The sequence below is a fragment of the Trinickia sp. EG282A genome (genome assembly GCF_040965455.1).
Lineage (GTDB): Bacteria > Pseudomonadota > Gammaproteobacteria > Burkholderiales > Burkholderiaceae > Trinickia > Trinickia symbiotica.
The window spans coordinates 687,407-802,749 of record NZ_JBFRCC010000004.1 but is presented as its reverse complement, the minus strand read 5'-3'; the positions used below and the strand labels follow the sequence as shown (position 1 = coordinate 802,749).

The 115,343-nt window shown below is 60.7% G+C and carries 100 protein-coding genes and 2 pseudogenes (2 of these 102 running past the window's edge); 35 read left to right on the top strand and 67 right to left on the bottom strand.

The features are described from left to right. From AB4Y31_RS22830 to AB4Y31_RS22810, 5 genes are all read right to left on the bottom strand, one after another. Positions 1-689, bottom strand: partial view of a bacteriophage N4 adsorption protein A gene (locus tag AB4Y31_RS22830; RefSeq protein ID WP_368675906.1) — the 5' end (the start) only. Its footprint begins 2,059 nt before the window's first position; 689 of the gene's 2,748 nt are visible here — the first part of the coding sequence; its start codon is at positions 687-689; its stop codon lies off the left edge, out of view. Further along, positions 686-2,860, bottom strand: coding sequence for a glycosyl transferase family protein (locus tag AB4Y31_RS22825; RefSeq protein WP_368675905.1), 2,175 nt, complete (start codon positions 2,858-2,860; stop codon positions 686-688). The genes AB4Y31_RS22830 and AB4Y31_RS22825 overlap by 4 nt, the downstream gene beginning before the upstream one ends. Before the next feature lie 11 nt (positions 2,861-2,871). After that, on the bottom strand, positions 2,872-5,169 hold the full coding sequence (locus tag AB4Y31_RS22820) for a cellulose synthase (RefSeq protein ID WP_368675904.1): 2,298 nt from the start codon (positions 5,167-5,169) through the stop codon (positions 2,872-2,874). 61 nt (positions 5,170-5,230) lie between these two features. Further along, on the bottom strand, positions 5,231-6,451 hold the full coding sequence (gene wecB / locus AB4Y31_RS22815) for a non-hydrolyzing UDP-N-acetylglucosamine 2-epimerase (protein ID WP_368675903.1): 1,221 nt from the start codon (positions 6,449-6,451) through the stop codon (positions 5,231-5,233). Between the two features lie 510 nt (positions 6,452-6,961). Further along, complete coding sequence (locus AB4Y31_RS22810) at positions 6,962-8,134, bottom strand: GNAT family N-acetyltransferase (protein ID WP_368675902.1); 1,173 nt, start codon at positions 8,132-8,134, stop codon at positions 6,962-6,964. A 120-nt stretch (positions 8,135-8,254) separates the two neighbouring features. Here AB4Y31_RS22810 and AB4Y31_RS22805 point away from each other — a divergent pair, with 120 nt between their 5' ends. Beyond that, complete coding sequence (locus AB4Y31_RS22805) at positions 8,255-9,280, top strand: GNAT family N-acetyltransferase (protein WP_368675901.1); 1,026 nt, start codon at positions 8,255-8,257, stop codon at positions 9,278-9,280. A 34-nt stretch (positions 9,281-9,314) separates the two neighbouring features. Here AB4Y31_RS22805 and AB4Y31_RS22800 read toward each other — a convergent pair whose 3' ends face one another. The 9 genes from AB4Y31_RS22800 to AB4Y31_RS22760 form a co-directional block, all read right to left on the bottom strand. Further along, entirely contained in the window at positions 9,315-10,508 is a 1,194-nt protein-coding gene (locus tag AB4Y31_RS22800; RefSeq protein ID WP_368675900.1) for a glycosyltransferase family 4 protein, read from the bottom strand. A gap of 213 nt (positions 10,509-10,721) precedes the next feature. After that, the gene (locus tag AB4Y31_RS22795) at positions 10,722-11,516 is read right to left on the bottom strand and encodes a glucose 1-dehydrogenase (protein ID WP_368675899.1); all 795 of its coding nucleotides are present in this window, start codon (positions 11,514-11,516) and stop codon (positions 10,722-10,724) included. 30 nt (positions 11,517-11,546) lie between these two features. Beyond that, entirely contained in the window at positions 11,547-13,016 is a 1,470-nt protein-coding gene (locus AB4Y31_RS22790) for an FGGY family carbohydrate kinase (RefSeq protein WP_368675898.1), read from the bottom strand. Between the two features lie 87 nt (positions 13,017-13,103). Further along, on the bottom strand, positions 13,104-14,639 hold the full coding sequence (locus tag AB4Y31_RS22785) for a sugar ABC transporter ATP-binding protein (protein ID WP_368675897.1): 1,536 nt from the start codon (positions 14,637-14,639) through the stop codon (positions 13,104-13,106). An 86-nt stretch (positions 14,640-14,725) separates the two neighbouring features. Then, on the bottom strand, positions 14,726-15,667 hold the full coding sequence (locus tag AB4Y31_RS22780; RefSeq protein WP_368675896.1) for a sugar ABC transporter substrate-binding protein: 942 nt from the start codon (positions 15,665-15,667) through the stop codon (positions 14,726-14,728). Between the two features lie 117 nt (positions 15,668-15,784). Continuing rightward, complete coding sequence (locus AB4Y31_RS22775) at positions 15,785-16,816, bottom strand: ABC transporter permease (protein WP_219909846.1); 1,032 nt, start codon at positions 16,814-16,816, stop codon at positions 15,785-15,787. A 70-nt stretch (positions 16,817-16,886) separates the two neighbouring features. After that, positions 16,887-17,684, bottom strand: a complete 798-nt coding sequence (locus AB4Y31_RS22770) for a GolD/DthD family dehydrogenase (protein ID WP_368675895.1) — start codon at positions 17,682-17,684, stop codon at positions 16,887-16,889. Positions 17,685-17,728: 44 nt separating this feature from the next. Next, positions 17,729-18,709, bottom strand: coding sequence for a transketolase family protein (locus AB4Y31_RS22765; RefSeq protein WP_368675894.1), 981 nt, complete (start codon positions 18,707-18,709; stop codon positions 17,729-17,731). Beyond that, on the bottom strand, positions 18,702-19,541 hold the full coding sequence (locus tag AB4Y31_RS22760; RefSeq protein WP_368675893.1) for a transketolase: 840 nt from the start codon (positions 19,539-19,541) through the stop codon (positions 18,702-18,704). Before AB4Y31_RS22760 ends, AB4Y31_RS22765 begins: the two co-directional genes overlap by 8 nt. Before the next feature lie 278 nt (positions 19,542-19,819). On the opposite strand from AB4Y31_RS22760, the gene AB4Y31_RS22755 reads away from it, so the two are divergent. Further along, a complete protein-coding gene (locus AB4Y31_RS22755; RefSeq protein WP_018444033.1) occupies positions 19,820-20,596 on the top strand; it encodes a DeoR/GlpR family DNA-binding transcription regulator in 777 nt (258 codons plus the stop codon). Here the strand turns inward: AB4Y31_RS22755 and AB4Y31_RS22750 are convergent. From AB4Y31_RS22750 to hmgA, 4 genes are all read right to left on the bottom strand, one after another. Next, on the bottom strand, positions 20,568-22,682 hold the full coding sequence (locus tag AB4Y31_RS22750) for a xanthine dehydrogenase family protein molybdopterin-binding subunit (RefSeq protein ID WP_368675892.1): 2,115 nt from the start codon (positions 22,680-22,682) through the stop codon (positions 20,568-20,570). The genes AB4Y31_RS22755 and AB4Y31_RS22750 overlap by 29 nt on opposite strands. Next, entirely contained in the window at positions 22,679-23,686 is a 1,008-nt protein-coding gene (locus tag AB4Y31_RS22745; RefSeq protein WP_368675891.1) for a xanthine dehydrogenase family protein subunit M, read from the bottom strand. The genes AB4Y31_RS22750 and AB4Y31_RS22745 overlap by 4 nt, the downstream gene beginning before the upstream one ends. Further along, the gene (locus tag AB4Y31_RS22740; protein WP_368675890.1) at positions 23,683-24,195 is read right to left on the bottom strand and encodes a (2Fe-2S)-binding protein; all 513 of its coding nucleotides are present in this window, start codon (positions 24,193-24,195) and stop codon (positions 23,683-23,685) included. The genes AB4Y31_RS22745 and AB4Y31_RS22740 overlap by 4 nt, the downstream gene beginning before the upstream one ends. Positions 24,196-24,393: 198 nt before the next feature. Further along, positions 24,394-25,728 carry a homogentisate 1,2-dioxygenase gene (hmgA, locus tag AB4Y31_RS22735; RefSeq protein WP_368675889.1) on the bottom strand — a complete coding sequence of 445 codons (1,335 nt, stop codon included), beginning with the start codon at positions 25,726-25,728 and terminating at the stop codon, positions 24,394-24,396. Positions 25,729-25,756: 28 nt separating this feature from the next. On the opposite strand from hmgA, the gene AB4Y31_RS22730 reads away from it, so the two are divergent. Beyond that, positions 25,757-27,640 (top strand): ATP-binding cassette domain-containing protein, encoded by a 1,884-nt coding sequence (locus AB4Y31_RS22730; RefSeq protein WP_368675888.1) that lies wholly within the window; start codon positions 25,757-25,759, stop codon positions 27,638-27,640. An 80-nt stretch (positions 27,641-27,720) separates the two neighbouring features. Here the strand turns inward: AB4Y31_RS22730 and AB4Y31_RS22725 are convergent, their stop codons facing one another. From AB4Y31_RS22725 to AB4Y31_RS22695, 7 genes are all read right to left on the bottom strand, one after another. Further along, a complete protein-coding gene (locus AB4Y31_RS22725) occupies positions 27,721-29,154 on the bottom strand; it encodes a virulence factor family protein (protein ID WP_368675961.1) in 1,434 nt (477 codons plus the stop codon). Positions 29,155-29,165: 11 nt separating this feature from the next. Beyond that, on the bottom strand, positions 29,166-31,754 hold the full coding sequence (gene mprF, locus AB4Y31_RS22720) for a bifunctional lysylphosphatidylglycerol flippase/synthetase MprF (protein ID WP_368675887.1): 2,589 nt from the start codon (positions 31,752-31,754) through the stop codon (positions 29,166-29,168). Between the two features lie 254 nt (positions 31,755-32,008). Beyond that, complete coding sequence (locus AB4Y31_RS22715) at positions 32,009-32,335, bottom strand: hypothetical protein (protein ID WP_181321680.1); 327 nt, start codon at positions 32,333-32,335, stop codon at positions 32,009-32,011. Between the two features lie 15 nt (positions 32,336-32,350). Beyond that, complete coding sequence (locus AB4Y31_RS22710; protein ID WP_368675886.1) at positions 32,351-33,709, bottom strand: MFS transporter; 1,359 nt, start codon at positions 33,707-33,709, stop codon at positions 32,351-32,353. A gap of 230 nt (positions 33,710-33,939) precedes the next feature. Further along, positions 33,940-34,887, bottom strand: a complete 948-nt coding sequence (locus AB4Y31_RS22705; protein WP_368675885.1) for an ABC transporter substrate-binding protein — start codon at positions 34,885-34,887, stop codon at positions 33,940-33,942. 37 nt (positions 34,888-34,924) lie between these two features. Beyond that, entirely contained in the window at positions 34,925-35,956 is a 1,032-nt protein-coding gene (locus AB4Y31_RS22700) for an ABC transporter permease (protein WP_368675884.1), read from the bottom strand. Further along, positions 35,949-37,496 (bottom strand): sugar ABC transporter ATP-binding protein, encoded by a 1,548-nt coding sequence (locus AB4Y31_RS22695; RefSeq protein WP_368675960.1) that lies wholly within the window; start codon positions 37,494-37,496, stop codon positions 35,949-35,951. Before AB4Y31_RS22695 ends, AB4Y31_RS22700 begins: the two co-directional genes overlap by 8 nt. A gap of 305 nt (positions 37,497-37,801) precedes the next feature. Between AB4Y31_RS22695 and AB4Y31_RS22690 the strand changes: the two genes are divergently transcribed. After that, positions 37,802-38,503, top strand: a complete 702-nt coding sequence (locus AB4Y31_RS22690) for a FadR/GntR family transcriptional regulator (RefSeq protein ID WP_368675883.1) — start codon at positions 37,802-37,804, stop codon at positions 38,501-38,503. A 102-nt stretch (positions 38,504-38,605) separates the two neighbouring features. On the opposite strand, the gene AB4Y31_RS22685 is transcribed toward AB4Y31_RS22690, so the two are convergent. Beyond that, a complete protein-coding gene (locus tag AB4Y31_RS22685; protein WP_368675882.1) occupies positions 38,606-39,124 on the bottom strand; it encodes a class IV adenylate cyclase in 519 nt (172 codons plus the stop codon). 251 nt (positions 39,125-39,375) lie between these two features. Here AB4Y31_RS22685 and AB4Y31_RS22680 point away from each other — a divergent pair, with 251 nt between their 5' ends. Then, positions 39,376-39,933 carry a carboxymuconolactone decarboxylase family protein gene (locus AB4Y31_RS22680; protein WP_368675881.1) on the top strand — a complete coding sequence of 186 codons (558 nt, stop codon included), beginning with the start codon at positions 39,376-39,378 and terminating at the stop codon, positions 39,931-39,933. A gap of 42 nt (positions 39,934-39,975) precedes the next feature. After that, on the top strand, positions 39,976-40,833 hold the full coding sequence (locus AB4Y31_RS22675; RefSeq protein ID WP_368675880.1) for a helix-turn-helix domain-containing protein: 858 nt from the start codon (positions 39,976-39,978) through the stop codon (positions 40,831-40,833). Positions 40,834-40,907: 74 nt separating this feature from the next. Here AB4Y31_RS22675 and AB4Y31_RS22670 read toward each other — a convergent pair whose 3' ends face one another. Both AB4Y31_RS22670 and AB4Y31_RS22665 read right to left on the bottom strand, forming a co-directional pair. After that, positions 40,908-42,137 (bottom strand): Fic family protein, encoded by a 1,230-nt coding sequence (locus tag AB4Y31_RS22670; RefSeq protein ID WP_368675879.1) that lies wholly within the window; start codon positions 42,135-42,137, stop codon positions 40,908-40,910. Between the two features lie 226 nt (positions 42,138-42,363). Then, positions 42,364-42,606, bottom strand: a complete 243-nt coding sequence (locus AB4Y31_RS22665) for a helix-turn-helix domain-containing protein (protein WP_368675878.1) — start codon at positions 42,604-42,606, stop codon at positions 42,364-42,366. Between the two features lie 196 nt (positions 42,607-42,802). On the opposite strand from AB4Y31_RS22665, the pseudogene AB4Y31_RS22660 reads away from it, so the two are divergent. After that, positions 42,803-42,901 (top strand): annotated as a pseudogene (locus AB4Y31_RS22660) (oxidoreductase); the annotation flags it as partial. Between the two features lie 121 nt (positions 42,902-43,022). On the opposite strand, the gene AB4Y31_RS22655 reads toward AB4Y31_RS22660, so the two are convergent. The 4 genes from AB4Y31_RS22655 to AB4Y31_RS22640 all read right to left on the bottom strand — a co-directional run bounded on the left by AB4Y31_RS22655 (position 43,023) and on the right by AB4Y31_RS22640 (position 46,236). Continuing rightward, positions 43,023-43,472, bottom strand: coding sequence for a hypothetical protein (locus tag AB4Y31_RS22655; RefSeq protein WP_368675877.1), 450 nt, complete (start codon positions 43,470-43,472; stop codon positions 43,023-43,025). Further along, positions 43,465-43,929 (bottom strand): hypothetical protein, encoded by a 465-nt coding sequence (locus AB4Y31_RS22650; protein ID WP_368675876.1) that lies wholly within the window; start codon positions 43,927-43,929, stop codon positions 43,465-43,467. Before AB4Y31_RS22650 ends, AB4Y31_RS22655 begins: the two co-directional genes overlap by 8 nt. A 403-nt stretch (positions 43,930-44,332) precedes the next feature. Further along, the gene (locus AB4Y31_RS22645; protein ID WP_368675875.1) at positions 44,333-44,824 is read right to left on the bottom strand and encodes a hypothetical protein; all 492 of its coding nucleotides are present in this window, start codon (positions 44,822-44,824) and stop codon (positions 44,333-44,335) included. A 1,214-nt stretch (positions 44,825-46,038) separates the two neighbouring features. After that, positions 46,039-46,236 (bottom strand): hypothetical protein, encoded by a 198-nt coding sequence (locus AB4Y31_RS22640; RefSeq protein ID WP_368675874.1) that lies wholly within the window; start codon positions 46,234-46,236, stop codon positions 46,039-46,041. A gap of 120 nt (positions 46,237-46,356) precedes the next feature. On the opposite strand from AB4Y31_RS22640, the gene AB4Y31_RS22635 reads away from it, so the two are divergent. Further along, complete coding sequence (locus tag AB4Y31_RS22635; protein WP_368675873.1) at positions 46,357-50,403, top strand: helix-turn-helix domain-containing protein; 4,047 nt, start codon at positions 46,357-46,359, stop codon at positions 50,401-50,403. 22 nt (positions 50,404-50,425) lie between these two features. On the opposite strand, the gene AB4Y31_RS22630 is transcribed toward AB4Y31_RS22635, so the two are convergent. The 8 genes from AB4Y31_RS22630 to AB4Y31_RS22595 form a co-directional block, all read right to left on the bottom strand. After that, positions 50,426-51,988, bottom strand: a complete 1,563-nt coding sequence (locus tag AB4Y31_RS22630; protein WP_368675872.1) for an E2 ligase fold family C protein — start codon at positions 51,986-51,988, stop codon at positions 50,426-50,428. Positions 51,989-51,990: 2 nt separating this feature from the next. Then, positions 51,991-52,476 carry a Mov34/MPN/PAD-1 family protein gene (locus AB4Y31_RS22625; RefSeq protein ID WP_368675871.1) on the bottom strand — a complete coding sequence of 162 codons (486 nt, stop codon included), beginning with the start codon at positions 52,474-52,476 and terminating at the stop codon, positions 51,991-51,993. Next, positions 52,473-53,105 (bottom strand): putative metal-binding protein, encoded by a 633-nt coding sequence (locus AB4Y31_RS22620; RefSeq protein ID WP_368675870.1) that lies wholly within the window; start codon positions 53,103-53,105, stop codon positions 52,473-52,475. Before AB4Y31_RS22620 ends, AB4Y31_RS22625 begins: the two co-directional genes overlap by 4 nt. A 5-nt stretch (positions 53,106-53,110) precedes the next feature. Beyond that, on the bottom strand, positions 53,111-53,383 hold the full coding sequence (locus AB4Y31_RS22615; protein WP_368675869.1) for a DUF2604 domain-containing protein: 273 nt from the start codon (positions 53,381-53,383) through the stop codon (positions 53,111-53,113). Between the two features lie 1,191 nt (positions 53,384-54,574). After that, on the bottom strand, positions 54,575-55,798 hold the full coding sequence (locus AB4Y31_RS22610) for a Wadjet anti-phage system protein JetD domain-containing protein (RefSeq protein WP_368675868.1): 1,224 nt from the start codon (positions 55,796-55,798) through the stop codon (positions 54,575-54,577). After that, entirely contained in the window at positions 55,798-59,247 is a 3,450-nt protein-coding gene (locus AB4Y31_RS22605; protein ID WP_368675867.1) for an ATP-binding protein, read from the bottom strand. Before AB4Y31_RS22605 ends, AB4Y31_RS22610 begins: the two co-directional genes overlap by 1 nt. A gap of 6 nt (positions 59,248-59,253) precedes the next feature. After that, positions 59,254-60,114, bottom strand: coding sequence for a DUF4194 domain-containing protein (locus AB4Y31_RS22600; RefSeq protein ID WP_368675866.1), 861 nt, complete (start codon positions 60,112-60,114; stop codon positions 59,254-59,256). Continuing rightward, positions 60,101-61,546 carry a DUF3375 domain-containing protein gene (locus AB4Y31_RS22595; RefSeq protein WP_368675959.1) on the bottom strand — a complete coding sequence of 482 codons (1,446 nt, stop codon included), beginning with the start codon at positions 61,544-61,546 and terminating at the stop codon, positions 60,101-60,103. The genes AB4Y31_RS22600 and AB4Y31_RS22595 overlap by 14 nt, the downstream gene beginning before the upstream one ends. Before the next feature lie 1,706 nt (positions 61,547-63,252). Between AB4Y31_RS22595 and AB4Y31_RS22590 the strand changes: the two genes are divergently transcribed. The 7 genes and pseudogenes from AB4Y31_RS22590 (at position 63,253) to AB4Y31_RS22560 (ending at position 70,793) form a co-directional block, all read left to right on the top strand. Beyond that, a complete protein-coding gene (locus AB4Y31_RS22590) occupies positions 63,253-64,275 on the top strand; it encodes a sugar ABC transporter substrate-binding protein (protein WP_368675865.1) in 1,023 nt (340 codons plus the stop codon). Then, positions 64,272-65,837 carry a sugar ABC transporter ATP-binding protein gene (locus AB4Y31_RS22585; RefSeq protein WP_368675864.1) on the top strand — a complete coding sequence of 522 codons (1,566 nt, stop codon included), beginning with the start codon at positions 64,272-64,274 and terminating at the stop codon, positions 65,835-65,837. The genes AB4Y31_RS22590 and AB4Y31_RS22585 overlap by 4 nt, the downstream gene beginning before the upstream one ends. After that, complete coding sequence (locus AB4Y31_RS22580; protein WP_368675863.1) at positions 65,834-66,874, top strand: ABC transporter permease; 1,041 nt, start codon at positions 65,834-65,836, stop codon at positions 66,872-66,874. Before AB4Y31_RS22585 ends, AB4Y31_RS22580 begins: the two co-directional genes overlap by 4 nt. Positions 66,875-66,906: 32 nt before the next feature. Then, positions 66,907-67,077, top strand: a pseudogene (locus AB4Y31_RS22575) (helix-turn-helix domain-containing protein); the annotation flags it as partial. A gap of 557 nt (positions 67,078-67,634) precedes the next feature. Continuing rightward, on the top strand, positions 67,635-68,558 hold the full coding sequence (locus AB4Y31_RS22570; RefSeq protein WP_368675862.1) for a LysR family transcriptional regulator: 924 nt from the start codon (positions 67,635-67,637) through the stop codon (positions 68,556-68,558). 349 nt (positions 68,559-68,907) lie between these two features. Continuing rightward, positions 68,908-69,978 (top strand): zinc-binding dehydrogenase, encoded by a 1,071-nt coding sequence (locus AB4Y31_RS22565; protein ID WP_368675861.1) that lies wholly within the window; start codon positions 68,908-68,910, stop codon positions 69,976-69,978. Between the two features lie 95 nt (positions 69,979-70,073). Then, positions 70,074-70,793: an SDR family NAD(P)-dependent oxidoreductase gene (locus tag AB4Y31_RS22560; protein WP_368675860.1), complete on the top strand. Its 720-nt coding sequence runs from the start codon at positions 70,074-70,076 to the stop codon at positions 70,791-70,793. A gap of 319 nt (positions 70,794-71,112) precedes the next feature. On the opposite strand, the gene AB4Y31_RS22555 is transcribed toward AB4Y31_RS22560, so the two are convergent. From AB4Y31_RS22555 to AB4Y31_RS22480, 16 genes are all read right to left on the bottom strand, one after another. After that, on the bottom strand, positions 71,113-71,343 hold the full coding sequence (locus AB4Y31_RS22555) for a hypothetical protein (RefSeq protein ID WP_368675859.1): 231 nt from the start codon (positions 71,341-71,343) through the stop codon (positions 71,113-71,115). A 208-nt stretch (positions 71,344-71,551) separates the two neighbouring features. Then, the gene (locus AB4Y31_RS22550; RefSeq protein WP_368675858.1) at positions 71,552-72,631 is read right to left on the bottom strand and encodes a methyl-accepting chemotaxis protein; all 1,080 of its coding nucleotides are present in this window, start codon (positions 72,629-72,631) and stop codon (positions 71,552-71,554) included. Then, a complete protein-coding gene (locus AB4Y31_RS22545; protein WP_368675857.1) occupies positions 72,609-73,259 on the bottom strand; it encodes an MCP four helix bundle domain-containing protein in 651 nt (216 codons plus the stop codon). Before AB4Y31_RS22545 ends, AB4Y31_RS22550 begins: the two co-directional genes overlap by 23 nt. A 699-nt stretch (positions 73,260-73,958) precedes the next feature. Then, entirely contained in the window at positions 73,959-74,867 is a 909-nt protein-coding gene (locus tag AB4Y31_RS22540; RefSeq protein ID WP_368675856.1) for a LysR family transcriptional regulator, read from the bottom strand. A gap of 117 nt (positions 74,868-74,984) precedes the next feature. Continuing rightward, positions 74,985-75,977, bottom strand: a complete 993-nt coding sequence (iolG, locus tag AB4Y31_RS22535) for an inositol 2-dehydrogenase (protein WP_368675855.1) — start codon at positions 75,975-75,977, stop codon at positions 74,985-74,987. A gap of 54 nt (positions 75,978-76,031) precedes the next feature. Beyond that, a complete protein-coding gene (locus AB4Y31_RS22530) occupies positions 76,032-76,310 on the bottom strand; it encodes a hypothetical protein (protein ID WP_368675854.1) in 279 nt (92 codons plus the stop codon). Between the two features lie 105 nt (positions 76,311-76,415). Then, positions 76,416-77,267 carry an SDR family NAD(P)-dependent oxidoreductase gene (locus AB4Y31_RS22525; RefSeq protein WP_368675853.1) on the bottom strand — a complete coding sequence of 284 codons (852 nt, stop codon included), beginning with the start codon at positions 77,265-77,267 and terminating at the stop codon, positions 76,416-76,418. A gap of 69 nt (positions 77,268-77,336) precedes the next feature. Further along, entirely contained in the window at positions 77,337-77,621 is a 285-nt protein-coding gene (locus tag AB4Y31_RS22520) for a YciI family protein (protein WP_133188019.1), read from the bottom strand. An 83-nt stretch (positions 77,622-77,704) separates the two neighbouring features. Beyond that, entirely contained in the window at positions 77,705-78,769 is a 1,065-nt protein-coding gene (locus AB4Y31_RS22515; RefSeq protein ID WP_368675852.1) for a maleylacetate reductase, read from the bottom strand. Next, positions 78,756-79,106, bottom strand: coding sequence for a Dabb family protein (locus AB4Y31_RS22510; RefSeq protein ID WP_368675851.1), 351 nt, complete (start codon positions 79,104-79,106; stop codon positions 78,756-78,758). Before AB4Y31_RS22510 ends, AB4Y31_RS22515 begins: the two co-directional genes overlap by 14 nt. Further along, positions 79,103-79,984, bottom strand: coding sequence for an intradiol ring-cleavage dioxygenase (locus AB4Y31_RS22505; RefSeq protein ID WP_368675958.1), 882 nt, complete (start codon positions 79,982-79,984; stop codon positions 79,103-79,105). The genes AB4Y31_RS22510 and AB4Y31_RS22505 overlap by 4 nt, the downstream gene beginning before the upstream one ends. Positions 79,985-80,343: 359 nt before the next feature. Beyond that, positions 80,344-81,330, bottom strand: a complete 987-nt coding sequence (locus AB4Y31_RS22500) for an ABC transporter permease (protein ID WP_368675850.1) — start codon at positions 81,328-81,330, stop codon at positions 80,344-80,346. A 12-nt stretch (positions 81,331-81,342) separates the two neighbouring features. After that, complete coding sequence (locus AB4Y31_RS22495; protein ID WP_368675849.1) at positions 81,343-82,353, bottom strand: ABC transporter permease; 1,011 nt, start codon at positions 82,351-82,353, stop codon at positions 81,343-81,345. Further along, the gene (locus tag AB4Y31_RS22490; RefSeq protein ID WP_368675848.1) at positions 82,346-83,842 is read right to left on the bottom strand and encodes a sugar ABC transporter ATP-binding protein; all 1,497 of its coding nucleotides are present in this window, start codon (positions 83,840-83,842) and stop codon (positions 82,346-82,348) included. The genes AB4Y31_RS22495 and AB4Y31_RS22490 overlap by 8 nt, the downstream gene beginning before the upstream one ends. 571 nt (positions 83,843-84,413) lie before the next feature. Continuing rightward, on the bottom strand, positions 84,414-85,535 hold the full coding sequence (locus AB4Y31_RS22485) for a Gfo/Idh/MocA family protein (protein ID WP_368675957.1): 1,122 nt from the start codon (positions 85,533-85,535) through the stop codon (positions 84,414-84,416). A gap of 95 nt (positions 85,536-85,630) precedes the next feature. Then, positions 85,631-86,596 carry a sugar ABC transporter substrate-binding protein gene (locus AB4Y31_RS22480; protein ID WP_368675847.1) on the bottom strand — a complete coding sequence of 322 codons (966 nt, stop codon included), beginning with the start codon at positions 86,594-86,596 and terminating at the stop codon, positions 85,631-85,633. Between the two features lie 339 nt (positions 86,597-86,935). Here AB4Y31_RS22480 and AB4Y31_RS22475 point away from each other — a divergent pair, with 339 nt between their 5' ends. Next, complete coding sequence (locus tag AB4Y31_RS22475) at positions 86,936-87,793, top strand: sugar phosphate isomerase/epimerase family protein (protein ID WP_368675846.1); 858 nt, start codon at positions 86,936-86,938, stop codon at positions 87,791-87,793. 155 nt (positions 87,794-87,948) lie between these two features. Then, positions 87,949-88,251, top strand: a complete 303-nt coding sequence (locus AB4Y31_RS22470; RefSeq protein WP_368675845.1) for a putative quinol monooxygenase — start codon at positions 87,949-87,951, stop codon at positions 88,249-88,251. A gap of 316 nt (positions 88,252-88,567) precedes the next feature. Here AB4Y31_RS22470 and AB4Y31_RS22465 read toward each other — a convergent pair whose 3' ends face one another. Beyond that, positions 88,568-89,197 (bottom strand): FMN-dependent NADH-azoreductase, encoded by a 630-nt coding sequence (locus tag AB4Y31_RS22465; RefSeq protein ID WP_368675844.1) that lies wholly within the window; start codon positions 89,195-89,197, stop codon positions 88,568-88,570. Between the two features lie 25 nt (positions 89,198-89,222). Here AB4Y31_RS22465 and AB4Y31_RS22460 point away from each other — a divergent pair, with 25 nt between their 5' ends. Continuing rightward, complete coding sequence (locus AB4Y31_RS22460; protein ID WP_368675843.1) at positions 89,223-89,477, top strand: hypothetical protein; 255 nt, start codon at positions 89,223-89,225, stop codon at positions 89,475-89,477. Continuing rightward, positions 89,440-89,859: a winged helix-turn-helix transcriptional regulator gene (locus tag AB4Y31_RS22455; RefSeq protein ID WP_368675842.1), complete on the top strand. Its 420-nt coding sequence runs from the start codon at positions 89,440-89,442 to the stop codon at positions 89,857-89,859. The genes AB4Y31_RS22460 and AB4Y31_RS22455 overlap by 38 nt, the downstream gene beginning before the upstream one ends. A 582-nt stretch (positions 89,860-90,441) precedes the next feature. On the opposite strand, the gene AB4Y31_RS22450 is transcribed toward AB4Y31_RS22455, so the two are convergent. The 4 genes from AB4Y31_RS22450 to AB4Y31_RS22435 all read right to left on the bottom strand — a co-directional run bounded on the left by AB4Y31_RS22450 (position 90,442) and on the right by AB4Y31_RS22435 (position 94,683). Then, on the bottom strand, positions 90,442-91,365 hold the full coding sequence (locus AB4Y31_RS22450; protein ID WP_368675841.1) for a 3-keto-5-aminohexanoate cleavage protein: 924 nt from the start codon (positions 91,363-91,365) through the stop codon (positions 90,442-90,444). A gap of 69 nt (positions 91,366-91,434) precedes the next feature. Further along, entirely contained in the window at positions 91,435-91,869 is a 435-nt protein-coding gene (locus AB4Y31_RS22445; RefSeq protein ID WP_368675840.1) for an acyl-CoA thioesterase, read from the bottom strand. Positions 91,870-91,917: 48 nt separating this feature from the next. After that, the gene (locus AB4Y31_RS22440) at positions 91,918-93,258 is read right to left on the bottom strand and encodes an aspartate aminotransferase family protein (protein ID WP_368675839.1); all 1,341 of its coding nucleotides are present in this window, start codon (positions 93,256-93,258) and stop codon (positions 91,918-91,920) included. Between the two features lie 108 nt (positions 93,259-93,366). Continuing rightward, complete coding sequence (locus AB4Y31_RS22435) at positions 93,367-94,683, bottom strand: aspartate aminotransferase family protein (RefSeq protein WP_368675838.1); 1,317 nt, start codon at positions 94,681-94,683, stop codon at positions 93,367-93,369. Positions 94,684-94,949: 266 nt separating this feature from the next. Here AB4Y31_RS22435 and AB4Y31_RS22430 point away from each other — a divergent pair, with 266 nt between their 5' ends. From AB4Y31_RS22430 to AB4Y31_RS22420, 3 genes are all read left to right on the top strand, one after another. Further along, positions 94,950-95,741 (top strand): TetR/AcrR family transcriptional regulator, encoded by a 792-nt coding sequence (locus AB4Y31_RS22430; RefSeq protein WP_368675837.1) that lies wholly within the window; start codon positions 94,950-94,952, stop codon positions 95,739-95,741. A 118-nt stretch (positions 95,742-95,859) separates the two neighbouring features. Next, positions 95,860-96,591: a type IV toxin-antitoxin system AbiEi family antitoxin domain-containing protein gene (locus AB4Y31_RS22425; protein WP_368675956.1), complete on the top strand. Its 732-nt coding sequence runs from the start codon at positions 95,860-95,862 to the stop codon at positions 96,589-96,591. 274 nt (positions 96,592-96,865) lie between these two features. Then, entirely contained in the window at positions 96,866-97,057 is a 192-nt protein-coding gene (locus tag AB4Y31_RS22420) for a hypothetical protein (RefSeq protein WP_368675836.1), read from the top strand. A gap of 60 nt (positions 97,058-97,117) precedes the next feature. Here the strand turns inward: AB4Y31_RS22420 and AB4Y31_RS22415 are convergent, their stop codons facing one another. From AB4Y31_RS22415 to AB4Y31_RS22405, 3 genes are all read right to left on the bottom strand, one after another. Beyond that, the gene (locus tag AB4Y31_RS22415) at positions 97,118-98,323 is read right to left on the bottom strand and encodes a hypothetical protein (RefSeq protein ID WP_368675835.1); all 1,206 of its coding nucleotides are present in this window, start codon (positions 98,321-98,323) and stop codon (positions 97,118-97,120) included. Positions 98,324-98,728: 405 nt separating this feature from the next. Further along, positions 98,729-99,148: a hypothetical protein gene (locus tag AB4Y31_RS22410; RefSeq protein ID WP_368675834.1), complete on the bottom strand. Its 420-nt coding sequence runs from the start codon at positions 99,146-99,148 to the stop codon at positions 98,729-98,731. A gap of 187 nt (positions 99,149-99,335) precedes the next feature. Beyond that, positions 99,336-100,262 (bottom strand): hypothetical protein, encoded by a 927-nt coding sequence (locus AB4Y31_RS22405; protein WP_368675833.1) that lies wholly within the window; start codon positions 100,260-100,262, stop codon positions 99,336-99,338. A gap of 441 nt (positions 100,263-100,703) precedes the next feature. Between AB4Y31_RS22405 and AB4Y31_RS22400 the strand changes: the two genes are divergently transcribed. The 5 genes from AB4Y31_RS22400 to AB4Y31_RS22380 all read left to right on the top strand — a co-directional run bounded on the left by AB4Y31_RS22400 (position 100,704) and on the right by AB4Y31_RS22380 (position 105,397). Continuing rightward, the gene (locus AB4Y31_RS22400; RefSeq protein WP_018444013.1) at positions 100,704-101,006 is read left to right on the top strand and encodes a helix-turn-helix transcriptional regulator; all 303 of its coding nucleotides are present in this window, start codon (positions 100,704-100,706) and stop codon (positions 101,004-101,006) included. A gap of 114 nt (positions 101,007-101,120) precedes the next feature. Further along, positions 101,121-102,182, top strand: a complete 1,062-nt coding sequence (locus AB4Y31_RS22395; RefSeq protein WP_368675832.1) for an alkene reductase — start codon at positions 101,121-101,123, stop codon at positions 102,180-102,182. A gap of 178 nt (positions 102,183-102,360) precedes the next feature. Continuing rightward, positions 102,361-103,122: an SDR family oxidoreductase gene (locus AB4Y31_RS22390; RefSeq protein ID WP_368675831.1), complete on the top strand. Its 762-nt coding sequence runs from the start codon at positions 102,361-102,363 to the stop codon at positions 103,120-103,122. Between the two features lie 93 nt (positions 103,123-103,215). Next, the gene (locus AB4Y31_RS22385; RefSeq protein WP_368675830.1) at positions 103,216-103,527 is read left to right on the top strand and encodes a high-potential iron-sulfur protein; all 312 of its coding nucleotides are present in this window, start codon (positions 103,216-103,218) and stop codon (positions 103,525-103,527) included. A 121-nt stretch (positions 103,528-103,648) separates the two neighbouring features. Continuing rightward, the gene (locus AB4Y31_RS22380) at positions 103,649-105,397 is read left to right on the top strand and encodes a tetratricopeptide repeat protein (protein WP_368675829.1); all 1,749 of its coding nucleotides are present in this window, start codon (positions 103,649-103,651) and stop codon (positions 105,395-105,397) included. On the opposite strand, the gene dapA is transcribed toward AB4Y31_RS22380, so the two are convergent. Beyond that, positions 105,319-106,227 carry a 4-hydroxy-tetrahydrodipicolinate synthase gene (gene dapA, locus AB4Y31_RS22375; protein WP_368675828.1) on the bottom strand — a complete coding sequence of 303 codons (909 nt, stop codon included), beginning with the start codon at positions 106,225-106,227 and terminating at the stop codon, positions 105,319-105,321. The two genes, AB4Y31_RS22380 and dapA, sit on opposite strands and share 79 nt — an antisense overlap. Positions 106,228-106,341: 114 nt before the next feature. Continuing rightward, on the bottom strand, positions 106,342-106,641 hold the full coding sequence (locus AB4Y31_RS22370) for a hypothetical protein (protein WP_368675827.1): 300 nt from the start codon (positions 106,639-106,641) through the stop codon (positions 106,342-106,344). Between the two features lie 137 nt (positions 106,642-106,778). Here AB4Y31_RS22370 and AB4Y31_RS22365 point away from each other — a divergent pair, with 137 nt between their 5' ends. From AB4Y31_RS22365 to AB4Y31_RS22340, 6 genes are all read left to right on the top strand, one after another. Next, a complete protein-coding gene (locus AB4Y31_RS22365; RefSeq protein WP_368675826.1) occupies positions 106,779-106,997 on the top strand; it encodes a 4-oxalocrotonate tautomerase family protein in 219 nt (72 codons plus the stop codon). A 123-nt stretch (positions 106,998-107,120) separates the two neighbouring features. Beyond that, positions 107,121-108,413 (top strand): aspartate carbamoyltransferase, encoded by a 1,293-nt coding sequence (locus AB4Y31_RS22360; RefSeq protein ID WP_368675825.1) that lies wholly within the window; start codon positions 107,121-107,123, stop codon positions 108,411-108,413. Positions 108,414-108,557: 144 nt separating this feature from the next. After that, positions 108,558-109,346 carry a 2Fe-2S iron-sulfur cluster-binding protein gene (locus AB4Y31_RS22355; protein WP_368675824.1) on the top strand — a complete coding sequence of 263 codons (789 nt, stop codon included), beginning with the start codon at positions 108,558-108,560 and terminating at the stop codon, positions 109,344-109,346. Between the two features lie 51 nt (positions 109,347-109,397). After that, on the top strand, positions 109,398-110,417 hold the full coding sequence (locus AB4Y31_RS22350; protein WP_368675823.1) for a xanthine dehydrogenase family protein subunit M: 1,020 nt from the start codon (positions 109,398-109,400) through the stop codon (positions 110,415-110,417). Further along, positions 110,414-112,636 carry a xanthine dehydrogenase family protein molybdopterin-binding subunit gene (locus AB4Y31_RS22345; protein ID WP_368675822.1) on the top strand — a complete coding sequence of 741 codons (2,223 nt, stop codon included), beginning with the start codon at positions 110,414-110,416 and terminating at the stop codon, positions 112,634-112,636. Before AB4Y31_RS22350 ends, AB4Y31_RS22345 begins: the two co-directional genes overlap by 4 nt. A 136-nt stretch (positions 112,637-112,772) precedes the next feature. Beyond that, positions 112,773-113,357, top strand: a complete 585-nt coding sequence (locus AB4Y31_RS22340) for an NTP transferase domain-containing protein (RefSeq protein WP_368675821.1) — start codon at positions 112,773-112,775, stop codon at positions 113,355-113,357. Between the two features lie 334 nt (positions 113,358-113,691). Here AB4Y31_RS22340 and AB4Y31_RS22335 read toward each other — a convergent pair whose 3' ends face one another. Continuing rightward, positions 113,692-113,829: a hypothetical protein gene (locus tag AB4Y31_RS22335; protein ID WP_368675820.1), complete on the bottom strand. Its 138-nt coding sequence runs from the start codon at positions 113,827-113,829 to the stop codon at positions 113,692-113,694. On the opposite strand from AB4Y31_RS22335, the gene AB4Y31_RS22330 reads away from it, so the two are divergent. Together AB4Y31_RS22330 and AB4Y31_RS22325 are read left to right on the top strand one after the other, a co-directional pair. Next, positions 113,828-115,252 (top strand): coproporphyrinogen-III oxidase family protein, encoded by a 1,425-nt coding sequence (locus AB4Y31_RS22330; RefSeq protein WP_368675819.1) that lies wholly within the window; start codon positions 113,828-113,830, stop codon positions 115,250-115,252. The two genes, AB4Y31_RS22335 and AB4Y31_RS22330, sit on opposite strands and share 2 nt — an antisense overlap. After that, positions 115,249-115,343 carry the start of an MFS transporter gene (locus AB4Y31_RS22325; RefSeq protein WP_368675818.1) on the top strand. Its footprint extends 1,135 nt past the window's final position, so only the first 95 of its 1,230 coding nucleotides appear in the window; it begins with the start codon at positions 115,249-115,251; the stop codon falls past the right edge of the window. The genes AB4Y31_RS22330 and AB4Y31_RS22325 overlap by 4 nt, the downstream gene beginning before the upstream one ends.

Below are 115,343 nucleotides of genomic sequence, written 5' to 3'. Positions count from 1 at the left end.
ACATCGGGACGCAGCGCGATCGCCTCTTGCGCATACTTGACCGCGCTCGCGAAGTCCTTCGCGTTGTACGCCTTGTAGGCCTGCTGCGCGGCGCTATAGGCGGCGCCGGTCAATCGGTCGGGATCGGCCGCCGGCTTCGAATGGCCCGCACGTGCGACGGCGCGCGTCGATGCGCCGAGCGCGTCGATCTGCCGGCGTCGCGAAACGAGCGCGTGGTCCGCGCCGAGTTGCGCGATGGCCTCGCGCAGCGACCGGCTCGCTTCGCCATAGCGGCGCTGCGCGGCAAGCACGTTGGCAAGCAAGAGGCGCAGCGATACCACATCGGGCCGCTGGCGGATTGCTTCGCGCGCGCGTGCGATCGCGAGCTTATAGTCGCCTCGCCCATAGGCGGCATACGCTTCCTGCGCAACACGGTAGGCGGCGCCTTCGAGCGGCAGCGGGATACGCTCGACGCCCGCCGCTTGCGCATGGGCGGCAGGTTGCGCAAGCGCCGCACCGCCCGCGCAGGAGAGACCCGCTGCCAGGGCGAAGGCCAGCGCCGCTCGCGTGACGGTCCGGCTGGGCATCGACGACGGATGGGTGTTTCGCCGGAACGGGGACGCCGGGTCGCTTGCGCGCAACACTCGGCAAGCGTTTGCCGCGATCGAGCGCGTGAGCGCCGCGCGCCGTTTGAGAATCGATTCGATCATTGCGTTGCCGCCAATGCGCTTTGCAGACGGCGCTGTTCCTGGATGACGTTTTCGAGCGCGTCACGCGAGATCACGTCGCACGCCACCATGTAGTCGCCGATGCGACCGTGCTCTTCTGGGCGATAGTGCTGCATGGCGGTTTCGAAAGCCTCACGACTCACGTGACCGTGCTCGATGAGCAGATCGCCAAGGAGCGGCACGCCGCGCGTCGGCACAGGCGCGACGCCATCGTCTGCGGCCGCCCCGTCGGACACGGCAGCCATCGTGGCGACGCCGCGCAGCGCACGCAATCCTGCTGCAATCTCCCCTTCGCGGACGATGTGTTGCGTGACGGAGCCCCGGACGCTTGCGCCGATTTCAACGAGTACTGCCTCGGCGACGGGGCTTGCAGTCAAGAGCACCGTATGCTCCCCCGACGGGTCCGACTCATCGGCCTGCGGCAACACCCGATGGCGCACGATCGTATCGAGCGGCAAACGATCGGCATCGAGCGGCAACCGCTCGATGTTCAGCCTGCCGCGAGGTAAGTCGGCCTGAAACGCAATGGCTTCGGCGAGCGTTTCTTCGTCGAGCCAGCCTTTGGCCATCAGCACGCGCCCAAGGGGTGCTTCGCGCGCGTGGCTTTCGCCGAGTGCCTGCTCGAGCCGCTCCGAGTCGATCGCCTGCCACGACAGCAGCAATTCCCCGAGCCGCTGACGGCGGCCGCCCGTCAGGCCGTCCGCCGACGGAAAGTCGTGCATCGTCTTGTCCCAGGCCAGCCGCTTGCCGGTAACGAGATGCGCGAGAAAGAGCCGCCAGGCACGGGATACGGCGAGGAAGTTGATGAAATTGGCGACCACCATGCGAGGGATCGACATCAAGCCGTGCTCCCAGCCGTAGAGCCGGGTGACGAAGTAGACGCGCTGGACGACACGCAGGATCACCGCGACACCGTTGAGCCAGAGCACGGTCTGCATCCATCGGGAATCGACGAACGGCGATCGCGGCAGATCGGGCGCGAGCCCCATCGCGCCCGCGGCCATGAAGATCAGAAACTGAATCAACAGCACGTACGCGGCGATGCTGACGAACGCGGCCACGATTCCCTTGCGATCGCGGAACAGCAGATAGCGGTTCGCGAGCGAACCGGACCAGCCCGTGAGCTTCCAGCCTTGGAGGCCAATACCCAGGGCCCAGCGTGCGCGCTGCCGATACGACGTGCGCAATGTGTCCGGAAAGAATTCGCGGACGCAAAGCGGCATCGTGATCGTCACCTCGCGCGATTTGCCGAACCCGAACCACGCCGTGCGGCGCGAGCGGAACTGCACCGGGAAGCGCGCGAAGATCGACTGCATGCCGAGTTTGCGCAGGCGCGCGCCGATGTCGTAATCCTCCGTGAGGCTTTCCGTATTAAATGGCTGGTTTTGCGTCGCGGCCACGAGCGCCAGCAGCGCGCGCCGCGAAAAACAGGTGCCGACGCCCGCCGAGGGCACGGCGCCCGCGAGGCTCTCGCGCACGACGAGATCCTTCGCATGCCATTCGGCGAACTCGTCCATGTAGGTGCCGGCCACGAGTTCGTACCAATGCCGCTCGAGCGATGCCACCGGCAGCTGGATCATGTCCTTGCGCGGCAGCAGGTAGTTGAAGAACTTCAGCTCAATCGGATGCAGCACGTCTTCGCTGTCGTGGAGGACGACCCCCGCGAACTCGATCCCTGCTTCGCGCTCGTATTTGAAGATCGCTTGTATCACCCAGTTCAGGCAATCGGCCTTGCAGGTGGGGCCGTCGTGCGGCACCTCGACGCGACGCAACTGACGGTAGCGGCGCCGCATGCGCTCCACTTCCGCGATCGTGCGCGCATCGTTGCGGTAGGTGCCGACGAATACGATGTAGTTGCGATAGTCGAGCACGCGCACCATGTCCTCGATCATCGCCGCGATGACGTCGTACTCGAGCCAGGCGGGCACCATGATCGCCAGCGGCTGTTCCGCGCGCGCATGGAGCTGCTCGACCGTCAGCGGCCGATACACGCGCTTGATCGTCGCCGTGCGCCACGCTTCGCGGACCCAGTACCACAGGTCCACGAAGAGATCGTCGGCGCTCGAAAGCAGGATCAGCACCGCAATCAAGCATGCGCACGAACGCAGCCAGTCGTAGTACTGCGCAGCGTAGTAGGCGGCGTAGAGATCCATGGCGTCCAAGCTCACTCGCCGGCCCGGTTGCGCTCCTTGCTCCGGCGCACGAACGAAGCCAGCAGGAGCAATACGGCGAAGGCGGCTACGATCGCGGCCGGCACGACCCACATGAGCCACTGCTGCGTCCACGGGGTCGCGGCGCTGCCTTCCGGCAACGAGCCCGCGTGCACGGTATCGAGCTGCCGCAGCACGCCGCTGCTGTCGATCACCGCGACGTCGCCTCGCGCAAGCTGAAACGACGTCGGCAGGATCGGTGCGTGCTTGCCGACGCTGCGATACACCACGCCCGCCGTGCCGCCCGCATGCTCCACATCGAGCACGCCGATGCCCGTCAGCTTCGCGACACCGCCGACATCGTAGAGCGGCGCCTCGTCGGGGCCCAGAATCGAGAGCCCATCGTTGGCGACGCGCACATGCGATTTGGCGCCGGCAAGCGGCACGTCGATCGCGAAGAAGGGTCCGCCCGGCGTCGCATCCTGGCCGTCGGGCGTCACGGTGAGCACGGCTCGCTGCGGGGCGACACCGACCGCGTCCGCGAGGCGCGCCACGCGCCGCAGTGTCGCGGGCGCGTCGGCGAGATACGACGCGGGGATCATGAGGTTGGCGCTCTGCGCGAAGCGCGCCACCATGCCGGTGAAACTGTCGTCGCCGTCGCCGCGCGCGAGCGTCAGATGGCTGCTCGGCAGCACGGCGACCGGGTACCCGAGCCGGGTCGTGCAGCCGCCGTCGGGCGGACGCTTGAACGTCACGCGCAGCACGTTGCGCGCGGCCAGCGCGTAGGGCGGAATGGCGGCTACGACGCGTTGCGTGCGGCCATTCGCGTCGAGCAGCTTCGCGCCGATCAGCACGTCGTTGAAGTAGATCGAAGCGACCGGCCGGTTGCCGGAGCTGTTCGGCGCGGCGGCCAGATCGAGCACGACGTCCTTGGGCAGACGTCCGGCGCTCGCAACGGCGCCCGTGTCGAAGGCCGCGCTCCACGACGCCTCGCCTCTAACGTCGACCGAACGCGGCTCGCCGCCCAGCGCTGCGAGCGCGACGACGTCGGCCTTGCCGTTCGCGCCGCTCTCGATGTCGTGCACGACGAGCTGGTCCGATACATCGACGGGACGCCATGCTTGCGCGAGCACGTCGATCGCCTTGCTGTCGCTTACGACGATCGCCGCCTGCCCGCCGAGATGCACGAGCCGGGTTTCCCCCGCCGCCAGCGGCGTCGCAAGCGGCGCCAGCGCAAGCTTGCGCCACGCGTCGAGCGCGTCGGCATCTTCGCGAGAGACGCTTTGGGCCTGCGCTTGCAATGCGTCGAGCGATGCGTTGAGCGCCGCGCGCAGCGCATCGTCGGCGACGATCAGGTTGGCGGACCATACGCGCTCGGGCGCGAGTGCGACCAACGCGCCAATTTCCGCATCGCTCGCGAGCCGGTGGTTTCCGCCTGCCGCGAGCGCGGCGAAAGCGGGCAATACGCGCAGCGCGGCAGGCACGTTGAGCGTGCCGAGGTCGATTGTGTCGCCTACTTTCGGCCAGGCATGGATCGAGACTTCGCGTCCGTCGCGCTGCATCAGTGCGGCGGCGCGCCAGGCGGCATCGTAGCTCGGCGCATCAACGTGCTGCCCCGCGACGACGATCGACGGCGTTTGCGGCAACGCCGTCAACGCCGTGCGCAGGTCTTTCACGTCGTTCGTGTCGTAGCGATACGTGAGGCGCGTGGTCGGCGCGACGCGCAGCACATTGCCGATCGCGGTCTGGTCCGCGCACACCGCGTTATCGATCACCGACGACCACGTGAATGCGACGCGGACAAATCCGCTCGCACGCGGATCGCCGCTCACGCCGAGCGCGGCGGCCGCGTCGCCGCTCGGCTGCGTGAAGCCGCGGGCGAATACGGGCGAGCCATCGAGCGAGACCAGCATCGTCGTCCGACCGCCGTCGGCGCGCAGATAGTCGGCATCGACGTGCAATTCGGCGCCGTCGAGCGGCACGCCGGCGGGGACCGGCAAATAGTATTCGCGGATCGATTGCGGCGCGTCGAGCAGGACCGTGTCGCGCACGCCGAGGCGGCTCAACACGACGGTGCGCGCGATCACGCTGTTGCCCGGGTTGGCGAGCGCCTGCGCGAAGTCTCCGATGCGCGCTGGCGCCTCGACGGCGGAAGCCGCCGCGGGTGCGGCCGGTTGCGCCGCCGCGCCGCTGCCCACAGCCGCGAGCGAGCAGCCTAGCAGCCACGAAGCGGCGACGGTCAGGCGACCGAAAACCGGGTTACGGCGTATACCTGGCGCACGATCGGCGCACGATGCGAGAGCTGGATTCACGATGGTCTGATGTCGAAAAGGGCAACGGGACCGGGCGCGCACGGTGCGCGCGACGGCGTATTCAGGGCAATTCGGCGTCGGCGTGCGCGTTGAGCTCGAGGCGCGCGGATTGTGCGCACGCGGCGGCGGCTACGACTGGCATGGCGTCGCTCCCGAACTCGTCATAGGGTCGGCCGGCCAGCACGGCCGCGATCCGTTCGGATGCCCGGCCATCGCCATATGGATTGCGCGGCAAAGCGGCGCGCGAATCGCCAAGCTGTTCGACACAGGCCAGCACCGCGTCATGGATGCCACGGCGACTGGTGCCGACGAGGCGCACAGTGCCGGCCTCCACCGCCTCCGGACGCTCGGTCACGTCGCGCATCACGAGCACCGGCTTGCCGAGAGCCGGCGCCTCCTCCTGCACACCGCCTGAGTCGGTCAGGATGATCGCTGCGCGCTGCATGAGCCTGACGAATCCGAGATAATCGAGCGGTTCGATGAGGTGGACGTTGGGCACGCTGCCGAGCGTCTCCTGCACCGGGCCGCGCACGTTCGGATTGAGGTGGACGGGGTAGACGATCTGCACGCGCCCGGTACGGGCCAGGTCGTTGAGCGCTTCGCAGATGCGGGCAAAGCCGTCGCCGAAGCTCTCTCGGCGGTGCCCCGTGACCAACAGCAAAGGCAAGGTATCGTCGAGCGTCGGCAATTCGGCATCGAGTCGGCTGCGCAGCGCCGCATCGCCGTCTATGCGGGCAGCGGTCGCCAGCAGCGCGTCGATCACCGTGTTCCCCGTCACGATGATCCTGCCTTGCAGCCGCTCGGCCGCGAGGTTCGCCTTCGAGCGTGCAGTCGGTGCAAACATCAGGTCGCTCATGACGTCCACGACGCGGCGATTCATTTCCTCGGGCCAGGGCTGCCGCATATTGCCTGTGCGCAACCCGGCTTCGACATGTCCGATCGCAATGCCGCGATGGAAAGCCGCGATCGCCGCGGCAGCGGCTGTCGTCGTGTCGCCGTGGACGAGCACACGATCGGGCTGTTCGGCGATGAGGACTTCGTCGAGCGCGGCAACGAGGCGGGCAGTCAGGCCATTGAGCGTCTGGTCGACTTTCATCAGCGCAAGGTCGTAGCTCGGCACGAGACCGAACAGGTCGAGCACCTGACTGAGCATCGAGCCGTGTTGCCCCGTCACGCAGACGATCGATTCGATCTCCGTTTCCCGTTCGAGCTGCATGACGAGCGGAGCCATTTTGATGGCTTCCGGGCGTGTACCAAATATCGACAATATTCGCGCGGCCATAGTCTTGGTTTTGTTAACGTTTTGTTAACGTTTCGTTAACGCTTTTTCGCCCCCAAGGCAAAGCCCCGCAGAAACGATAAAACGCTTTGACGCTAGACGAATGCCCGATGCGGACAGCCTCGACAGATGCCTCGACGGTCGATGCCGCTGGAAATGGTCTCCTGAAGGCGCGCCAGCTGTGGCAGCGCTTCCCCGAGCGGAGCGCATTATAAACAGATTGGTCCAGCAAATAGTCAAATTTTGTCAATCTGACCTTGAAAAAAATGGTGCTCAATTCGTTAATCGTTTGCGCCTTCAATTCGCAAACGTTTGCGTTATTTGTCGCATTCGTGCGCCATTTTTTACCAGCGGAACCTATACCCCGCCTGTCCGCGCACCGGTCGCCGGTCGTCACCGCCGACGCTGTGCGCATACCGGAAGTCCGCGTACGCGGTCGATCGCTGGCAACGGGTACCCGTCGCTAGCGCATTCAGCCAGCTTGCCGCCAGCATTGGCAACCGCCGAAGTCGCTCAGGCCGCCCGCTCGCCAAGCAGCTTTCTCTTGACACGGCCGAGCAGAACGAGGATCTGCGAAAGCTCGATGAGACGTCCGCGCGGCTGAATGACCGCGACCCTCGTTTCATGCCACGTCCGGCAGTTTGCCCAGCTTTCTTTGTAAGTGGCGTAAAGCGGTCGAAAGTCGAAATTTCGATGCGTCGAATGCGCCCATTTGACGAGGAATTCCGCAAGCAAGGCACCAACCGAGCAGGCGGCAAACCTCTCGTCATAAGTCGTGACGAGTCCCTCGACGGTCCGCGTTCCGACGAGATTGATCGACGCCGCAACGGGTACGCCGTCCACACGCACATAGGAGACGATCGGCGTTGTCCGCAGGTCCGTTCGCCGTGCGAGTGCGACAAAGAAATCCCTCAGGCCATCGTCACGCAGATAGGGGACGTAGGCGCCATGCGCGCGGGCCCATCTTCGCTTGTTTTCGAGGAGCCACCTCAGCACGAACGCGGCGTCGTTGACGGTTCGGCACCATCCGAACTCCGCACGACCTTGTGCATCGAGCCGCTTGTGCCTGTACCGCAGCGTGCTGCGAAGCGACTTGGATCGAGTCGAGACGTAATCGTCCCAGCGCGGGAAGTCGCGCAACGACGCAGTGAACCCAGGCAGTCCCCGCCACCGCTCGGGCAGCAGCGAGCGCACCCACGATTGCGGCAAGCCCTGATCGAGCGCGCGCTGCAGCGGGCTTCCGTCCCGGACCAGCGCGACTTCGAGCACATCGGCATCCACTTGCCGTACCGCGGCGACCGCCGCTGCATAGACCGCGGCATTCGCGCGCGCATCGACGAGCGGCCCACCGTATTCGTCACCGGTTCCACACGTCAGCCCTTTTGCCATGCGCACCAAGCCCTTCGTGACGATTGCGAGAGGCCATAAGGCGACTAAAGCCGAGCCGCTGAACACCATCGCCACGCTGACCGATCCGCCTTTCGTCAATATGCGCTGAGCCGCGAGCTCGCAGTAGTCGAACGTCATATGCCCGGGGCAGTCCGGGACATTGGCGGCAAGCGCCTCCCACGAATCACGTAATGCGGCGAACTCCTCCCTCGAATGAACCTTGCGCACTTCGCGCCTAAGCGCAGCCCCGGCAGCCGCGCGGACCGGATACGGCAATGTTGCAACCCTGGCCAGCATGTCGTCCCACCCTCATCAACGCCATACCCACCGCAAGCATGTAGCTTGCCCGGTTGGCGCCCTCGACAAGCGTGGTATGGCTCTTGCATCGCGAGGAAAAGCAGTGGGGAGGAGACCCAAGTGACGTTCACCTATGATGGAAGCGCGCTGCGACTTCGCGGGGTTCCCGACATAGCGTCTGCTATCGCGGGCGGGTCCCCTCCGCTCGACGCTTCGTCGGCCCTGTCGATTTTCCACGAGCCGTGGTGGCTCGATATCGCGACCGATGGGCAGTGGAAATCGGCGCGAGTCGTCCACGGCAATCAAGTGCTCGGCGAATTGCCTTATCACGTCACGCGCAAGGGCATATGGCGCGTCTGCGGCCTGCCGCCCCTCACGCGAACGTTAGGCCCGGCAATCCTGCCAATGGGGCTCGATGCCGCTCACGAACTGCGCTACCGCTTGCAGGTGACGTCGCGGCTCATCGAGCAACTGCCCAGCGTAGAGAGTTTTTCGCAGTTGTTCGACTATCACGTGAAGGATGCATTGGCATTCGCGCTGCACGGTTTTACCGTATCCGCACGCTACACGTTGCAGATCTCACCGCTTTGCAGGGCGAGCGAGGTATGGACGCGCATGGATTCCAAAACGCGCAACGCGATCCGCAGCGCGCGCAAGGCGCTCGAGGTCGTGCCCATCGACGATACGAGCGAATTTCTGCGATTTTACGAATCGAACCTCGCCTCTCGATCGCGGCGGAACGCCTACGGCAGCGCGATCATGGGCGCGCTCGTCAACGCGTTCGTCGAGCGCCGCGCAGGATGCCTGCTGGGGGCGTACGAGCACGCGCGGCTCGTCGGTGCAATCGGCCTCGTTTGGGACAGGCACACGATGTACTACCTGATTTCGACGCGAAGTCCGGGCGCCCATAGCGGAACGATCAGCCTCTTGCTCTGGACGGCGGTTCAGGAAGCGATCCGTCGTGAGCTGACTTTCGACTTCGACGGTTTCGGCAACGCGTCCACCTTCCACTTTCTCAACGGCTTCGGTGCGGCGCTCAAGCAACGGCTGCGCGTCGAACGAATGAGCACCGCATACGCCGTCGTTCGCACGCTCAAGCGCGGCGTCATGACGAAGACCAATCAAACTTTCGCGCCGAACCTTTGAGATTGCCCACGCGAGGCCGTGCGAGCCGCGGGCACTAGCTTTCGACGGCGGCCGCGCGAGGACGGACGGTCGCCCCCGTCAGTTGCTCGGCCAGTTCGATGACATTTTTAGCAAAGAGGGCGGGCGTCCAGCGGCGCACCGACGCCTGAGCCGCCTGTGCGAAGCGCGTGCGAAGCTGAGCGTTCGTCGCGAGCCGCACCATCCTTTCGCTCAGAGCACTCGTATCGCCAGGCTCGACGACGAAGCCGTTCACGCCATCCACGACGAGCTCGTCGGCCACGCCGCAGGTTCGCGTCACGATAGCGGGCTTGCCGGCCGCGGAGGCCTCGCTGATGCACAGACCCCACTGATCGAATGCGCTGGCGAGCACGATGAATTCCGCCAGCGCATAGAGGCCGGGCATATCCGCGTTCGTGACCGAATCGATAATTACGATCCGGTCCTTCATCCCGCGACGATCGATGTGCTCGCGAATTGCGTGTTCGTCTGGACCCTGTCCGACGAGCACGAGCGACAGCCCCGCCTTGTGCACGCACGACTGACAGTAGGCGTCGATGAGCAAATGGAGGTTCTTGCGTTGCACAAAGCGGCTGACGCAAACGATGTAGCGCGCGGGAAGCGCGAACTTCTCGCGTATCTCCCGTTCGCTCGTCAGTGCGGCGCGGGCCGCCTGCGCGAAGTACTCGACGTCGATGACATCGAATCCGATTCGGGATCGTGTCATGGGGATGCCGAGCGATTGCGCGTAGCGGCGATGCTTTTCGCCGGCAACCAACGCGGCGTCGAACTTCGACACCAGCGAGCGCTTCAGACGTTCCTTGATCGCGAACCGCCGGCCGTCATCGGCCTTCGAATCCGACATATAGATTAAAGAGAACCGCTTGCGGATGAGCTTCAACGCCAACAACAGCAGCGAATAGCTGGTGTTGTAGCCGAGTGTCACGACGACATCCGGCGTGCGCCGCCGCAACGCAGCAAGCAATCTCGCACTCACGAGCGGCCAGCGCCCGTCGTCATCGCCGGCATCTTCGATCAAGGTGAGGACATTCGACGGTGCGCTATCGAAGAATGCGGCGCGCCGATCCTGCGGAAAACGATAGACACTCGAGCGGCCGAACACCTCGACGAGCGACAACTCATGGCCGCGAGCGGACGCGAGCTCGGCCAGTGCTTCGTAGCGAGGCACGTGATAGTCGCTCAGATTGCCGATGACAAATAGGAGTCGCATCGGTGTGCAAGAAATCGGAATTGGGTGGTGGCGGGCGCGTCGATGACGTGACGTTTCGACGTCATGCGCGGCGAGGGAGCGATCGGCGACCGCCACCGTCCTGGCGCAAAATGCCAGCCTCACCACTGCCGAGCAAACTTCCTGCCCGATGCCAAGCGCCCGCGCAACCACGCACGCCGCTCTGGCTGCGCTGATCGCGCTGATGACATGTAGTTACGACATGAACATACCGCCGTCGACATTGATCGTCTGGCCTGTGATGTACGAAGCGTCGTCCGACGCGAGAAACGCCACCAGTCCCGCGACGTCGGCGCCGGTGCCGGCTCTTTTCATCGGAATGCCCTCGATCCATTCCGCCATCAGTTCGCCCGGCAGGTAGTCGCCGAGGAGCTTGCCCCACGCTTCGTCGTTGTACGACCACATATCCGTCGTGATGATGCCCGGGCAAAACGCGTTGACGGTGATGCCGGCCGGCGCGAGCTCCTTGGCAAGGCTTTGCGTGATTCCGACGACACCGAACTTGCTGGCCGCATAGTGCGGCGTGTAGACGAATCCCTGCCGCGCCTGCCCCGATGCCGTGTTGATGAGCCGTCCTTGTTTGCCCGCGGCCAGCATGCGCGTGGCCGCTTCCTGGCAGCATAGGAAGACGCCTTTGGTGTTGACGGCGAGCACCTTGTCCCACTCCGCTTCCGTCAGATCCTGCAGCTTCGCGATCGTGATGACACCCGCGTTCTGGACCGATATATCGACTTCCCCGAGCTTCGACGTCACTTCGTCATAGAGGGCTTTTACCTGTGTTTTGTCGGTCACGTCCGCCTCGACGCCGATCGCATCGAAACCCGCCTCGCGCAGCAGCGCCGCCGCGTCGAGCACGGTCTTTTCGTTAGCGGAGACGCATACCTTTGCGCCTTCCCGGGCAAAGCGTTCCGCAATGCCAAGACCGATGCCGCGACTTCCGCCCGTGACGACCACCACCTTGCCCTCGAAACGCTTCAATTCGATGCCCATGCTCGTTCTATCCTCTCGTAGTCTCATCGTTCATAAACGCCCGATCCAATTCAGCCACTGCGCGTGATTGCGCGCCGCCTGCGCGCGGCCGCTTCCTGGCTCGACACGGCGCATCACTTTGCGCATGGCGCGGTTGGCGCCCGGCTCGTCGATCAAGCCGAGCTGGCACAACCCAAGGGCCGCGGCGCCCGCCGCCGAGACTTCGGTCAACTCGAGCGTGCTGACGGGGCGATCGAGGGTATCGGCCAGGTACTGCAGCAGAAACGGCCGCTGCACGAGCCCGCCATCGAGCACGAGCTCTTGCAACGTCAGTTGCGCCGCGCGCTCCATGACCGTGATCACGTCTTTGATCTGATAGACGATCGATTCATATGCGGCTCGCGCAACGTGTTGCCATGAAGTCGAAAAATCGAGCCCCACGATTTGCGCGCCGCCCGGATACTTCCAGTGCGGGCAGCCGATGCCGGAAAACGCCGGAATCAGATAGACGCCGCCATTGTCGAACTCGCAAAATGCCTGTTCGGCCGCCGCGAAATCGTCGAAAAGGCCCAGCTTTTCCTTCAACCACGCGGGCGTCGATCCGGCGCTGATGACGATCCCTTCGAGTGCGTAATCGACGCGGCTGCCAGTGGCAAAGCAAAGCGTCGAGACGAGCCCGTCGACAGGCGCTCGAGGGCGCGCCCCGACGTTCATCATCACGGACGACCCGGTGCCCATCGTCGCCTTCGCGAGTCCCGGCGAGAGACAGCCTTCGCCCACCGCGGCGGCATGAGAATCGCCGATCATCGCGACCACGGGAACGGCCCTCGGCAATATGCCCTCGAGATCCGTCGAGCCGAAGTCGGCAGCGGACGGCCGGAGTTCCGGCAGCCTCAGCGCGGACAGACCGAATTCGGCGATGAGCTCGCGGTCCCAATCGAGCGTGCGCAGATTGAAGAGCATCGTGCGCGATGCGTTCGTGTAATCGCTCAGATATGAAGCGCCGCGCGTCATTTTGTAGAGCAGCCAACTATCGACGGTTCCGAAGCGCGCCTGCCCCGAATCGATCGAATGGCGCGCACGCGCGTCGTTAGCGTGCAGCCAGACGAGCTTCGAGGCCGAGAAGTAGGGGTCGATCAGGAGCCCGGTGCGATCCGCGATTCGAGCAGCCATGCCGTCGCCGCGCATTTGCTCGCAGATGCTGAGCGAACGCTGGCACTGCCACGATACGGCCGGCGCGAGAGGCTCACCCGACGCGTCCCACAGCACGGCCGTTTCACGCTGATTCGAAATCGCCACGCCGGCGATTTGCGAAGGGTCTCCCTCGAAATTCGCAAGGCACTGTGAGGCCGCGCTGAGCACGGAAAGGTAGAGCTCACTTGGATCTTGTTCGACGAAACCGGCCTGCGGATGAACCGTGCGAACGGACGTGAATCCCCTCGAGCGGACGTTGCCCTGCGCATCGAATACCAGCGCTTTGGTGCCGCTCGTACCCTGATCGATTGCCAGCACGTATCGCATATTGAGGGAGTCCGTAGGGTGGAAATCGTGAGCCAGCCAACGCTTGGCGCCGATCGAGTCGGCGCCGCCGAAATCATCGCGCCCGTTTCACGCCGTCGCAAGCTCCATCACGCGCACGTCGCTGGCCTCCGAACGGGGGAGCACTCCCGTGCAGTTGCCGCGCGCGAGAACCATGACGCGGTGAGACAAGCCGAGCACTTCATCGAGATCCGAACTGACGACGACGACGGCGACGCCGCTCGCGGCCAGCTTTGCGATCACTTCATAGATCGCGGCACGCGCTCCGACATCGATGCCGCGCGTCGGCTCGTCGAGTATGACGACCTTCGGTTCGCGCGCCAGCCATTTCGCCAGCACGACCTTTTGCTGATTGCCGCCCGAGAGATTGCCCGCGCGCTGTTGGGGCCGCCCCTTCACGCCGAGACGCGCGATGAGCCTATTGGCGAATTCGCGCACTTCACGCGGCTGCATCCAGCCGTGCGCGCCCAACCGATCGAGGCTGCCGTACGCCAGATTGTCTTCGATCGAATGGTCGAGGACGACACCCTGCGCCTTCCGGTCTTCCGGTACCAGCACCACGCCTGCGCGGATCGCGTGCGCCGGGCTCTTCAGGTCGAGCGGCTCGCCATCCACTGTCACGCTGCCGCTCGACACGGGGTCGGCGCCCGCGATCGCTCTCACCAGCTCGGTACGGCCGGCGCCGACGATGCCGGCGATGCCGAAGACCTCGCCCGCGCGCACCGAGAACGAGATGTCGCGAAACGCGCCTTGCGCCGAACAAAGGGAGCGAACCTCGAGCATCGCCCGTTCGCGCGGCTCCGCGAACCGCGGAAAAATGCGCTCAACGTTGCGCCCAACCATCTGCTCGATCAACGTCTTGAGCGGGACGCTTCCGTTCTCGTGCGTCGCGATCATCTGGCCATCGCGCAAGACGACGATGCGGTCGGCGATCCGCGCAATTTCCTCGAGACGATGGCTGATATAGATGAACGATACGCCCTGCGCGCGCAATTTCGCGATCTGCTCGAAGAGACGGTCCGTCTCGGCACCGCCGAGCGCGGCTGTCGGTTCGTCGAGAATCAGCAAGCGCGCATCGAGCGTGAGCGCCTTGGCAATTTCCACCTGCTGCTGCGCCGCCACTCTTAACGTCCGCACGAGGCGGCTCGTCGGCACGTCGAGGCCCAGGCGGTGCAGTTGTTCTTGCGCGCGGCGCGCCATTTCGGCGCGGTCGATCTTGCCGTGCTTCATCGGCAGGCGACCGACAAAGACGTTCTCCGCGATCGAAAGATCGGGCAGCAGACGCGTTTCCTGGTGAATGAGCCCGATGCCGCTTGCCAGTGCATCGCGAGGCGACTGCGGCGCGTATGCCTTCCCGCCCCAGAACATGCGTCCACCCGGATCAGGCTGCAGCGCACCCGCGATGATCGACGAAAGCGTCGATTTGCCCGCGCCGTTTTCGCCGAGCAACGCGACGACCGTGCCCGGGCGCACGTCGAGATCCACGCCGCCGAGCACGACGTTGCGATTGAACGTCTTGCCGATGCCGCGCACGATCAGGCCGTCATGCGCGGGCCCTTCCGCTTCGTTGCCTATGGCTCCGGCTGTCGGCTCGCTCGAGGTCATGTCTGGCTCCGTGTCGGCGGGACGGACTCGGCGCGCTGGCCGGTTGTCGTCCCGTGTCTCGTTCGTCTGCGCGCTTCGTTTTCGATTCAGGGGTGCTGAGCAATGAACGGCGCGACGTTCGCTTTTGTCGTCAGCGTGGCAGGCAGCAGTTGCTGCGCCGGCACAGGCTTCTTCGCGATGAGGGCGAGCGCCGAGTCGACGGCCATGCGTCCCATCCGTTGCGTCTGCTGCGTCATCGTCACGTCGATCACGCCATCGCGCACCGCCTTCAAACCGGCCACGTCTCCGTCGAAGCCCGCGATCAGCACTTTATGACCGACGTTCGAGACCTTGACGGCTTGCGCGGCGCCGAGCGCCATGGCGTCGGCATGGCCGAAGATCACGTCGATATCGGGAGTCCGCTGCAGCATGTCCTGCGCGACCGCGAAGCCCTTGTCCTGGGCCCAGTCGGCGGGTTGACGCGTCACGACCTTGGCGCCGGGATCCGTGGAAATCGCCTTCGTGAAGCCCTTTTCACGCGCGAGCTCGGGCGTCGTGCCGAGTTGTCCCTGCAACTCCGCGATGTTCGCATGGCCCTTCGTCTGCTTGATGATCCATTCGCCGAGCGCTTGTGCCGCGGCTTCGCTGTCCGTGGCAATGAAGGTGTCGCCCGGCGCATCGGGCGGATTGCGGTCCACCGCGATCACCGGAATGCCGGCCGCCTTCGCCGCGCGCACGGGCACGCCCGCGGCCGTCGCCCCAGCCGGGATATAGATGAGCGCATCGATCTTGCGCGTCAGGAGATCCTGGATCTGATTGACCTGGGTCGCTGCATCGCCCTTCGCATCGACCGTGATCACATTGACGCCCTTTTGCTTTCCGTACGATTCGACCGACTGCTTGATCTGATTGAAGAAATCGGCCTGCAGGTTGGCGACGGCAAGACCGACCGTAACCGTGCCCGCGGCGGAAGCATTCGGCGCGGCGAACGCGAACCCGAGTGAAGCCGCGATGGCGAGCAGCGAGGAACAGGCAAAACGTCGATTCATGAATGTCTCCTGGTTATAGTGCCTATAGTGTCGAGCCGCGTGGAATTCATACTCGTGCGCGTTGCGGCAACGGCGCGTGGTGGGGTTCGGTGCGCTTCGTGATCGGTTGCTCGTGCATCAAGACGCGTTGCGACGACGCAGCGTATCGGCACCAACGGCCAGCACGATCACCATGCCGATCACGATCTGCTGAACGAACGGCGAGACGCCGATCAGGTTGAGTCCATTGCGCAAGACGCCGATCGTCAGCACGCCGACGGCCGTGCCGACGACCGTGCCCGTGCCGCCGGCGAGACTCGCTCCGCCAATGACCACGGCGGCGATCGTGTCTAGCTCGTAGCCGGTTCCGGCGCTCGGCTGCGACGAATCGAGGCGGCTCGCGAGCACGACCGCCGCAAGTCCGGCGAGCGCGCCGCAAAGCGTATAGACCGCGAGCGTCGTGGCACGCACCTTGATACCGGCAAGGCGCGCCACTTCGGCGCTGCCGCCGATCGCATAGAGACTGCGTCCCGCCGCGCGGTATTTCAGGATGACGAAGCCGAGGATCATGAGCGCGACGAAGAGCCCGACCGTCGCCGATAGAAAGCCGAAGTGCCGCACGATTGAGAGCGCGGTGAACCAGTCCGGATAGCCGACGATCTGCTCGCCGTTCGTGATGAGATTCGCGAGTCCTCGCGCGACCGACATCATGGCGAGCGTCGCGATGAAAGCCGGCAACCGCAAGACGATGATGAGAAGCCCCGACGCGAGTCCGCATAGCGCAGCCACGGCAATGCTCGCGGGAATCGCGACGGCGAACGGCAAACCGGCGTTGTTCGAGAGCCAGCCCATCACCATCATGCCGAGCGCGAGCACCGAGCCGACCGACAGATCGATACCCCCGATGATGATGACCGCGGTCATCCCGAGCGCCATGATGCCGAGCACCGTGATCTGATCGAGCACGTTCAGCAAATTGCGCAGCGACAAAAACGACGGCGTCATCAGAGAGATCGCCACGCAAAGCAGAATGAGACTGATCAACGGCCCCTGCTCGAGCAGCACGCTGAGCCATGCGCGGCGCGCGAAGCTCGCCGCCGCGGCGGTGGCGTCGGAACGTGCCGATTGCCCGTTCGGCAATTCAACGCTGTTTTCAATGGACTTGCTCACGAATCGCCTCCTCGTCTTCCGTATTGCGCATGCACGACTCGCGCATACCCGTGGGGAACGACGCTCTGCCTCAGCAGATCGTGTATCCCCCGTCGATCATCAGGTCCGCGCCCGTGATCATGTCGGCGCCATTCGATGCGAGAAACAGGATGGCCGCGGCGATTTCGTCCGTATAGGCAAAACGTCCCGCCGGGATCAGATCCTTCATGCGCTCGCCCTTCTCCCCTTCCCAGGCGGCCGCGCCCATGGGCGTCAGGACGACGGTCGGCGAAACGGTGTTGACGGTAATGCCTCGGCGGCTCCATTCCTTGGCCAGCACTTTCGTCATGCCGATCAAGCCGGCCTTCGCCGATGTGTAGGCGCAATGCTGATCGATCGCAACCGTCGCAGCCTGCGATGCGATGTTGATGATCTTTGCGCGGTGGCCGCGCGCGAAGACATGCCGCGCGAAGTGCTTGGAGCAAAGGAACGGACCCGTCAGATTGACGTCGATCTGTCTGTGCCATTCTTCGATCGTGATGTCCTCGGCCGGCGTCAGCGTGATCGTGCCGGCCGCGTTGACGAGCAGATGCAGGTCGCCGAAGTGCGCGGCTGCCGCGTCGATCGCCGCGGCGACGTCGGCCTCATTGCCGACGTCGCACGGAAAGGCTGCCGCATGCGCAGAACCGAGCGTCTCGATCGCATCGGCCACCCTGCCTTCCTCGAAGCGGGGATAAAGAATGGCGATGCGCGCACCTTTGCCGATCAACGCCTCGTTCGTCGCCATCGCGATGCCGCCGAGACCGCCGGTGATGACGACCGTCTTGCCGTCGAGCCGAAAATCGAAATCGACGCCGTGGCGCAACGTCATGTCGTACTGGGTTGCCATATTTCGTCTCCTGAATCTTGTGTGGGTATCGGTGTTGCGCGTGTCTATGCCGTCGCGATCGGCATGCCGATCATTTCGGCCACCGCGCGCTCGATACCTTGCGCATCGATGCCATAGTGGCGGCGAATGCCGGCACGCGTGCCGTAGTGCGCAAATTCGCCTTCGGTCACGCCGAGCATTCGCAGACGCCGCGCAACGCCGCGCTTGGCCAGCTGCACGGCAATCAGTGCGCCGATGCCGCCATGCAGCGAGTGCTCCTCGACCGTCACGATGTCGTCGTGCTCGCCCAAGATGTCGGTGAGCAGATCCGTGTCGAGCGGCCGGATCGATGAGAGGTTCACGAGCGTCGGCGCGATTCCTCTGGCGTCGAGCGCTTCGCATGCGGCAAACGCCTCACCGACGACGGATCCCAGCGCGACGATGGCCACGCGTCGGCCGCCTGACTCTTCGCTCGCGCGCCCTCGCAGCAGCACGTCGGGCTTGCCGGCTTCGAAGACATGGTCGGGCTCGTGCAAGATCGGAAACTTTGCATTGTCGAGCCGGATGTAGACCGGGCCATCGACGCTCGCGGCATAGCGCACCATCTGCGCAGCCTCGAGCGCGTCGCACGGCGCCAAGATCTGGACATTGCCGAGGCCGCTCATGATCGAGACGTCGTCGATCGCATGGTGCGTCGACGCGAGCGGCCCATACGCGACACCCGCATTTAAGCCCAGCATTTTGACGTTGGTCCGGCTGTAGCAGACATCGTTCTTGACCTGCTCGTTCGCGCGTGCGACGAGAAACGGAGCCGCATTCGCCGTGAAGACTACATGCCCTCCAAGTGCGAGGCCGGCAGCCATGCCGACCATATTCTGCTCGGCGATGCCGACGTTGATGACACGGTCTTCATAGCGTTGCTGGAACGAGGCGATCTTCGAGGTGGAGGTCGAATCGCTGACCATGACGATCAGATCGGTGCCGCCGTCGGCGAGCTCGGTGAGCGCACCGACGACGCCGTCGCGCAAGTCTGCCGGTTCATGCATGATCGAGTTCCTTTAACGCGAGCGCGAGCTCGTCTTCATTCGGGTACTTGTGGTGCCACGCCGCAACGTTCTCCATGAACGAGACGCCGCGCCCCTTGATGGTCTGCGCGATTACCGCCTTCGGCTTTCCGTTTTGGAAATCGAAGCTTTCCATGAGTTTCGCCAATCCGAGCGGATCGTTGCCGTCGGTCTCGTGAACCTCCATGCCGAAAGCCGCGAACTTTTCGTGGAGCGGCTCGATGTCCATGATGTTCTTTGTCGCATCGGCCAACTGAAGGTGGTTGCGGTCGACGATCACAACGAGGTTGTCGAGCCGGAAATGGCTCGCCGCCATCGCGGCTTCCCAATTCGAGCCCTCTTCCAGCTCGCCGTCGCCCGTCAGCACGAACACGCGGCCGGCTTCGCCTTGTTGCGTCCGGCGGCGTTTCGCGAGCGCAAGTCCGGCCGAGATCGACATGCCGTGGCCAAGCGCGCCGGTGTTCACCGTCACGTACTCGGGAAGCTTTTCGCGGACCGGATGCCCCGGCAGGCGCGAATGGTCGCGCAGATAGCCGGAAAGCTCTTCGTCCCGCAACCAGCCGAGTTCGGCGAAGCAGCAGTAGAGGCCGCCCACGCCATGCCCTTTGCTCAACACGAACTGGTCGTGCCAGACGAGCGGACTCGCGCGGTAACGCATCACACGGAAATAGAGCGCAACGAGAATATCGACCTCCGACATGTCGCCGCCCGTGTGACCGCTCTTTGCCGTCGCGTTCATGACGCAGATGCGCTTGCGGATCGCGCGGGCGCGTGCCTTGAGGTCACGCTCGGCGAGGAGGAATGGATTTTCCATCGACTTTCTCTTAGTTTCTCTTGAGTTGTTTTTAGTTTCTTCCGCAAGCAGACGGAAGTCAACGACTTCTCGCGGTTTTTTGGCCAGGGAATACCCCTAGTCACGAGAAGAAGGCGATCTCACGGCCGGCCCGCGCGACAACAACCAACGGCTAGCGCACCGGCCTGACTTTCCAAAAAGAAAGTCGAGCTATAATCGATCGAAACCATGCGCAAGGTGGGCTTGCGAGGGCGGCCGGGGAACGAAGCAGCCCCACGAGCTAGATCGGAAACCAAGAGATGGACCAGAAAACCCGTTGGGAAAATATTTACGCGAGCGTGCGCGACATGAAGGCGGTCAAGCTGTCGGACCTCGCGCGAAGTTTCAACGTATCGATGCCGACGATCCGCAAGGATGTCGATGCCCTCGAGCGCGACGGACTCGTCGAGCGCGTGCATGGGCTCGTGCGTCTCAAGACGCTGTCGTACATGTTCGACGGCACGGGAATGAGCCATCTGCAGCCGACCGCCGCGAAAGTGTGGATCGGCGCGAAAGCGGCGACGCTCGTCGCCAACGGCGACTCGATGATTCTCGATTGCGGCGCGACGACGACGGAGATGGCAAAGAACCTGGTCGGCCGCCAGCACCTGCGCATCGTCACTAACGCGCTCAACATTGCGATGTTGCTGGGCAACGAGCCGTCGAACCGCGTGATGCTGACGGGCGGTCAATTCATGCCGGAGACGTTGGCCGTTTCCGGAGAAAAAGCATCGGCGTTCTTCGAAGGCATGTTCGTCGACAAGCTCTTCCTTGCGGCCGGCGGCGTCTCCAAGGAAGGCGGAATCTCGTATCCCGACTTTATCGACCTGCACGTGAAGAGCGGCATGATCGGCGCCGCGCGGCACGTCTATCTGCTCGCCGATTCCGAGAAGTTCGGCCGCCGCGAATTCGCGACGTTCGGCGCAATGGAGCGTGTGCACACGGTGGTGACCGATCGCGGGCTCGCGCCCGAATATCGCGAGTGGCTTCGCGGTCTCGGCATCGAAGTCATCTTTGCAGAGGCTCCAGGCGAATAGGCAGCTTCCTCACGCGCACGCCGATCGCGTCATAAACGGCCGCGGCGACGGCGGCATCGACGCCCGTGGCGCCGAGCTCGCCAATGCCGCGCGCGCCGATGGCGCTTGCATGCGGGTCGTATTCGTCGACAAAGTGAATCGTGATATCGGTTGGAATGTCCGCGTTGACCGGTATCACCACATTCGAAAGATTCTTTGCAAGCCAGCCGCCGTGGTTCGGCTCCTGAGTGCTTCCCTCCATCGTCGCTTTGCCCCAGCCCCAGATGATCGCGCCCGTCATTTGGCTTCGAGCCGTCTTCGGATTGATGATTCGTCCCACCGAATAGGCGCCGACGGCGCGGCGCAAGCGCACGAGACCGAGATCGGGATCCACACCGACTTCGACGAAAATTGCACCCCAGGTTCGCATCGCGTGCGGCGTATCCGCGCCGTCCGCGTTGAACGGCGCGCCGCCGGGCAAAGTGAAGTGACCCGATGCCGATAGCTCTTCGAGCCCGGCAGCGCGCAAGATCGCACCCGGATCGTCGCCCGCCCCCAGCGCCGCGAGCTTGGTCTTGATCTCCCGGCATGCCAGTGCGACAGCGCTGCCCGTGCCGACCGTGGCGCTCGATCCGTAAACCGGCCCACCGGGATGCAGCCGCGTATCGCCCCATACGATCGAAACCCTCTCCACGGGCAAGCCGAGTTCGCTCGCGGCGATCTGGCAGAACACGGTCTGTGTGCCCGTGCCGATATCGTGCGTATTGGCTTCGATGATCGCGGAACCGTCGGCCTTCAATCGAACGAGCGCGCCGCCAGGGAAGCGATAATTGCCCATCGAACAGGTGGCCATGCCATGACCGATCTGCCACGGGCCCTCCTCGCGCGGCCGTTGATGGCGCGTACGCCAACCGTAAAGGCGCGCCCCGGCGTCGTACGCTTCGCGCAGCTTCTTCGATGACCACGGTTTGCCCGTCAGCGGATCGACTTCGGCATAGTTCTTGAGCCGAAGGTCGAGAGGATCCATGCCGAGTTGCTCCGCCAACTCGTTCATCGCGCTTTCGAGCGCCCAGAGACCCGGCCCTTCGACAGGCGCCCGCATGGGCGTCGGGACATTGATGTGGATGCGCTTGATGAGCTGTCTTGTACGAATGGCGGGGCAAGCATAAAGCGACTTGCTGCCTTCGCTCGACGGTTCGACATGCGTATCGGCGATGGCCGTCGAGTTGACGATCTCATGATCGATGGCGGTCAACGCGCCATCGTCGCGCGCGCCCAGACTCACGTGCTGGAGCATCCAAGGCTGATAGCCGACGCACGCATATTGGTCTTGGCGGCGCAAATGCAGCTTCACGGGCCGACCGGCGATACGCGCGCAGGCCGCGGCCAGGATCTGATGCGGCCAGACATATCCCTTGGAGCCAAAGCCGCCGCCCGTGTGCGGCGCGATGACGCGGATATCGGCGGCATCGATGCCCAACGCCGCCGCCACGACCGGCGGTACGTTCGCGCCGGCCTGCACCGCATCCCAGAGCGTCAGCTTACCGTCCTCGAACTGAGCGACGGTCCCGGACGTTTCCATTGCATTGTGGTGTCGGTCAGGCTGTTCGTACGATTGCCTCACCACGAACTTCGACTCCGCGAGACTGGTGTCGACATGGCCCATGTCGAGGTCTTCGCCAAGCATGCGCGGCGAGGGTGCCGCTTCGTTCTTGCCCGCGCCGAGACCGATCGGCGGTTGCGGCGCACATCGGACTTTGACCGCGGCTCGCGCTTCTTCGGCGGCGTCGATCGATTCCGCCAGCACGATGGCAACGGGCTCGCCCTGAAAGCGAATCTCGTCGTGTTGCATCGGCATGCTGAGGACAGCCGCCGGCGGGCCGATTTCGCCAAAGCGCGGCATGTCTTTCGCCGTGAGCACACGCACGACGCCAGGAACGGCAAGCGCGGCATCCACGTCGATGCCGGCAACCCGGCCGGCGGCGATCGGGGCGCCGACGATCACTGCGTGCAGCGTGCCCTTCGGCGTGTGATCGGCGGCGTATTTCGCTCGCCCCGTGACTTTGGCGATGCCTTCGACGCGCGGTACGGGAGTTCCGATGCTCATGATTTACCTGCAGCCGTGAGAATGGCCCGGACCGCGGCGTTGCGCGCGAGCTTCACCTTGAAGCCGTTTTCCGCGAGTGGCCGTGCATCTTTCATTGCCGTGTCGATCGCACTGGCGAGCGTCTTTGCGTCGAGCGATTGACCGACGAGCGCGGTCTCGGCGGCGGGAATCCGCCACGGGCGTTGCGCCACGCTGCCCAACGCGATCGAGACGCGCTCGATGACGTCGCCGCTCGTCTTGATCACGGCCGCGGCGGACACGAGCGCGTATTCGTAACTGGCTCTTTCACGTACCTTGACGTAGGCGGAGCGACTGCCAGCATGAAGCGGAATCCGAAACGCGACGATCATTTCGTCGTCGGCGAGACGCGTCTCATGGCGCGCCGCGTCCCCGCGGGCCGCCGCCTCCTCCTGGGTAAGATGGAACTCGGTCATGGCCAACGAGCGCGAGCCGTTCGCGCCGGCGATCTCCACTTGCGCATCGAGGCAGGCAAGGGCTACGGCCGGATCCGAGGGTTGAACGGCCACGCACTCGTCAGTCCATCCGAAAATGGCTTGACGATCGTTGACGCCGTTGCGGGCGGCGCACCCTGTGTTCGGCTCGCGCTTGTTGCACGGCCATGGCAGCGGTGTTTCGGCGCGAAAATAGGCGCAGCGCGTTTTCTGCAACACGTTTCCGCCCAGCGTGGCACGGTTGCGCACTTGCGGCGACGCCGCCTGGAGGCAGGCTTGCGCGAGTGTATTGCCATGAGTCGCGACGAGCGGATGCGCGCCGATCGCATTGAGGTTCGCGAGGGCGCCGATGACCAGATGATCGGATTCGATCGCAATGGTGTCGAGATCTCGGATGCCACCAATGTCGACGAGTTGCGGCGGCGCCGCTATCCCGAGCCGCATCCAGTTCAGCAGTTCGGTTCCGCCCGCGATGATGGCCGCATGCTTCGCGGCGATCGTCGCGAGGCAATCCTCGACGGTTGCACTTCGCTCGTAGCCGAAGTCGTTCATTCGGGGTTCTCCATGCGTCTGGCTGCATCGAGAACGGCGGCCGTAATCTGCGGATAGCACGAGCAGCGGCAGAGGTTACCGCTCATCCATTCGCGCACCGTGGCTTCATCGACGGCATGACCCTCGGCGATACAGGCAACAGCCGAAACGATCTGCCCCGGCGTGCAGTAACCGCATTGAAAGGCGTCGTGATCGATGAACGCTTCCTGCACGGGATGCAGACGGCCGTCCGGGCCGGCGATGCCTTCGACAGTCGTGACATCGGCGCCTTCGCACTGCACGACGAGCGTTAGACAGCTATTCATGCGCTTGCCGTCGATCAGCACCGTACACGTCCCGCACGCGCCTTCGTTACAGCCTTTCTTCGTGCCGGTGAGACCCGCCTCTTCGCGTAGCCAGTCGAGCAGCGTGACGCGCGGGTGGACAGTGGCGGTGTACGGCTGCTTGTTGACGCGGAGCGCGACAGTGTCACGCTGCCTCGATTGCGCACCCGTGGAATGATCGGCCATTGGCTGCCTCGCTTCGAAGGAGAGCAACGGCTCGAAGTATAGGAGACAAAAGCGCGAGGGGAAGGACCGCGCCGATCATGTCGGGGAAGTGGCGATTTTCGACTGATGAATCGAAGTCACTTGCGAGCCGCGCACCGGCTCTTGCGAGTTGCGTTCAGCGTGGCCCGTCGAACGTCGCGCGTCAGTCGGAAACCGTGCTCATCGTTGGTGTGGATCGAAATGCTTTTTGATGCCCTGCCAGCATTCGAAGTAGTTCGCCTGCAACTGCGCGGTATCGAGCGCAAAGCGCGTCGGCCGGATCAGCGTGCGGGTCTCGAACATGAACGCCATCGTCTCAGCGACCTTTTGCGGCTTCGTCGTATCGCTTGCTGATGCCTTCTCGTACGTGTCAGCGTCCGGGCCGTGGCCCGACATGCAGTTGTGCAGGCTCGCGCCGCCGGGCATGAAGCCTTCGGCCTTCGCATCGTAGACGCCGTGAACGAGGCCCATGAATTCGCTCGCGACATTGCGGTGGAACCAGGGCGGCCGGAATGTATTCTCTGCCGCGAGCCAGCGAGGCGGGAAGATGACGAAGTCGATGGTGTCGACACCCGGCGTATCGCTTTGCGCCTGCAATACGAGAAAGATCGACGGGTCGGGATGATCGTAGCTGATCGAGCCGATCGTATTGAAAAGACGCAAGTCGTACTTGTACGGCGCATAGTTGCCGTGCCAGGCGACCACGTCGAGCGGGGAGTGATCGATATCGGCACGCCAGAGCAGGCCATTCAGCTTCGCGACGAGTTCGAAGTCACCCTCGCGATCCTCGTAGGCCGCGTGCGGCGTGAGAAAGTCGCGCGGGTTGGCAAGACCGTTCGAGCCGATCGGGCCAAGGTCGGGCAGCCGCAGCAGCGCGCCGAAGTTCTCACAGATGTAGCCGCGCGCCTTACCGTCCGGCAACTCGACTGTGAAGCGCACGCCGCGCGGAATCACCGCGATCTCGAACGGTTCGACGTCGTGGCGGCCCAGTTCGGTTGCGATATGAAGGCGTCCCGATTGCGGGACGATCAGCAGCTCGCCGTCGGCGCTGTAGAAGAAGCGGTCGCGCATCGAGCGGTTCGCCGCGTAGAGGTGGATTGCGCAGCCGTTCATCGCGGCGGCTGAGCCGTTGCCCGCCATCGTGACCCAGCCTTCGACGAAGTCGGTCGGCTCGACCGGCATCGGCAACGGATCCCAGCGCAATTGGTTCGGCGGCGTCGGCGGCACATCCACCGAATCCGCAAAGTTCGATACGAGCCGCTGCGGCCCCTCGAATCGCTCGAACGGGCGGTGCACCGCAGCCGGACGGATTCGGTATAGCCACGAGCGGCGGTTGTGAGCGCGAGGCGCGGTGAACGCGGTGCCGGACAGCTGCTCCGTGTAAAGGCCATACGGCGCACGTTGCGGTGAGTTGCGGCCGTGCGGCAACGCGCCCGGCAGCGCTTCGGTCGCGAACTCGTTGGCGAAGCCGCTCTGGTAGCCGGCCGTCGACGGTTTGGACAGGTCGAGCGTCATCTCTGGCTCCTCCGCGCTGATTTACGAGGTGTACAACTCGCAAATCATACGTGATTGTTCGCTACCCTTGGCCTGCCCTCCCCCGGTCGGACTCTCTGTCATCGATGTAGCGGACATCCGAGCCTCCCCTCGGGGTAATTCCGTCCGATTTTCGCAGCGAATCATCTCTTGCCTACTGCGGCGATTTTATTGTCGCCAGCCCTGTGCAGATCGCGCAGGCAAAGATCGTCTTGAAGAAAAGGCCATGTCGCTGATCGCCAACATCCGTCTGTTGAGGAGCGTCATCCAGCCCAACACCGTCCGAGTTGGCATTTATGTGGCGGTTTGCGCTACGACCGCAAGCGTGTTTCTCGCGTTTCAGCCCTTCGTCTTGGCGCGCGCAACAGTTGCCGTGATGCAAGCGAGCGGGCTCGCGCCAATCCTCGGCGCTTACGTGAGCATTGGCTTGGCCAGCGGCATATGCTCGGCCACTGCGAACTATTTTGCATTGCGCTCGCGCGAGAGAATCGGTGGGGATGTCGCGTTTGCGACACTGGCCGCGCTTCTCCGCCCAGACCGGTCATTCTGGCGCTATTCCATCAGCGATTTGATGCATGCCTTCGACAAAGGCCGAGACGCTGCTCATGCAATCGTCTCGGACTTATTCATCGATGTTGGGCCTTACCTGGCGGGCCTGCTGGTTGCCGTTTCATTCGTCGCAGCGCAGGTGAGCTGGCCGGCTGCAATCATCATTTTATCGACGGCGGTCATCTTTATCGCTTGGAATCTTCATGAAATGCGAATCGAATACGCACTGGGCAAATCCTTCGACGAGGCGCAACGCGGCATTCTCGTGAACATCGCAACGGCGCACGAACTGGGCGAAGTCGTGCGCAGCTACGGGACGGAGACCTTTCTGACCAGTCAGTTGCGCAACCAGCTCGACGAATTCGAGGGCCAGGTCCGTCGACACGCCCGCCACTATTTCGCCAAACACGTCCGGCTCGAAATCGTTCGTTGGCTCGGCCTCGTTGCCACGATTGCCGTCTATCTATCCGGGTTTGGTACAAGCACACCGGTTGAAGGCGCTGAGAGCGTAGGAGGACTGGTAGCGCTGATACTCGCCTATTTCCAACTGATCGCGCCGATCGTCAATCTCTCGCGTTCGGCGGAGCGCCTTACGCGCTCGTCGGCAAGCATGGAAGTTGCGGCGAACGTTCTGCGGGATGCTCATGGCGAGCGACCACCGGCTGCACCTTCCCGCGTGCCGGTAAAAACCTTCGAATTTCACGGCGTCATAACGATGAACGGCGATCGACCCCTTGGTGAACCGCGATCGGCGGCATGGCAACGAGGCGACGTCGTGGTATTTCAAGGACCGAGCGGCATTGGAAAGTCAACGCTGGCCCGCACCCTGGCAGGGCTCGTTCCCGCGGCAAAGGGTACCGTGATTGCGGACGGCAAACCTTATCCCCTGCCGATGAGTAGTCGCGAACTACGTCGGCATACGCTCTATGTGCCGCAAGTCGACTATGTTTTCGCCGGGACGGTCGCCGACAACATACGTTTAGGCGATTCCGCGATCTCGGACGAAGCGATCGACGATGCCGCCCGGCGGTTGGGCATATCGGAGATGCTGGCGGCGCGAGGCCTTACGCTATCGGCCCGCATCAACGACAGGGGCGCGGACTGGTCCGGCGGCGAGCGGCGCCGAATCGCGCTCGCGCGGGCATTCGTTCGCGAGGCTGGTGTGCTGATTCTCGACGAACCGACCACAAACCTTGATCGGGGTTCGGCAAAATCGATTCTTGCCGCGTTCCGCGAACGGTTCAATCACTCGATACTGGTCATCATCTCTCACGATGATGTCGCGGAATCAACCGACAAGCTACTGACGTGGCGAGATGCAAAGCCCGTGCAGACTACCGATTGAAATCAGCAAAGCGGTCCTCTGATCGCTCAGCATAACCAAGAGGTTGGGCGCTCGGACACAGGCCGCGCACGGACGCAGGTCTACGGAGTAGATCCCGTATGGACAACAACAGTATTCTCGCCGCGGATTCTCTTCTCCCACCCCGCGAGGATCTGATCTTCCATCACACCGTATCCGCGGCCGAAGTGATGCCCGCCCGGCGTGCGCACCACCTCGCGCGTCGGAGCGAGGGCCGGACACAACGTATCATCCTCGTCTTCCCCATAGAAGCATTGGATCACGCCGGCAGGCATGCGATCGACCTCGGGTCTGGCCGGCAACGCCTTAGCGCTCGCCGGCAAACCGAGCCACCCGGTCACGCGGACCTGGAAGTCAGCCGCGTTGGCGAATCCGAGCAGCGAAACGATGGCAATCCTGTCTCGCAACGAAGCCGGCAGTCTGTTGTACGCGAACGGCATCACATCCGCGCCGAACGAGTAACCGATCAACGCGAACGAGTCCGCATGCCAGCGCGCGCCATAGACACGCAGAACGCGGCTCAGGTCGCGGCTGACCTGCTCCGGCGTCTTCTCGCTCCAGAAATACCGCAAGCTGTCCCAACCGATGACCGATACCCCGTCCTTCTGAAACTCCTCGCCGATCGTCTTGTCGAGATCGCGCCAGCCGCCATCGCCCGACATGATGATGGCGACCATCCCTTTAGGGTGAGCAGCGGGCAGTTCGATCAGCGGCAAGTCCGAAACGTCCTGCTCGCCACCCGTCTGCGACAGCAGATGCGGCCCGATCAACGCAACGAGCTGGTCTGCCCGAGTCGTCGTCGCGCCGAACACCCGCGGCCGTTTCGCCAAAAGCGGAGCCATCAGACTCGTGACGTTCTTGCCGTACTTAAAGCCCGGCGAATCGGCCCCTTCCTTCACCGCTGAACGTTCCGCCTGTTGCGACGCCTTGATTGCAGTCTGCGTCGTCACGCCTGTCTCGACGAAACCCGGCAATACACTCCCCCGGCTTACCGTCGGATCGGGCGCACAAGGTTCAAAACGCTTATCGAGCGTTCCCTCGGCATCGAGCGCTATAGCGCCGGCGATCGTATTCGCGGGCGCCTGAGCCAGAATATGCAAAGCAAGCGTTCCGCCTTGCCCCGCCCCGGCGACGATCGGCGCGAAATACCGGCTCGACTTCAACTGGCGCTCGAGCTGATGACTGATCGCCTCGGCGTCCCCGTCGAGGTGCCGGCACGCTTGCCCGGTGGCGGCAAGATTCGCGGCGTAATGCCCCGTGTCGACCCCAACCGTCAAGACGCCTTCATGCGCCAATGCGCGAGCCGCTTGCGCGTCGGCAGGGCTCCAGCCTTTGCCCGCCGAAAACAGAATGACGAAGCCGCGCATGTCGCCTTCGGGCCATGCGACGGTGACGTCGCCATATCGCCCCCCCGAGACTTGTGACTCAGCCGCATAGGTCGGGCCGTACACGGCGAGGCCCGCCAGCACGGCAAGCCATCGGAACTTGTGCAACATGGAACGAATAGTCACGAACGGCGCCCCCCCGCCAGAATAGAAAGATCGACCAGTGCGACGACCGCCCCCGCCCAACCGGACACCGCGAGGTAGCGCGGCTCCCAGCACGGCTGAAACTTGCCTTTGAAGGCACGGAGCCCCTGGAAGTTATAGAAGCGCCCGCCGAAGCGCCAGACCATCGCGCCGATCCGATGGAGCGGCGAGCCGAGCGGTGCCGCCTGCACGCCGGAAAACGGCGCGACGCCGAGGCTCAGAGAACGATAGCCACGGCGTTTCAGATGCATGGCCAGCTGCACGAACAGATAATCCATGACATAAGGCGAGGCTTCCGGAAGATGGCGCATCACCCCGACTGTCGCTTCGACATTCAGGTCGGTCGTCATGAACGTCGTGAATGCCACCGGCACCCCGTTCTGGCGGACGAGCAGCACCGATTGCGCCGCCAGATAACGCTCGCTGAACGCAGCCACCGAGAAACTCTTCTCGCGGCGGCTTTCGAGCCATCCGTCGGAGATGGCCTGCAACACATCGACGTGCTCCGAGACGTCGCCGGCATCGAAGACCTCCACTGTGCAGCCGTCGCGCTCGGCGCGCCGCGTCGCGTAGCGCAAGCCCGCGCGCTGGGGCCCGTCGAGATCGAAACCGTCGAGCGTCAGCCGCGCCTCCTCGCCGAGCTTCATCAGCGTCAGGCCTGAATCCAGATAGAGCGGCAGCGAGTCGGCGCGAACCTGGTAGAACGCTGCCCGGCCACCGTGTTTCACCGCGAGATCGACGAACTTGCCGATGAGTTCCGCCCATTCGCGGCGCGGCCCGACCGGATCGTGCAGCGCAGCCCAGGTACGTCCATGTTTGGCATACATGAGGAATGACTCGCGCGAATCGGAAAACAGGAAACTCTTGTCGCCCATCATGGCGAGCCCGGCGTCGCTGCGCTCCTGAGCTCGGATGATCCGCATCGCATCGCCGAGATCCTCCGAGCTCGGACGAACGAAGCGTCCCGCGGCCGGCCGCAACAGGTGCCACAGTGCGAACGCGGCCGCAAAGAGGCCGGAAGCCAGCATGGCTCTCAACGAGCGCGATGCACGCTCGTCGAACGCAAAATGCCACCAGAGCTGGTTATCGTAGGGCACGTTCCGATAAGCGAAGAACATCACCCATGCCGCACAGATGAGCACGATCGCCACCGACACGAACCAGCCCGCGGTGAAACGCTCGGCGAAAAGCGCGGCATGCACGTTGAATCGGCGGCGTGTCGATACGAGCAGCAGGAGCAACGAAGCCAGCACCCCGGCTTCCACGAATGCCAAGCCCTTGATGACCGACAGAACCAAGGAAGCCAAAGTGAGCGCTACGGTCATCCACCACGCGGCGTCCAATCGGCGCAGCAAACCGCGTGCGACGAAGAGCAGCAGCACGCCCATCACACCGCTCACGAGTTGAGAAGTCTCGAGCGCCCAGAGCGGAACGACGTCGCGCAGAACGGCGAGCCGTCGGGCAAACGCGGGCGTGGCGGCCGATACGATGAGCATCGATCCGACGACGAACGTGATCAGGCAAAGAAAGAGTGGCGCCGAGTCCGCGAGACCGGCCACCCGCCGCAACGGCAACCGATCGCGCAGCGCTCGACCCTCGAAGCCCGCGAGCAAGCCTGCCGACAGCATCAGCGGCAAGCCGAAATAGACGACGCGATAAGCAAGGAGACCGGCAACCAGGGATGGCGCCGTCACGTCCCCGCGCAACGCGAAGACCATCGCCGACTCGAATACGCCGACGCCGCCCGGCGTATGGCCCGCGATACCGAGCAAGAGCGATGCGGAATAAACGGCGAGAAACGTGACGAAGCTCACGTTCCCATGAGGAAGGAAGCACCAGAGCGCAGCCCCTGCTCCGGCGATGTCGACGACACCGAATGCGAGCTGGGCGAGCCAATCCGCCCTCGCGGGAACGTCGATGGTGAACCGTTGCCAGCGGGTGCGTATCGTTTTCGTGCGAGCACCGCAGCAACCGATGATGAGGGCCGACGCGACGAGCAGAAGCGCACTGCCCGAACGCAGGATGTCAGGCGAAACACGCAGCATGGCCGCCAGCGGGGCCGCATCCCATAGCGCACCGGTCGCGCTGACGATGACCAACGCGAAGGCCAACGAAACGCTCGTGAAAACAGTGAGGCGTCCGACCTGCGATGGGGTAACGCCTGCCGCGCCGTAGACGCGGCAACGCACGGCGCCGCCCGTCAGTGCGCCGAAGCCCGCGACGTTGCCGAGGGCCGAAGCGGCCGTTGCGCCGATCAGGAGCAGCGTGCCCGGCACTTTCGCATCGACATGACGCAGTCCGATCGCATCGCGTGCGACGAGTGCGGCATAACTCAGCGCGGTGACGCCTAGGGCAGCAATCCAGCTAGCCGAATCGAAGTTGAAAAGCTGCCGGCATATCGAGTGATAGTTGATATCGCGCGAGATGTGCTGTAGCGCGAGCAGCAGCAGTACGCAGATGCCAAGTGCGAACGCGGGCGACACCAGTCGCTTGTAGTCGACGCGCCTCCAAGTACTGCGAAAGGCGGCAACGACCCTCGCACAGCGATGCTCCTGACTTCTCTGCATGTCTCGAGCGATTGGCCCACGCGCGAACCGCCCGGCCCACGACGGCACCGGCGCCAATCGTCGACTCATGAGGAGAGCGGTCACACCCGCGAATCAACCGATATAGCAAATTGTGACATTTCATTAACGTTACAAAGCCGAATCGGTTGACACGGAATTCTGGCCAACGTAACGGTGGGCTGCTCAGACACCGATGCAGAGCAAATCGAGCGCCGCTCGCTGCGGCTAGCGGCGCTCGCCGTTGAGAACGGTTCTTATTTGACGGCCGAGTCCACGCACTTCTTGACGAAAGAGTTCTTGGCCGCGCCCGCGAGCGGCTTGCCGTTCGAGCCGACGGCGTTTGCCTCGCATTGCTTGGCGGCGGCTGTCCTCATGCACTTCTTCATGAACGAGTTCTTCGCGGCGCCGGTAAGCGGTTTCCCGTCCTTGCCCACCGCCTGCGTGTCGCAGTTGGCAGCGCCCGTTCCAGGCGCCATCGAAGCGCCGCCCGACAACGCCTGCGTTTGTCCGTACGCAATACCCGTAGTTGCGGCGAGCAGACTCACCGTTGCCACGGCAATCAATCGCTTGAACATGGCCATCCCTCCCTGATGAGCTCAGTGACCGAGCGATTCCATCTTACTCGGTGACGCCTCGAACGCATGGGGCCGCGCGATCTGTTTGATCAACAAAGCGACGCAGGCGACGAGACCCGCGATCGCAATCGTCGTGAAGACGCCCGCAAACGAAAAATGCCGACGCGTCAGTTCCGCAACGAGGAACGAGCCCGCAATGCCGCCGAAGCGGCCGACGCCGAGCATCCATGCCACCCCTGTGCCCCGCCCCGACGTCGGGTAGAAGGCGGCGGCGAGCGCCGGCATCGACGATTGCGCTGTATTCATCAGCACGCCCGCGACGAATACGGCGAGCACCAGCATGCCGACATTGCCGACCGCTTGCCCGATCCAATAAACGCTGACCGCGGTCAGCGCATAGCTCACGGCGATCACTCGATTCGCGTTGAACCGGTCCATCAGCGCGCCGCAGACCACCGCACCCACTCCGCCGAGCGGGAACAGCGCCGAAATCAACGTTGCGGTCTTCGCGTTCAGTCCGGCATCTTTCAACAGGATCGGCATCCAGTTGATCGACGCGTAAAAAATCACGAGGCCCATGAAATAGGCGACCCACAGCATGACGGAGCCGACGACATACGAGCGCGAGAGGACGACGCTGACGCCTTTGCCGTGCGCTTGCGGCGCGGTCTCGGTCATCGTGAACGAGCCGGCGTTCATGGCGTCGTTCGAGATGCGCGCGAGCGCCGCGCGAATTCTCTCGACCGGATGTCCATTCGCGACCATGAAGCGCACTGACTCGGGCATCTTGACGATCAGCGCGATACCGAGCAGCAACGGCGTAACACCGCCGAGCATGAGCACGCTGCGCCAGCCGAAATTGGGAATCAGCCACGCGGCGAGAAAGCCGCCGAGCGCGGCGCCGAGCGGGAAGCCGCAAAACATCAGATTGATCACCGTCGAACGACGGCGGTTAGGACAAAACTCCCCCATCATCGTGACCGCGTTCGGCATTGCCGCGCCGAGGCCGACACCGGTGATGAAGCGCAACGTGGTCAGCTGGCCGATGCTCGACGAGAATGCCGACGCGAGACAGGCGATGCCGAACAGAAAGACAGACGTGAGCAACACGGCGCGTCGCCCGACGCGATCGGACAGCGGCCCCGAGGTGAGCGCGCCGCAAGCGAGCCCGAACAACGCCGCGCTCAGCACGGGGGCGAGGTCGGGCTTAGTCAAATGCCATTCGGTCAGCACCGATGGAGCAATGAAGCCGATCGATGCCGTGTCGAAGCCGTCCAGCAAGACGATCACGAAGCACATGCAGAAGATCAGCCATTGAAAACCGCCGAATGGCCTCTCGTCGATGAACGTCTGGATGTTGACGACCGGTTTCCCGTTCATGGGGTGTCTCCTCCTGTTGATCGCTGTAGTTCTCATAATTTCCGCCGCTCATGGTACGCCATGAACGGCGGATCTATGTCTGTCTCGGCCAGCGGCTACGCCGCTGCCAGCGATTGTCGGAGGTCACCCAATATACGGCAATGCGATTCTACGGATAGTCTTTATGTGTTACGGCGATAGTGGTCCGAGCCCAGGAAGAGCCGTTATCACATCCACGTCTCGCCGCAGCATCAGTAGAGAACGTTCTTCGCTTCGGACGAATCGAGGTTCTGCTTATCGACGACAACGACACCCGTATCGACCATCTTCGGCACCGACTTGTGCTCAATGACGCTCACCGCCGTCTGGATGCCCTTGTAGCCCATCTGATATGAACCCTGCACGGCGATGGCCTGAATCGTTCCGTCGCGCACGAACCCTTGCAGGTCCTGGTTGCCGTCGAAGCCGATCGCGACGATCTTGCCTCCCTTGCCCGTTTGCTTGAGCGCGCGCCCCATCCCCACGGCGGTCGGCTCATTGGCGCCGAAGATTCCTTTCAGATCGGGATTCGCCGAAAGCGTATCGGTCGTCTGATTGAGCGCGGTCGCCATTTGCGACTGCGAATAGAAAGGCCCGACGACCTGCAGCTTCGAGTGCGCGGCGATGTACTCGCGGAAGCCACCGACGCGGCCGATCTCGGATCCCGCGCCCGGCACATAGGACATGATCGCGATCTTGCCCGTCTGCCCGACCCGGTCGATCATCGCCTTCGCGCACAGTTCGCCCGCCTTTTTGTTGTCCGTCGACAGGAACGACTGGTAATACTGCTTGCCCGAATCCGAAAGCATCGAATCGATCAGCACGACGGGGATATGCGCTTCCCACGCCTTCTTCACAGCCGGCACCAACGCATCGGGATCGGACGGCGCGAGCACGATGCCGGCGACATGTCGATTGACCGCGTTCTCGACCATATTGACTTCATCGGCAATGTCCGATTCGGCCGCCGGACCCTGAAAAGTCATCGTGTAGCCCTTCTCTTTCTCGAGCGCTGCCGTCGCGCCCTTCTGCACGTTCTGCCAGTAATTCGAATTGACCGTCTTGACGATCACGGCGATCTCGCCGCCCGCCGCCTGCGCGCCCGTGTTGAACAACGTCAGCAGCAATGCCGATACCGCCAGCATGGAAAACTTCTTCATGTCTCACTCCTGTGGTTTTGGTTGCACTTCTTCTGACTTACGACCTGCGGTTCCTGAGCTGATCGATCCAAACGGTGCCGAGAATCACGAGGCCGATGATGATCTGCTGGATGAAGCTCGATACGCCGTTCATATTGAGCCCGTTGCGCAGCACGCCAATCACGAACGCCCCGATCGCGGTGCCGGAAATGGTGCCGACGCCTCCCATCAACGACGTTCCGCCGATCACCGCGCTTGCGATCGCATCGAGCTCGTACATCACGCCTTCGTTCGGCTGTCCCGTGACGAGCCGCGACATCAACACGCAACCGGTCACGCCCGCGAGCACGCCGGACAGCACGTAGGTGAAGAGCGTCACGCCTCGCACGTTGACGCCGGAGAGCCGGGCCGCTTCCGCGTTCGAGCCCGTCGCGTAAATGTGGCGACCGAGGGCCGTGCGCGCGAGCAATACGGCCGCTACGATGAAGAGCACGATCATGATCACGACGGGATAGGGGATTCCCGGAAACGTGGTATCGGGAAATCCGTCGGCCCCGATGTGCGAGACGCGAAAAAGCGCACCGTTGCCGAGCGCGCCGAACGCGTCGCCCAGATCCGATACCGGACGCGCGCCCGTGATCTGCAATGCGATGCCGCGCGCGACGAGCATCATGCCGAGCGTCGCGATGAACGGGGGCAGGCCCATGCGCGTCACGCAGATGCCGTTGACGAGCCCACATAGGCCGCCTACGAGGACACCGCCGCACATCGCCAGCGGAACCGGCGTCCCCGCCTTCACCAATAGCGCCGCGACGACGCCGGCCAGCGCGAGGACGGAGCCCACCGACAGATCGATGCCCCCGGTGATGATCACGCAGGTGGCGGCGACGCCCAGGTAGGCAATCGAGGTCACCTGCAGACAGACCGTCATCAGATTTCCGACGGAGAAGAACGCCTGGCTCGTCACCGAGAACACGACCACGAGCAGGACCAGGCTACCGAGCGCGGCAAACTTCTGAATGAGGTCGCGGCGCCGTTGGCGCGCCGTTTTCTCGACGGCTTCGCTGCGATTCGATGTCATTTCAAGCATGGGCCCGCCCCGACGCATAGTGCATGATCTCCTCCTGACTGGTGTGCTTCGTTTCGAGTACCGCGGCGACGCGACCTTCGTGGAATACGGCGATCCGGTCGGTCATTCCGAGTATTTCCGGTAGCTCTGAGCTGATCAGAATCACCCCGACGCCGTCCGCGGCGAGCCGGTCCATCAACCCGTAGATGGCGAATTTGGCGCCTACATCGATACCGCGAGTCGGTTCGTCGAAGAAGAGGATCTTCGTGCCGCGATAGAGCCACTTGCTGACGACGACCTTCTGCTGATTGCCGCCGGAAAGGTTACGTGCGATCTGGTTGACCGATGGCGTGCGAATGCCGAGCTCTCGGGTGTAGCGCTCCGCAACCGCGACTTCCTCGGAAAACCGAAGAAACCCGGCGCGCGACGAAATCGCGCGAACATTGGCGAGCGTGACGTTCGGCGCAACGGGCATCGCGAGTGCCAGCCCGTCTTTCTTGCGATCCTCGGACAGATACGCGATACCGTGGCGGATCGCCTCGCGCGGCGAGCGGATCGCGACCTCTTTGCCGGCGAGCTCGATGGTGCCGGCGTCGAGCCGGTCGGCGCCGAAGATGGCGCGGGCCACCTCAGTCCGCCCTGCTCCCATGAGGCCCGCGAAACCGAGGATTTCGCCCTTGCGCAACTCGAACGACACGGGGCCGAACGTGCCGGCGCGCCGCAATCCTTGCGCGCGCAGCATGATCTCGTCGGTCGGCACCGATTGTCTCGGCGGATACACATCGTCGAGCGAGCGCCCCACCATTCGCGCGATGATCTCGCTGACCGTCGTCGATGCGAAGTCGTCCGTCGCGATGTAGCGGCCGTCCCGCAGTACCGTGACGCGATCCACGATTTCGGCCATCTCGTCGAGACGATGAGAGATATAGAGAATCGCGACGCCTTCGGCGCGCAGTTCCTTGATGATGCGAAAGAGCTGGGCCGTCTCCGACTCGGTCAGCGACGAAGTCGGCTCGTCCATGATCAGCACTTCCGCGCTGAATGTGAGCGCTTTCGCGATTTCCACCATCTGCTGCTGGGCGATCGACAAGGCGCCGACAAGCGTCGTGGGGGCGACGGTCAGACCAATTCGGGCCAGCGCGCGCTGCGCATCGGCATTGAGCCTGCGGTAATCGACGAACGGCCCGCGCTTCGGCTCGCGAGCAAGAAAGAGATTTTCGGCGACCGAAAGGTGCGGAACGAGATTGAGTTCCTGGTGAATGATCGCGATGCCGGCCGCCTGGGCTTCTGAGGAAGAGGCGAAGCGAACCGGCTCGCCGCGATAGACGATGCTGCCTTCATCCGCTTGATATTGGCCGCTGATGATCTTCATCAGCGTGGACTTGCCCGCGCCGTTTTCACCGCAGATGGCGTGGACCTCGCCGCGCCGCAGGTCGAGGTGGATGCCATCGAGCGCGATCACGCCCGGGAAGCGCTTGCCGACGCCCTGCAAACGCAGGATTTCACTCCCTGGAAGCTTTTCGGGTCCGTCGTGTTTCTGGTCGGACAGACCGTGCGGCATCGTCATTCCGTCTCCTGGTCCCAGGCTGAGGCTCGGCTGGAGTCTGCGCTTGCGCGCCTGATCCAATCCCTCAGCGGTTAGCGGCCGACCTTGGCGCGATGCACTGGTCAGTCCAATTTCGAAGATTAAAGCAGCAACCCGTCGATTTGGTCAAGCCGATATATATTTCATCGAACTGTCCTGACCAAGACGGGTAAACCCCTGCGAGCTGCGGAGAGCCGCTTCAGCCAAGGCGCTGAAGCCTCATGCTAGACTCTTCCCGCACTCCTCCGCACGGTTCGCCAACCGATTACGACCTGCAGAAAATGAAGACGACAGAGCCAAAGCGGCTTTACCAATCCGTTGCCGCTCAAATCCTTGCCCTGATTCGCCAGGGGGAGCTTCCGGTCGGGGAACGGCTGCCGCCGGAGCGTGAGCTTGCACAGAGGCTGGGGGTATCGCGGCCGTCGCTACGCGAGGCGCTGGTCGCGCTCGAAATCGGCGGTCAAATCGAAATCCGCATGAGTTCGGGTGTCTACGTGCTGGACGGAGGCGCGAGAGACGAAGGCGTGATGGGTGCGCTCGGCGACAGTCCATCCGAGCTGATGCAGGCGCGCGCCGCGATCGAGGGAAGCGTCGTCGTGCTTGCCACCGCGCATATGACCGCGGCCACGCTCGAGCGTCTGCGCCGCACGATCGAGCGGATGCGCCGGCTGGCCAACGCGGGCAAATCGCCGATCGAAGCGGATCGGCAGTTTCATATGCTTATCGCGGAATGCGCCGGCAACTCAGTGCTGAGCCGATTCGTGGCGGAGCTTTTCGACAGTCGTCACGACCCGCTCGCGGTCGCCATTCGCGGACATGCCGAGAGCGCACAAACGTGGACCGCGGCGGCGGACGAGCACGAGAGGATCTTGAAGGCGTTGCAATCGGGCGATCCTATCGCCGCGCAGACGATGATGCGCGCCCATCTGAGTGCGTCGGAAGAGCGATGGATCAGCGGGGTGCTGAAATCGGCGGATGGCTGAGAAGCCGGGTACCGTCCCCGGGGCCCCGAGAGGAAGTCTCCGTGGGGCCCTCCCTCCTGGGCAGTGTCTCGTGGCCACCGCACCTTCGGGCCGGGCGCTCGTCTAGCCGGTGATCTGCTTCAATAGGTCGAGGTATGCGCCATCGATGAGCTGGCTGTCTTCGATCTCGAGTTGCTCCATCAACGAAGCCGCTTCCCGATTGCCGTCATCGGTCGATTCACCCTCCCGCAAAACGACTTCGAGCTCCATGAATTCACCGAGCCCTTCCACTTTATCGAGGTGGACGCGGGTGCGACCGACCCTATACAGCAGTCGTTGCTTCGTGACTCGACCGATCACTCCATAGGCAAGCGCCAAGGCTTCGCGTAGCGAATCGGGTGAACTTGTCGCGGAAAGGACGTAGAACGACTCCTTTGGCCCACGTTGGTCGGGGCGCTTGTAGAAAATCAATTGCCCCGTGCCGTCGTCGAACTGGCGGAGCTTGAGGCGCCCGTTGGCGCAGTGGAAGAAAGTGTCGTCCTGATTGATCACCGCCGGCTCTTCAGTCGCCATCGGTGCGACTCTGCGAGCAAGATCGGCAACGCTTTCGATGCGAGCCTTGATTTCTACGTTCCTAGCCATTGTTGCAGTCCAATTTCATGTGATCGCTCACCCCGATCTGACGAGCGGCTGTTGGGGTAGAGCACCACGGGGCTGTGCGAGAGAAGCCCCGCTTGACAGCCTCGGATCGCGTTGCCGCAATCGGCCAGTACTTTACCGACTTTACCGGCAAGTTTTGATTACATGCGATGTAATTGGCGAACGGAGCGGCCGCTTCTACTCTTCGGCTGTCGCGCCGCCATTCCGGCAGCGCTCGCGGCCAAGGAGATACCATGTCCCGCTATCCCGTGCATACGATCGAATCCGCTCCTGCGCAATCCAAGCCAGTGCTCAATCAACTGCAACAGGCGTTCGGCCAGATCCCGAACATCGCGGCCAAGATGGCTGAATCGCCCGTGCTGATCAACGGTTTCATCGGCCTGTTCGAGCGCGTGCACGCGAGCAGTCTGACGGAACCCCAGATCCAAACGCTGTTGCTGACGAATGCCGTCACGAACGCCAGCGAGTGGCCGGTCGCGTTTCACACCGCGCTCGCGTTGAAGGAGGGCGTGCATCGCGCCGATGTCGATGCGATCCGGCACGGCCTCTTGCCTGACGATGCCAAGCTGGCCGCGCTGTCGGCGTTGGCACGCACGCTGATAGAACAGCGCGGCCGCCTCGGCGAATCGGACCAGAGCCGCTTTCTTGAAGCGGGATTCAGTGCCGAGCAGATACTAGAGGTCATCGCGGTGGTGGCGGCGTCGACGATCACGAACTTCACGAGCAGCGTAACCGAGCCACCGCTCGAAGCGCAGTTCGAGGAGTTCGCCTGGCATGCGCCTGCCTCCTGAGGCGTCTCTCCCAACTCCACTTGGACCACGCACGGAAATCCGATGAGCGCCTCCCGTTTCGATCTCGAAGCGCCGCCGAGCGAACTCGGTGACTTGCTGCGCTACTGGCGCGACGTGCGTGGCGCGAGTCAACTCGATCTGTCGCTCGAAGCTGGCATTTCGCAGCGCCAGATCAGCTTCATCGAAAGCGGACGCAGCGTGCCTGGCCGGGATACGCTGCTGACACTCGCGCAGGCGCTCGATGTGCCGCTGCGCGAACGCAATGAACTACTCCTCGCCGCCGGCTACGCGCCCGTGTATTCAGCGGCGCCTTGGAACGCAGAGGAGATGCATGGCGTGATCCGCGCGCTCGAACGCGTCGTTCGACAGCATGAGCCGTTTCCGGCGATCGTGATGGATCGATACTGGAACGTTCTGATGACCAACGACTCGGCGCCGCGCTTCTTCGGCTGTTTCATCGACATGGCCTCGCGCGAAGGTCCGCGCAACATGCTGCATCTGATCTTCGATCCGCAGGGTCTGCGTCCGTTCGTGGCCGACTGGGAAACGGTGTCGCGAAGCTTGCTGCAGCGCGTGCATCGTGAGTCGGTCGGTCACATGATCGACGACGGCACCCGACGTCTGCTCGACGAACTGCTTGCCTATCCCGACGTGCCGCGCGACTGGAAGACGCATCGTGGATCGCCCGCCGCGTCCATGACGCCCGTCATTCCGGTGAGCTTCGTCAGTGAGGGAGTCGTGCTTCGATATTTCTCGATGGTCACGATCGTTGGCGCACCCCAGAACGTTGCGGCACAGGAACTGCGCATGGAATGCATGTTCCCCGCCGATGAGGAAACCGACGTGCGTCATAGGCAGTTGCTCGCCCAACATTCGAAAGGTCATTCGACCTCGGGCTGAAGCACCGGTGGCTTAACCCGCCCGCCTGCATCGCATTTGAAGCTGCGAGTGTACGAGACCAGTGGGCGCCCGCTTCACAAGCCCGTTGCTTCGGCCTCGGGCCAGAGCCGTGGAAAAAGCCACCGGAAAAGTGACAGCGGTATCGCCAGTTCCACCGGTCCGCGAGGACTGGGAGAGCTCAAGATGCCGATTTTGAAGAGGTCAGCGAGCAGCCTGTCGGCTGTGCGCACCGCGAGGCCGGTCATTGCCTTGAACCGTGACCGGTCTATGGAGTCGGCCGTCGCGAGATAAGCGAGTGGCGTTGCCGCCTCCGCACGCAGATACCGCGTGTTGTCGTCCTGGCTGAGCGCTGCAAGCATCTGCGCAAGACGCTTTTCGAATGCCTCCAGGTCGAGCATGCCGCCCATGAACTGAATCTGATCGAGGCATGTTTGCAGGAAGTATTCGATGAATTCGACCAGGCCGCGTTCGCTAAGATTACCGCGACCGTCCAGATCGCCCTCGCGCGGCCGGTCAGCGGCAATCAGGCGCTCATAGTATTGCGCCTGCGAACGAGCTAGCCCGCGCATAGGTGACCACAGCCCGTGAGTAAGCCGCAGCGCCGAGAGTCCGATATGCGTGTGCAGACGCGCGGTACGGCCATTTCCGTCGAGAAATGGGTGAATCCAGGCCAGACGGTGACGGGCTGCAGCGAGCGCAATGACGGCGGCTTCGCCGGCGCGGGCATACCGGTAGGCCTCATGCCATTTCTGCATGAAGGCGGGAATCGAAGCGGGGTCCGGAGGGACGTGACGCCCCACGCGGACACCTCGCGTGCGCCACTCGCCTGGGCTTACCGCAGCGGCCTCCCCATTGTCGCCCTCCTGAGCAAGGTCTTCAGGCAGGAGTTGCGCGTGCAAGTGTCGGTGAATGTCTCGAACCGTTTCCTGCCCAAAAAATGTCATCGAATCGAACGACGTCCAGACTGTCTCGCTCCAGCGCTCGGTGTCGATATGCGCGATCGCGATGCGCTGACGGCGCGCTTCGTCCGGGCTGCGAGAGAAATCTTGCCGCATGGCCTGTTCGATTAGCAGCGGTTCCGTGTGCTGACCCTCGATCTTGTTCGTGTAATACGAATTCATTGGCCGAAGGGCCTCGCGCAGCAGAGTACGCAGCCGCGGCATGCCATGCGCGGCGAGATCCCCTGCACTCGCGATGACATCCGCGGCGAGCAGTCGCAACGGCTCGAGCCTGTGCTCGCCCGGCAGCATGGGGAGCACCTGATGCGGGCTATCGTAGGGGAAGAAACCGGAGGTCTCGGTCATGACGAGGAGTAGGCAAACCAGTAATGGCGTGTTGCGTGGCGGCTATTTTTTGCGCGAGGAGGACGCATCGTACATCATAAAGTCTTTATTTTTCAATCATCTGCAGGTGTTGAAGCGGAGACTTGGCGACTCTCGTGGCGGCTATTTTGACGCGTCAACGGGGGCCTGCCTGACCGTCACGCAAAACAACACCCGCGTTCGCCCTGGCTGTTCGTGGCCGGATCCATCAAGCTGGCTCCGCATCCGGACGCAGAACGTCAAGGGTGTCCTCCGCCTCGGTTGGCGTAACAACGAGCAGCCTCAGGCCCAAGCCGTTGAGGACCTTGAACAGCTTAGCGAGCCCGACCGATTGCCCGTTCTCGATCTTCGACAGCACGTCGTGCGTCACGCCGACCAGATCCGACGCATCGTCGATGCGCAGCTGGGAACGCGCGCGCTGGTTTCGCACGATGCGCCCCAAGGCGGCCATATCGCCCGCCAGCGGGCTTAACGAGTCCTGCGGACGCGGTAAGGTTCTGGGCATAGTCAGAGAATTCCTCAATTATGAGCTCACCAGACAAGCTTTCGACTTTGTTCAGATATTTCATCAACTATACCAGTTCGCACTGCAGCAAATAATTCAGACATTGCGCCAATTATTGGACTCGACGGCGTTGCGGCGTCCTCGCGACTCAGCGCTGAATGCGGCTGAGCGAGCCAGCAATCAGCTGATGATGGTTTGCGTATCGGGGTGCAAGGGCGACAAGCTCGTTCTTGATCTTTGAGGCGACCACCTGCACACCCCTTGATGAACTAGCTGCGACTTCTCCAAGCGTCGTCGACTGGACTTTCTTCGAACTTAGGCTCAGGAATGCGTCGAATTGGCCGCTGCGGACCCGGACTCACCTATTGCCTGGCCCTCGATGCAGCAGTCGCCAAATCTCTACACAGCGGCCCCATACCAGCCGGGCATGAAGTGGCCGAAAGCGTGGCAATTTTCGATAGGTCATCAGTATCCAGCGTGGTGTTGATATGACGGAGGACGAATGACTTGAGCGACGGATTGCGCCGAATCAACGCGCCGAGCTGCGGCAGCGTCTGCCAGTGATCAACCAGCAATCGGGCGATGGCCTCTGAGTTGCCCTCAGCGATTTCACCGTCGTCGCAGTGTCCGTACTTGTTCAACGAGGCGTTCACCTTGGACCAGCTATCGAGGTGATCGACCATCGCGTCGGCTGCGGTTGCGTCGCGCTCTGAGCACACTTTGCCGTGGGCCAATGGCATCCACGTCAGGGCGAGAGCGGCCACCGCGCCAGCGATACGAATAAATAGTCGGCTGCTTTTTCGTTTATCCACGAGGGTGCCCCTGAAGACTGCGATCGCGATGTCGCTTGGACGCTGCCTGAGCCAACACTGCACTGTTGTTGCTGACCTCGATGGTGGTCAGTGCATCTCGGCTCATCAATCCACTGATAGCGCTCATCGCGTCATCCGACGTGCGGATGCACCCCATCGTCGGATGCTGCGGGCCCGGCAAATGGCGAGCATTCGCTCGACCAGAATGCACGCCGATTCCTGGATGACCCGGCACATTGAAACGGATGATGCCATGCAAGCCATATGGACCGTTCGCTGACGCCACGTGCCGGTGTGGCACGGTTCGGTCCTGCACCGAATACGTTCCATTCAAGATATGCCTAATCGTGGCGTGGCTATCGACGTTGTTATATGCCGCCCACGTACCGACAGTATTACCCGACGAGTCAATAAGCGTGATCTGATGTGCCACGCCATCGAACTTCAATTTCGACATTCGAAGCCCTTCAATAATTATTGTTCATATGAGACGCCAGATTAGCGTAAGTGCAGCCGAATTGCCAATCCCCGCTTAGCGCTATTGCAGGACTCTCAAAGTATGAGGACCTGTATGTCTACTTGAGGACACCCACTGTGAGCGCACAAGAAAGTTTGGACCTGGATTGCTTGTCAGCACAGGGCGCCGAGACGTTTGGCACTGCAGCCTAGCGGCGCGAAAGTTTGCATTCAGCATAACAGCGCGGCCAACTCCCGATCCCGCCAACGTCAAAGAAAAGCTGAATATCCGTACCCTCAAGGAGCTCATGCGGTTTGCAATTCAGTCGATCGAGAGCCACTAAGGCGGAGCCCGCCAACCGAATAAGGCAATCCCTGAGCCTCTTTTCGGACAGGCGCCTTATTCATGCGCATGTCTTCAGCGGATAGAGTCGCAACCGTCGGCGCGCCGCGCCGGCAATGTCAATGCACCACGCTGGAGAATGCGATGAAAGCGATGATGATGATTTGAATTCAAAAATACGATCTGCAACCCATGTTCTTATAACTTCATCAATTAACGCGCGCTCCATCGTATGCATTAGTGATTTGAATGGTCGCTGGCGCGTGTCATGAAATTGTTCGTGATCAAGAGGGAGCGTTAAAAGGTCGAAGATTTGGGGCGTAATGGCGATTGTGCGCTTGAGACGACGTTGAATTTCATAAACGATCGCGGTCTTTCCTGCCCCACGTCTGCCAATAAAAAAGCAGCTCTGTCCATCCGCGTTCATCGCTGAAATTGTCGCGGGCGTGGAGACGAATAGTTCCTGATCATCTCGGATTATGTCATACTCAGCGAATGCTTGCCCTATTTGTACGCGCTCCAGTGCCTTTTTAGGAAGTGTTACATTCGCCACGCGCATATCCTCGATTAGTATGGTTTGACTTGATCGTCGCGGGCGAGCTACGACCGCCATCCCCCAATACTCTGACAAGTGATCGCTTCGCGCAATAGCTTGGTAGAGAGCAGGCCGAAGCGACCGACACCGATAGATAACGTTTGCAGTATCCGCCCAACGGTTCCACCCACCGACGGTGATGTTTGCTAAGAAATCCCTTTCTCGTCCTCGTCGGTTCGGTGGAGACGTTCGCGATTGTTGGGGGCGGAAATATGCGGAAAGGGCCTCGCAGCCGCCCTACAGACGCCGTTACGCGAGTGTCCGCAATGGCCGAAAACTCGTCTTAGAGCGCAATGCGAACAACTTCTTAAGCGCCTCCGGCATGACCGCCCGGTGTCAGGCAGCAACACGGTCGTCTGCAGTAACGGCTTGCGCTTAGTCGCATGTGGTCGAACAAGCGCCGGCAGGTGCGCCGGTACTGTTCGATCGTATACCGAACCGACGAAGGCAAAATGAAAGAATGGCGTACGGCCCTGCCCTGCTTGGCAGGCAGACCTCCGTTGAGTAGCCCTAAACATTCGCATCAGTCAACTTCCTCACTTCCGTTTATATTCCGCGTCGACCAACGTTTTATCGGAGAGCCACAATCCTCAACCGAAACAATCACTTGGCGCGTTTATCACAATACAGATGCGCGGTGCAGATTTTTTATGCGCCAACCACGGCTCCGCGGAAGTACAGACTTTTTTGTGCGTCGACAACATGATCCGAGAGAATAAAGTCCGTCTAAGGGACAGAGTGCAAGTCTTTGAATTCGAAGGATCTCAACTTAGGGGGTGCACAAGTGCAATGTCCGTCATGACTCATGCAGACCGCGGCTCGATCTTGTCGCGGAATAAAGTCCGTCTTGCGGGGATCGAGACGGCGAAGAACTCGACCCTGGATGCCAGCGCAGCTCGAAGCAATTACGGATCAATGCGCACGTTGAGGAGAACGCCGGGGACCGCTGAACAGTTGTTTTCACTGCCAATGGGGCCGAGTTGGCGTTCGACTGGATTTATCACGAGCTGAAGCGCAACGGTCGCCCGCAACGAATCGTCGGTCAAGACCCGACCTTCATGCTTGGCCAAGTCGAAGTGAGATTCAAGTTCGTTTCGAACGGCGCCGTCCCCCTGAATGCGGCAAGAAGGCGTTGACCATACAGTGCCACGACAGTGGCGCCACGCCTCAGATCAGAGGCGCCCGAGCAGTCGAACAATGAGTGCGACCATGCTCCCTGGGGGCGAGTAGAGCACGAGCACAACGACTCCCACCACCGTGACCATCCGGCAACCGACGATGCGCAGGTCGCGGGACACCAGCGCGTGGCGGCGTTCACGGTCATCCGTGAACTCGCAATACGGATCATCAGTCGACGCACGGCTTGACACCCCCTCTTCCGCGGTTCGAGCTTGAGTTGTGCGCCATGGCGCCTCCACGGCAGAAGGTCACGGGACGGAATACCACTATATGGTACACTGTTCGATGTGTACGTGAAAAGGCACAACAAAATGTATCCGACTAGCGCTCCTCCGTATGCGGCATTCGGTGAACTGCTGGCTCGACTCCGGCTATCGGCGGGGTTCGCGAAGCAGCAAGAGCTGGCGACGGCTCTTGGTGTAACCCAGCAGTCGGTGAGCCGATGGGAGAAGGGGGGCACGCGCCCACGCGCGAACGATATTCCCGCGCTGGAGAGACTGGTCGGAGCCAAGGACAACGAACTTCTAGCGGCTGCCGGATATCAAGCCGCGCCAGAGGACCGTCGCATCGAAACTGCAACCTCGCACGACCGCCCGCTACCGCTCGCCGCGCTAGCGCCGGAGACATTCGAAAGCTTTTGTGCCGCGCTTTTGGACCGCATCTACCGCCCCCGCGAAGGCAAGGTGTTTCGCTATGGCGGCACGGGCCACAAGCAGCATGGCATCGACATCGTTGCCACGGGGCCTTTTGGGACTCATTCGTTTCAGTGCAAGAGAGTCAGCGAGTTCGGTGCACAAAAGGTCCACACAGCCGTGGGGGAGCAGACCTATGTATCGGACCTCAAAGTGCTTTTGCTGTCCAGCGTTGCAAGCCCCAAGGCTCGCGACGCGATGGCGGCGCATGTGGGGTGGGAGTTGTGGGACCGGGAGGACATCACCCGAAAGCTTCATGACCTTCCGCTTTACGATCGCTTGGACCTTGTCGACCGCTACTTCAGCGGTCAGCGTCTGGACCTGCTTGGAATAGGTGAGGCGGGGCCGTTTCAGACTTCGGACGATTTCTTTAAACCGTTTCTCGTACCCGACCGCTTCTTTAACCATTCGTGGACACTTGTTGGGCGCGCTGAGGAGATCACGGAGGTTGAGAGCTACATCCGAGACGAGTCGGTCGTTCTCACAGGCCTCGTAGGGGCGCCTGGCTCCGGCAAGAGCCGTATTCTTTGCGAAGTCGCACTGCGACTAGCGGAAGACAAGACCCTGAATGTTCGATTTGTGTCACCGACCGAAGAGGTGAAGGCACACCATCTCGAGAACATGCGCGACAACCGCGGCGGTATGACGCTGCTTGTTGTTGATGATGCACATGAGCGGGAAGATCTCGGGATCCTGCTTAGATATGCCGCAGTGCCTGACCACCGTACGCGATTGCTGTTATCGCTGCGCCCATATGGGCGGGAGGCGCTGCGGCTCCAAGCCGCCGACGTAAGCCTTTTGGGGCCGCTTGTTCGGTTTACCGAAATGCGTCCACAGACACGTGACCAAGCTCAAGCACTGGCGGGGTCGGTTCTTCGAGAGTGCGGTGGCCCAATGGCAGCGGCGTTGAACATCGCTCGCGCTACGTACACAACACCGTTGGTCACTGTCTTGGCGGCACAGTTGGTCGCACGAGACGATGTCTCTCTAGAGCTACTGGGCAATGAAGAGGAATTTCGCACCTATGTACTATCGCGTCTTCAGGACGTCATCGCGGTCACGTTGGTCTCGGGGCAGGACGTTCCAAAACTGAAGGCTGTTTTGCGAGTTATCGCCCTGCTTCAACCTATCATTCCCGATTCTCCTGGCTTGATCGATGTTTTGTTGAAGACAGAAGGTATCGAACGGTCAGACGCTAGTCGATTGATGCGTTTGCTAGCGGACGCGGGAGTTCTATTCAAGCGAGGCGTCCGCTCAAGGCTTGCCCCGGATCTGTTGGCGGATGAAATCATTCGCTCAAACTATCTCAACTCGGATGGCACAGCCAACGACCGCATCACGCAGATCTTCGATCTTGCCGACGCGGACCACCTGAAGCATTTGTTCGTCAACCTCGGGCGATTGGATTGGCGTTTGCGCGAGGGCAAAACAGACAATAGCGTGCTGCTGACTAATCTGAGTCCGAGACTACATTGGGGTGAGAGATACAGCCATCCGCATGTGGAAGCAGTGGAGGGCGTCGCCTACTACCAGCCCCGATTTGCACTCGACTTTGCTAAGCGACTTATTGACGAGGGGCACGGGGATAGCTCCTCTGTGTGCAACATGGTGCGTAATGCGGCGTATACGTACGACCATATCCAAGAAGCTTGCAACCTCTTGTGGGCAGCAGGCCGCGACGATGGCCGCCCGCTACACCAGCAACCGAGCCATGGAATTCGCATTCTGAAGGAACTGGCTCAGTTTCAACTGAATAAGCCGGTTGAGTACGTAGGCGAAGTTGTTCGCTTTGCGCTCGCACTTTTAGAAAGACCTATCTCGCTCAAATTTGTTTACACGCCGTTCTCCATTCTCGAGGGCGCGCTGGGTACAGAGATCGAGGCGACAACCTATGCTAACTCGACGTTTACTTTTACCCGCTATCAGCTTTCGCTCGAGGCGGCGCAAGCTGTCAGGGACGAAGTGACAGAGGCATTGCTTAGGTTTCTACGTGAAGGTCCGGCTCGGAAAGCATTCCTCGCTGCTCAGACGATGAGCCATGCATTGCGCGGCCCGATGCATGGGGATACGCCCGATCAACTATGGAAACAAGAGCACCTGAAGCTTCTGCGGAAGCTTAAAGTTGCATTGCGCGAGGTACCTGTATCACCCGTAGTTTTGGTCGGAATCGCGCAGTCCGTCTCCTGGCACGCGTTCTACGGATCGCCGGAGACATCTACCGAAGCACGTGCCATCATGGCGTTGTTGAATCGAGACCTGAAGACGCGACTAACCCGGGCCTTGGTCGACGGCTGGGGAACGGAGACATGGGAGCTCAGCGAATTGCATGAGCGCGATGGGCATGAGAGGGATCGCCGGCTGCTGGCGTCCGAACTAGTAGCAGCTTTCCCAGATGCGGGAAGCTTGTTGGATGAGTTAGACGACTGTTTGCAAGATGTCGAAAAGGTAGCCTCAAGAGGATACGGCTCACCTTTTCTCCTAATGAACCATCTATTGAGTCATGTACCGGGACTCGCCAGTGAGTTGCTTCGAAGGAATAACGAGAGCCGGGCCGGTAAACTTGCCCCGTACGTAGGCAAGGCTTTAAGCGTGGCTATCGAGACCGCAGATCTGGGGCTCGTAGAAGAGTACGTCACGTCCTCTGTGAGTTCGCCCGAGGCATTGGCGCAACTATCGGAGGCGTATGCAAGGCTCGAATCTTCGCGTCCTTACACCCCAAAAGAGATTCTTCTATTCCGGCGCATCTTCGAGTCTAGAGAACCAGCAGTTATGTGCATCACGCCAGCCCTTGCTCGGCAGATATCCGGAAGAAGTCCGGCGCTTGCAATCGAACTCATTTGCTTAGCAGATTTCGAAACTCATCCAAGAGCGACCAGCGAAATGTTTGCTGTGATCGCCGGCGGAAAGCATATTTCTGCGGGTGAGATAGCAAACAAGAGAAGCGATCTCTTGGCGAAGCTTGTGACGTTGCGGGAACTGAATGACTACTGGGTGCGGGCGTTTCTTGTCACATCGACCAAAGAAGATCCCGCTGCCGTTGTCGCCCTAATCAAAGCGCGGCTCATGGAGGCTACGCGTCGAGACGATTGGTCTTATGAGCCGCTAACTAAGGAGCACAACGGAAAGGGCCTTGGGTTAATGGACGTCGAGGCTGGTCCGCGTTTGCTAAGGGAGTTGCTTGACTGGGCGCTCAACGAGTCAGCAGAATCCCCAAGCGTCTGGCGAATTGGTGAAGCGATTTCGGGCCTCTGCGGTAGCTATGACCTACCCGTGCTTGGCCCGCTCCTCGCCTGGATGTCCTCAGGCTCACAAGCGCATGCAACACTCGTTGCCCGAGTTCTGCGTGAAAGTCATCCAGGGCTCATCTATGAGCATCCAAAGTTTGTCAAGGATATCCTCAACGAAGCAGAACTCATCGGCAGGAGCGCATTGGACGATATCCGGTCATCGATCGCTGCGGCAGCGCATTCAGGTGTTCGCTCAGGAACTCCCGGCGAGCCATTTCCAGAGGACGTCCGATTGGAGCAACACTGCATGCAGATGCTGGCATCGCTCAGTCGAGCCGAGCCTGCGTTTGATCTATACGATGGACTCCTCAAGGACGCGCGTTATGCGATAGCACGTCAGCGGAAGGTAAAAGAAACTATGGAGGATGAAGAGGGCTAGTCTAGGCAAAAGCAGCAAGTATTTACGTCGTCGGTGATTGCATTCCGGGGACTTCGGCAGGATATTTAGCCTTATAGACCTCGATAAAGTCATCGTCTAAGCACAGACAGCGAGGGAACGTGGTTTTGATCCTTGGCGTTCCCGGGGATTCGGGGAACGTTCCCAGTAGGTCGATCTGCGTCACCGTATGTGGCAGCGGTTGGCCGCGCACAAGCTCGGCCACAAGCAGTATCCCGGCCAACGCAGACTGAAAGCCCATCGGCACTTCTGCCTTGGCTTCCCGTGCAGCTTGGTGGAACTCCATGACACCACCGCCACAGACACCTTCAACATAGAGTTCGCGGAGTGGCCGGTTCTCAAACCGGAGCAGCTTCTCTATTGCCACGCTCGACGCTTGCGCAACCCGCTCGAGAAAACCACGGTCAGTGGCCTGGTTCCACTGCAACCGGCGGCGAACTTCTCGTACGGTCTGCTCGTCAATTGGCAGTTGCAGTGCACGCGCGACAAGCACGTCCTCGTTGACGGCGCCGCCTGTCGGCATATAAAGACATGCGAGGCAGGCCATCGTGCCAAGGAAATGATGCCGAGATACGCCTGCTTCGCCGCGCTGCGTCCACGCATTGAAGGTCCGCCGCGGCAGGCTGGCCTGAATCGCGATACGAGCCTTTGCGGAATCGACAGCGCTTAACACGGTATCGATCTTGTAATCCTCGATCTGCGCGACGTGTTCCGCCCAACCGGAGACATGGGCTGTGACCTTTAGGGCGCTCGGCTTGAGCCACTTTCGCGCCAGCGTTGCCTTCTCTTTGCCTCCATCAGCGGCCGTAAGCATGACGTAGCGCTGCAAGTTGCTGTCCGTGACCTTTTCCGGGTCGACGACGTGCAGGCTTCCATGACAAGGAAGGCGCGAAAGGGCCCAAATCGCCCCATTGCCAATTGCACCGATGCCCACCAGATGCAAATCCGGAAGGTGGATGCTTTCGATTTCCGGGTTCGCAGTGTTTGGTCCAGCCGGGCGGAGGTCCCATACAGACGTGGACAGCTCGGAATCTAAGGCGGCATTACCTAATTCATTTATAAACACCGCTCGGAACACATTCGCCACGGCCACGCATGCGGCAACTCCTGCGCCGAGGGGATTGCCGGTAGCCCCGGACCCAACGGGACCTGACGTCGAGATATGTGCCACCCAATTGTTGGAACCCACGTACCACGTGTGCTGTTCTCCGCTGCGGTTGCTATTTATCCGAGACTTGCCGAACACGAGAAGCTTCGTAACACTGGACAGGGCTTCTCCGACTTCGATCTTGGGGTTTATCGACAGCGCAAGGGTGCGCAAGCGGTCGATGTATGCAGCGCGAGCACGCCCGATTCGGCAAAGCACCATCGAGGGATATAGGCGTGCCAGTAACCGAACTGTGAGATCAACCGCCGCTTGGCCTTCGGGGCTCGACTCCACGCTCTGGTCAACGGCAACCCCGACCACTTCCGCTTGCAATCTTGCGGCGAGCAGTTCGGCGTCGAAACCTTGGATCAGCGACGAGGCCGCTTGTGCGCTCCGTTCAAAGTAGTCGGCCAGTGCCATGATCAGATCACCACAATCTTGTTTGGGGGCAAAGATTCATCAACTTCCAGCCAGCTACCATATTCATCGAGCCGGTAGACTGCGCATTCCGCAAGGGCGTAGTTCACCATGGCAAAGTTAGGCACAACAATGGAAAACGAGCCGATGGTTGTCGCGATGGCGTGGCGATCGTCTGTTGACGAGTGGTAAGCGCGGTCTGGATGTGAGTGGATCTGGGCTACCAGTTCCAACTCGCTTTGGTACAAGTGGATGTTCAGACGGCGAAGCTCGGTACCATCAACGATGGCACACAGACCGTCCGGTGTGCTTAGCCCCCGTTGACGAGGGATGATCAGTTCCGTCACCCTGAAAGTTCGGTCTTCTTGTCTGCCAGCCCAAAGAACCATGCCCTCCAAGCGCATTCGCCCAGCGGTCCGCATGAACTCGTAGCCTTCCTGCATTACCTGAAGGGGCACTTGTAGTTCGATGACATCTGACAATTCGCTCACATTGGCTCCGTAGGAATCTGGTGAGCAATCCCTCGTGCCTCCAATCTCATTTGGTACTCGGGTTCGCGCATTGCCTCGGTGCCGTACTTTGATAGCAAGTCTAGGAGGCGGCATATGCCTCCCATGCCCTTAGCACGATGAAACCACCAAGAATCGCTGGTGTGGCCCGGGTTGTCGTGATATTCACGCACTCCCTGCAGACACACGAACGGTTGATCGTCCTCGGGGGTCCATGCTTGCAACAATTCCTCGTTTATCACCCCTTGAGCCATCGCTGGCCCCCCTACCTGAGGGTTGAAAATCACTGGGGGAAATTGCTGCGAGTTCGGCGGCAACCGGAACCTCTGAAGGTTGGTCGGTATCTCGCACCTTTTCAGGGGTTCAAGTGTAAACGGATTGACGAAACGCAGAGACGGTGGTTCGACGTCATAGTTGCTCAAATCCATGAGCACCGCGTAAGGCGTCAGCGTGTAGGGCTTGATACGCGGTGTCGCAAACGCAACGAGCAACTCAGGGAACCTGTACTGGAGAACCCATATGCCTCGCGACCGGTAGTGGTCAAATCGCTCGACGAAGTCATTAAGTTCGCGTTCGACCTTGCGGCGAACGACTGCGGGGTCGGTGTACATGACAACTAGCCCACTACACCCGCAGTAAGATTCAGATAAATTTCTTCATCGCGCGTGAAGTTGAAACTTCCAATTGTGCGGTTCTTGTCCAGTTGCTCACCAGCCGCGTTAGTGAACACCCAGCGGTCGAGGTCGGACTTGTCCGCAACTTTGGCCTTTTCTAAAGCCGGTTCTACGAGTGAACCCAGAAGGTCTGAGCGGGAAGCCTTCAGCGGCACGGCTTTTCCGTTTACGACCACTTTCAGGTGGATGTCCTTATCAGCATCTTGATCCGCCATTGAAGTCTCCCCGGAGGCAGATGGTTTTTTTGTCGCCTCAGCGGCAACACCGTGGGACCATCCTACCCATCCTTCAAATAACTGTAAAGGGTCTGCTGAGCAGCAACGCGCCATGGCTGTGCCCGACGCGCCCGCTGTCGGACAGCGACTTTCCGATCGACGTCCGATGCAGGCAAATGCGGTCGGGTGTCTCCCGGTGGATACCGTCGAGCAAAACGGCCGGCGTGTTGTAGTTGACGCTAGGCAAACTCGGTCTCAAAGGATGCATGCGTGGGTTGATAGTCACGGCTACAGCCATCTAAACTGCGTCGGTCCAAAGTCGTGCCTGTGTGTGCACAACCATCATCCATCTCACGGTCGGCGGTCACGAAACGCAGGCCAGCGCTTCACGATGGCGTCGCGACAGGCACGAGCGGCAAGCATTCGAGTGCGGAGCATCGTGCTGCCGTTCGCGTCAGCGGAACGGATGTGGGTCATGTTCAGGGCTTGCCGTCCGAATTTGCTTCCGTCGCGGCGAGCATGCGCGAGTTCGTCAAGCCGACCCGATCATGACGCTATCTTCAGAAAGCTGGTGACTGCGGACATGATGTTGCTGCTCGTCCGCTCTGACCTCATCAATTCGGCCTACTGCTATTCGCGAAAAACGGCGCGCGCCATGGAGCGAAACCTGGTCGGAGAGGTCCGCATCATTCCTGTCATCTTGCGTCATTGCGATTGGACTAGCACCGTTTGGCCAGCTCCCGGCGCCCCCTCACGAGGGCAAGCCCATCGCCCCGTGGCCCGACCGGGAGGAGGCTCTTGCTGATGTCGCAAGCCAGATTCGGCAAGCGGCCAAGACAATCGGAGCCGCGGCGAAGATTCGATGCCAAAACCGGTAACATCTCAGCCCTCCGACACGCCGGCTGATCTTCCGCGTTCAAACAATCTCAGGCCTGAGTTGGAGAGAAGGCTGTGAACGACTTTGTCCGTTCGACACGTGACTTCACCTGCAGATTTTTTGAGGGCTCCATACAGCCGTCGGCGAGCGCAATCCAAACGTCACCAGCACCTTTTACCGCGTCGACTTGCGTCGTATGGCGGCGGTCCTCCATCGCAGCGCGACGAAAATTGCGGCCTGTTCGGTTCGACTCGACGGGCTGGGTTGTGCCAATGGTATCGCGTTCGCGCGCAACGCTGCAGAAACGGCTCGCGTTAGGACAGTGCGATCGCACGTTTCGGCCATTGCCTGTGAATGTCATCACACACACTCGGCCAATATATCCGCTCCTGTTCCAAACGACGCCGTTCGCCCCATCGTCCGGTCTGCAAATCGGAAAGTAGCTGCGCCTCATCTTTCGTGAGATGTTCGGCAGGCCGAGCGTCCTGCGTGGGCTCATCTGTCAGGAGATGTCGATGTGACTCAACCACCGCCTCCGTCATCAGCACTGACTTCAAATGTGGGAAGACGCCGCGAGCCCGAGATAAGATGTGCAGGCCCCATGTGTCGACATCCCCCCAGTACAGAACATCTGCGGTGTGCACCCAGCCGATATCATGTAGAACGGTCACGTTATTGCCAAGCGCCATCGCGACGGCCGCGCCGTCGATATCAGGAAGAGCCAACCCGCTTGCTAAGTTTTCCACAATGAGCAATCGCTTCGGCGGATGCACAAACGCATGGTTCCACTGCCCCACTGGCATTTGAAGATCTTCCATGCCTAACATCTGCGCGCGAAGCCCGGCATCAAGCAGTCGCATCCGTACAGTAGCGGGGGCGCGCTTGAGTCCCATGACCTGGTGAATATCCCCTTCCTTAGCCAACAGAATCCGGACTAGCGGCTCCACAACGCCGCGCCGCCCCTCGATCCATTTCGTGTCGATGTCTACCAGCGGCAATTGGCGCAGGTAAAGTCCGCTCCCTTGGTTGTGCTCGCACCAGGCCAGCAATTCCATCAGTCGCCAAAAATCAGCGTCCGACCACTGGGCAGCTTTTACGACCGCGCTGGCGCAATCACGCTGTCCAGCCGCAATGGGGTGCTGCTCAATCAGCCGCTGCCACCGAAAATTAAGTGTGTCCCAATGCCGGTGCATCCCCGCGCAATCCGCCACGGATTGCGCGTCGTCGAACAGCACCCTTTCCGGCACAGTGACGTTACCCATGGTCCGCCACTTCAGCGACCGCCATACGACAGAAGCTCTCCGTCCCGCGTCCCTGGAAGCCCGGTCAAAATCGTTCCATGCAGAGAGCCAGGCCCGTACGGCTCCTGGCGCATCGGCCGCTTGCCTGTCCGACGGCCCGCGCAATGCAACGGATAGCGGCCACGAGCTTTCCGATGGTCTTGCGAGCCACTCAATCTGGCAACGCTCCTGTTGGCGCCTACATGCAACGGCCAAGTCATCGGGCAGCAGTGCGCCGCCAAGTTCCTTAAGCGGCATCAGTCCTCGCTTTGCGGCGCTTCACCGTCAAATTTATCGTTCTCTTCCGCCCGCTGATGACCGAGGCCGATCAGTCGGCGATGTGCCATGTCGTACTCTATCGAGACCGCTCCCGAGCTATTACGCAGCGTATTGCTGAAAACGTGTGCACCGCCAATAAAGGGCTCCAGAGTTCTCACCGCTTTCATCGGCGTAGCCATGAGCATCTGAAATCCAAACGTATTGAAAATGTTCAGTGTCATCGCCGTGAACTCGCTATCAGCCTTGTCAAATGCCTCGTCCATCAACACCGTGCAAAACTGAGGCAATGGCCGCTGCGTTCCGGCGAGCTGATAGCGCAAAGCCGCGGCGAGACATGTCGCGGCAAGTTTTTGCCGCTGGCCGCCCGACTTCCCGGCGCCGGACTGGAAAATGTCACGCACTGCGCCGGCAGCATCGAATTCCTTCGCTACAAACTCGACGTGTTGTCTCACATCTAAAACAAGCGCTTTCCAACGCTCATCTTCCGGCTTGTCGCTATGCAACCGCTGAACGATAGTGTTAAGTGCCTTGAATTGTTCTTCGCGCTCTTCACGGGTGGCATCCGGCTTGATATTCCGCTCGAGGCAACTCTTGAGTTCAGCTAGGAACGCCGTAACATCCGGCAAGGCCCTTGGACGATTCTCCAATACCAGATAGGTACCGGCATTGAACTCGGTCTGCGATAACGCATCGTTGACGATGTTCATGCGCCCCCGTATCTCATCTTTCTCGGTGATAAGGCGCTGGCGCAGCCTCGCCAGATGGCGATCGCTCTGGTCATTGAGGAGGCGAAAAAAACGATCCTCGAAGCGAGGCAGATCATCTTCTTCGATCTTGGCCAATAACCTCGCGTAGTCAGGCCAATCGTCCAAGGCCGTGCCCATGTCGGCCGCCGCCACCCGATGCTCGCGCTGGAAGGTGCGCAATACTTCCTCAAGCAAACCCCGTTCGTTCGTTTGAGCCTTATCAGCGTCGTTCTTTCTGTCTTTTAGATCACTCCGCGCAGACATACGCCGCGAGTCCAGGATGTCCAGCGTCAGGCCATCCATGTCACCAAACAGCGCTTGTAGCTCGTTTCCATCAGCAGGCGGCACACGAAAATTCTCGCGTGTATCTTCCCGCGCACTAGTCAGCTCACTCATCTGATGTTCCGTATCAGCGAGCCTCTTCGTTTCAGTCTCGTGTGTGCTCCCCGCCCGGGACGCCGTTTTCCGCTGAGTCTCGATCTTGTCGTCGAGCTCCCGAATTTCTGGGTGAGAGCGTTCAGCCTCCTCGATCTGGTACTGCAGGCGTCGAACTTCCTCGGCTACTGAAACGTCATCAATATCCGTCCAAACTACCTGTGTCAGTTCTGCAGCTGCGTTCAGCTTATCAAGTTCCTTCTTCTGCCGCTTTTCGAGGTCATCGAGTTCTTGCTGGGCTTCGTTCCGTACCTTCTGCTGGACGTCGATTTCATCGAGTAGGTCGAGTTTCTTCTGCTCGTTGGAGAAACCAATTGCCCAACCTCGGCGCTCATTCACACCAGCACGATCGTTCTTCTCATGCCGCGCACCGCCCCGTTTGATTTGGCCTTGAAGACTAATCGCACGGTGAGCGTTGCGAAACTCCTCGGTTGTTTCTGCACACACGAACTCCCCATAGTGCCGAGTGATTTCGTCGCGCAGCCAGTCCCCGTATTCGCTCACCGCAACGTCCAACATCGCGCCGGGTGCCTTTGGTCCGCTAGCATAGCGCCCGGTATGCGGACGCATACGCAAGTAAAGCACGTGCTGTCCCGTATGAGTCAACTCAAGCCAGTTAACGACACCGGCATAGTGCTCCTCTGGTACCAGAAACGACCGCGTAAGAGGCGCCAGCAACCGCTCCAGCGCCCCCTGCCACCGCCTATGCTTCTCTGGAACGTCGAGTAACTCGCCGCCGAACGGGAGCGTTGCAGGGTCGAGGGCGAGGGACCGTGCGATCTCATCGCGCACGTTAACCAGCTCTCGGGGAAGATTCGACTTTCGCTGCTCTAGCGACGCAGCGTCGGCAAGCAGGTCCTTGAGCTGTCGATCTGCCTCAAAAATTCTCTGGCGAAGATCCTGGCGTCTTACCTCATCATGCTCGCTAGAACCGCGTTCCCGCATCAACGCAGCCTGACCGATACATTCGCCGAAGTGGTTGGCGTCCGTCGGCTCCGCCCACCCGAGAGTTCGGAGCCAGGTTGCGACCCGGCCACGCGCGCGTTGTGCCTGGGTTAGTTGCATTTCCTTTGCGGACAGCAGGGTCTGTAGGACAGCGACATTGCCATCACTCATTCCCGCACGTTGAGTCATCAATCGCTGGAGTTCGGCCTGTTCCTCATTGGCCTTCCTCGCCAACGTCTCGATGCTCTGGCGCAGCCCTTCGAGGGTGACCTTCAATTCATCGATACGCCGACCGCGCAACGTGTATTGCAGAAATTCGCGGTGGTGGTCCAGTTGCTTCAGCAATTCGTCGACCCTCGCGACCGCCGCGTGATGCTTCAAGTACTCCTCATGATGCGAACGCGCACGATTAAGCAGATCTCGCTGCTTGCGAGCTTCCACAACGTCCTGATGGGCAGCCGCTAGCGTGTTGAAATCTTCGCAAAGTGCTTTCGCGAGACCGAACGTCTGGGGCTCGTCCAGCATGTTGTCACGCATAAACGCGTTGATGTCACCAAGGTTCTTTGATGACTGAGTTCGATGGAGCAATCGCAACGCCAGATCGTGATCGATACCAAGTCGTGCCTTGAACCGCTCCCGGAAAGAGGTGTGCGTCTCGAAAGGCTTGATCTCCGGAAGATGCTTTGCAAACGAGCGGAGGTTGTAGTCAGCCTGCATGAAGAAAGACAGCCCCTTAAGGCTGAATTCACGCTCAATCACGAAGAAACAGTGACGGACGTCCCTTGCAAGCGTCGATCGCCCCTTGATCCACCACATCCCAACCAGTGTCATCGTCTGCCCGACCGCGTTAGCATACGTCTCCCCGATAGCACTGAGGGTGCTCTCTCGGCGCAGGTACTGTGCAGCGATAATTCCGTCGTCCGATTCCTGCGTAGCCCAAGCGCCGCGGACATAAGTCACTAGCGAACGATCGCGCGTGACTTTGTCATTGCCTCGCGCTGCCGCATTGAACTCCGAATTCGGAGGTGCCATCAGCGCAGAATGCGCATCGAGGATGGTTGACTTGCCCGAACCGGATGGCCCCACTAGCAGGTGCCCGCGTGGTGAGATGTCGAATACGTGCAGTTTGCTGAACGTGCCCCAATTCATGACTTGTATTTGCCGCAGCCGAAATTGTTGCTTCCTGGCTTCTTCGAGATCATGATCGCTCCACGCCGGGCTATGACCATAGTCTCCACGAACGCCCCCGTCGGCCGCCCCTGGTAACTGCTCCGGGTCCTCGAATAACTGCGCTGTGTCCACGTCCGGTCACCCCCCCTCGGTGAGGTTGTCTTCGTCAACGTCGTCGACCTCGTCGAGGCCAAGATTACTCCCCGGATTGTCCTCAACGGGCTTTCCGTCTACCTGATCTCTGATGCGCCGATAAGTGTGCAACAGTTCGCTAACTTGTTCATGCGAGAACACCAGCTTCAGCGCTGGCGACACTTCGAACCGGTCTCCGCTATTGCGAATCAAACGAAGGAAGTTGTATTTCTTCGCCTTCTCGATCGCCGCTTCGACCAGCCGACTGAAACGCGCCTTATCAACATTGTCGCTAGCCTCGTACGCTTTCAAGTGGTCGGCCATCTCGGCCCGTGAAATGGTCGCACGCCTGCCTTCGGCCTCTGCGAGCGTCAGCTCCATCCTAAGGAAGAGCACCAGCGCTGAATCGACGAAGGTAAGACGAACTTCCCGCAGAAGTTGCGGGACATCGAGTTCGGGTGCGTGCACGGGACGTGCGAATGCGACCTTTTGCTCACGGTCGATGACCAGATCGAGAAACGCTGCGTGCAGCAGTTGGCGCAATCGCACCTCATGGTCTATCAGTACTGGCCAGAGTCGGCTATGGCGTTCGTCTATCGACGGACCGCGAAGCAGCAGCGCATACGCCCGGCGCACCTCGTAGGGCAGCGTCGACGTATCTCCTTCGAAGAGCGCCTTCTCCTGGCCGCCATCGATCGGGTAACTGGGCTCATCCTCAACATCATAGGACGCCCCCTCCTCTCGGCCATCTTCCTCGGGTACATCGAGCGCATCCGCACTTTGCACTGCCCCGGCACCGACTCCAGGCCTGCTGGCCGTTCTTCTGAAAATCGGCTGGCGGCCGTGCCGTTTGCTAATCGAGGTCATTCAGACAGTCCCTCGTAAAGAGTACCTGCGCGATTCGCGCCTGGCGCACGACGTCGTCTTGCCCGGCCCATGAGACCCTTTCCCATGGATGAAAGTCGCGCTCGCTGTTTTGTAAAACAATGCCGTATCGTTGGCCAAGCGACAAATAGCCCACTATGGTGGCGAGCCCCTGGGTCACCGGAAAGATTCGACTTAATTCTCCGACGCTCACTTGGCTGCGTTGGGTTAACGCAGAGCGAATGTTCTGTTTTAGCAGTGGAATATCAATATCCGCGTTGTCGATCATCGCCCGCATTAATTCAAGGTCAATTTCGGGTGCCTCGGCGTCATCGACTGTAGTCTCCCCCGGGCGTTCCTGCGGATCAGCCAGTACCAACTGCGCCACTGAACGTAGGCTACTGGTCGACAACGTCAAGGTGTAATCAAGGGTTCGGCCGTTAGTTAGCCGGTCCTTTAGCGCCAGCGACTCAGTAATCGCAGCACGGATCAACCGCTGGATCTTTCGCTGTTCCTGAAACTCCCGACTTTGTACAAATGTCTTGAGGCTCCGGCCCAACGTCGTCATGACGTCTTGCACCGTTCCTCCTTCCACAAGCAATGTCTCGGTCACGCGGAAAAGCCGCCGGCGCTCCTCCAAGTTCAGCGAGCGGACGAATGGCCGCGATTCAAGCGCTTCTAGTGCCGACCTTAATCCCTCGAATTGCCCCGGATCGGTCAGTAGCCGCCAGAATGCTAGAAAGGACTTACCCTCGTCGCTTTCGGCGATGACGTCGCTTCCGAGAAACACATCTTCTAACACTTCGCCGCGGGACCCTTCATGTTCGACCAACTGTCGGCGCAAGTCACGATTGAGACGTTCGAACGCATCACGGACACGCCTGAAGTCGGTGGCAATGGCCTCAACCATCGCGACGATATGGCGCCCCCTTTCGCTGGCACGGCCAGGCTCCAGAGGCGACACACCATGCTTCATGACACGCCTGATCTCATCGGTGATACGTCGGGATTCTTCATGCAGTGCTGCCAATCGAGACGCCGGGTCCGGATCGGTTTCGGACGCTAGTCGGAGCACGGAATCAATTACCACGGCAAGGCCGCTTTCGGTGGCGGTCTGCCGCGGCTCAAGTTGTCCCCTCACCAACTGCAGAGCCGGTACTACATCGGCCGCCAGCTCATACACCTCTTCGCTCGCCCCTTCGGGAAAACTACGCGCCAACCACTTCGCCTGCACATACTCCGCGACCAGCATCTGCGGGGTCTTCTCGATATCCTCGCCGCGAGCGCGCAGCCCGTCCAGTTCAACCGAGAGCTTCTCCATCACGCTTGCCGAACTCAACTGTGTCGAGCTTTCCGGAAACAACGATAGCAATAGAGCCATGGTCAAGGGCGCCTGACGGGAGCCAAGTAGCATCCACATTGGCCCCTCTCGCATTGCCGTGAGTTCATGCAGCGCTAATGCCGTTCTCATCTCGGACTCGCCTCCGCTCCACCTTCGTGACTCGACTCTTTCGACCGCTCATTATTTCTCCAGGCCAATTAGACAGTATATGTCTTATTGATTGAAGACGTCCGCGACCGCTTATCTCATACGTCGTCGATTCAGGATTGCCCTCCTATCGACGCGTCCGACAAAATTAGACCATGACATTCTGTCTTCTCGACTATTTCGCTGACAATGGACGTCAACCGGTCAGGGCCGTGCTGGGCGAGCACAACATCGCGATCTGGGTCCTCGGCTCAGGTCTCTACGGAGCACGACTCGCTGCGGCATTCGGTCTTCCGTTTGCATTTGCTCCGTATTTCGCGCCATCCCTACTGCAACCAGCCGTCTACTTATACAGGACCAGGACACAGGAGCACTTTGGAGGCATCACGTTTCCTCGTGGCGCCATACGTTATGGCAGGCGTAAATGTATTCGCTGCGGATACGGAGGAGGAAGCTGCGCATCTGGCGAGTTCGCACCAGCAGTGGGTCGCAAATCTGCTCGCCGGTAAGCCCGGCCCACTGCCGACGCCCATGGAAGGGTTCGTGGAGAAACTGCCTGTCCACCAGCGTGAAGGCCTTGAGCGAGAGCTTGCTTGTACGGCCCCTGGTACGCGATCACAGGTCAGGCGCCGGCTCCTTGAATTTACCGAACATTATCAGGTCGACGGGTTGATGATTGACGCCCGCATTTACGACGTGGTGGCCCGTTGCCGATCGTATAAGTACGCCGCCGAGGCCCTATCAAGTTGATCGGACGTGCAACGCACCGAATTTGGCTTACGGACGCTGGCGGCGAGTATCGCCGCCGTTGCAGCGCAGCAATCGCCTAAGCGGATTTGATCGCTTCAAACGAGGCAGTGAGTCCACGAGGTGTTCCCCCTGTGACAAGTTCCGTTTCGTTCGCGATGATGCGCATCGCCCTGCCCTCCCGGAATTCCCGCAGCGCTACCGACCGGCGCAGATCCGTGTTTTCACCGACTTCATGATCGAACGGGTAAAGAGTCTGGGCCTCGAGGAGCGCTGGATGACCTTCGCAACTTGAGACTGGATGGGCGTCTGGTGATAAACAGCTGTGATGCGGACGGGCGGATTCGACGATATTTTTCCACCTGCAGGAAATATGATTTCAGCCACAGGCATGTTTCTACGAGGACAGTAGCCATACTCTGTCAGCAAGAGATCCCGCACAGGGACGCCAAGCCAGCACTGGCCAGGAGACAAATCTTGAATTCCGCTTACCCCACCTTTCGCGAAGACCCCGTTTCGCCTCCGCCCTTGCGAGCAATTTGGCTGCGCTAGCCGCACGCCTCAAGCATTGGTTGAGGTCGAAAAACGACAGATATGAGGAACGTCTGTTAGTTCGCAATCCATGATTTCATGGATGCTGTGAAAGCGCGCCGCTTTTACCGCAGACATGAGTTGCGGGTTGACGACGTAGCGGGTCCCTGTGAGCTTCGGTCGGATCAGGTTTGGGTACAGCCGACCGACTGCGGCATGGACTTTCACGAGTACCCGCAAGGTCCGATTTAGACATCAACGTTATCGGTTCTACACAGTAGCGCCGTGCTCCCAAGATCCTCGGACGCGAATTCTCCGGTGAGGTCCTTGGCAAACTGCGCAACCACCAGGAAATACAACGACAGGAGGAGAACATGAAATTCAATCGTAGGTTAGTGCTTTCTAGCATGCTTTCAGCCGCGGCAGTAGCAGTTGCATGCGGTAGCAGTCCCGCCGAGAGCAAGGAGCTTAAGCTCGGCTTGTCGATGCCGACGCTAAACACGCCCTTCTTTACCGTCCTGGTAAAGGCTGCAACCAGCGACGCCCGCTCTTTAGGCGGCGAGGTGGTCCAGGCCACGAACGCGAACCGCGACGCTGGCCAGCAGATCACAGATTTCGGAAACCTTATCACTGCGGGAGGCAACGCGATACTTTCCGGAGTCGTCGATCGAGCTGCAATTAAGCCCGCACTCGACAACGCCAAGAGTCGCGGTGTTCCCGTTGTGGTCGTTGATGACGAGCCTGCCCAAGGGAACGTATACGCCGTCGTCCGGGCCGACAACGTCGCCATGGGTGCGAAGGCTGCCGAAGCGCTAGCCGCCGCGTTGACGACCAAATCCGGCTCAATTCTCGAAATTCAAGGCGGCCTCACGACGACCAATGGGCGGGACCGGTCGACCGGCTTCGACAAGAAGTTCGCTGAGCTGGCTCCTAATATCAAGATTATTGAGCAAACGGCGAACTGGGACGGACCAACGGCCGCGAACGTCGTCTCCACCATTCTGAGCGGTAATAAGGACATCGTCGGCATCTATCTAGCGACCGACACTCTCTACTATGATCCGGTGGCGGCCGCACTGAAGTCGCGAGGTCGTTTGCATCCGGTTGGCCAGGCGGGTCACATACCGGTTGTAGCGATTGATGGTGGGGCGAGTGCATTGCAGGCCATTCGCGACGGATATCTGGACGCTACGATCTCCCAGCCAGTAACCGACTACGCGAAGTACGGCACCAAGTATCTACAAGATGCTCTCAATGGTGTCGCCATGAAGGCGGGCCCGACCGACCACAACAGCACCGTGGTGAAGTCCGGCTCGTATTTCGTCGATGAGCTTCCTTCTCCGGTCGTGACCAAGGCTAATGTTAGCGATCCCAACCTTTGGGGTAACGCAAAGTGACACAACTGACTCGCTCTGCCGAAACCATCGTCGCGTCCAAAGAGCTTAGACCCGCGATCGTCGAGATCAAAGGTGCAACGAAACGATTCGGGCGAACTGTCGCACTTAACGATCTTTCGCTCACGATCAGGGAGGGCGAGTCGCACGGCATCATTGGTCGCAACGGAGCAGGCAAATCGACATTGGTGGCTCTGCTTACTGGTCTTATCTCTCTCGATTCCGGGACGTATCTTCTGAATGGACGACCGACGCCTTCTCGACGTGATCGCAAGGCCTGGAGAGAGCGTGTTGCTTGCGTCTATCAACACCGCACTTTGGTTCCCCATCTCAGCGTTGCGGAGAACCTCTATCTCGGGCGCTACCAGGAGCATGCACTCATCTCCTGGCCTGAGCTAAGGAAGAAGGCCACGGAAGACTTGGAAAGCTGGGAAATTCCGATCCGTGCTACGACGCGAATATCCGACTTGACCGTCGGAGAGGCTCAGATGGTCGAGATCGCGCGGGCGCTGTCCCAGGGATCGCGCTTTGTTATTCTGGACGAACCGACTGCTCAGTTGATTTCGAGCGAGATAGACCACCTGCTTACAAGAGTAAATCAGTTGAGGGAGCGCGGGGTGACCTTCATGTTCATCTCGCATCACCTCGATGAGGTGCCCCGAGTTTGTGATGCGGTCTCAATACTTCGGAACGGTCGAGACGTGCTGCATGGACGAGCCAGCGAGTTGAACACATCGCAAATAGTTTCGGCCATGGTAGGTGACGAAGATTTGGGTAGCTCGCTTGCGGCCGGAGAGCATAGTGCGCGTGTGCCGATCCCGACTAGCGCCCCAGTGGTGCTTTCGGCCAAGCTTAAAGCCGATGTTTGCGAAGAGGAATTCAGCCTCACGCTTCGCGCGGGCGAAGTCGTTGGCTTGGCAGGTCATTCGGGCTCGGGAACTCGACACTTGGCTCTGGCGCTCGCGGGCCACTATTCGCGGTGGACGGGGGATCTGACTGTCAAGGGCAACCCTGTTTCATCTCGTTGGAACCCACGCACAGCAATTCAACACGGGATCACGTTGCTCCCGGAAGATCGAATCCAGACAGGGCTGGTAGCAAATCTCTCAATAGAGGACAACATCACGCTTCCAAACCTCAGGAAGCTTTCTCGCGGCGCACTTATTGATGCCCGTGCTAGGCGCCGGTTCGCGGAGAAAAGTGCGAACGAACTGGGTGTTGCATGTTCGTCGGTCACCCAGAAAGTGGGGCAACTGAGTGGTGGCAACCAGCAGAAGGTTATGCTCGGAGCGGCTTTGAGTACGACTCCGCAGGTGCTGATTCTTCTACATCCGACGGCCGGCGTGGATATCGCGTCGAAGGCAACAATTCTTGAAAGCGTCGAGGAGCGTAGGCGGCAGGGGTTGGCGGTCATTCTAGTTAGCGACGAACCCGAAGAACTTAGATTTTGCGATCGGGTTCAAGTCTGGGTTCGAGGACGGTGCGTGACCGAAGGTACAGGACTCGGCGAGGATGAACTTGTCGCAGCTATGGAAGGACTTGAGCCTAATCGGAGGGAAGTATGATTGATAATGCCAAACTTGGCTCTACAAAGAGCATGCAATTCACTTCACGATCTGCGATCAGGGCGCTTCCGGGATCGGTAGGTGGCCTTTTCCGGCCAGAATGGGCAATCCTCCCGGTTCTCGCTGTGGTCATGGTTGTCGGAACCCTTCTGAACCCAGCATTTCTGTCGTTCGGCAACCTGTTTGGCGTACTGCAGCAGGCCAGCGAGCTCGGGGTTCTGACGATGGGTCTTACGCTGGTGCTTATCGCCGGCAAGTTCGATCTTTCGCTCGAGTCGACCTTCGGCTTGGCGCCAATGGTGGGCGTGTTCATATTTCTGCACGTGGACGGAGGCGGCCTTGGACTGGTCAACTCCCCGGTCCTCGCATTGCTTGCCGTCTTCGCGTTGGCAGCTTTGATCGGAGCATTCAATGGTGTTCTTGTGGTGTACCTGAAGTTCAACGCTTTTATCGCGACCTTGGCCACTCTGATCTTGCTGCGCGGTGTCGATCTGGGCGTGTCCCGTGGTCAGACTCTTTACGATCTTCCAGTCTCGATCACAGCGCCGGGGCAGGCGAGCATTCTCTCGATCCCGGCTTCCTTTTTGATCGCTTTGGGCCTGTTGGTCCTACTTAGTCTGTTCATGTCTCGCCACCGCGTCGGCCGGATGCTTTATGCCGTTGGTGGCAATGTTCAGGCCGCCCGGGTTGCAGGTATCCCAGTCGAGCGGGTTTTGATCGGGGTTTTCATTGTGGCGGGCGTGCTCTCGGCGCTGGCAGGGCTTCTTCAGGTAGGGCGTATCGCCTCGATTCCTTCCTCCCTTGGGCAGAACTTGATCTTCAACGCCTTTGCTGCGGCGGTTCTCGGTGGAGTCAGTCTGAACGGCGGGCGCGGGACCATTGCGGGTGCCTGTGGCGGTGTGCTACTACTTGTCCTCATTCAGAATGTCTTGGTTCTCGCGCAAGTCCCTGCTTATTGGATCAGTGCTACGACGGGCGGGATCATCCTTATCGCGCTCCTTATTAGCAAGCTGAGCGGTGCCGACAAGGACGCATAGGTGCGGCGGCGCAGCCAGGCGGCCCTCGCTGCCTGGCTCTATACGGCCGACGCGCAGGGCGACTGCATTTCCGCGAGAAGGTGCCGCTGCGCGAGATCGCACGGCGAACGGGGTTGTCGCGCAACACGATCCGCACGTGGCTGCGTCAACCAGAAGCAGCGGAGCCTAAGTACCCGAAGCGGATCAGTCCGACCGTGGTGGACGCATAGGCACCAGTGCGAAGGCCTTGGGCGAGAGCTTGCTTGCGCGGTCCTTGGTACACGATCACAGGTCAGGCGCGGGCTTCTTCAAATAGCCGAACATTTTCAGGTCGACGAGTTCATGATCGGCGCCCGCATTTACGACGTGGAAGCCCGCTTGCGGTCGTATCTGTACGCCGCCGAGACCCCATCAAGTCGCACCTGAGATGAACCCCAACCTGTGGCCTCCAAGACATACTGACGCCGATAGTACGCCGCGACAGCGCTCAGCGCCACGATGCTGCCGGCGCCAACGCAGCAGCAGCCTGCGACGCGTTCTTTGCCCCCTACCTGCCTAATCCTTCTGCACGCGACCGTCTCGGCGCCCCGTCGCTGCACCGTACTCCTTCGTCCTTTGCAATGAGACAAGAACTGCGTGGGTCGGTAGTGTTGGAGAGAAAAAGTCGACAAAGTGGCGAGTCGCAGTGTGTTTATCGATTGGAAAGTCTGCGCGATAGTGACGTCAAGCGGATGGAAGAATCCCTGTCGATTCTTCCGTGAGATGCAAGACGAGGGAGACCATGGACCGCTGGACACAACTGCAGCTGTTCGTGCTGACAGCAGATCTCGGAAGTCTGTCGAAGGCGGCAGAGCAACTCGATATGTCCAACGCCGCGGCGAGTCGAACCTTAAGCTCCCTCGAGGAGCGCCTTGGTGCGCGGTTGATCGAACGTACAACTCGCCGGATGTGGCTTACCGACGCGGGCCGTGAATATCACCGTCGTTGTAGCGCGGTCATCACCGAACTGAACGAAGCCGACTCGATCGCTTCAGAGGAAGCACTGAGTCCACGAGGTGTTCTCCGTGTCACCAGCTCCGTTTCGTTCGCGATGATGCACATCGCCCCGGCCCTGCCGGAATTCCTGCAGCGCTATCCCAATATGACTGTACAGATTGTGGCGGCTAACCAGTATCGTGACTTCATAGAGGCTGGGATCGACATAGCGATCCGGACAAAAGAGCACGAAGGTGACTCTGGAATCACGATCCGCCGCCTGGCCGAGACCAGACGCGTGCTCGCGGCGTCGCCCTCGTATCTCGCCGCACATGGACGCCCCGAAACGCCGCAAGATCTCGAGCAGCACAAAATACTCGTCTACAACCTGGCAGCGGATCCGTATTCGCTCCATTTTCGACGCGGCGGGGAGGAGTCCAATGTCTCGATCACAAGCACACTGGACTCGAATGAAGGCCAGGTGATCGTTGCTGCGGGCCATGCCGGCCTGGGCATAGTCGTCCAGCCGCTTTACATCATTCACGACGATATCGTGTCAGGGCGATTGATTCCCGTTCTCGAAGACTGGCAACTTCCGCGTCTGACGATCAACCTCGCCTATCAGAGTCGACGCCACCAACCCGCAAAAATCCGAGTTTTCACCGACTTTCTGGTCGAACGTGTCAAAAGGCTAAAGCTTGAGCAGCGCTGGATGACCTTTGCCGCTTGATGCCGGCGGCGTGAGCTATCGAATGGAACGAGCAACCGTCGCGATGCTGGTCGGATTCTTCCACCTGCAGGAAATATGATTTCGGCCTCGCGCATGTTTCTATCGCGATGGCAGTCATACTCTATACGTAAAAAATTGCGCATCCCGGACCGGGACAGCGCATGCCCGCGAAGGCAAGGAGACATATCTTGAACGCACACATCTTTCTCAATCGGTTTTCTCGCGGCCGCTCTATACCGTTTGGCCAAGCCAACCACGTAGGCAGCGATCGCCCACGGTTGGCGACACTCGAATCGCATCGATTCGAAACCAACGCATTCCTTGGTCGTACAAACTATAGGGGAAATTGATGAAAGCAGTCCGCTTCCATGGAAAGCGCGACCTGCGCATTGATGAAGTGGATGGGCCAGGCGAACTCGAGCGTGACCAGGTGCTCGTTCGACCAACGTTCTGCGGAATCTGCGGTACCGACCTTCACGAATACGACCACGGTCCAACGTGGACGTCCACTGAATCGAATCCGTACAGTGGCGCGGCACTCCCTCAGATCCTGGGCCATGAATTTTCTGCAGAAGTCCTAGCTGTCGGTGATGCGGTTTCCACCGTTGCGCCGGGCGACCGCATATCGATCCAGCCGCAGATCGGGCCACGGGATGACTATTTCGGGCGCAGAAACCTTCCATTTCTCGGGCCGAACGCTTCTGTAGTTGGCCTGAGCTGGCCGTGGGGAGGGATGGCCGAACGTGCCGTCATTAACGAAGCCAACGCAATCCGGCTCCCACCTGATATTAGCGACCGCCAAGGCGCACTGGTCGAGCCCGCCGCCGTTGGCGTGCATGCGGTCGACCGCGCGAATGTCCGGCCTGGCGATAGCCTTTTAATCACCGGCGCAGGAACGATTGGAGCGATGGCTGCCCTTGCGGCGCGCGCAGCCGGAGTAGCAAACATCTTCATCAGCGAGCCAAATGCGAAGCGGCGGGAGCGCATCCACGCAATGGGCATTGGCGTCACGATGCTCGATCCACTCACGGCCGACGTCGCTGCGCACGTCCGCGGAGTGACACCAGAATCACTTGGTGTCGACGCTGCTATCGAGTGTTCCGGAAGCGGTCGGGCGTTCAACACTTGCGTGGACGCTGTGCGCTCTCAGGGTGTCATCGTTCAGGTCGGACTGATGGGTGGCAAGGTCGAAGTCGACCCGTTCCGCTGGACGGTCAAGGACCTCACAATCAGAGGCTCGCTGAACTACCCACTTACGATCTGGCCACGCATCTTTTCGATGATGCGAAGTGGCCACTTTCCGGTCGAGAAGGTCGTCGATGCAGAGGTATCGATGCAACGCGTTAAAGAGGATGGCTTCGACGCGCTGCTCGCCCCAGGCAGCGCCAAGCTCAAGATTCTCGTATCCATGCCCTCGTGAAATGCAGGCCTCGCGGCCTTTCGATCTTCATAACCAATACGCGAAGGTCGTCGCTCTCCCGTGGAGCTTTGGCAAATTGAATCGGAGTACAGAAAATGGATCGTCTTAAAGGAAAAGTCGCACTCGTGACCGGAGCTGCGCAAGGCATCGGCCTCGCTGTCGCACAAGCATTCGCAAGCGAAGGCGCTGTCGTTTTTGCCGGTGATGTGCAACCCGGCAAGCAAACGGAGGGAGTCAAGCCTGTCCGACTCGACGTCTCGTCCAACGATGACTGGCAGCGCGCTGTGGCCGAGATCATAGAGGTCCACGGTCGCATCGATGTACTCGTCAACAACGCCGGCATCGTGGCATGCTACGAACCCGTGCATGGCACTGATATCGAAAGTTGGCAACGCGTGCTCGCAGTCAATCTGACCGGGAGTTTCCTGGGCATGCAGGCGGTGCTGCCGTTCATGCGCCGAGCAAAGCAAGGTTCGATCATCAACTTCTCGTCGATCTGGGGCAACGTAGGCGTTCCGGGTGCGGCAGCGTACAACGCAGCGAAAGGCGGCGTGCGCAACATGACGAAGAATGCCGCAGTCACCTACGCGCCGGAGAATGTGCGAGTCAACTCCGTGCATCCAGGACTGATTCGAACGCCACTCGTCGAAGCACAGTCAGACGATATGAATGCCGGCATCATTGCCAGTACTCCCATGGGGAGAATGGGCACGCCTCACGAGGTCGCGGCAGGATGTGTGTTTCTGGCGAGCGACGAAGCGTCGTTTGTCACCGGAAGCGAACTGGTGATTGACGGCGGATACCTCGCTCAGTAGTCCCGAATCATCATCTAGCCGGCACCGGTGGCGGCCAGATCTCCCCAGAGCAGTGGCGATCTGCGCCGGCCGTGAAAGCTCCTCATTGCTTCCCGTATTCAGGCGGAGAAAAGTAATCAAAGCAAGGCAAGGTTTGGATCACGTCTCGCGCGTTCGGAAAGGAGCCACGTTAACCGCCGGCCGATTTAGGCATCCGCAGTACCGCCAACCCAAATCGCGACTTACGTTTCGGTCCCTTCTGCGCGAGCGGGACCGCGTTCAGAAGAAAGCTCCCTTTCATCCCACGGGGACCGATGGCCAAAGTCCTTAGATCGGGCATTCACAGCCGCTTTCGGTCCAGCTTAAGTACTTCGCGAACGTACACCTTACCGGTCTCCGGCATCGCCTTCGCGTTCGGATCGTCTGCAGGAAGCAGCCATCCGTCAACCCTGCCAAGCGTGACGCATAGCCGACTGCACAACTGCTCACGCGTCAGTCCAAGTTCGTCCATCGTCTGCCTTAGCAGTTCCTGCTGGGAAGGCCTATCGTTCTTCGGCGGGTCTGCGTCCATCACGTCACTCCTTGAGCAGGCTGTTGAATACTCCTTCGTCGCGGCTTGCTGCCGATCCGATGCCGGAGTTCGAGAATTCGGATGCATTCGATGTTTCGTGGGGCCTACTGTCTCCACTTTGGCGCTATCGGTCTAGACGGTACTCGAGCAACGCTTACGGCGCCCCAATCGTGCGACCCGATGATCGATCGGGTCCGCAGATTGAGCATCACGCATCCTGGCGCATCAGTTTGAAGGCGCTGACGGCCCGCACCAGCGAATCCGCTTGCTCGAGCATCGCCGCAGCGGCAGCTGCGGCCTGTTCGACCAGTGACGCGTTGTGCTGTGTCACCTGGTCCATCTGTGCCAGCGACTGATTGACCTGCTCGATGCTGTTGGCCTGCGTCTCGCTCGCCCCCATGATTTCCGTCATAACCTGCGTGACGCTTTTGACACTTTCGAGCGCCTCAGTCATCGTTTCACCGGCCTCCTTAACCAGGCGGTTTCCCTCAGCGACCTGAGCAACGGAGCCACCGATGAGAGCCTTGATCTCCTTCGCTGCCGTCGCGGAACGTTGTGCAAGGCTACGCACCTCCGAAGCCACCACAGCAAACCCCCTTCCCTGCTCCCCGGCACGCGCAGCCTCGACAGCGGCGTTCAGCGCAAGAATGTTGGTCTGAAAAGCAATGGCGTCGATGACCGCTATGATCTCCACAATTTTCCGCGATGCGCCATCGATCGCGCCCATTGTCTGCACCACATCGGCTACGACTGCTCCGGCACGGTTGGTTACGCGCGAAGCGGTTGTGGCGAGGTCATTGGCTTGACGAGCATGATCGGAGTTGCGATGGACGGTTGTAGCCAGTTGTTCCATGGTCGCGGCGATTTCCTGCAGCGATGCCGCCTGCTCCTCTGTGCGCGACGAAAGATCCAGATTGCCACTCGCGATCTGCCCAGAGGCTGCTGCGATCGTGTTCGCGCAAGCGTGTACCTGCCCGACAGTCGAGACAAGTCCGTCTCGCATCGTCTTCATCGCACGCATGAGGCTGGTCCTATCGCTCGGCTTCGTCCTCACATCAAAAGTCAGGTCGCCTGCTGCAATGCGTCCAGCCGCGGTTGCCGCGTCGCCAGGTTCGCCGCCCAGCTGCTTCAGCAAGCTTCGCGTGATCAGCGTCGCAGCTACGATGCCAGTCATCAGGGCAAGCAGCGCGAGGGTCAATATCGCCATACGGCTTGAAGCATACGAATTCTTTGCTTCCTTCGTCAGCGAACCATTCGTCCTGAGTTCAAGTGCTCGCAGGTTGCGCACAGCCGCCTGCCACTTGTCCTGAATAGGACTTAGCTCGCTGCGCAGCAGATAGTACGCATCGCCTTTCTGCCCCTCCCGCGGCGAGTTGTCGAGTCATTTGCATGAGTGGCGAAGCCTGTTCTCCGAGCTGCCGGATCTCTTCGAGCAAGGTCTTCTTCTCTTCTATGGTGCCAGGCTGCTTGAACAAGGCATCGAGCTGCCTGACGCTGCGCTCGTAAGCCGCCGTCTCGTCGTCAAACCGTTTTGACTCGATCTGAATCTGGTCCTGTTGATCTGGTTGAAACAGGATGAGATTACGAAGCACCAGCGCGCGGGTTGAAATAGTCTCGTCAACCGCTGTTGCTACGCTTGCCTCGACCGAATTCACGTCCGTGATTTCGGATAGTGTCACTTCCAGCTGGGACATTCGGTGAACGCTGAACATCCCGACTATCACCAGAAGTGCTGAGACGAGAAAGAACCCGATTCCCAGGCGGTGCGCGACTTTAAGATTGGAAAGATTTATCTTTTTTCGATTGAACACAGTCGATTCCCCCTCGCGGTCCCCTTGACGCAAGGCGCACTCAGCTGAGCCAAAATCCCTCTTCCGCTGGTGGCGCGCGGCCCGCCAGGGAAGCACATCGGCCACTCATGAGTGCGCTTTCAGCTGACTGCCTTCCCGGCAGGCGTGTTCCGGGGCAAGGCAATATCTGGACTAATCCACACCGTCCGTCAGAACCGCCCCCGTCTCGATAAAGACGCGGCGCGCATCTGACGATGCATTTTGATTCTCACCACTCTGCTTTGCAGTCCCCTTGACGGCAACGATCGCGCTGGATTTTTCGCGTCGTTCGATAAGTGACGGTGCATCGTGGTCTGTCAGAAGCGGCCGAAACGATCCGTGTTCTGCACGACCGATTCAACTGCGACCAACGTCCATTCGTCTCTCGTTTTGTGTGATCGACAGGATCAGGCTGGTTTTTTGGACCCGCACTGAGCAATATGCAACAGAGCGCCCCGACGGTAAAGGCACTTCAATTCGCCTGTATGTAGAATTCGGCTCGCAAATTGAGCCACGAGCTTGATCTCGCATCAGTTTCTTTTGTCGCGAGCCGAAGCTGGCCATCTTTCTTTTGGATTCCATATCATCTGTGACTCGAGCTATCCCTGCGCACGTCTTTGCGCACCTCGTCAAGGAATGCGGAATTGGCCATTTGAAGGCGCGCGTCGATGCGGTCCCTGATCGAGCAAGCGATAAAGAGTCCGTGGACGCGCCGTGCCGTCCACCGGTTTGAACATCGTCGTCCCCTGAATCTCTTCGCGCACTTGCCGAAACGGAAACTACTGATCAGTCGAGGGCCCCTTCTGCGGCCAGCCCAACCAACGTATCAACAACATGTCGGACTTTTGGCCGGAGATGCGCCACCTTCGGCCAGACTACGTGCACGTCGATGAGGTCCTTCGATACCTTGTCGAGCAACGATACGAGTGCTCCATCGTCCAAGCCCGGTCGGAGGAGCGACATCGGCATCTGGCAGATTCCGAGTCCGGACAACGCGGCGTCGATAATGGTATCGCCGTCACTTATCTGATGAGTCGGAGGCGGGGAGATGCGCCGCGATTCCCCATCTGTGTTGACCCGCCATGAAAGCGGCTGCCCTCTGCGATACCCCACAATGCACGAATGATGCTGCAGGTCATCGACCGTCTTTGGAGTACCGCGCCGTTTGAGATACTCTGGGGCTGCCGCGATGACCATCCTCTGGCTCGTCAGGCGGCGCGCGACGAGGCCACTTGAACTTTGCAGTTCTCCAAATCGCACGACGAGGTCAACGCCCTCCTCGATCGGGTCTATGATGTGATCGGAGAAGGTCATTGTGAACTGAAGATCGGGGTGCTCCCGGCCGATCTTGAGAAGGATCGGAACCAGTACCCGTCGACCGAACGCCGCAGGCATATCAATGCGAAGGCGGCCCACCGGTCGTTGCTGTCCTGGCCCCAAGGCAGCTTCGGCCGCTGAAATTTCGTCCAGCGCCGCAGAGCAAGCAGCAAAGTAAGCCTCGCCATCCGCGGTCAACGCGATGCTGCGCGTCGTCCGGTGGAAAAGCTTGGCGCCAAGGCGCTCCTCTAGCTTGGCAATGGACTTGCCAACGGCCGACTTGGTCAGCCCGAGCTGGTCCGCAGCGTCCGTAAAGCTGCGCGATTTGGCAGCGGCTACGAAAATCGCAACGCCGCTGAAGGATTCCGGTTGCGCCATGAGAATGCCTATCGGAGAAGCGCCTTCTCCATTTAGGGCGCAGATCGGGCGGTTGTCAACTTTTTCTCAACGAGTGACGCGGACGCCGGCTTCGCCGTGCACCCGCGGTCTCAGCCTTCAGATCCGGACTGTGCGGCCGCTCTGCGCCGCCTCGAGCGCGCAATTGGCGATGTGAAGCGCCCTGATGCCGTCGCGTGGAGTCGCGGGCATTGCGGTGCCGCTCTGCAGTGTGTCGATGAAGGCGTTGAGCTCGACACGATACGAATCCGCGTGCCGCTCCAGAAAGAAGTTGAGCAGCGGATCGCGCGCCTCGGTCGCGCCACTGGTCCAGCGACGCAAACTCGACGGGCGATGATTCTCGTTCAGAACCATGCCCTTCGAACCGAACACTTCCACGCGCTGATCGAAGCCGTAGGCAGCCTGTCTCGAGTTATTGATGTGACATTGCTTCCCGGATGCCGTGCGCAACAGTACCATCACGCTGTCGAAGTCGGGAATCTCTTCAAGGCCTGGATCGACCAGACGATTACCCATCGCCATGACCTCGACCGGATCCTCGCCCAGCAGCCAGCGCGCGGTATCAAAGTCGTGAATGGTCATATCGCGAAAGATGCCGCCAGAGTGGCGAAGATATTCGCGCGGCGCAAGGCCGGGGTCGCGGCTCGTGATGACGACCTGACGAACATCACCCACCTCGCCATCACGGATTGCCTTTTTCAGGGCCATCGCGTCAGGATCGAAGCGCCTGTTGAAAGCGAGCATCACCTTGCCCTGCAGTCGCTCGATCTCCTCCACTGCGGCGAGCGCCCGATCGATATCGAGGTCGATCGGTTTCTCGCAGAGAACGGGTTTTCCGAGCCGTACAGCACGCAAGGTGAGGTCGATATGTGTGTCTGTCGGCGTGCCGATGATGACTGCATCAACGTCTTCGCGATCGACCGCTGCCCCACAGTCGAGGCTGAAATCACAGGCGAGCGAACTCGCCAGCTCTGCAGCCGCAGCCTCGTTGGGATCGGCAACAACTACGAGTTTAAGACGACGGTCTGCTGCCACGTTTGCAGCGTGGATTTTTCCGATGCGACCCGCACCTAGGACAGCAATTCGCAACATACAAGTCTCCTGTTTCCATCTACGCGCCTGTGCGACGCGCTATTTACTGCAAAGTCAATTTCCGGAGGTAGCAACATTCCTTCGGCGCGATGGCGAACCTGCGCACGTAGGTTGCAGCAACTTCTGAACGTAGAGATGCTCCGGCCTGTTCAGGCCATCTGGTGCAAATTCCCGGCTCAACCGAAGGATATCCACGACACCATACTCCGAGATATCCGGCCCTTGCTCTCCGCGCGCCGCTGCGATTTCGATCGCCAGGCGATGTGCGTAGCTGCGCTCCCTCAGCAGCACGGCAAGCGCCTCCGCGAGAATGGTGCGGTCCTGGGTAGACATTGACGATCCAGACATGTCCTCTCCTGTACCTTTCGGTTACCCTCATACGGCGCGGAAACGCCCGCCACAGCCGTTCCGGCTCTGCGGCTGCGCGCGCCCTCGTCCTCAGATGAGGCTTCGAATGCTGCCGCCATCGACGCCCCACACCGCCGACGTTACAAACGAAGCGAGGTCTGAGGCCAAGAACACGATCACGTTCGCCACCTCTTCCGGCGTACCCAGACGGTTCAACGGGAGCTGGCGCAGGGAGAGTTCATGCTCCACGGCTTCACGCGGCTCCATGCCGTGGAACTTGCCCATCGTGTCCGCGAAGCCACCTTCCTTGGTCCAGAACGGCGTCCATACGGGCCCGGGGGCAACCGCATTGACGCGGATCCGGGGCGCCTCCGCACGCGCCAGGCCCTTAGTCAAGGCAAGTACAGCCGCCTTCGACGCCGAATAATCGATGGGAACCGGCTCCGGCTGTCGCGCCAGGTCCGATGCGTTATTGACGATCGTTGCCTTCTCCCGCGCGCGCAGTGCGGGAAGCAGATGGCGGCATGCACGCACATAACTCATGAAATTGAGGTTGAGGGTGAAATCCCAGTCCTCGTCCGAGAGTTCCTCGAACGTCCGCACCTTGCCCGCGCCAACATTGTTCACGAGCACGTCGACCTGCCCGCTATACGGCCGCAGCGCCGCATCAATCCCTTCCTGAACGCCGTTGGCTTTCGAGAGGTCGGCCTGAGCGATGCTCACGTTGCTTCCCATCGCTCGAAGTTCTGCCTGGACCTCCTCCAGTGCGCCGCCATCGATATCCACCAGGCATAGTCGCGCGCCCTCCCTCGCGAACGCAACGGCCGTTGAGCGGCCGATGCCCTTCGCAGCGCCCGTTACCAGGACGATCTTTCCGTCAAGTCCCGTCTCCATTGTCGTCTCCTGTTTTTTCAGTAATCCTTCAGATGCGAGAAGCGCCAAAATCGTATTTATCCAAGCCGGCCAAGGGCGAGTAACGTGCTCCAGCCCCGTTCAGCGTTCAAGGCATGGCTAACGGTTATCCACGCGCTTTATGAATGGCCGAATATCGATCGACTTCCAGATCTTCGCCTTGTTGAACGGATCGTCCTTGACGAATGCCTCGATGTCAGCGATCTCCTCTGCCTCATAGAGAAAGAAGCTACCGATCATCGTCGTTCCGTCCGCTTTGGTCAGCGGACCTGAGATCAAGGTCTTCACCGGTGAAGTCTGCAGATAGGCTTTGTGGGCGTCGTAGTGTTCGAGCCGGCGCTCGACGACTCCGTCGTGGTCAAGACAATAGACAGTGAAATGCATACTGCACCTCCAGAGATTCAAACGGCCGACATGCTCATGCGCGACTTCAACGCTGGCGCGGGATGATGCCGGCCTGTGGCACCCTAGTGCGGGCTAACTCCGTCAAACGCATCCTGCAGCAAGGCGTGGATCGCTTCACGTTCGATCGGCCGCGGATTCCAGTACGGATTCGAGCTGGCGATTTCCGCTGCCTTTTCTACGTCCTCGGACTTCATCCCGATATCCTTCAGCGCGACCGGCGCGCCGTTGGCCTTCGCCAGTTCGTAGACGCCGATGGCTGCATCGTCTGCTCCGATCGCGCGCGCAATGCGGGTCATCGCGTCGGGCGCAGCCTGCCTGTTGTACGCAAGCGCGTGCGGCAACACGATGGTATGGGTTTGCGCGTGTGGGAGATTGAAGCTCCCGCCCAGCGTGTGACATAGCTTGTGGTGTAGCGCCATTCCTACGCTACCCAGAGTCGTCCCGCACAGCCATGCGCCATACAGTGCCTGCGAACGAGCATTGATGTCGGTGGAGTTCGCAACGATGCCTGGCAGCGCACGAGCCAGCGATGCGATGCCCTCTTCGGCCATCAGGCTGATAACCGGATTCGCGTCGCGCGAATACAGCGCCTCTGCTGCGTGTGCGATGGCGTTGATGCCGCTGGTTACGGAGAGCCCGACCGGCAATGTGACCGTGAGGTCGGGATCGTAAATCACGGTTCTCGGAAGCACTCTGACGTCCGTTCCGGTCCTCTTCAGGCCGCCCTCGGTAATGCCATAGATCGCCGTCATCTCGCTGCCAGCGTAGGTCGTCGGAATCGCGAGAATGGGAAGACCGGAATCCATCGCGATCGCCTTCCCGAGGCCGACCGTGGAACCTCCGCCGACGGCGATGGCGCAGTCGGCGTTCAGATCCCGGGCCAACGCACGTGCTTCGCGAGCGAGTTCAATTGGCACATGCATCACAGCCTTGTCGAAGACAGCTGCCGTGCGTGCACCCAGCCTCGCGGCGACCATTTCGGCAGTCTCCCGCTGCTCCGGCGTGCAGAGAACGAGTGCACGTTGCGCTCCGAGTTCCAGGACTTCACGCTCGAGGTGCTGTAAGCTACCCGCGCCGAAAACTACACGGCCCGGTCGTGCCTGATATACAAATTCAAGCTTTTGCATGTGCGGACTCCGCCTCCACCGTACGAATCGCGGCAGCATCAAATTCATAGTCGACCTGGAACCGTGCGGTCCGCAGGTCGCCGAGTTCCGTCCGGACACGCAGATGCTCAGGATGAGACGCATACGCGTCCAACGCTTCACGGGACTCAAACTCGGTCACGAGAACTGCGTCGCATGCGTAGTCGACCCCGCTCGAGTCGATGCCGACCTCAAGATGGCTCATCCCCGGAATTCGACCGCGCAGCCCTTCGAAACTTGTCTTCACAAGCTCCGACATTGCCGCACGCTCAGCCTCCGTTTCACCGCGTACACGCCACATCACGATATGCCGGATCATGCGATTGCCTCCGATGGATTGAGGACGAAATCGTAGTCGAGCGTGTACCACGGTACGTCGAATACCTTGCCGTCCGGTGCGATCCCGGGCTCGTGACGAACCCAGTCTGCAATCAGGGACGAACGCACACCGAAGACCACGTCGGAATCGAGATACTGATCGCCATCCCGGAACACGTGAGTGATCAGCGTCTCGTAGCCGGGCGCCTGAAGCATGAAATGCAGATGGGCGGGGCGCCACGGGTGGCGTCCGGTCGCGGTCAGCATGCGGCCGACCGGCCCATCGTGAGGAATCGGATAAGCTTCGGCGAGAATCGATCGGAAATAGAAATTTCCCTCGGCATCGGTCTGCAACCGCCCGCGAGCACGATGTTCCGTCGGCCCGTCGCCACTCTGCGTCTGGACGTCGTAATAGCCGTCTTCGTCCGACTGCCACACGTCAAGCCACGCATTCGGCACAACTTCGCCATCTGCGCCACGGACCTGGCCTTTCACGTAGCACGGCGCGCCATGTGCGCCATTCGAGATGTCGTCGCCGTTCTTATAGACCGGAGCCCCTTCGAGAAAAAACGGCCCGAACACCGTTGCCTCGGTGCAATTGGCCGGCTTGCTGTTGTTCTGAGCCGTCACCAGCATGGACAGGCCAAGCGTATCGGAAAGCAGGATGAATTCCTGGCGTTTGTCGTCGGTGATGTGACCGACCTCAGTGAGAAATGAAATAGCCTTGAACCACTCAGCCTCAGTCAGTTTCACCTCTCTCGCAAAAGCATGAAGGTGCTGTACGAGGTTGGTCATGATCGTTCGCAGACGTGCGTCTTCGCACTTCGCGAAGGATTCGATCACGGCGAGCGTGATGGTGTCTTCGTTGATATTGCGCATTTCAAATGTCTCCGGTGTGCGCTCTTGCAAGCGTCTTCCCGACAAAGTTAAAGCTTCGTTGCCGGAAATAAAATGCGCTCGGGTGAAATGACATTTCCGGGCGCCGGAAAAATCCCCTGTCTCTCTTCCGGGTGGCAGCGCTTCGCGTGGCACGTGGGCATTCGTGCTGCAAGGCTGTCGACCAGGAGTTGACGATATGGCGACACGAGAAGCGCTGGATGACGTTTGCCCCCTAAAATGCATTATCAGCACTACACCTTTGGTTCGCCGACTCTCTGACGCACGAGTACCTTCGAAACCAAAATGCCGACATACTTTGAAGTACGCTGGCATTCTCACAGTCGCCGGTTCGCGGTCCGTCAGGCGCTCGTGCCTTTCGCGGAGCGGGCCCGGGCAACGCGTGCCAACGGACTGGCCAGCACGCTGCCCAGACGGCCGTCGAGCAGCACGACCATTAGAAGAAGTAGACCATTGACCAGCAGGATCTGGGTCGAGGTCGCATTGAGCAGACCGAGTCCGTTGTTGAGCACCGTGAGAATCAACACGCCGACTGCGACGCCGAGCGGCGAACCGATTCCCCCCTCAAGTGCCACGCCGCCCACAATCGCCGCCGACGCCGCCTGGAGCAGGATATTGCTACCCATCGTTGCAGACGCGGTGGCAAGGCTGAGCGACAGCAGACCACCACCGAGCGCAGAAAGGCTGCCAGAGATTGCGAAGCCTACGGTCAGTGCTGTACCGACGCGCGCGCCGCTCTGGACGGCAGCCTTCCGGTGTCCACCCGCTGCGTAGATGTCCCGACCGAGCGTGGTGTATCGCAAAAACAGCGATACGACCACATAGCAGAAGATGGTAATCAGGCTACGCGGGGAGAGGATGCCAAAGATGTTCTGATCCAGGAAGTCGCTCACATCGAGATTCGCCCAGCTCAGGACGCGCCCGCCCGCTAACCAGTAACCGACTCCCGTGAGGAACATCATCGAGCCGACGGTTGTGACAAGCGACGAGACGCCAAGCCAGGGCAAAAGCGCCGCGTTCGCGACGCCCACCGCGATCCCGAAACAGACGGCATATACCAGGCCAAGCACCGCACTATCGCCGCCAAACTTCACGGTGATCAAGCCCGCGACGGTCGCAAGCGCCGCCACACTGAGGTCGAATTCACCAGCGACCATCGTCACCGACAAGCCCAGCGCTACGATGCCGAGGAAGGCGAAAGCCTGGAAAATCGCGTACAGGTTGGCCGCTGAGAAAAAGTGATCGACGGTCAGGCCAAAGTACACGGGCATGCCGATTAGCAGGATCGAACGAATCACAAGATTCAGAAGACGTTGAGATTGATTCATTTCGCTCTCCGCTTATTTCTTGCCAGGCCCGAGACGAGCGAGCAACGCACCGAACACGACCGCCCCCAGCACCACCATGCCTTTGACGACCAATTGATACTCGTAGCTCACGCCGCTAACGAGCAGGATGTTACTGATCACAGCGAGGAAGATCGCACCGGTAACCGCGTCCGAGATCTGTCCGCGTCCGCCCCGGATCGAGATACCGCCGACCAGAACCGCGGCGATTGCGTTGAAGTCTAGGTCGACTCCGTAAGTGAGATTGCCTTGCGCCGACGACGATGCGATGAGCGACCCGGCAAGCGCCGCTGCCGCGCCTGCGAATCCGTAGCAGAACAGGGTGGCCGCCATCAGGCGCAGACCCGCGATTCGAGCAACCTCCGAACGCATGCCAATGAGCCTGATCTCCCGTCCGATACGCGTCTTCTGGAGTATGAAACTCCCGATAATCACGAAAACGGCGAGCACGATGATCTGGGTCGGCAACCAGCCAGAGAGCTTGCCTTGACCAAGCCAGGTTGCATCGCCATCTCCGATGATGGTAAGGCCGCCGGTATAGAGCACGCCCGCGCCGAGAATGATGGAAGAAGTTGCGATCGTCGTGATGATCGGATTGGCACGGCCTAGCGCGATGACGGCGCCCTGCGCAATGCCCATTGCGAGACCAGCAAGAACGACGGCGAGAACGGTTACGCCGAGTCCGAGGTGGATCAATGCAGCGAACATTACCGTCGACACCGCAGCCGTCGCGCCCATCGAGAGCATGAACAGATTGCCGCTAAGTGTGACGAGCGCCATCCCGACTGCACCGACTCCAACCGCGGCAACCGAGTACATCAGCGACTGGACGTTGCCGAATTCGGTGAAGTGAGGAACGGCGCCCGCTGCAACGATGATCAGCAATAGCGTTGCAACGCGGATGGAGCCCGCATGAATACTCGTGCTGCCGAACAGAGCCGAAGCCCAGCGCCTATAGAATGTAGGAGAAGCCTGCATAGCGGTTTTAAGAGCAGTTTTATGCATGGCCAGCCTCCACGCGTTGAGTTCCGAACGAAGCGTGGCCACCCGCCGCTTCGCCCCCACCCGCGACGATGTCATGCAGGACCGTATCGCCATCGATCTCGTGTCGCGGCTTGCGACGAACCATCTGGCCTCGGAAAATCGTCACCACCGTATCCGCGAGTTCGAGGATTTCCTCAAGGTCGGTCGAGTAGAAAACCACGGCCAAACCGTCGTCCGCCATCTTCCGCAGGGTCGAATAGATTTCGCTGCGCGCCCCGATATCGACACCGCGCGTCGGCTCGTTCAGCAGCAGGAGCTTCGGCGCGAGCGCCGCCGCCTTGGCGAGCGAAACCTTCTGCTGGTTACCGCCGCTCAGGGTGGAAACCTCGTGCGGCAGTCGCTTCGCGTCTATCGCAAACATCCCGGCGAGACGCCTCGCTTCCGCGGCCTCTGCTGCCCGCAGCATGACGCCGGCGCGGCTGAATTTCGACATTACCGATGCCGTGATGTTGATACCGATCGGAGCGTCAAGAAACACGCCCTTGTCGGCCCGGTCCTCGGCCACGTAACCGACTCCGCAACGAAGGGCGCTTCGCACGCTGTCGATCTTTGCGACCTCACCGTCGAGCTTCACAGACTTGGAGACGTCGCCACGCAGTCCGGCAAGCGCCTCGACTACCGTCTCGGCCCCGGATCCAAGCTGCCCGACGACCGCCACGATCTCGCCAGGCGCGACATCGACGCTGAGGCCTTTCAGCTTGTCGTCCACGCTGAGATTTGTGACAGACAGGCGCGGCAGCAGGGATGCGCGTCCTTCTATGGCCTTGATCGGATGACGTACGAGCTCACGGCCAATCATCGCCTTCACCACCTCGCCGGTGGTCATGTCTGCGGTCTTGCTCGTGACGACGTGCTGACCGTTCCGGAAAACCGTGATCCGGTCAGTCAGGGCAAAGACCTCATCGAGTCGATGGCTGACGAAAATCAGCGCCGTCCCCTGATCCCGCAGACGTCGTGCAACGTCAAACACACGCACAATTTCGGCGTCCGAAAGTGTGGCAGTCGGTTCGTCGAGCAACAGGACCTTTGCCTGCCGAGACATGCCGCGCGCGATCTCGATCAATTGGCACTCAGCGAGACTCAGTCGCGAGGCCGGACTGTCCAGTTTGACGTGGGAAAGTCCAACCGAATCGAGATGCGCTCGAACCGTGTCACGGTAGCGGCCCCGCAGGTAAATCTCGCGCTGGTCCGCACCGCCCAGGAGGATGTTGTCGAGCACCGAGAGCGTGGGGACAATCGCGAGCTCCTGGTGAACAATCGAGATCAGCTTGGGATCGGTGCGATGGCCGAGCTTGAGCTGCTGACCATCCACGGTAACCGAGCCATCGTCCGGCTCGACAAGTCCGCCGAGGATCTTGATGAACGTGCTCTTGCCTGCGCCGTTCTCGCCACAAAGGGCGTGGATCTCACCCGGCGCGAGTTCGAGGCTTACGCCGGTCAGTGCCTTCACGCCGCCGTAGTGCTTCGTGAGGTTTCGGGCGCTGAGCAAGCTCGACGTTTCAACGGCAGCGCTGCCGCTGGTCGGGTTTTGTAGCATTGTCTTCCTCCAATGGAGGATCGGTCTGTCGCCTCGCCGATCCACCTATCGTCCTGCATCCACCTTATTGCGTGCAACATCACGTACCGCCAATCACTCCCGGATCGGCACCGCCTTCAGAACGGGGCGGTCGCGCGTAAGCTCCGAAAGGGATTGCTATCCCGTGTCGACAAGCCTGGCCCAACGGGCGCGTGCGGTCATCAGGAGGTGCGGAACCACAGGGAGAACTGTCGGTGGGATGCGTTGCGCCCAGGTTAGGGCGTGACGTTGTCTCCGTGTTGGTGGACCGCTGCCGCGGTTTCGCTGTTGTTGACGAAAAGGTTATTTCGTCGCCTTCAAAAGAAAAATGCCGGGCGGAAAAATGATATTTCCTCCCCGCGGAAATATCGTCATCGTCCTTGTGACGCATTTCGGGCTCAAAAAAAACGGCCCCGGTGAAGCCCCTCGCCGGAAGCCGCTTAAACGCTGGAGCATTCGTTTTTCGTCAGATCGCGATCGAACGTCCTTCGACCGATGACTTGATGGCGCAGTCTACGACGCGCTGGATCTCCCACGCCTCCTGGAAATCGGGAAACGCCCGCCCCCCTCGATCAATCGCATCGAGGAATCCTGCCATCTCAATGGTCTTGAGATCGTTGAACCCGATCTGGTGGCCGCCTGCGACCGTAAAATTGGCATATGGCGGGTGTGCCGGCCCCGCTTCGATACGGGTAAATCCGGAGGTACGTGGATCGTCGCCGCCGCGGTAAAAGTGGAGTTCGTTGAAACGCTCCTGGGAGAATACGAGCGCTCCCCTGGTCCCATAGACTTCGAACTCAAGCTGCATCTTGCGTCCGGTCGCGGCCCAATTCGCTTCGAGAGTGCCTGAGCAGCCTCGCGCAAACGTGACCATCAGCCGGGCAATATCGTCGACCTTGACCTGGCGTCGCTCGTGCGCGCCAGGTGCAACCGGCCGTGTCTTGTTTACGGTCTCGAGCCGCGCGGTCACCTCCTCGATCGGCCCGAGAAGGAAGCGGGACAGCCCGATGATGTGGTTGCCGATCTCCGCGAGCGCACCCGCGCCGTTTTCCGGATCCACTCGCCAGCCGTAAGGAATTTCGGGGTCCGCCATGTAGTCTTCGGCGTGCACACCACGAAAGCTGGTAATGTCGCCAAGCTCGCCATCGGCGATCATTCGGCGCGCAAGAGCAAGCATCGGATTCTTGATGTAGTTGTACCCGACCTGCGTCACGGCTCCTGCCCCCGAGGCGGCCTCGGCCATCGCCAGTGCGTCGGTTGCCGAAGGGGCGATAGGCTTTTCACAGTGCACATGCTTGCCAGCTGCGATCGCCGCAAGCGCCATCTCGCGATGGAGGCTGCACGGCGTCGTGATGGAGATCACTTTGATTGCGTCGTCTGTGAGCAGTGATTTCCAGTCCGTCGTTGCCCGCTCGAATCCGAACTGCTCCTGGGCTTGTCGCGCGCCTGCTTCATTGACGTCTGCCACCGCGACAAGACGCGGTCGCACCGACTCCGGGAAGGCGTTCGGAACAGCACGGTACGCAAGCGCATGCGCCTTTCCCATAAATCCTGTTCCGATCACGCCGACACCAATCTCTCGTCTCATCCAAACCTCCAAATATCGATCGCCGCACGTCGTGCCGCGATCGCCGAAACGACTGGAGCGCGCGAGGCAGAATCGACTACTGCCTCGACTGCCGATCACTTCTGCTGGGAATAGCAGACCTTCAGGTCCGCCTTCGTCGCGATCGGGTTCGGCAGATACTGGAGCGCCTGCGGGGTGCCGCCGGTAGCCAGCACCTTTGCAGCCTTGGCGGCGTACGCGCCGTCGTCGAAAGGAGACTGCTCGACATCGGCGTATGCTTTGCCGGCGTTAATCAGGTCGACGCCTGACTGGTCGCAGCCGTGGCCGACGAGCACAAGCTTGGAAGGATCGAGGCCAAGACGTTCGGCCGCGGTAACGGTGCCTCGCAGCTGTGCGTCGTTTTCGGTGTAGACGCCCTTCACGTCCTTGTACTGGGTGAACAGTGCCGAAGCGGCCGCGCCCGCCTTGACGGCGTCCCAGTCGCCCGGAAGAGCGCCCACGACCTGAATTCCCGGTGCATCTTTTTTCAGTTGGTCGACGAACCCCTGGTAGCGCTGGAGCTGCGGCGGCGTGCCCATCGGCCCATTGATGACGATCACCTTGCCGGTCGCACCATAGCCCTTATCCTTGAAGCCCTGGATCATAGCTTTGGCTGCGGCCTGACCGTTGCTGATATCGTTCGGCCCGGTGAACACCTTCCAGTACCGGGAGTACTTCTGATCCGGCATCGAATTGGAAATCACGAGCGGAATCTTCGCCTGGTCGATTTTGCGAATCGACGGGACCATCGCGCTTGAGTCGACCGGAACGAGCACGATGACATCCGGCTTTTGTGCGAGGGCTTGCTCGACCTGCGTGGCCTGTTCATTGGCGTCGTAGTTCGTGACCTTCACATCGAGGTTGATGCCCTGAGCTTGTGCTTCCTTCTTGAAGCCCTTGATGTAGAGCGCCCAGTATTCGACGCTCTGGGTCGGCATGAGCAGTGTGACACGAGGTTGGCTTGCTGCGCTCGCTACGGTGCTCAACGACGTCACCAGCGTTGCGAGGGCGACGCCAGCGAGAACGCGATTGCGGATGATCATGAGTTGTCTCCTTTTGGACCACACCCGAAATTGAGTGTGTTGGTTTCTGATGTTTTCGAGGCAACAGTAAGGGGCGCAGGCTGAAAGAAAAATGCGGTCCGACGAAAAGTTATTTCCTCGCAGCGGAAAAATGTGCTGCAAGCGCATCGATCAGATGCGCCGAGGCTAACAATCGGATTCGAGGGTGCCCAACCTCACCGCCACCGGCCCGTGTAGAACAAATCTCTACATTTAGTGGAACGCGGATGTGTTTATCGGCCCGGGTTTCTACGCGATAGTGATGTTCATGGTGACCGGTTTCATCTCGCCACCCACCTGTTCCCCATCGAGAGAGTCGAAATGTCAAAGTCCAATTTTGAACTCGTCGCAGCCTATTTCACGCTGTCCGGCGACGTCTATCCATTTGGTCCCACCGAGATCAGTCCGTTCAGCTTCAAGGATCGCGTTGAGGCTGCCGCCAAGGCCGGATGGTCAGGCATCGGGCTCATCCATTCCGACATTTACGCGACTGCCGACAAGATCGGCTTTGCCGAGATGCGACACATCCTCGAAGCCAACGGCATCAAGCACGTCGAGTTCGAGTTCCTCGTCGATTGGTACCAGACAGGCGAACGTCGTCGCACGTCTGACAGCATGCGCTACTACTACCTCAAGGCCGCCGAAGAACTGCGCGCGCGCATCGTCAAGGTCGGCCCCGGCATCGGGGAAGAAACCGCAAATGTTCCGCTCATGGTCGAAGAGTTCGGCAAGCTGGCCGAAGACGCGGAGAAGCGCGGTACGCAAGTCATGCTCGAAATCATGCCGTTCAGCAACGTTCGGACGATCGAGACCGGTAAGGCAATCGTTGAAGGCGCCAACAAGGCGAATGCAGGACTCCTGCTCGACATCTGGCATCTCTCGCGCGGCAACATCGATTTCGAGGAAATCGCGACGATCAAGCCCGAGTTCATCAAGGGCATTGAGCTCGACGATGCGGACCGCTATGCGATCGAGCCGCTGTGGATGGACACCTGCCACAAGCGTCGCCTGCCGGGCGAAGGCGTCCTCGATGTTAAGGGCTTCATCAAAGCCGTGCAGGCAACTGGCTTTGATGGTCCTTGGGGTGTCGAGATCCTCTCCGAAGTCGAGCGCAAACTCCCGCTGGAAGAAATGGCGATGCGCGCATACAACGCGACGATTCGCCAGTTCGAAGACTAAGCAGCAATTCGCGACCAGTATCCAGACGGCCGCAACCACACGTCAGCGGCCGTCTTCCTCTTTGCGAGTCCCACCCGTCAACCGCTCGACAAAGTTCTCTTCGCCAGCCTCGCGTCGAGCTCATCACCTACAAAGCGAACACCGAGGAACATACCATGCTATCTCTCTACGTCCGATTCAAACTCGCTCCCGGTACCAAACCCTTGTTCGTGCCGCATCTCGACGAACTGATGCAAGCGATGGCCGAAGAACCAACATTCGTGAGCGCAGTGCTCAGCGAAGACCCTGGCGCGGCCGACGAACTGGTTCTCTTCGAAGTGTGGAACGGCTCCCAGGAGGAATGGCTCGCTCAGCAACCTCAGAAGCCGTATCGAGCCGCCTACGACGATGCGACCAGGGACCTGATTGCCGACAAAGAAGTACGGTTTCTCGCGCCCGTCTCCATTCGGAACAAGTAGGGTCGATTCGCACCGCGGGACAACGGGAACCCAATTCCCTTGTCCGCATGGACCCGTCAGAATGCAGGACACGCGGCGAGAAAGACGATCTTAAGCCGCGTATGGAAACGCGTTTTTAACTTTACGAAGAAACGAACCTGCCTCTGGCTTTGCAGCTCAGTTTGCCGGGCTTATGCTCCGCCCTCTGGAACAAGGTTTCATCGGTCGGAACATCACTAGCACCGCTTCGCAGGCCCTTTGGACTAGGTGCTTTCCTTTGCATGCTACGCATCTGCAACGACTTCGCTGATAGGCCTAATTCACATGTTTCACCGACCTAACGTGCCACGTTGATGGATTCGATGCCGTCCAGCGCCCTGCGCACCGCGAGGGAACTCTCGTCCGGCCCCAGTGCCAATCCTTCAGCCACGACAACCTCGACGTCGTTAATGCCAACGAGCGCGAAGATATCGCGCAGGTAGCGTTCTGCGTGCTCGCGTCCAGCGTTCGGCGACCCGTCGGCAAAAACTCCACCCCGGGCGATAGCGACGATGACCCGCTTTCCGCCCGCCAACCCGACCGGTCCCGCGTCCTCTCCGTAGGTGAAGGTTTTACCGGCCACCACAATGCGATCGACCCAAGCCTTCAGCGGACTGGGAATCGAATAATTATAGAACGCCACCCCGATCACCACCGTATCGGCATCGAGGAATTCCGAAAGCGCCCGGGCGCTGTCGGCGACGTCTCTTTGCTGTTCGTCGGAAAGTCGCAAGATATCTGCCGAAGAGACAAGCGCTCCGAACACCGGCTCCGTCAAGTGCGGCAGGGGATTCGCTGCGAGATCACGATAGACAATCTCGAGGCTACGATTATGGTCCGTCAATTTCGCCACGATTGCGGCCGATAGTCGCCGACTGACCGAATTGCTCGTTTGGATACTGGTATCAAGGTGTAGAACTTTTCTCATGGGGGCTGTGATGATTTCTTGATTGATGAAGAGTCTGCTGACGGAGTTCACTATCGGACGACGCCTGCGCGTCAAGCGCGGGGATGTAGCCGGGAAAGCCGCCACCTGCACGATTTGTCCGCTAACTCGAAACGAACAAATCGTTCGTGACACTATGTTTGATGTCGCATACATTGACAAGAACGCACAACAAGGTGCGGCGGTAACAAAGATGTTCCTTGAGGGCAAAGCGGTGGGGGCTAATGACGAACGCGAAACCATCAACAGTCCGCATTCTTGAGGCGGACGATGAAACTCGGGCCGAGTGTCGGGCGTTGGCTCAGGTACTGGATCGGATCGGCGATAAATGGACCGTACTCGTCGTGGGCATTTTATCGGGCGGTCCACAACGCTTCACTACCATCCTGCGGACGATGGGGGGCGTCTCACATCGGATGCTCACGTTGACCTTACGTGGCCTCGAACGTGATGGCCTGGTCACCCGCACTGTCTATCCGTCGATTCCGCCCAAGGTCGAGTACGAACTCACGGACCTCGGATACTCGCTGATCGCGCCGTTGAAGAGCCTCTCGTCTTGGGGACGAGAGAATCGTCTTGCCATAGAGGACGCAAGAACTCGATTCGACGCCCACGCGGAGACTCCGGCGCCAACCACGCCTTGAGGCCGCGGTGACCGTGAAACGTGACAAGCCGAACCATGATGCGTTTTGCACCCGAGAATTCATCCGTTCGGCATAGCGGGCCGGTACTTCAATGCATGCGCTGCGGTGTCGCGAAGGGAACTACTCTTTGATGCTTGGTGGTCTTCGACATCAATAACGGTTGATCTGGCCTTCCATTTGTGCTTCGTTTCCGGGGATTGCCGGTGATGTAGCCGCACACTTTTCCCGCTGAGTAGTGAGTGCGTCTCGCATCTTGCGGACACGTGCAGGCGATTCGGTGCCGTGCGGGGAATGCGACAGATCTGGGCGGAAATCTCGCGCTTCGTTCGGCTCGAACCGCCAAATCGGGAGCCTCGACGATCGCCACCTCATCGTCGCGGTCGTTCTTGCTTGTCAACTTTAAGCGACGCTCTTTGTCCCGTGTCACTGGCGCGCGGATGCGCGCAACAAGGATGCGGACGCCTTAGGCACCACGGGGCTGCATCTTGAGAGTCGGACTATGACGCCAACTGCAGAGCCTGTGGTTGCGACTAGTTGCTGGAAGCGGCAAACGCCGCATCCGCGACTACCCAAGTCACAAAATCACGCGACTCCGAAGTGAGGGCGCGCGGACGTATCGTTACGCGGTAGCCCCATAATTTGGCGAGTTTCAGCAGGCGTGGCGATTTCGTAGTCCATTTCCCGGAGGATACGCACGGTGCGCTCGACCAGTTCGACGTTGCGTGCCAATTCACCGTGTCGGTAGTACAGGTTGTCCTCGAGACCGACCCGAATGATCTGACCGCCTAGCAGCAGGGAGTTGATGCCTGCAGGCAGTTGTGCGGGCCCGATACCGCTGACGCAGAATACGCTATCTTGTGGTAGCAAGTCGACCATGTACTGCAACGACTTCGGGTTGTAGGGCATAGCGTTCTGGAAACCGCGATGCGCATTCATTACGAGATTGAATACGTACGGGGGCTCGTCCAAGCCCATCTGGATCAGCCGCGTGGCATCCTGGACGATATGGGTCGGACTGAATACTTCCCATTCTGGCTTGATACCGCGCTTCTTCATTTCCTCCGCGAGAAACTGGCATCTTGAAGGCGAGGTGTTCAGAAGAACCTCCTTACCACCAAAAGTCGCAACGAAGGTGCAGGCATCGAGAGTACACATCTCGGCACCGGCTTCCATGCCCTTAAGACGCTCCTCCCACACGGTGTCCAACATCCCCCCCTCGATGGGACGAATCATGTCGCCATGAACACCACCGCCAGTCGAGTTGTTGATAACGATGTCGCACTTAGCTCGAATCTGCTCGTTGATACTGCGATAGATGTCGGCATTGCACGTCGCCTCGTCGTCAGGACGGCGCGCATGTACGGCAACGACGCTAGCGCCGGCGTTGTAGCAGTCGTACACGTCTCTCGCGATCTCTTCGGGCTGGGTAGGCAAGTGGGGGTTCTGCGACTTGAATGCCATCCCTCCGGTGGGTGCGATGAGGACGATAACCTTGTTCGTAACCATGTCAGTGTCTCCATGAAAAGTTGGATAGCTTCGGGACCGCCACTCGAGCCGCGGTCACAAGGAGCTGTACTATTGCTCGGTCTCCTCGGCCAAAAACAACGAAAGGCGCCGACGAAGATCGTCCGGAATGGCGACGGGTTCCCGGCGCTCGAGCGAAAAGAGGACGATCGTCTGCTGAACGCGTACGCGTAGCACGTCGCCGGCGAATGCCGCGAGCGAAAGGCCAATAGAGCTTGTCCCGATCCGCTTGACCGCCAGCTGCATTTGCAAGGCGTCGCCGATTTTGCTCGGAGCGAAAAAGTCCACTTCCATGCGTACCGTAGGTACCCCGAGTTTCTGATTGGCAATGAAATCCGCGTAATTCACGCGCAATCCATCGTTGAACCAGTCCTCTATCAACTCGTGGAAGAGCACGAAGTACTGCGGATAGAAGACGATGCCTGCCGGGTCGCAATGCTGAAAGCGAACGAGCTTTTGCGATTCGAATGAACCTGCGATATTCATCGTGCCTTTCCCATCCGACGCCTCCTATGTCGAAGCGTCAGCCGTATTTCAGTCAAGCGCGCCCTCACGCTCGAGATCACGTTCGAAATCGAGCAACGAACGCCCAAGCCGTTCGACGAGATCGTCAATTTCCGCTTCTGTGATGATCAGCGGCGGCGCAATCAGCTGGATGTCACCGAACTTGCCGCGGTTGGCACGCCGGTTGTAAAGCGCGATGCCATGCGCGAGTCCATAGCTCGTCAGACGGGCAGGCGCATTCATTGCCAGTGGAAGTTGACGTCGGGTCTCCTTGTCCGCGACAAGCTCGATCGCCATGAGCAAGCCCTTGCCACGCACGTCACCGACGAGACGGCTTGCCTGCTGCAGATCGCGAAGCCTTCGGTCAAGATACTGCCCCATCCACGCAGCCCGTTCGACAAGCCCCTGCTCCACCACCTCGTCGATCACGGCCTCGGCAACGGCACAGGAGAACGGGTTCGAAAAGTAGGTATGTCCGTGGACAAAGCCGCCCTGCGCGCCAATCGTCTCAACGACGCGGTTCGGCGCGAGCACCACGCCAAACGGCGTATAGCCAGCGGCAAGGCCTTTGGCCAGTGTCACGATGTCCGGACGTGAGCCTTCCCAGTGATGCGAGCACAGGAAAGCGCCCGTGCGACCTGCACCACACATAATCTCGTCATGGATCAGCAGCACTCCGTAACGGTCGCAGATCTCGCGGACCCGACGGTAGTACCACGGCGGCGAGACCAGCGCGCCGCTGGACAGGCCGCCGACCGGCTCGAGAATGAATGCGAGCACGGTATCGGGCCCCTCCTCGACGATTCGCTGTTCGAGCGCCTCTGCGCAGGCTGCGACATGCTCTTCGGCCGTCACGCCGGGAGACAGCCGGTACGTCAGCGGCGCGGAAATCTTCGGCATCGACTGGAACATCGGGCCGTAGATCGACTCAGTGAACGAGTCACCCGTGACGGCCATGGCGCCCATGGTCGAGCCGTGGTAGCTCGGATCACAGGAGATCACCTTCCAGCGCGTCGACTGTCCACAGGCGACTGCGTACTGCCTTGCAAGCTTCAGTGCTGCTTCATTGGCCTCCGAACCGCCCGAGACAAAGAACGCACGATCGAAGCCCTCGCCAGCCAGTTCGGTGAGCTTACCGGCCAGGCGGACGTTCTGTTCGCTCTCAAAAAAGCGCGGATACGCAAAGGTGACGCGGTGGGCCTGTTCCGCCATCGCAGCAACGACACGCGAATTGGAGTGGCCAAGATTGCTCACGACCGCGCCCGAGGTTGCGTCCAGATACCGGGTGCCGCGCTCGTCGTACAGGTGGACACCTTCGCCGCGCGCGATGCGCGGAGGGCGCGTCGCGCCCTTCGGGAGGTAGAAACTCATGACACTTCCGCCACGAGGTGTGTCTCCTACGAGACGTTTTCCAGCCATATCTTCCATTTCAATGTACCTCCCAATGCGCGCTGCCTCTTGCGGCGACAGTAATTGCTTTCAGGCGAGGACGCCCGCGTAGCGCTCCAAAAACGTATCGAAGGCCGACAACAGTCGCCCGATCTCCTTTTCGGTAATTGGCATACTCAATACGATGAAGCCACGGCGGGCCAGATAGATGCCATGTTCAACCATGTGAAAGAAAAAGAGATCCTTGACGCTATTGCCCTCGGGCAGCAGATCTTTCACGGATCGTATTGCGTGCCTGCCAGCCTGAAGATTCATAAGCGACCCTCTCCCGATAAACTGGAGAGGGACGTTGCGGTCCGCACAAATCGCGTTCAGCCGTTCCCGAAGCTGATCGCCCCTGGCGTTCATTTCACGCGCGACGTCCGCGGTGTACAGACTGGATAGACCTGCTGCGCCGGCCGCCATGCTCAGGACGTTGTTGTTGAAGGTGCCGGCATGCGGCGTGGCACCGGGCTTGCGCGGATCGAACTGATCCATGATGGATGCCCGCCCGCCGAACGCGCCGAAAGACATCCCGCCTCCGATGTACTTTCCGAGTGTCGTGAGGTCCGGCGTGATCCCGAGCGCTTCCTGCAGCCCACCGGGCGCCAGTCTCGAAGTCATGACTTCGTCAAAAATCAGGAGCGCGCCGTACATCGACGCAAGCTCCCGCAACCCGGTCAGGAAGTCCCTTTCGCCGCAAATGCAACCCGCCGCTCCCTGCATCGGCTCGACGACGACGGCTGCGACCTCCACGGGATGCAATTCAAAAAGACCCTGCACGCTCGCCAGATCGTTGTAGTTCGCGATCAACAGGTCGTGCGGAACGTTGACCGGGCTGTTGCCTTTTGCCAAGGTCAGGACCCCGCCGTGATATCCACCAGCGAAGACGATAACCTTGTCACGGCGGGTGTGGACCCGTGCAGCCGAGATCGCCATCAGGTTCGCTTCGGTACCCGAGTTCGTGAACCGCACCGCGTCGACCGCCGGAAAGCGATCGCAGATCAGACGCGCAAGCTCCGACTCCAGCAGGTTATGCCCACTCAGATTTATCCCGGCATCGAGCGCACGATCGATGGCCTCCCGGATGACGGGGTTCGAGTGTCCATAGAGACCCGCCGTGAACTCCGCGATGAAGTCGATGTATTCGTGACCGTCCGCATCCCAGAGATGGCAACCCTCACCGCGAGCGATCGCGAGCGGGAATGGACCGTAAAAGAGCACCGACCGCGTATTGCCGCCAGGCATGAACTGAACGGCCCGCTCGTATTGAAGCGCGCTTTGTGGGTTGCATTCGGTGTAACGCTCGACCGCGCGATCGATCGCCTCGGCAAGCGTGGGAAAGGCTGACGTAATGGACTTTTCCATCGAGATGTCCCTGTGCATGGCATTCGCGGCCCTCTGACGGAACCACGGCAAGTCTGGATAAAACGGCGAACTACGATTCATTGTACATCGTACAACGCGAGACGCAAGCTGCTATGGGCCGCGCGGGAGAACAGGACGATTGCGAGCCGCTTGCAGCGAAAGTCGCCGGGTTGATTGTCCGGTCTACAATGGACCCTTGTTCACCACGCAATCGCGTTTAGGCAACGAACAGACAAATGACGAGATCAGCTCGCAATGCGACCCGCGTGGAGAAAGCGGGCACCGTCAGGAAAGGCCGCGGCACTGCCGAAGATACCGGCCGAGCTCGTGCCGGTGCTTCCCCGGCGTCGCGCACTCATACAAAGAAAGGGGGGGCTACCGGTTCCGGACTCAGCAAGGAAAGAATCATTGCTGCGGCGATCGAGCAGATTGATCGCAACGGGCTCATGGGATTCAGCTTGCGCGATGTAGCGCGATCGCTTGGCGTCTATCCGTCCGCGGTGTACTGGCACGTTGCGACGCGTGACGACCTTCTCGCGTCGGTTGTCGAAGCCACAATGGCCAACGTTGCGCCCGAACTCGGCAAGTTGTCGTGGCAGGACTGGCTCAGGGAACTGTTTTCCCGATGCCGCGAGGTGATCCGCCGGCACCCGAACGTCGCGCAGCTCCTCGGCGGACACCTCGTCGCCAATGCAAGCCTGAGCCCCGGCATGATCGACAGGATTCTCTCTGTGCTTGTTGCGGCCGGATTCAAGGATGATCAGATTGTCGACATGTATAACGTGGTTATCGCAACGATGGTCGGCTTTTCCACGCTTGAATTCGCATCCATGCCGACGGACGACCCCGCGGGATGGGCAGCGCAACTGCAGGAGAAGGTGAGCTCGATCCGGGCGCTCGAGTTTCCGACGTTGGCAAGGTACCTCCCGGCGATGGCAAACAGGTCGTTTATCGTCCGCTGGCAGAACGGCACGGACGCCGCCATGGACTCCAGCTTCAGGGCATATGTCGAAACTGCTATTGCTGGCTTGGAGCGTTCGCTGGCGCGCGCTCGATGATTGCCGGCCGGGCGAAACCCGCCCTAGGCCGTGAGCAGTCTGAAGACGCGTTAAAAAATTGCAAATAATCAAAATTTCTGGCATATACTGCAATCTGATAACGCAGCCGGTAGAAATGATGAGCAACAAAACAGTGCAGCGGCTGATGCAGGAAAGCCGGCACGGTCATCCTATCGATTCCGACATGCTCCGTGACATGGGGATCAGCGCTGCGCTCGCGGCGCACATGGTCAAATCCGGGTGGTTACAGCGGCTCTCACAGGGCGTCTACCTTTTGACCGGGGACACGCCGACAAGGGACGGTTCGATCGCATACCTGACGCGACGCATTGCCGGCCTTCACGTTGGGGGGAAAACGGCCCTTTCCTGGCAAGGCGTCCGTCACAACATCGCGTTTCGCGAAAAGGTTGTGCTATGGGGCCAGAAACCCTATCGCATCCCCTCCTGGGTGGACCAGTACATGACCTATTCATTTCAGACCACTGCCCTGTTCGACAACGATCTGCGTTACGAAAAGGGCCTCAAGCCGCTTCCCGCTGGCAATCCAGAGGTCAAGGTGTCTGTTCCCGAGCGAGCGATTCTTGAACTCGCCAGCGACATTGGCAAAGGTCAGTCGCTTGAGGAAGCGAGCAACCTGATGGTGAGCCTGCGTAACCTGCGCGCCGACGTACTGGACGAATTTTTGAGGCACTGTCACCGGGTGAAGGTTGTCAGGCTCGTGCGTGATCTCGGACGTGAGGCCGATTTTCCGTGGGCTCGGGGAATTCAGAAGCATGTAGACCGCCTTGGCGCCGGGAAAAGATGGTCGAATCAGACCCAAAATGGCCGGATAACACTCAAACCAGAATAAATGACGTCCACGTGGACACCCTCGTCGCAGAAGGGGAAGCGACGATGCACTCGGTCGATGGGAAACCGAGATACCGTGTACGTTACATGCTGGATACGGATCTCGTAGAGAGGCACAACAGATCAGGCTCTTCATCCCAACGGCCGCGCAAGCGGCCACACGACCGTCGATGCCGTGATCTTCTCGGTGCTCGATAATGCACTACAGGTTCTGCTCGTCCAGCGCCCGGCCGAAACTTGTTGCCAGAGCCGTCACGCTGCCGCAGCTTCAACGCATGTACGAGATCGTGCTCGGTCGGCCCATGGACAAAAGTGGGTTTCGCACGCGGATGCTCGCTGCAGCCTTCCTGAAGGAAGTGGGTTATATCGCCGGGGAATCGAATCGGCCGGCGATCTGCTACAACCTCGCGGACCGCAATGCGGTAGTTGGCTTCCCACGCAGACTCAGTCCGCGTAGCGGCGGCTGAGCTCCGTTCGATGTGCTACACCCCTGTGGAGAGCGTTCGCTCATCGATCCACAGTACTATTCATTTCCGCTTCCGATGAAACTGATCGCTGCCCGCCAGCAATGACGAACTGGAAACGGGAGTCTTGACGCGCCCCGATCCTTTGGATTTCTCGCCGGCGTCTGGCTTTGGTCCCCCCGCCTGCTGATACGCCAGCCTTCCCGCGGGGCTGAGTGAATCAATGACCATCTGCTCAGCAACGGCTCGGCCCTGCTCCTCCTGCGCCATCCGGTGACGAGCCATCGCCTCTGTAGAATCTACCTCAATTGGGCAAACGAATTCCTTCTGCTCTTTTTTCCCGCTAGTCTCCATCGCGATCAGACTCTCGACATCCTTCCTGTGAGTATAGTAGGCGGTACTTTTATACGCTTCTTCAATATCGCTCATCCCGGCGGCAAATCTCCCAGCTTCTCGCGCACGCCCATAAGCTGATTTAATAATAATTACAAACTTTCTTCTAAGTCCAAACGTATATCGAACTAGCGACTCCGCGTCTTTATCGACGTCAAAGTCGAGAACTCCTCCTGCCACGCGCTTGCATTCACGAATGTAATTCTTCCATGCCGTTTCCGAAATTTCGGTCGCCACTGTGTCGGGTAGAACCACGACCGGATTGCTTAACAGCCGGTCACGGTCTTGCGGCGGACGCGCCAGCAATTTGGCGACCAGATTGAAGTTTGCGGCGAAGAAAAATGGAAATCTGAGGTACGATAGCTCGAGCAATGATTTGGTCACCAGTGTATTTGCGGTCGTACTTTGTGTCATGTACTGCATTTCGTCGACCATCACCCCGCAACAACCCGACCGAAAACCGACCAGCGCTGTGGTATCCCGCGCTCGTTTCAGATCTCTCATGGGGAAGCCGTCGTCTTCTTTCAGTCGCGTCTTCTCATGGGCTGAACTAGTTGTCCCTGACCATTGCCGGTTAAATGCCCAGCAGGTGCGCCGGAGGATGCCAAGCTCGCTACGCTCGTCCTCGATCGTTAGGTGACGAAAGCCAAGTAAAGGCAAAACGTGACCGGCACCCGCATTGACGGTATCGTCTTCTAGCAGACGGGTCGCAGCAACAAAGATCGAAGTCTTTCCGCCTCCAGGTAGGCCTGTCACGCACACCGGATTCCAGGGAGCCGTCTTGCGATGGTAGATCTCGAAGTCGTACAGCCGCCGTAGGAATTCCTTTGCGCTCGGAAAGGCCTCACGTGAGTATTGCTCCGCCGCATCGAGCATGCGGCGATGTACGTGCAGGGAGAAAGGTACACCAGAAGAGCTCGAACGATGGGGAAGACTGATGCGATCGTATTGGAATGAGGACAACGGGGGAAGAGGCAAAACTTTTCATGACGATGCATACGCATTTCTGAAAATCAGCTCGCAGATTGCTTGACGCATTTTCTTCCTGATTGGCCGCGCAACTTTCCAGCATCCACCTCAATGCCTTACCGACCAACGAATTCTTGACCAGCGAAGATTGGAGCATAGCCATTCACACGCCCAATCGCCTCGGGAGCAAAGCGGTACTTGGACCGTCATCAGGATCTACCGTCTCAGGCCTGAGATCGTGGACGCATCTGCGGGACATCCTGAATTCCGATGTTTGGCCAGATCTTTCCGGACAAGCTCTGGCGATGATATTCAGCGCCCCGACTCAGATCCACAGTCTCGGTGGCGGATCACAAATGTGTTAGCGCTATTTCCTGGCCAAGTTGGCTGGTCTTCGCGCGCCCACCAAGCTCCTTCTATGCCATCCAGCGGTAGCCTATTCAGGAGTTGCAACAGGGCGCTCTCCCCGTGTACGTTTCGATCTGCCACGTAGACATGCACCTCGCGTGGCTCTTCGTTGAATGAGACAAAGACAAGCGGCACTTCGTCTACCTGAAGAAACATCGCATCGCTGTCCTTGTTGCGAAAAATGGGCGGGAAGTCTTTCCCGCCTGTCCGTTCTGCGAGGGCGTCTGCAATCGCTGCCAACGATATTCGCAACACAACAGCAGGCTCCATTTCACCAGGCGCAGCGAGCTCCTCAGGAAGCATCAGCCTATAGGGATAGCTCATGACGCAACTCCGACAACTTCGCAATTGGAGCGATCACAACATCATCGCCTTACAGAGTTAATATAGTAGCCCCGTGTGGGTTCCGCCGCGCCAGAGCAAACTCGCTCCCCGACCCATCGCGCGGAGGCACGTCGGAGGCCTCGGCTGGGACGGGCCAAAGCTCGATCGGAATGCAGCACATCTTGGCTCACCAGCGATCATTGGGATCTCCGCAGTACTCCGCTCTGGCCGCTTCGACGACGCGCTGCGGATTGCGCACAAAGACATCCGCCGGCGTTTCGCCAGAAAGTAGCGGGTGTGGCGAGTAGAGCCAGAATGCACGCCGCCAGCCGTTCCTGTCTTCTTCATCCCCAGGCAGGACTTTCAGCAGATCGGCGACCGCGGGGCGAATCGCACCGTGGGTATCGAACTGGAAGTCCGGGTGCCTGTAGGTACGTTCCGCAGCGACCCATACTCCGAGCAACGCTCCATTCGATCGCCGACGAGCCGCGTACTGGTGTGGGTTGCTTCGGGACCTCGCGCCAGCCATTTCCGCAACGCGTTTCCCATCGGGCCAGTTCCTGGATAGAAGCTCATTGCGGAATGCAATGGCCTCCTCCTGAGGACCACCTTTCCCGGTGGCAGCCGGCGGCGACTTCGCTGAACACGTGTTATCACAGTCACCGCCCGTCTCGTCAAGGATGGAATCGAGCAGTTTCACGAGGTCACTGTGGGGACCTTCGGCGGAGATCCACAGCGCGTGGTCAGAAATTGCAGCCCAGTGTAGTTCAAGGTCGTGCCAGGATTGCAAATGCAGGTGCTCGAGATCGTCCTCATTCCCACGTGTCGCCTTGCAGAGAATCTGAGTTGCCTCATGAGGATAGCTGCCGCTGAAGTGCGCCAGCACGTTTCTGAACTCCGAATCGGGTCGAGCGAGTCGGCGCACGAGAGCAAAAATGAACGTCATCCTCGAAAATGTAAACGACGGCTGACCCGGGGTTCGTCGCGAAAAGAACCGCAACCGGGCGCTACCGAGCGGTTCCGATGCCACCGCTTCCCATACTTTCACGTTCCCCATCTCGACGACGGGAAGATTCCCCTTTTGGGCAATCTCGACGAAGTCGATCGACGACATAACTGTCCTCCTTCACTCTATGCGGCTTGCAACGCTCCCGCCCGGGCGCACGCTACCGGTCGCCGAGTGCAAGTGATGATGGGCTCGTTAGAAACGTTAGCCTAGTTAGGCTGACCTTGAAAGCACTAAATGACTTCCGCACCGGATAGTCGAGGGCTACCAATAGACAGTTCTCTAGAAGCGGGAAAACGCTCCCCTCTTTGCGAGGCAATGTGGCGAACTAGCGTGCACCGCTCGGTGCGCCCGAAAGGGTCACGCACGGCCTCCTGTGCTTCCCAGCGTCGTGACGCACTTTATTCCCACAAGACGCACTTTATTCCCGCAGATCAAACGAACTCGGGCAGCCTGCCGAATGCCCCTAAAGCATATCGGACATTTCCGATATATAATTCTGCCAACAGCGATGCAGTCCTCGCTGGGCTTGTAGCTTCTTCGCTTGATATGACGATAGACATCGATGCCATTCACAAGGCGCTTGCGAACCCCGTGCGTCGGGAGATTCTCGCGTGGCTCAAGGACCCGGAGGCTAACTTCCCGGCCCAGGAGTTACCGCTCGACCAGGGCGTGTGCGCGGGACAGATCAACGCGCGCGTCGGCCTTTCGCAATCGACTTGCTCCGGACACATGGCCACGCTGCAAAGCGCCGGCCTGGTAACGGTGAAGCGCATCGGCCAGTGGTGCTTCTTTAAGCGCAACGAGGCCGTCATCCAAGCATTTCTCGATTCGCTGCGATCGGATTTGTAAGGCCGTTCTCCGGCCCTTCGTCCTTTCGTCGCGTGTTGGTTGTTCGTCATCGTTCCATCGACGTAATTCAACGTCATACGGCGGGCGTGCAGCCCGCAACGAGGTGATATTGCTATGCCAACACTTTTCGATCCGCTAGTCGTCGGCGACCTGACCTTGCCGAACCGCATCATCATGGCCCCGCTCACGCGTCAGCGCGCAGGCGACGAGCGCCTGCCCAATGCGCTGATGGCGAAGTACTACGCCGAGCGCGCATCGGCGGGGCTCATTCTCAGCGAGGCTACCTCCGTTACGCCGCAAGGCGTCGGCTACGCCGCGACGCCCGGCATCTGGTCCGACGAGCAGGTCGAAGGCTGGAAGGTCGTGACGGATGCGGTGCATGCCGCGGGCGGACGCATCTTTCTGCAGCTTTGGCACGTCGGCCGCATCTCGGATCCGATCTTCCTGAACGGCGAGCTGCCGGTCGCGCCGACGGCCATCGCGCCCGAAGGGCACGTGAGCCTCGTGCGCCCGAAACGCCCGTTCGTGACACCGCGCGCACTCGAGCTGCATGAGATTCGCGACGTCGTCGCCGCCTTCCGCAAGGGCGCGGAAAACGCGAAAGCCGCGGGCTTCGACGGCGTCGAGATTCACGGCGCGAACGGCTACCTGCTGGACCAGTTTCTGCAAGACAGCACGAATCGTCGCACCGATCTTTACGGCGGCCCGATCGAGAACCGCGCGCGCCTCCTGCTGGAAGTCGTGGACGAATGCATCGCCGTCTGGGGTGCGCAACGTGTCGGCGTCCACCTCGCGCCGCGCCGCGACATTCATTCGATGGGCGACTCCACCCCGCGCGAAACGTTCGGTTATGTCGCGCGCGAACTCGGCAAGCGGGGCATCGCGTTCATCTGCGCGCGCGAATCGCTCGGCGACGATCGTCTCGGGCCGTTCCTGAAGGAAGAATTCGGCGGCGTCTATATTGCGAACGAAGGGTTCACGAAAGAAATGGCGCGGAAGGTACTCGATGCGGGAGAAGCCGATGCGGTGGCTTGGGGCAAGCTCTTTATCGCAAACCCCGATCTGCCGGAGCGCTTAAAGCTCGATGCCGACTTGAACGCGCCGAATCCTGACACATTCTATTCGGAAGGCCCGGTCGGCTATATCGACTATCCGTCGCTCGCCGTAGCTGCCTGAGCAGGCACATAGCATCCTAGTCTGCACCCGGTTCCGCCAGCGCCTTCCATAACGGGGGCGGCCGGCGGAGCCGGTTGCCGTGCAACGAGCCGCGAGCTGGATGCACATTGCGCCACATCCGCCCATCGGAACAGTTATCCTTTTGTTCTCGATAACTTCGCGGATGCAGCGTTTCGCCATGACTTCCCCCACCTCGTTTGCCTCGAAGGCCATCGTCACGGGCCATACACGCGGACTGGGCGCCGCGCTATCCGAAGTCCTTTTAGCCCGCGGCTTCGCCGTGCTCGGCGCTGCTCGCAAGCGGCATCCCGCGCTTGCCGCACGATTTCCGGGCGCATTCGAAGAAGTCGAAGTCGATCTCTCCAATGCGCAAGACCTCGAAAAATGGCTCGCCGATGGAAGCGTGCAGCGATTCTTGCAAGGCGCCAGGTTAGCGCTTCTCGTCAATAACGCCGGCACCGCCCAGCCGATCGGCCCAAGCAGCGCGCAATCGCCCTCGGACGTGGGACGTGCCGTCGTGCTGAACGTCGCTGCCCCGCTCATGCTTTCAAGCGCATTCGCCGCGGCAACCGCGGGCGCGCCCGATCGTCGCATCGCTCACGTTTCGAGCGGCGCGGCGCGCAACGCATACGCCGGGTGGAGCATCTATTGCGCGACGAAAGCGGCCCTGGACCATCATGCGCGAAGCATCGCACTCGACGCCGAACCGGCGCTGCGCATCGCGACCATCGCACCCGGTGTCGTCGATACCGACATGCAGGCCCAAATCCGTAATGTCGACGAAGCGCACTTTCCCTCGCGGCAAAAATTCGTCGATCTCAAGCGTTCGGGACAGCTGACGTCGCCAGAGCTGGCGGCGACGAAGTTCGTCGATTATCTGCTCAGCGACGCCTACGGCCAGTCGCCGACGGTCGACTTACGATCGTTGCCGTCGCAATGACGCGGTTGGCCCCGCCTTGTTCGCGTCGAGCGCAGCGCCTTTCATGAATTTCGTTGATCCTGACAACCACACCACATAAGCGGGAGTACCAACATGAAAGCATCGCGTCGTACGTTTGTCATCGGCAGCGTCGCCGCCGTTTCCGCACTGACTTGGCAACGCCAGGCCCTCGCCGATACTGCTCCCAAGCTCGATGAAAGCGACCCGCAGGCCAAACAGTACAGTTACAAGCTGGATGCCGCGAAGGTCGATGTAGCGACGTCTCCGGCGTACAAGCCCGGACAGACTTGCGCCAACTGCTCGCTCTTTCAGGGCCAGTCGGGCGATCCCTACGGAGGCTGCATTATTTTCGGCAACAAGCAGGTGGCAGCCGCCGGTTGGTGTAACGCCTATACGAACTCCTAATGTGCTATTAGAGAACGCTCGCGTTCCGCCCAGCCGATGATCGTCGCCTAAACGTTCCGGCTCACATTCAAAAACTACGATTAGGTATGTCCTTTACAGAAGTCCACGGGGCTCCCGGTTCATGAGGAAGCCCAGCAAACAGCGGCATCTCGACAAATTGCTGGAACAAGCCGTCGCGCTTCAGCAAAACGGCGCGTTCGCCGATGCCGAAGAGCTCTATCGCGAAATCCTCGCCGAACGTCCGCGCCATTTCGATGCCTTGCAGTTGCTCGGCGCACTGTCGTTGCAGACCGGCCGCATCGAGGAAGGTGCCGAACTCCTGAAGCAGGCTCTGTCGATCAACGCCACGCAGGCGCCGCTCCACTCCAATCTCTCGTTCGCGCTGAACTCGCTCGGGCGGCACGAGGAAGCGCTCGCAGCCGCCAATCGCGCGCTGTCGCTGAAGCCGGGCTTTTCCGATGGGCTCAACAATCGCGGCATGGCGCTCGCGGCCCTTGAGCGTCCGCTCGATGCGCTCGCGAGCTTCGAGAAAGCGATCGCGGCAAGGCCGGATTTCCCCGAGGCATGGAGCAACCGCAGTTGCGCGCTGCGCGATCTCGGACGGCCCGCCGACGCGGTCGCGAGCTGCGACCAGGCGCTCGCGCTGCGCCCCGACTATGCCGAGGCCTGGAGCAACCGCGGCAACGCATTGAGCGACATGAACCGGCCGTCGGATGCGCAAGTGAGTTATGAACGCGCGCTCGCGGCGTCCGGGGAATTCGCAGACGCATGGAACAACCTCGGCCTGACGTTCATCGACATGAACCGACAGGAGGACGCGCTCGCCTGCTATGACCGCGCACTCGCCCTCGGGGCGGATGCCGTCGAAACACATTGGAATCGCGCGCTTTGTCTGCTGCAGATGGGTCGATTCGACGCGGGCTGGGCCGAGTACGAATGGCGTTGGGAACGCAAGCGCATCAAGGCGGGCAAGCGCGCATTCGATGCACCGCTGTGGCTTGGCGATGCGCCGCTCGACGGCAAGACGATTCTCCTGCATGCGGAGCAAGGCCTTGGCGACACGCTGCAGTTTTGCCGTTACGCGGCGCTCGTTGCGCGGCAAGGCGCACAGGTCATTCTGGAAGTGCAGCCCGAACTCATGCGGCTACTCACGGGACTCGAAGGTGTCGCACAGCTCGTCGAAGCGGGGCAGACGCTGCCATCCTTCGACTACCACTGCCCCCTTCTGGGTCTGCCACTGGCGTTGCATACGGACATATCGACGATACCAGCAAAGACGCCCTATCTCTTTGCCGATCCGAAGGAGTCCGAACGGTTTCGCGCCCGCATTGCCGAAATCGGCGATGAAGCCGAAAACGAAGCCGGAAACGATGCAAACCTCAACGTCGGGCTCGTCTGGGCAGGAGGCAGCCGGCCGCATGTCCCGGAGCTGCGCAGAAACGACTCGCGACGCTCGCTCTCGTTCGAGCAACTCGGCCCGATCATCGATGTGCCCGGCGTCCGTTTCTTCAGCCTGCAGAAGGGGCCGCCCGCCGCGCAGCTCGAAGCCGCGCGTGCGGGCCGCGAAGCGTGCCGCCCTATCGTCGACTGGACCGGCGAGCTCAGCGATTTCGCCGACACGGCCGCATTGGTCGACAACCTCGATCTCGTCATTTCCGTCGATACGTCGACGGCTCACCTCGCCGGCGCGATGGGCAAGCCGGTCTGGATCATGAACCGCCTCGACACCTGCTGGCGCTGGATGCTCGAGCGCTCGGACAGCCCGTGGTATCCGAGCGCCCGCCTCTTTCGTCAGCCCGCGCTCGGCGATTGGGCGAGCGTCATCGATGCGGTGGCCGAAGCCTTGTCAGTCAAGAGCCGCGCAAGCTGATTGGCCAACGCCTCGCTCGCCCGCGTCATAGGCACGCGCAACTCGTTGTCGATCAGCCCGAGCGCCGCGAGCGCCGCCTTTACGGGAGCGGGGTTCGGTTCGGACATGAGCGCACGCACGAGAGGCGCGAGCTCGTGAAAGATCGCGCGGCCATCCGCCAGCCGCCCCTCGGCGAGCGCGCGATGCATCGCCACGAAGCGCTCGGTCCGCAGATGCGCGCTGGCCGAGATCGCTCCGCTGCCGCCCATGCAAAGTGTGCTGAAGATCGCGTCGTCGTTGCCGGCCAACACTTGCAAGCGCCCGTCGCGGATCAGTGCGAGCGTCGTATCGACAGCGCCCGAGCAATCCTTGATCGCCATGATGCGCGGGTGCGCGGCAAGCGTCAGCAACGTATCGAGCTCGATGCGCACGCCGGTCCGGTACGGAATGTCGTAAAGGACGATCGGCTTCGTGCTCAGATCGGCCAGTCGTTCGAAATGTTCGACGAGCCCCGCCTGCGAAGGACGAATGTAATAAGGTGCGCTGATGAGAAGGCCTGAGATGGGCTGCTCGTTCATGCGCCGCACGCGGTTCTGCAGTTGCGCCGTCTGATTTCCGGCGAGGCCGGCAATGACGGGCACGCCTTCCGCCTCCCGCAAGATCGTGTCTAGTACCGCATCCTGCTCGCCGAGCGAGAGCGCCGCGGGCTCGCCGGTGGTGCCCAACGCGGCAAACCCCGCTACGCCGGCCTTGCGATAGCGATCGACGAGCGCCGCCAGCGCGCCGTGATCAACGGCGCCGCGCGAGAACGGCGTGACGAGCGGGATCCAGATACCGGAAAAAATCGACATGTCTTCACCTCGAAAAATGACCGAAGGAATCCGTCGAACAGTGAGGGGAAGGCGCAGGGATGAAAGCCGGTTTGTCGCTGTCCCGTCGTAAGTCCGACGGCAACAGCGTGCCGGTCAGACGAGCAGCTGTTTTTTGGCTTTGGAAACCGCAAGCGCGATCGCACGCGACGCGACGCCTGCCGCGCCGGGCATGGCGAGCATCTGCGGCATGGCGATCACGAGGAGAAGCGGGTATGCGGATTCCATTCGGCGAAGTTTATCTGGTGCGCCACGATTGATCCAGTGCAAATTTAATTCTCTTGTCCCGTGCGCATCGATCTTTGCGTTGAGCCGCCGCTCCGATGCCCCGCGCGCCACGCGAATTATTGACGTGCGTTGAATGGAGTTACCCAACGCACTCTCTTTATCGGCCAAGGCTCAGCAGCAACAATGCGTCGTCGACGCTTTCGCAGACGACGCGCAGGCAAGTGCTATCGCCCGATAAGCCTCACCGTCAGGCTATACGCGCAAATTGCCTCGTTATCCTGAAACCACCCAAATTGGAGCAATCCATGCCATTCGCAAATTACAAATTCCCTCAAGGCATCCTCGATCACGCGCGCAAAGAGGAGATCATCCATCGCACGACGGCGATGTTCGTCGAATACTTCGGCGAAGGCGTCCGCCCCTATTCGATGGTGCTCGTCGAGGAAGTCGCCGACGGCGGCTGGGGCCGCGCCGACGAAACGCTGACGCTGGAGAAAATGGGACTGCCGCCAAAATCGAAATGATCGTTTAAACGCAGGTGACCTTCGATGCCGGGGCGCACAAGCGAATATCCGGCACCGTGCTTGACTTCCGCCAACGCCGAAGTAATATACGCAGCGCGTACAACTACGACGGCGAGGCCACCCATGAGCGTTCCCCAGCAGGCATTCCTTCGCGATGCCATGCGACGCATGAACATGACGCGCGAGGCATTCGCGAACCGCATCGGCGTTAGCCGTCGAGCGCTCGACACGTGGCTGCTGCCCGACGATTCGCAGGAATCGAGATCGATGCCGGAAATCGTCGGGCGATTCGTATCCGAAATCGTCGGCAATATTGAGCGCGACGAAAACTATACGCAAAGCGTAGACTCTGGGTCACTCGCGAGCAAGATTCTTTTCGAGGGCAAACCACAGCTGCTATCGGTCGATCAGTTCTCGCGTGACGCCGTCGAGTCGCTGTTCCATGTCGCCGACATCATGCAGCCGATCGCGCGCCGCCAGAAGATCTCGCGCGTGCTCGAAGGAGCCGTGCTCGGCAACCTGTTCTTCGAGGCGAGCACGCGCACGCGCGTATCGTTCGGCGCCGCGTTCTGCCGGCTCGGCGGCTCCGTCTGCGATACGACGGGGTTCACCTTCTCTTCGATGGCCAAGGGCGAGTCGATCTACGATACGAGCCGCGTCATGAGCGGCTACGTCGACGCGCTCGTCGTGCGTCACCCCGAGCAGGGCTCCGTGGCCGAATTCGCGCGCGCGACGAATCTGCCCGTCATCAACGGCGGCGACGGCCCGGGCGAGCACCCGAGCCAGGCGTTGCTCGACCTTTACACGATCCAGCGCGAATTCTCGCGGCTCGGCAAGATCGTCGACGGTGCGCATATCGCGCTCGTCGGCGACCTCAAATACGGCCGGACCGTGCATTCGCTCGTCAAGCTACTCGCGCTTTATCGCGACATCAGATTCACGCTGATTTCGCCGCCGACGCTGGAGATGCCCGGCTACATCGTCGATCAAATCTCGCGCAACGGGCATGTCGTCGAACAGACGAACGAGTTGGCTTCGGGCTTGCGCGGTGCCGATGTCGTCTACGCCACACGGATCCAGAAGGAGCGCTTCGCCGATGAATCGTTCGAAGGTTACACGCCAGACTTCCAGATCAATGAAGCGCTCGTCGAGACGGTCTGCGGGCGCGACACCCTGATCATGCACCCGCTGCCGCGCGACAGCCGGCCCGGCGCGAACGACCTGAGCACCGATCTGAACCACGATCCGCGGCTCGCCATCTTCCGCCAGACCGACAATGGCATTCCGATCCGCATGGCAATCTTCGCGGTGCTGCTCGGCGTTGAAAACCAGGTGCAGCACTCGATGCGCGATGCGACATGGCGGCCGCCCGCGTATATCGGTCCTGACGACGCGGTGTTTCACGGTATCGATTGATTGAAATAATCACGTAAGTCCCGCTGACCGCGCTGGCATAGAAACCAGCGCGGCGCATGCGCGCCCCAAGCGCGAGCGGTCCGGGCATCTGACTTGCTGCAAACTCCGACTCGTTGGGACGCAAACTCAGCGTCCATTTCCGCCGTGCTTCATCGCATCGACGAAGTCGACAGCATCGACGCCCAATGGAGCGAGCCGATCGCCATGTCCAAGCCGCCTCTCCCCCTCTCCAGCGACGCCAAGGCCGTAAGCCAAACCGAACGCAACCCTGACCTGGCGCGCCGCCGTTTTTTGCAATCGGCCGCCGCGGCCGTCACTGTCGGCGCGGCGCCTCACCTGCACGCCAAGGAATCCCAGATGAACGATGCTTCCGCGCCAGCGCCAACAGGCGCAATGCCAACGGTCCGCTCGCCGGCCATGCCGGTCAAGCTGACGATCAACGGCCGCCTTCATCAGCTACAGCTCGAGCCGCGTGTCACGCTGCTCGACGCGCTGCGCGAGTACGTGGGCCTCATGGGCACGAAAAAAGGATGCGACCGTGGACAGTGCGGCGCCTGTACCGTGCTGGCCGACGGCCGCCGCATCAATTCGTGTCTCACACTCGCCGTCATGCACGAGGGCGAATCGATCACGACCGTCGAAGGGCTGGCGCAAGCCGGCACGCTGAGCCCGATTCAACAGGCGTTCATCGAACGCGATGCCTTTCAATGCGGTTACTGCACGCCGGGCCAGCTCTGCTCGGCGACGGCGCTCATCGAAGAGTTCCGGGCCGGCGCCGCGAGCGCAGCCACGCGCGACGTCCGCGCGAAGCCGACCGAGCTCACCGAAGCGGAGATTCGCGAGCGAATGAGCGGCAACATCTGCCGTTGCGGCGCCTACCCCAACATCGTGGCCGCGGTGATCGACGTCTATCGACGTCAACGCACGGCATAACGCTCGACCCGCACGGTCGAAGCGGAACGATAGGACAACGAAGGAATTCTGATGGAAGCGATTTCCTACGAACGCGCGTCCGATGTCGCGGGCGCCATACGAGCGGCGCGCGAGCCCGGCGCCATGTTCATCGGCGGTGGCACGAATCTCCTCGATCTGATGAAGGGCGGCGTGGCACGGCCCGTCAAGCTCGTCGACATCACCCATCTCGGCAGCGGACTCGACGCGATCGAAAGGTTGCCCGATGGCGGCCTGCGCATCGGCGCGCTCGTGCGGAACAGCGACGCCGCCGATCACGCGCTCGTCCGCCAGCAGTATCCGCTGCTCTCGCAGGCGTTCGTCTCGGGCGCCTCCGCACAGTTGCGCAACATGGCAACGGTAGGCGGCAATCTGCTTCAGCGGACGCGCTGCCCCTATTTCTACGACACGGCATTCGCCGAGTGCAACAAGCGCATGCCCGGCAGCGGCTGCGGCGCCCTCCACGGATATCAACGCACTCAGGCTATTCTCGGCGCCAGCTCGCAGTGCATCGCGGTGAACCCATCCGATATGAGCGTTGCGCTCGCCGCCCTCGATGCAACGGTACGCGTGACAGGCGCCGACGGCGAGCGTGCCATTCCGTTCGCGGATTTTCACCGTCTGCCGGGCGATCACCCTGAACGGGATACGACGCTGCGTCCTGGCGAGCTCATCACGTTCGTCGATTTGCCGCCGCCCGCCTTCCCCGAGCATGCCTATTACCTGAAGGTGCGCGATCGCGCGAGCTACGCGTTCGCTCTCGTTTCCGTCGCCGCGGCACTGCAACTGCAGGGAGGCAATGTTTCGGACGTGCGAATCGCGTTGGGCGGCGTCGCGCACAAGCCGTGGCGCGCGTCCGTCGCCGAGCGCATGTTGACCGGCGGGCCGCTCAACGACGAGCGATTGCGCGAAGCGGCGGCCGCCGAATTGCGCGATGCGAAGCCGCTTGCGGGCAACCGTTTCAAGGTCACGCTTGCCGAGCGGGCCATCGTACGTGCCGTCAACATAGCCGCGGGGCGCAGCAGCCCGGGCATTACCGGAGTAGTCGCATGAACATGATCGGTCAACCGCTCGATCGCACCGACGGTGTGCTCAAGGTCACCGGCCAGGCTCAATACGGCGGGGAGTTTCCGGCGGCCAAGCTCGCGCATGGCGTCCTCGTCACAAGCACGATCGCGCGCGGCAACATCGCCTCGATCGATACGAGCGTCGCGGAAAACCTCCCAGGCGTGATTCTCGTGATGACCTATCGCAATGCGCCGCGTCTGCCAAACAACGGTCGGCCGAAGGTGACCCCGCCCGCGCTGAGGCGGCTTTCGCTGCTGCAGGACGACGAAGTGCATTACAACAACGAACCCATTGCCGTGGTGGTGGCCGAAACGTTGGAGCAGGCCACCCACGCGGCCGATGCGCTGCGCGTTTCCTATCGGCAGGCCGCACCCGCGCTCGATTTTCAAGCGGCCAAGGCCAACGCCCATCCGCCTCCTTCGATGTTCGGCGGCCCGCCCGACACGAAGCGCGGCAATGTCGAAAGCGGGCTACGCGAAGGGCCCGTGCGCATCGATGCGGTGTATACGACGCCGATGGAGACCCACAATCCGATGGAGCCTCATGCTGTTCTCGCGTTGTGGGACGGGCCCCGCGTGACGCTCTACGACACGACGCAAGGCGTCGCGAACTCGCAGCAAGCGGTAGCGACGACGCTTGGCATCGCGCGGGAAGACGTCCATATCATTTCGCCGTTCGTCGGCGGCGGGTTCGGCTGCAAGGGCTCGGTCTGGTCGCACGTCGTGCTGTGCGCGATGGCGTCCCGGCAGACAGGCAGGCCGGTCAGACTCGCGCTGACGCGTCCCCAGATGTTCGGTCCTGTCGGCGGGCGGCCGTACACGGAGCAGCATATCTCCGTCGCCGCCCGCAACGACGGCACGATTACGGGGTTGCGGCACGATACGTTTGCGAACACCTCGGTGCTCGAAGATTGGACGGAGACCTCGGGCGTCGTCACGCGCATGCTGTACGCCACGCCCAATCTCGATACGACGCATCGTCTCGTCCCGATGAACGTCGGCATCCCCACGTTTATGCGGGCACCAGGCGAGACCACAGGGACGTACGCACTCGAATCGGCCCTCGACGAACTCGCTTACGCGCTGAAGATGGATCCGGTGGAGCTGCGCCTGAAAAACTACGCCGAAGTCTCGCCGCAGGAAGGCAAGCCCTGGTCCAGCAAGCATCTGCGCGAGTGCTATCGCGTCGGCGCCGAGCGCTTTGGCTGGTCGAAGCGCCCGCAAGCGGTGCGCTCGCTGCGTGACGGCGATACGCTGATCGGCATGGGTATGGCGACGGCCACCTACCCGGCCCACCGCAGCGAGGCGTCGGCGATCGCTCGCATCATGCCCGACGGCACCGCGGTCGTCGTCTCGGGCACGCAGGATATCGGCACCGGGACCTACACGATCATGACGCAAGTTGCCGCGGATGCGCTCGGCTTTCCCGTCGATCGCGTGAGCTTCGGGCTCGGCGATTCCTCCCTGCCGCGCGCGCCGATCTCGGGCGGCTCGCAATCGGCGGCAAGCGTTTCGCCCGCGGTACACGAGGCCGCCAGTGCAGCGCGTGCGCAGTTGATCGCGCTGGCGCGCGCCGACGAAGCGTCGCCGCTGCACGGCCTCGCCGTCGAAGACGTGACGGTCGTCGACGGCTGGGTGGTGAGCCGATCGCAGCCGACGAAGCGCGATCCGGCAGCCGCGATCATCGCGCGTGCCGGCTCACGCCCGATCGAGGCCGCGGCCACCGCAAAGAGCGGCGATGAGAGCAAACGCTTCGAATCGCATTCATTCGGCGCCGTGTTCACCGAGATCCACGTCGATGCGGCGCTCGGGGTAATCCGCGTACCGCGCGTCGTCGCCGTCTACGACGTGGGCCGGCTGCTGAACGACAAGACGGGCAAGAGCCAGCTCATGGGCGGACTCGTCTGGGGCATCGGCGCCGCGCTCGAGGAAGAGAGTTCGCTCGATACGCGCTATGGGCGCTTCGTCAACGGCAACCTCGCCGAGTATCACGTGCCCGTCAATGGCGATATCGGCACGATCGACGTGACGGTGCTCGACGTTCCCGATACGAACTTCAACCCGCTCGGCGCGCGTGGCATCGGCGAGATCGGCATCACCGGGATCGTCGCGGCCGTCGCCAATGGCGTCTACCATGCGACGGGGGTGCGCGTACGCGATCTGCCGATTACGCTCGATAAGGTCATGATGCAAATGACGGCCTGACGTCTTGTTTAGTTCTGCTTAGGAATCTGAACACATCCACTATGCACATCGGTACATGCGGTATGCTTGCGGCGGCGGGCGGCGCCATGCGGGATCGGCGGCACTGCCCTCCATCGCCGAACAACCGGATGCCCCGATGACCTATGCCTCCCTCGCCACCGGTCTGCTCCTCGCCGCGGGACGCGGCACGCGCTTCGATCCGACCGGTCAGCAAAGCAAGCTCCTCGCACCGCTTCCCGATGGCACGCCTGTCGCGCGTGCCGCGGCGCAGCGGCTGCTTGCCAGCGTTGCGCGCGTCGTCGCTGTCGTAAGAACCGGCGACGAAGCGCTCGCCCATTTGCTCAACGACGCGGGCTGCGATGTCATCTTTTCGAGCGAGGCGGAACGCGGCATGGGCGCAAGCCTGGCCGCCGGGGTCCATGCGAGCGCTGACGCCGATGGATGGGTCGTCGCGCTCGCCGACATGCCCTGGATCGCCCCCGAAACCATCGAAGCGGTCGCACGGCGTCTCGGTCAGGGCTCGTCGATCGTCGCGCCGGTCTATCGCGGTCGGCGCGGGCATCCTGTCGGATTCGGCGCCATGCACGGTACGGCGCTCCAGGCACTCGATGGAGACGTCGGCGCACGCCTGCTGCTTGAGTCGTCGGATTTGACGACGATCGACGTCGATGATGCGGGTGTCATCGCCGATGTCGATACGCCGGGGGATTTGTTGCGCTAGTGAGGTGCTGTTTTTCATTCGTCCGCGGCCGTGCACATTCAGCAACGCATGCATGGACCCAGCCCGACTATCCCCGGTACCGGCGATTGCAACGCCCACCAAGCTATCAACCCCGATAGGTTGAACCCTCTCCGCTGCGTCAATACGATGCCGCCTACCGATCGAGATTAATTTATCTCGATCACGCGATCCCAACCCTTCCGTGTCGCAGCCGTCGAGGAATTGCGATGGCCGTGGCATGGGTGGTCCCAATGCCGGAAACACCTTCCGACATCCCCCGCAGGGGGCATCCTGCACCGACCATTTAGGAGTACGAAATGAATGAAGTCCTGAGCTACTTCGAAACGACGGCGGTCAACACCATGCCGGTGAAGATGGGCGTCTGGTAAGCAAGCGCCCGATGACGGTGGAAGGGGGACGAGCGGAACCCACGCGCTCCCCCTTCGCGTTCCGACTGGAGAGCCTCGTCCATGAACCTGCTTCGTCAGCAGTCCCTAGTCAAGTTCGATCGCCAATTTCCCATTTACAACTTCTTCTTCCCGAGCCAGGGAAAAGAACGGTCCACACGCACCTTCTCCGAAATATGGACCGAAGCGAACCGGCACGCGCGATCGCGTGCGCTCTACTTCCATATCCCGTTTTGCGACACCATCTGCAATTTTTGTCCTTTCACGCGCGGTAAGTACTCCGAACGCACGGTCATCGATCGCTACTTCGATTCGTTGCTCTCGGAGATTCGCATGAAAGCCGATCTTGCCGATCTCAAGGGCATCCCGATCGGCGCCATATTTTTCGGTGGAGGAACACCGAGCCTGCTCGACCCCGATCAAATCGTCGAAATCGGCGAACTGATCCGCAATACGTTCGATCTCTCTCATCTCCGCGAGTTTTCGTTCGAAGTCGAAGTGAAGAGCCTGACTCGCGAACGAGCGAATGCCATGCGCGAAATCGGCGTAACCCATCCCCGCTTCGGCCTGCAGACGTTTTCGCAGAAATGGCGAGACATGTTCGATCTGACCGCTACATTGCCCCAGGTTCACGAAGCGGCCGTCTTACTGAAGGAGAAGTTTCCGTTCCAGACATTCGACATCCTGTACGGAATGAGCGGACAGGACGAAGAGGAATTGATCGCGGATCTGACCCAGGCGGTCCAGCTGGGCACCACGAATGTCGATATCTACCCGATCGACAACATCGTCACCCAAGTCGGCCTTCACGCCAAGCTCGCCCAGGCGGAGGCAGCGCCAACTTCCGCGATGCGCAAGTTCAGCATGAATGTGCTCGTCGATCAATTCATGCGGCATGCCGGGTTCATGCCGCACAACGGCCACGGATACGTGCGCGCCCCGGTCACGTCCGCGGTGGTCAGCGACGCCTACTCGTTCGTCTATCACGAGCATGTCTACGGCTACCATGATTTCGACCTGATGGGCTTCGGCGTCAATGCAATCAGTTCGACGATGGGACACGTGACGACGAACACGCACAGCAGAAACGCCTACAGCGAAAAGATCGCGCATGGTGCCATTCCATGCGAAACGAGCGAGCACGACAATTCGCTCGACTACGCGCGTCCGCTCGTCCTCCGCCTTGCCTACCACGGACACGTCGACAAGCCACGCGTGGAGTGGCACCGCGTGCATCCCGAAGTGATCGCCAAGCTCGATCAGCTCAAACAAGAAGGCTTGGTGACGGAAGACGAAAGCTCCCTCTCACTGACGAAGCTCGGGTGGTACTGGTATGTCGACATCATGTACTTCCTGATGCCCAAAGCCGATCAATTGCTGATGAACGCGCTGGTCGCTCAAAGGCTGCAAGACCCCGGACGGTCCTTCACCAAGCGCGAGCTGCTTTATCCGGTCGTCTCGCTCAGCTCCGCGGCGACTCCATCATGATCACGATGCTTCGCCGAGAGCGCGCGTTTACCGTGCTGCTCTCGGGTAACGTCCTTTCGCAAATCGGCGACGGCGTCCACGAATTCATCTT

Bases quoted from the DNA above. Each gene is read 5' to 3' on its own strand.
- AB4Y31_RS22755 (WP_018444033.1), top strand. From the start codon at position 19,820: ATGGACCAGAAAACCCGTTGGGAAAATATTTACGCGAGCGTGCGCGAC.
- AB4Y31_RS22500 (WP_368675850.1), bottom strand. From the start codon at position 81,330: ATGAATCAATCTCAACGTCTTCTGAATCTTGTGATTCGTTCGATCCTG.
- AB4Y31_RS22470 (WP_368675845.1), top strand. From the start codon at position 87,949: ATGCTATCTCTCTACGTCCGATTCAAACTCGCTCCCGGTACCAAACCC.
- AB4Y31_RS22690 (WP_368675883.1), top strand. From the start codon at position 37,802: ATGAAGACGACAGAGCCAAAGCGGCTTTACCAATCCGTTGCCGCTCAA.
- AB4Y31_RS22750 (WP_368675892.1), bottom strand. From the start codon at position 22,682: ATGAGCATCGGAACTCCCGTACCGCGCGTCGAAGGCATCGCCAAAGTC.
- AB4Y31_RS22505 (WP_368675958.1), bottom strand. From the start codon at position 79,984: ATGCGCAATATCAACGAAGACACCATCACGCTCGCCGTGATCGAATCC.
- AB4Y31_RS22480 (WP_368675847.1), bottom strand. From the start codon at position 86,596: ATGATCATCCGCAATCGCGTTCTCGCTGGCGTCGCCCTCGCAACGCTG.
- AB4Y31_RS22560 (WP_368675860.1), top strand. From the start codon at position 70,074: ATGGATCGTCTTAAAGGAAAAGTCGCACTCGTGACCGGAGCTGCGCAA.
- AB4Y31_RS22635 (WP_368675873.1), top strand. From the start codon at position 46,357: ATGTATCCGACTAGCGCTCCTCCGTATGCGGCATTCGGTGAACTGCTG.
- AB4Y31_RS22405 (WP_368675833.1), bottom strand. From the start codon at position 100,262: ATGTCGTCGATCGACTTCGTCGAGATTGCCCAAAAGGGGAATCTTCCC.
- AB4Y31_RS22425 (WP_368675956.1), top strand. From the start codon at position 95,860: ATGAGCAACAAAACAGTGCAGCGGCTGATGCAGGAAAGCCGGCACGGT.
- AB4Y31_RS22760 (WP_368675893.1), bottom strand. From the start codon at position 19,541: ATGGAAAATCCATTCCTCCTCGCCGAGCGTGACCTCAAGGCACGCGCC.
- AB4Y31_RS22790 (WP_368675898.1), bottom strand. From the start codon at position 13,016: ATGCGATACGTGCTGGCAATCGATCAGGGTACGAGCGGCACCAAAGCG.
- AB4Y31_RS22365 (WP_368675826.1), top strand. From the start codon at position 106,779: ATGCCATTCGCAAATTACAAATTCCCTCAAGGCATCCTCGATCACGCG.
- AB4Y31_RS22615 (WP_368675869.1), bottom strand. From the start codon at position 53,383: ATGGCGGATCAAGATGCTGATAAGGACATCCACCTGAAAGTGGTCGTA.
- AB4Y31_RS22620 (WP_368675870.1), bottom strand. From the start codon at position 53,105: ATGTACACCGACCCCGCAGTCGTTCGCCGCAAGGTCGAACGCGAACTT.
- AB4Y31_RS22765 (WP_368675894.1), bottom strand. From the start codon at position 18,709: ATGCATGAACCGGCAGACTTGCGCGACGGCGTCGTCGGTGCGCTCACC.
- dapA (WP_368675828.1), bottom strand. From the start codon at position 106,227: ATGTCGATTTTTTCCGGTATCTGGATCCCGCTCGTCACGCCGTTCTCG.
- AB4Y31_RS22510 (WP_368675851.1), bottom strand. From the start codon at position 79,106: ATGATCCGGCATATCGTGATGTGGCGTGTACGCGGTGAAACGGAGGCT.
- AB4Y31_RS22420 (WP_368675836.1), top strand. From the start codon at position 96,866: ATGTACGAGATCGTGCTCGGTCGGCCCATGGACAAAAGTGGGTTTCGC.
- AB4Y31_RS22435 (WP_368675838.1), bottom strand. From the start codon at position 94,683: ATGGAAAAGTCCATTACGTCAGCCTTTCCCACGCTTGCCGAGGCGATC.
- AB4Y31_RS22675 (WP_368675880.1), top strand. From the start codon at position 39,976: ATGAGCGCCTCCCGTTTCGATCTCGAAGCGCCGCCGAGCGAACTCGGT.
- AB4Y31_RS22530 (WP_368675854.1), bottom strand. From the start codon at position 76,310: ATGTCTACCCAGGACCGCACCATTCTCGCGGAGGCGCTTGCCGTGCTG.
- AB4Y31_RS22600 (WP_368675866.1), bottom strand. From the start codon at position 60,114: ATGACCTCGATTAGCAAACGGCACGGCCGCCAGCCGATTTTCAGAAGA.
- AB4Y31_RS22475 (WP_368675846.1), top strand. From the start codon at position 86,936: ATGTCAAAGTCCAATTTTGAACTCGTCGCAGCCTATTTCACGCTGTCC.
- AB4Y31_RS22715 (WP_181321680.1), bottom strand. From the start codon at position 32,335: ATGGCCATGTTCAAGCGATTGATTGCCGTGGCAACGGTGAGTCTGCTC.
- AB4Y31_RS22350 (WP_368675823.1), top strand. From the start codon at position 109,398: ATGGAAGCGATTTCCTACGAACGCGCGTCCGATGTCGCGGGCGCCATA.
- AB4Y31_RS22710 (WP_368675886.1), bottom strand. From the start codon at position 33,709: ATGAACGGGAAACCGGTCGTCAACATCCAGACGTTCATCGACGAGAGG.
- AB4Y31_RS22345 (WP_368675822.1), top strand. From the start codon at position 110,414: ATGAACATGATCGGTCAACCGCTCGATCGCACCGACGGTGTGCTCAAG.
- AB4Y31_RS22680 (WP_368675881.1), top strand. From the start codon at position 39,376: ATGTCCCGCTATCCCGTGCATACGATCGAATCCGCTCCTGCGCAATCC.
- AB4Y31_RS22360 (WP_368675825.1), top strand. From the start codon at position 107,121: ATGAGCGTTCCCCAGCAGGCATTCCTTCGCGATGCCATGCGACGCATG.
- AB4Y31_RS22700 (WP_368675884.1), bottom strand. From the start codon at position 35,956: ATGCTTGAAATGACATCGAATCGCAGCGAAGCCGTCGAGAAAACGGCG.
- AB4Y31_RS22330 (WP_368675819.1), top strand. From the start codon at position 113,828: ATGAACCTGCTTCGTCAGCAGTCCCTAGTCAAGTTCGATCGCCAATTT.
- AB4Y31_RS22825 (WP_368675905.1), bottom strand. From the start codon at position 2,860: ATGGATCTCTACGCCGCCTACTACGCTGCGCAGTACTACGACTGGCTG.
- AB4Y31_RS22415 (WP_368675835.1), bottom strand. From the start codon at position 98,323: ATGCTCGATGCGGCGGAGCAATACTCACGTGAGGCCTTTCCGAGCGCA.
- AB4Y31_RS22520 (WP_133188019.1), bottom strand. From the start codon at position 77,621: ATGCATTTCACTGTCTATTGTCTTGACCACGACGGAGTCGTCGAGCGC.
- AB4Y31_RS22465 (WP_368675844.1), bottom strand. From the start codon at position 89,197: ATGAGAAAAGTTCTACACCTTGATACCAGTATCCAAACGAGCAATTCG.
- AB4Y31_RS22460 (WP_368675843.1), top strand. From the start codon at position 89,223: ATGAAGAGTCTGCTGACGGAGTTCACTATCGGACGACGCCTGCGCGTC.
- AB4Y31_RS22725 (WP_368675961.1), bottom strand. From the start codon at position 29,154: ATGTTGCACAAGTTCCGATGGCTTGCCGTGCTGGCGGGCCTCGCCGTG.
- AB4Y31_RS22665 (WP_368675878.1), bottom strand. From the start codon at position 42,606: ATGGCCGCCTTGGGGCGCATCGTGCGAAACCAGCGCGCGCGTTCCCAG.
- AB4Y31_RS22580 (WP_368675863.1), top strand. From the start codon at position 65,834: ATGATTGATAATGCCAAACTTGGCTCTACAAAGAGCATGCAATTCACT.
- AB4Y31_RS22540 (WP_368675856.1), bottom strand. From the start codon at position 74,867: ATGGCGCAACCGGAATCCTTCAGCGGCGTTGCGATTTTCGTAGCCGCT.
- mprF (WP_368675887.1), bottom strand. From the start codon at position 31,754: ATGCAGAGAAGTCAGGAGCATCGCTGTGCGAGGGTCGTTGCCGCCTTT.
- AB4Y31_RS22440 (WP_368675839.1), bottom strand. From the start codon at position 93,258: ATGAGTTTCTACCTCCCGAAGGGCGCGACGCGCCCTCCGCGCATCGCG.
- AB4Y31_RS22800 (WP_368675900.1), bottom strand. From the start codon at position 10,508: ATGCGACTCCTATTTGTCATCGGCAATCTGAGCGACTATCACGTGCCT.
- AB4Y31_RS22610 (WP_368675868.1), bottom strand. From the start codon at position 55,798: ATGCCGCTTAAGGAACTTGGCGGCGCACTGCTGCCCGATGACTTGGCC.
- AB4Y31_RS22395 (WP_368675832.1), top strand. From the start codon at position 101,121: ATGCCAACACTTTTCGATCCGCTAGTCGTCGGCGACCTGACCTTGCCG.
- AB4Y31_RS22740 (WP_368675890.1), bottom strand. From the start codon at position 24,195: ATGGCCGATCATTCCACGGGTGCGCAATCGAGGCAGCGTGACACTGTC.
- AB4Y31_RS22385 (WP_368675830.1), top strand. From the start codon at position 103,216: ATGAAAGCATCGCGTCGTACGTTTGTCATCGGCAGCGTCGCCGCCGTT.
- AB4Y31_RS22650 (WP_368675876.1), bottom strand. From the start codon at position 43,929: ATGTCGAAATTGAAGTTCGATGGCGTGGCACATCAGATCACGCTTATT.
- AB4Y31_RS22810 (WP_368675902.1), bottom strand. From the start codon at position 8,134: ATGCTGGCCAGGGTTGCAACATTGCCGTATCCGGTCCGCGCGGCTGCC.
- AB4Y31_RS22630 (WP_368675872.1), bottom strand. From the start codon at position 51,988: ATGGCACTGGCCGACTACTTTGAACGGAGCGCACAAGCGGCCTCGTCG.
- hmgA (WP_368675889.1), bottom strand. From the start codon at position 25,728: ATGACGCTCGACCTGTCCAAACCGTCGACGGCCGGCTACCAGAGCGGC.
- AB4Y31_RS22485 (WP_368675957.1), bottom strand. From the start codon at position 85,535: ATGAGACGAGAGATTGGTGTCGGCGTGATCGGAACAGGATTTATGGGA.
- AB4Y31_RS22590 (WP_368675865.1), top strand. From the start codon at position 63,253: ATGAAATTCAATCGTAGGTTAGTGCTTTCTAGCATGCTTTCAGCCGCG.
- AB4Y31_RS22390 (WP_368675831.1), top strand. From the start codon at position 102,361: ATGACTTCCCCCACCTCGTTTGCCTCGAAGGCCATCGTCACGGGCCAT.
- AB4Y31_RS22795 (WP_368675899.1), bottom strand. From the start codon at position 11,516: ATGGGCATCGAATTGAAGCGTTTCGAGGGCAAGGTGGTGGTCGTCACG.
- AB4Y31_RS22340 (WP_368675821.1), top strand. From the start codon at position 112,773: ATGACCTATGCCTCCCTCGCCACCGGTCTGCTCCTCGCCGCGGGACGC.
- AB4Y31_RS22445 (WP_368675840.1), bottom strand. From the start codon at position 91,869: ATGAATATCGCAGGTTCATTCGAATCGCAAAAGCTCGTTCGCTTTCAG.
- AB4Y31_RS22495 (WP_368675849.1), bottom strand. From the start codon at position 82,353: ATGCATAAAACTGCTCTTAAAACCGCTATGCAGGCTTCTCCTACATTC.
- AB4Y31_RS22685 (WP_368675882.1), bottom strand. From the start codon at position 39,124: ATGGCTAGGAACGTAGAAATCAAGGCTCGCATCGAAAGCGTTGCCGAT.
- AB4Y31_RS22455 (WP_368675842.1), top strand. From the start codon at position 89,440: ATGACGAACGCGAAACCATCAACAGTCCGCATTCTTGAGGCGGACGAT.
- AB4Y31_RS22570 (WP_368675862.1), top strand. From the start codon at position 67,635: ATGGACCGCTGGACACAACTGCAGCTGTTCGTGCTGACAGCAGATCTC.
- AB4Y31_RS22780 (WP_368675896.1), bottom strand. From the start codon at position 15,667: ATGAATCGACGTTTTGCCTGTTCCTCGCTGCTCGCCATCGCGGCTTCA.
- AB4Y31_RS22785 (WP_368675897.1), bottom strand. From the start codon at position 14,639: ATGACCTCGAGCGAGCCGACAGCCGGAGCCATAGGCAACGAAGCGGAA.
- AB4Y31_RS22515 (WP_368675852.1), bottom strand. From the start codon at position 78,769: ATGCAAAAGCTTGAATTTGTATATCAGGCACGACCGGGCCGTGTAGTT.
- AB4Y31_RS22410 (WP_368675834.1), bottom strand. From the start codon at position 99,148: ATGAGCTATCCCTATAGGCTGATGCTTCCTGAGGAGCTCGCTGCGCCT.
- AB4Y31_RS22770 (WP_368675895.1), bottom strand. From the start codon at position 17,684: ATGGCAACCCAGTACGACATGACGTTGCGCCACGGCGTCGATTTCGAT.
- AB4Y31_RS22555 (WP_368675859.1), bottom strand. From the start codon at position 71,343: ATGGACGCAGACCCGCCGAAGAACGATAGGCCTTCCCAGCAGGAACTG.
- AB4Y31_RS22380 (WP_368675829.1), top strand. From the start codon at position 103,649: ATGAGGAAGCCCAGCAAACAGCGGCATCTCGACAAATTGCTGGAACAA.
- AB4Y31_RS22400 (WP_018444013.1), top strand. From the start codon at position 100,704: ATGACGATAGACATCGATGCCATTCACAAGGCGCTTGCGAACCCCGTG.
- AB4Y31_RS22595 (WP_368675959.1), bottom strand. From the start codon at position 61,546: ATGCGAGAGGGGCCAATGTGGATGCTACTTGGCTCCCGTCAGGCGCCC.
- AB4Y31_RS22335 (WP_368675820.1), bottom strand. From the start codon at position 113,829: ATGGACGAGGCTCTCCAGTCGGAACGCGAAGGGGGAGCGCGTGGGTTC.
- AB4Y31_RS22565 (WP_368675861.1), top strand. From the start codon at position 68,908: ATGAAAGCAGTCCGCTTCCATGGAAAGCGCGACCTGCGCATTGATGAA.
- AB4Y31_RS22670 (WP_368675879.1), bottom strand. From the start codon at position 42,137: ATGACCGAGACCTCCGGTTTCTTCCCCTACGATAGCCCGCATCAGGTG.
- AB4Y31_RS22695 (WP_368675960.1), bottom strand. From the start codon at position 37,496: ATGCCGCACGGTCTGTCCGACCAGAAACACGACGGACCCGAAAAGCTT.
- wecB (WP_368675903.1), bottom strand. From the start codon at position 6,451: ATGGCCGCGCGAATATTGTCGATATTTGGTACACGCCCGGAAGCCATC.
- AB4Y31_RS22745 (WP_368675891.1), bottom strand. From the start codon at position 23,686: ATGAACGACTTCGGCTACGAGCGAAGTGCAACCGTCGAGGATTGCCTC.
- AB4Y31_RS22450 (WP_368675841.1), bottom strand. From the start codon at position 91,365: ATGGTTACGAACAAGGTTATCGTCCTCATCGCACCCACCGGAGGGATG.
- AB4Y31_RS22705 (WP_368675885.1), bottom strand. From the start codon at position 34,887: ATGAAGAAGTTTTCCATGCTGGCGGTATCGGCATTGCTGCTGACGTTG.
- iolG (WP_368675855.1), bottom strand. From the start codon at position 75,977: ATGTTGCGAATTGCTGTCCTAGGTGCGGGTCGCATCGGAAAAATCCAC.